A 115,343-nucleotide genomic window follows, 5' to 3' on the forward strand; every position below is an offset into this window, starting at 1 on the left:
GACCGACGACCGGATGGCCGACATCCTGCGCACCGGCTCCCCTGACTACGCCGCGGTCGAGATCGTCCGGGCCAGTCTTGAGGCCGGCAGCAGCGACAACGTGACCTGCGTCGTGGCAGAGGTCGTCGCCAGTCTCCCCGACCCCCCGCTCCAGCCGCTGCTCGTCGGCGCCGCTGCCGAGCTGCCGCGCACGCTCACCGGCGACGGCTCGACGAAGAGCCGGGGCGCGCGCGGCCACCAGTCGGGCGACACCGGTGAGCTCGACGCGGTGCCCGCCTCGCCCGACCCGGTCGAGCCCGTCGACCCCGAGGCGGCCCGCTACGCCCCGCGGCCGCCGGCTCGCTTCACCTGGCTCAAGCGACTGCTCGCGACCGCGGTCGTGCTGGGTCTGGCGTGGATCGCGCTGGCCTTCGCGTGGTCCTGGAGCCAGAGCCAGTTCTACGTCGGCGTCGAGGACGGCAAGGTGACGATCTTCCGCGGCCTCAACGCCCAGATCCCCGGCGTGGACGTGGCGCACCCCTACGAAGTCAGCGACATCGACCTCGACAACCTCAGCGAGATCGACGCCGACACCCTCACCGGCGGGATCGAGGCAACCGACCTCGAGGACGCCCGCGCCACGGTGGAGAACTACGCCGACCGCCAGGACGTCCCGGATGAGTGATCCTGGCGCCCCGGGCTTCGTGCACCGCCGACGACGCGGCGCCGAGCTCTTCCTGCTCCTGGCCGCGCTGGTGGTCGGCATCGGCGCCTACGTCGCGGTCGGCCTCGGCGTCGAGGGCACGGTCCCGGCCGACATCATCGGCTACAGCGGCTGGCTCGCTGCGCTGACGATCGCGGCCCACGTCGCGGTGCGGCTGGTGGCGCCGTACGCCGATCCCGTGCTCCTGCCCCTCGTGGCAGCGCTCAACGGGCTGGGTCTTGCGGTCATCCACCGGCTCGACCTCGCCTACGAAGCGGCCGACAAGCCCCACACCTTCGCCCAGCAACAGCTCACCTGGATGACGCTGGGCATCGCCCTCTTCATCGTCACCATCGTCGTGCTGCGCGACCACCGCAGCCTGCAGCGGCTGACCTACACGGCCGGCCTTGCCGGCATCGCGCTGCTGCTGCTGCCCTTCCTGCCGGTCATCGGCAACCCCAAGAACGGCGCCAACATCTGGATCAACGTCGCCGGCTTCAGCTTCCAGCCCGGCGAGGTCACCAAGCTCCTCCTGGTGATCGCCTTCTCCGGGTACCTCGTCCGCCACCGCGACGCACTCGCGCTCGCCGGTCGCCGGGTGCTGTTCATCGACCTGCCGCGCGGTCGCGACCTCGGCCCGATCCTGGCCATGTTCATGGTCTCGATGATGATCCTGGTGCTGCAGAACGACCTCGGCTCATCGTTGCTCTTCTTCGGCCTCTTCCTGGTCATGCTCTACGTCGCGACCGAGCGCCCGGGGTGGCTGCTGGTGGGCGGGCTGCTGTTCGGTGCCGGCGCATTCGCGGCGTACACGTTCGTCGGCAACGTGCAGAACCGCTTCAACATCTGGCTGAACCCGATGGACTACTACTACGAGTCGCCGGGGAGCTTCCAGCCGGTCGAGGCCCTCTTCGGCCTGGGCTGGGGCGGGCTGATCGGCCGTGGCTTCGGCGAGGGCACCCCTGAGCGGATCATCTACGCCGAGTCCGACTACATCATCGCTGCGATCGGCGAGGAGCTCGGGCTGACCGCCGTCATGGCCGTCATCATCTGCTACGGCCTGATCGTCGAGCGCGCGTTGCGCATCGCCCTGATCTCCCGCGACGGCTTCGGCAAGCTGATGGCCGTCGGGCTCGGCAGCATCGTGGCGCTGCAGGTCTTCGTCGTCATCGGTGGTGTCACCGGGCTGGTCCCGCTCACGGGTCTGACGACGCCGTTCCTGTCGTACGGCGGGTCGTCGCTGGTCGCCAACTGGGTGATCATCGCGCTGCTCATCCGCATCTCCGACCAGGCCCGACGGCCCATCCCGCGGATGATCGACCTGAGCGGCACCTTCGACAGCGAGACCACCCAGGTGGTGAAGCTGACGTGAACAAGCCGATCCGCACCATCTCGGTCTTCTGCCTGCTGCTGTTCCTGGCGCTGCTGGTCAACGCCTCCTACGTCATGTACTTCCGCGCCGACGAGCTCGCCGCGGACGCCAAGAACCGGCGCGTGATCAACGCAGCCTTCTCCCGTGAGCGTGGCGCGATCCTGGTGGGCAAGGAGCCGGTCGCCCGCAGCGTCCCCTCGGATGACAAGTACGAGTTCCAGCGGACCTACCCGCAGCCGTTCATGTACGCACCGATCACGGGCTACTTCGCCTACTACTCCCAGACCGGCATCGAACGCTCCCAGAGCGGCGTGCTCTCCGGTGACGACGAGCGCCTCTTCGTCACCCGCCTCGTCGACATGCTGAGCAACGCCGAGCCCAAGGGCGGCAACGTCGAGCTGACCATCGACCCGGCCGCGCAGGCCGCCGCGTTCGACGGGCTGCAAGCCCTCCCGGGCGCGAAGGGCGCCGTGGTCGCGCTCGAGCCGAGCACCGGCAAGGTGCTGGCCATGGTCTCGAGCCCGACGTTCGACCCCAACCTCCTGGCTTCGCACGACCTCGGTGCCGTCGAGGACGAGTCGACGCGCCTCGAGGAGGACCCGGCGACGCCCCTCATCAACCGCACCGTCGGGACGACGCTGCCACCCGGCTCGACCTTCAAGCTGGTCACTGCGGCTGCAGCCATCGAGTCGGGCAACTACGACAAGGACTCCCTCGTCCCCGGGGGCTTCAAGTTCCAGCTCCCGCAGTCGGACAGCAAGGTCGGCAACTACGACCAGGGCAACTGCGGCGGCGACAAGATCACCCTGACCCAGGCGCTGGAGGTCTCCTGCAACGTCACCTTCCTCAGCCTGGCCAACGAGCTCGGCGCGGAGGCGATGACCGAGCAGGCCGAGGCGTTCGGCTTCAACTCGACGGCGCTCGAGGACCTGCCCGGCCAAGCTCCCTCGCTCTACCCTGAGATGGATGCGCCGCAGACGTCCCTGTCGGGGATCGGCCAGTCCAGCGTCACGGCCACTCCCCTGCAGATGGCCATGGTCGCCGCCGGGATCGCCAACGACGGTCAGGTCATGCGGCCCTACCTCGTCGACGAGGTACGCGCGCCCAACGCCTCGCTGCTGGACAAGACCGATGAGTCGACGTACTCCCAGGCGGTCTCGAGCGACACCGCCGACGAGCTGACCGAGATGATGGTGTCCACCGTCGACAACGGCACGGCCGCCGTTGCGGCCATCCCGGGAGTCCGGGTGGCCGGCAAGACCGGCACCGCCCAGTCGAGCGGCGACCGCCCGCCGTACGCCTGGTTCGTCTCCTTCGCCCCCGCCGACGACCCCCAGGTCGCCGTCGCCGTGCTGGTGGAGGCCAGTGAGACCGCCCGCGACGAGATCGCCGGCGGCACGCTGGGCGGGCCGATCGCCAAGGCCATCATGGAGGCGGTGATGGCCCCGTGAATGCCCCAGTGACTCCCGAGCACGACCACTTCGCCGACGACGCCCGCCGCTACGCCCTCGTCGCCCGGATCGCCACCGGCGGCATGGGCGAGGTCTGGCGCGGTCGCGACCAGGTGCTGGGTCGGCCGGTCGCCGTGAAGCTGCTGAAGGCGGAGTTTGCCGACGACGCGCTCTTTCGTCGGCGGTTCGAGACCGAAGCCCAGCACGCCGCGTCGCTCCACCACCCCGGCATCGCCGGCGTCTTCGACTTCGGTGAGGCCTCCCCGCGCGACGGGTCAAGCACCCCGCGTCCCTACCTCGTGATGGAGCTCGTCGAGGGCCAGCCGCTCTCCGACCTGCTGCGCCCGAGCGCCCCGATGGACCCCGACGTCACGCGCGACCTGATGGCGCAGACCGCCGACGCGCTGGGTGCCGCTCACCGGGCCGGCATCGTTCACCGCGACGTGAAGCCGGGCAACCTCATCGTCACCCCTGACCGCCGGATCAAGGTCACCGACTTCGGCATCGCGCGCGCCGCCGAGGGACTGGCCCTGACCCAGACCGGTCAGGTGATGGGCACCCCTGCCTACATCTCGCCCGAGCAGGCCGAGGGCGGGACGGCGACCGCCGCGTCCGACGTCTACAGCCTCGGGGTCGTCGCATTCGAGTGCCTGGTGGGCCGGCGACCCTTCGTCGCCGACTCCGCCGTCGCCACCGCCCTGGCCCACCTGCGCCAGCCCGTCCCGGAGATCCCGGACCACGTCCCCGGTCCGCTGGCGGCCGTGGTGACCCGAGCGCTGGCCAAGCAACCGTCTGAGAGGTACGCCGACGGCGCAGCCTTCGCCGTCGCGCTCCGTGACCCGGAGTCGGCCGTCGGTCCAGCCTCCACGACGGCGCAGGCCCCGACCCAGGTCATGGGCGCAGCCGCTGCCCCGGCACCCACGCAGGTCCTGCCCGCCGCGGCCCCGGTCGCCCAGACCACGACCACCCGCGAGTCGGCTCCTCCGCCGGCGAACGGTGGCGCTCGGCGTACGAACTGGTTGCCCTGGGCACTCCTGGCGGCGGTCGTCGTCGCCGGTGCGCTGATCATCTGGCAGCTCAGCTCCGCTGACGACGCCGACGACGCCCGGGACCCCGTGACGACCCCGTCCCAGAGCAACCGCACCCAGACCGAGCCGCCGGCCGAGACCGCCACCGAGACGCCCACGGAGCCTCCTGCCGAGTCGGACATCGAGGTGGACGAGGCGGACTACGTCGGCTCCGACCTCAAGGACGCCGAGGCCAGGCTGCGCGAGCTCGGCCTCGAGGTGGACAAGGAGAAGCTCGACAACCCCGGCGACCAGGTCGAGGACACCGTCGCCGGAGTGGACCCCACGGGACAGTTGGTCGAGGGCGACACCGTCACGTTGACCTACTGGGGCAAGTCGACAGGCAAGCCCGAGGACGATGAGAAGGGGCCCAAGTCCGCCCCGGCGCCCACCGGAGCCCCCCTCGCAGCAACCTACGCAGCCGCCACCCCACCGAGCCTTCACCACACGAGTGAGAGACGACCATGAGCACTGAGCCGACCGTGATCGGCGGCCGATACGAGCTCGGCGAGCTGCTGGGCCGTGGTGGCATGGCCGAGGTCCGCAAGGCCCGCGACACCCGGCTGGGTCGGACCGTCGCGGTCAAGCGACTGCGCACCGACCTGGCCAGCGACGCGACCTTCCAGGCGCGGTTCCGACGCGAGGCGCAGTCGTCGGCCTCGCTCAACCACCCCTCGATCGTGTCCGTCTACGACACGGGCGAAGAGATGTCGACCGACGGCTCGGACGTCGCCCAGCCCTACATCGTGATGGAGTGCGTGCAGGGCCGGACGCTGCGCGACATCATCCGCGAGGGGCGCAAGATCCTGCCCGAGCGCGCGCTCGAGATCACCAGCGACGTGCTGGCCGCCCTCGACTACAGCCACCGCACCGGCATCATCCACCGCGACATCAAGCCCGCCAACGTGATGCTCACCCCGACCGGCGACGTCAAGGTGATGGACTTCGGCATCGCCCGGGCCGTCTCCGACGCGAGCTCGACGATGACCCAGACCGCCGCCGTGGTCGGTACGGCGCAGTACCTCTCACCGGAGCAGGCGCGTGGTGAGACCGTCGACTCGCGCTCGGACGTCTACTCCACCGGCTGCCTGCTCTACGAGCTCCTCACCGGGCGACCGCCCTTCGTCGGAGACAGCCCGGTCGCGGTGGCCTACCAGCACGTGCGCGAGAACCCCTCGCCGCCGTCGGACCACGACGACCAGCTGGACGCGGAGATCGACGCGATCGTGCTGAAGTCGCTGGCCAAGCGGGTCGAGGACCGCTACCAGAGCTCGGCGGCCATGCGAGCCGACATCGAGCGCTACCTCGCCGGGCAGGCGGTCCAGGCCGCACCGCCCCCCTTGGCGGGCTCCGACGATGCCGGCCCCACGACGGCCGCGACCGCCCTGATCCCCGCCGCGGTGGCCACCGGCAGCTCGCCGGCCGGACCGCGGCCCGGGCAATCCGGCTCCCGCACCGGGCTGCTGTTCTTCATCGCCTTCCTCGTCGTGGCACTCATCACCGCGGCTGCCCTGACCCTGCCCAGCCTGTTTGAGGAGCCGGTGGATGACGAACAGGTCCCGAACCTGATCGGCCTGACCGAGCGCGAAGCACGTACGGCCATCCGGGAGGCCGGGCTGAGCGTCGGCACCGTCCGCACCGAGGCATCGCAGACCGTACCTGTGGACCAGGTCATCAACCAGAACCCCAACCGCGCCACCTACGTCGAGCCCGGCAGTGCTGTGGGCTTCACGATCTCCCTCGGACCGCCGGAGGTCGAGGTGCCCTATGTCCTCGGCCAGCCCAAGGAGAGTGCGCGGACCTTGCTGGAGGGCAACGACCTCAAGGTCAAGCTCGTCGACGAGGAGTCCGACCAGCCCAAGGACACGGTTGTGCGCACCGAGCCGGAGAGCGGCCAGCAGGTGGCGGAGGGGACCACGGTGACGCTCTTCGTCTCCTTGGGCCCCAACGAGGTGCCCAGCGTCGTCGGCTTCAAGCAGGCGGCCGCCGAGAGCGCGCTGCGTGCGGCCGGCTTCGACGTCGAGGTGGTCACGACCGCCGAGACGACCGAGCCGAAGGGGACGGTGGTCCGTCAGATCCCCGACGGGGGCACGGCCGACCAGGGCGACACCATCACCATCTTCGTCTCGACCTTCGTCCCGCCGAAGCCGACGCCGACACCGACGCCGACCGAGACCCCGACGATCCCGGTCCCCACCGAGACCCCCACGATCCCGGTCCCCACCGAGACCCCCACGCCGACCGCGGTGCCCACCACGCCGGCGCCCACCCCGTCTGCCCGCCAGCGGCGCTGATCAGGTTCTCAGCTCTCGGCTGTCAGCTCTGGGCTCTCAGCTCTGGGCGTCGGGCATCGGTGTGGCGTAGGTGAGGTCGAGCAGGCCGTCATAGGCGGGCGCCACCGCCTCCGGCAGTACCTCGACCAGGTAGCCCACACCACCCCGGGGATCGGCTGCCGCCTCGCGATAGATGTCGAGATAGCTGTCATCCTCGAGCGAGGTGACGAGGTTGGTCGGGACGCCGATCGCGACGATCTCGTAGGGCGGTGAGTAGGAGAGTCCCTGCAGGCTGACGGAGTTGCCGTCGCACTTGATGCCGGTCGTCGAGATCAGCCGCTGACCCTGGATGGTCACTGCCTCGGCGCCGGCACGCCACAGGGCGTTGACGGTGGCCTGGATGTCCTGCTGGTGCACGATCACGTCGAGCGGGTCGCGGGTCGTGTCAGCCAGCACGTCCTCCGGTGCGTCCGACAGGGTCACCTTGACGGCCGGCCCGGTGCGGGCCGTGAGGCCGGCCGGGTCGGAGAGCACCTCGATCTCGCGTTGTGCGCGGTCGACGCTTCGATCGCCCAGCCCCGCGCTCAGGGTCTCGACCTGGGTGGTCAGCCTGGCCACCTCGGCGATCAGCTCGTCCGCCGTACGACGCTCAGCCAGGACGACCGAGGCGAGGTCGGTGTAACGCCCGGCCCGCAGGTCGGTGCCGCCACTGTGCTCGGCGCTGGTGGCGAACAGGGCGCCGCTGAGCAGCACCATCACCGGCGTGCCGACCCGCCATCCGAGCGCCGGGCGCCTGCGCTGGTGGCTGCGCGGCCGACCGATGGGGCGCGAGTCGGACTCCGGGGACATGCCGACTACGCTAACCCCCCGGTGGGTGCCCCCGCCCGCAGTCCCATCAGCCTTCCAGGGAGTAGTTGTGGCCAAGTCCAACGCGGCGTACGTCGAGACCGAGGCGAAGACCCTCACGGTGAGGTTCGTGATCGCGCTGCTGCTGATCATCGGTGGCATCGCGTGGATCGCCTTCTACTACGTCTCCGTACGCCCGGACCCGTCGGTGTTCCCGGCCCCTGAGGGCAAGCCCAAGGCGATCGCCGACCTCGGCCTGTGGAACTACGTCATCGGCTTCGGCGCGCTGCTCCTCGGCCTGGCCGTGGCCGCCCACCCGAGCACCCCGCTGGGTCGCGGCCGCGGGGTCGTGGTCGGCATGCTCGGCTGCTTCCTCATCGGACTGCTGTGGATCTGCACCTTCTACGTCTTCTCCGACGACCTCTCCGCGCTGTGGATCTTCAACGACCTCGGTCAGTGGAACCTCGCTGTCGGTATCGCCTTCATGGCGGTCGGCTTCACCTACGCCACGCGCTGGGAGTAGGTCGCGCGTCCCACCACTCACGCGAGAGCCGCCGGTCCTTCGGGACCGGCGGCTCTCTGCATGTGTGCCGCTTGTTCGGGAGGAACTACACCGGTGTAGTTATCCACAGGCTCGTCCACACCTGTGTACGACGCTGCCGTCGTCGGGTCAGCCCTCGGCGGTCCACCAGCCACATTCGTGGCGCGCAGAGTGTGGCTCACGCACCGCCTGGGCCGGGCTCAGACCAGGGCTGCGGTGCGGAGCACGATGAGTGCCACGAGGAGGAACGTGATGCCGACGAGGCCGAGGACTTGCACCTGTGTACGCCGCGTGCGGGGCGAGTAGACGAGGATCGCCGCGACCGCCAGACCACCGAGGAAGCCGCCCAGGTGTCCCTGCCACGAGATGAACTGGGATCCGACGACCGTGATCACCACGTTGATACCGATCCAGATCAGGATCTGGCGGACGTCGCCCCTGACCTTGATCGCGACGACCAGGAGAGCGCCCATCAGGCCGAAGCCGGCCCCCGACGCACCAAGGGTCGCGCTCGTCTCGGCGGCGAACCAGTAGACGACCGCCGAGCCAGCCAAGGCCGAGAGCAGATAGAGGGCCAGGAAGCGCGCCCGGCCGAGGGACGACTCCAGCTGGGGTCCGAGGATCCACAGCAGGAGCATGTTGAGGCCGATGTGCCAGACGTCGACATGGGTGAAGGCGCTAGTGATGAGTTGCCAGTAGGCGCCGTCGGCCACCCCCGGCACCCACTCTCCGTCGCCGCCCCCGACGGCCGCGCACACATCCTCCGGCGCGCCGGGGTAGTAGCTCGACGGATCCGACACCGACTCACACGTGCCGCGCGGAGCCAGGGCCAGCCGGTTGATCAGGTCGCTGCTGCGCCACCCCGTCGCCAGGATCGCCAACCAGACGGCGAGGTTCATGCCGATCAGCACGATCGACGTCTGCATCGGGTTGTCCGAGCGGCGTCCGCCGTACGCCGTCCGCCCGGACCGGGTCTGCTTCGAGCCCTCCTTGATGCAGGAGGGGCACTGGAAGCCGACCGACGCGTCGCGCATGCACTCGGGGCAGATCGGTCGCTCACACCGCTGACAGCGGATCCGGGTCTCGCGGCCGGCGTGCCGATAACAGATCGGCACGCCGGCGGCGGACTCCGGAGGAGTCGGGGCACTCATCGGCGGTGTGGTGGAGTGATTCAGCGCTCGATCGTGACGGACTCGATGACCACGGCCTCGACGGGACGGTCCCCCGCACCGGTGCGGGTGTTGCCGATCTTGTCGACCACGTCGCGCGACGACTGGTCGGCGACCTCGCCGAAGATCGTGTGCTTGCGGTTGAGCCACGGCGTGGCCCCGAGGGTGATGAAGAACTGCGAGCCGTTGGTGCCGGGGCCGGCGTTGGCCATGGCGAGGAGGTAGGGCTTGTCGAAGACGAGCTCGGGGTGGACCTCGTCCTTGAAGGTGTAGCCCGGGCCGCCGGTGCCGGTGCCCTGGGGGCAACCGCCCTGGATCATGAAGCCCTCGATGACACGGTGGAAGCCGAGGCCGTCGTAGAACGGGCCGGAGCGGTCGCCCGCGGAGTAGTCCTTGGTGCCCTCGGCGAGGCCGACGAAGTTGTCGACGGTCTCAGGAGCGTGGTTGGGGAACAGGTTGATGACGATGTCACCCTGGTTGGTCTTGAGGGTGGCTTTGGGGTCCGCCATGGGAGTGCCTCTCGCGTTGGTGGTCTTCGCCCACGATCCTGCCATGAGGCCGTTCACCCCACCGGGGGCTGGTCGGCTCATGGGGGACATGGTGAGATGGAGGCCTAACCCTCAAGGAGGCCACGCATGCGTATCGGCAGGCAGAAGTCGATCATGGACCGGGCCCACGATTACGTGGAGTCCGTCGCAGAGACCGTCATCCCGCAGCTCGAGGCCGCGCTGGAGACAGCGCGGGACAAGGCAGGCCCGGCGATCGCCGACGCGCGCGACAAGGCGGCGCCCGTCTTCGCCGACGCGCGCGATCGCGCCGTACCCCTCCTGCACGACGCCCACGAGAAGGCCGGTCCGATCCTGACCGAGGGACGTGCCCGCGCGACCGAGACCGCTGTCGCGGCTGCGGCGATGGCAGCAGGCACCGCTGCCGCGTCCCGTGAGTTCGCCGCCACCAAGGTCGCCGAGCTGCGCCGCGAGCCGGAGCCCGAGCCCACCTCGAAGTGGAAGAAGCTGCTGCTCCTCACTGGCCTGCTCGCCATCGGCGGGGCGGTCTTCAGCAAGCTGCGCAAGAAGTCGTCCGGCACGGACAACTGGCAGTCGTCCTACACCCCGGCTCCCCCGCCGGCACCCAAGGCGGCGCCCACCCCGGCAGCCAAGCAGACGGCCAAGCCGGGCGCCGCTCCCGCCAAGCCGTCCTCGCCCGTCTCCCGTCCTCAGGGTGACCCGTTGAGCGACCCGCTGACGTCGGTCGACCCGGCGACCCCGACCGCGACGGACGCGGCCGAGGCCACCGACGACGTCGGTGGGGGTGCCCCCGGCGAGTCGCTCAGCGACGCTGCCGACACCCCGCACGAGGTGTCGACGCCCGACGCCCCGGCCGAGGTCATCGACGTCGACGACGTGCCGGACCAGAAGAAGTCCTGACCCTTCCGCTCGCGAGCCCCGGACCTCCTGGTCCGGGGCTCGCTGCGTTTTGCGGCTCAGCTCAGCGTGTGGCGGAGTCCCCGCTTAACCGGGGACTCCTGCACTACATGACGGTTGCAAAGGCCACGAAGTGCAGGACTTGGTCATGAAGTCGCCGTACGCCGCCTGGCCCCCGCTCGCCTGATGGTGCTCGCCGGAGACACGCCCGACGCGCCGCGAGGTCAACGTCGCGGCAGGTCGGCGGGCTTGTTGTCGTCGATCCAGGCGTCGATCTTCTCCCACCAGTCGAAGAGCCACTCGATCCGCTCGTCGCGACCGGCCGGGATCTCCGAGCGGGGCACCTCCCACCAGCGCATGATGAGCTCCTTGTCCATCGGCAGCTCGCGCCAGACGTCGGTGACGGTGAGCATGTGGTCGAGTCCCGTGTGCGCGACGAGCACGACGTCGGCCTCGGGCGCTGCGTCGAGGGCCGCCAGGAACCCACCGGGACGCGGCGCGAGCACGTTGGTCATCTGCTCCGCCCGGTCGGCCATCCTCGCCAGCCCGAGCTTGCGCAGCCGGGCGATCGCCCGCTCACGACGGGCGGCGGTGAAGTTGCCGCCCTCGGGGAAGATCACGAACGCGTCGTTGGCGTCGAGGCCGCTCGCCAGCCGGGCGATCTTGCTCTCGAAGTCCTCACCAGGGCCGGGGTTGGTGGAGATGAAGGCCGACGGGATGCGGTTGAGCAGGACGTCGATGGCCGGGTCCCACGCCAAGGTGTCCTTCAGCACGACGCGGGGTTCGCGGCCGTACCAGTGCAGCAGGGCGTACATCAGCATGAAGGAGTCGCCCGGCCCGGCGTGCCGACAGCACACCAGGATCGGCGTGTCCCGGTGGGCGTCGGGCGCCGGCCCGTCGGTGCGGATGCGCAGCGCGAGCACCCGCTTCGCCTCACCGAAGAACAGCACCAGCACCCACTGCGCCAGGTCGTAGTGGATGCCCGCGTAGTACGGCGAGCGCAGCCGCCACCCGAAGCCGGAGGACAGCCACAGCCCGAGCAGGACGAGCAGAAGCAGCGACTCGGCGACGAGGTAGAGCATCGCCACCCACAGCAGCCGCAGCGCCCGCCAGCGCCCGGGCAGCAGCGGCGAGAGGGCCAGGGTGGCGATCAGCCACAGCGGGAGGGTGACCAGCAGGAACACCGTGAACAGCACCAGCGCCGGCGCGATCACGAACCGTCGCAGCGCCCAGATCATCCGGCGGCCAGGTGCTCGTCGAGGTAGGTCCGAGATGCGGCGTACGTCGCATCGATCCGTCGCTGCACGGAGTTGAAGTCGCGGAAGGCGAGCATGGTGTCGTCCTTGGGCGACGTCCCGGCAGCCGGCAGGACATGCACCTCGACGTCGTCGGGGATCTCCGCGAGTTCGCGCATGAAGCGGTGGCGCCGGGCCACCTCGAAGCTCACCCGCGCCACCTCCCACGGCCGCCTCGGCACCTGCAGCGGCCGGTCGATCCGGCCGACCTGGAGCACGAAGATCCGTGTCGCTCCGAGCGCTGCGGCGCGCCCGACGGGGATGGAGTTGACGATGCCGCCGTCGAGGAAGTGCTCCTCGCCGTACTCCGTCGTCGCCCGTGCGGGCGGGAGCAGGCCCGGGACGGCCGCGCTGGCGACGATGGCTGGCACGAGCGGGCCGCTGGTGAACCAGTGCTCGGCGGCTCGCTCGATGCTGGCGGCGCAGACGCCGAACCTCACCGGCAGGTCCTCGAAGGTCAGGTCACCGAACTCGTCGATCAAGCGCTGCTGGAGCGGCTTCGAGGAGTAGATGTTGCGACCGCCGGTGGCGACCACGCGGCGTACGGTCCGCAGCGGTCGCTCCCGGAAGAGGTCGGCGCCCTCGGTCGAACCCGCCTGCGCGGTGGCAGCCCACAGGTCGGTGAGCCGGTCGATCACGGCGAGTGAGGGGTCCCGCGCGACCATCGCGCCGTTGAGGGCACCGACGCTGGTGCCCAGCACGAGGTCGGGGGTGATCTCCCGCTCGAAGACCGCGCGGAGCATGCCGACCTCGACAGCTCCCAGCACGCCGCCACCACCGAGCACGAATGCGGTGGTCACGGGTCAGGCCAGCTCTGCGTGCTCGGCCCGGACCCGCTGCGTGGCGCGGTGCTCGGCCCAGAACGAGAGGAGCGGGACGGTGCCGCAGATGAGGGTGATCACCAGGTAGGGCATCTCCCAGCCAGCCCGCCGCCCCAGCATGAAGGCGACGATGAGGAAGATGAGGTAGAGCCAGCCGTGGGCGACGCCGAGGTACTGCGAGATGCCCGCGCCGATCTCGTAGGCCGTGCCACCTTGGGGCATCGCCTCGGGGAACAGCAGGTAGCCGTAGTGCAGCGGCAGACCGATCAGGCACAGGACGACGAGCAGCACACCGACGACGGTGGCCATGACGCGGTAGCGGAGCAGGGCAGCCTTCACGTCGGGGAGTCTGTCACGCGTTCCTCGACGCGATCGTCCTGGACCCAGCGCCACCAGACGAAGGCGGCGGAGGCCACGAAGGCCCACCACTCCAGCGCTTCGGTTCCGTGCAGTCGGGGGCTGCAGCGGACATGTCGCGGCCTCCCGTCAAGAGGCAGGTTGAGGCGCCCGTCCCGGTACGTCCCGGGGCGGGCCACATGGACGTCTCGATGCCGCGAGTGTGCCCCGACATGTCCTCAGGTTGTCAGCGACTCCGCCTCCACCCAGAACTCGGGCGCCGGCGCCATCACGACGCGGTAGTCGAAGAAGGACCCGTCGACGAAGGACAGCCGGGCCACCCCCGCACCGCCCTGAGAGCGCTTGCCGGTGCCGACCAGCCCGCGGACGACGTCGCGGTCCAGACGGATCCGACGCTGCGGCGGCAGCTCCCTGCCGGTGATGCCGAAGCTCCAGAAACTGAGGCTGGTCGGCGAGAGTGCGAGCGCCAGCATGTCCCCCACGCGCGGCAGCGACCGGGCGATCGAGCCGTCGTCGCCACCTATGTGCTTGTTTTCCGCGATGGAGTTGCTCGCCAGGTCCACCGCCCGCTTGAGCAGCGCACTGCCGATGTCGCTTCCCGACCCGCTGTTGCGCTCGTAGGCGGCGGGCACCACCAAGGCGTGAGCCTGGCACGGCGCATCGTCACCGAGCGCCTCGGTCAGAACGCTGCCGTAGTCAGGCATTCGCGCCGACATCTGGGCCATCCACTTGTCACGCAGTCCCATGATCGCTCGCCTCCTGGTCGGTGTCCGCAACGTTTGCAGTAGCTTTTTCGGCGGCGCTCTCGGCTCGCCAACGCCGTACCTCACGCAGGATCATGAACAGGCCGATCGCGCCGACGGCATAGAGGATCGCGACACTCACCGGTTGGCCGAGATAGTCCATCAGCTTCTCGACGCCGCCCCGCCTGCGTGAGTAGACGCCGTCGACGACGTCCTCCCAGCGCAGCAAGAGGTAGGTGCCGAAGCCGGCTCCGAACGCGAGGGCGCCCAGACCGTAGAAGAGCTCGAAGCCTTCGTCGTCGTCCTCGACCGGGTCAACTCGCACGCCCTCGGGCACGTGACTCACTTCTCCCACACCGCGCTCGAGTTTGGGGTGCTGGCGTCTCCGAAGTAGACACCAGCGAACTCCGCCGAGTCGTCACCCGAGACACTCACGCACACCTCGATCTCCTTGCCGGCGGCATAGTCGCTCATCAGCTTGTCGACCTCGTCCTCTTCGCAGCCCGTCATGTCCCCGCCAAGGAAGGACGTGGAGACCACGCTCCCGTCGCTGAGGTAGCCGTAGACCTGGACCCAGGGGGCCGTCCAGTCGTACTTGGCCAGCTTGGTCTGGTCGTGATCGAAGGTCATCTCGGCGAACCAGATCTCAGCGTCGCCCTCGAACTGCTTGGTGACCTTTTCCGGGGCCCTCTCCAGCGACTTCAAGGTGGCGGCGACCTTCCCGTCTGTCTCCCCGAGGCCGGCCGGGACCTCGACTGTCTCCCCCACCGCTGCGTTCGGCGTGCCGCCGATGCCGAACATCGAACATCCCGACAGCAGCCAGGTCATTGCGGCTGCTGCAATTGCGCCGCTGAGCGCTCTAGTCATGTTCATCTGTGTCCGCGGACCTTCCATGGTCGGTCATTGCCCTTGCGGGGCCAGCCTCGCCAGTAGCGACTCCAGCGTCGAGAATTCCGAACGAAACCGAACACCCCAACCGCTAACATGAGGGGTCCATCAATGGGGGGTCCGGTGTCCGACGCAGCCACGACGGATGTTGCCGCGCCGCCGTCGCCGGTCGGTGCGCAAACCCTGGACGAGCTGACACGGCGGCTGGTGGCGCTTCGCGCGTGGGCGGGTGATCCGTCCTACGCCGAGATCGCCCGCACGATCGGCGCCGACCGTTCCGCGGGCACACGACCGAATCGGACCGCACCAGGCAAAGTGACGATCTACGACTGCTTCCGCCTCGGTCGCCGGCGCGTGGACATCGAGCTTCTCGTCGACATCGTCGGCGCACTCGGTGCCGAGCCACACATGAGCGAGTGGCGCCAGGCGCACCGAGCCATCCTGCTCGGCCGTGCCGCAGCGCGACTCGTCCGAGTGTACGACCACCTCCCACCGACCACCGACCCCTTCGTCGGGCGGGCCGACGAGCTGCGTCTCCTCGGCGAGACCGAGCAGGTGTCGCTCATCGTCGGGATGCCGGGGGTCGGCAAGACCGAGTTGGCACTGCATGCCGCCCATGGGGAGGCTGCAGGCTACGACGCTTGCTTCTACGTCAACCTGCGTGGCTACAGCGTCGAACATCAACCAGCCGACCCCGCTGCGGTGCTGGAGTCCCTGCTGCGACAGCTCGACGTCACACCGAGCGTCATCCACGGCGCCACCTTGATGCGCCGCAGTGCCCTTCTGGCCGAGGTCGCCACCCGGCTTCGACTGCTCTTGGTCATCGACAACGCGCGCGAGGCCGACCAGGTCCTCCCACTCCTGCCGGGCGGGTCGGCACGGGTCCTCATCACCAGCCGGCGAGCGCTGGCCCTGCCCGACGCTCAGCAGGTCAACCTCGCTCCTCTCAGCGCCGCCCACTCGCTGGAGTTGTTGTCCGTGGCCTCCGGCACCGAGCTCCCCCCGGATCCGGCAACCCGAAGACTGGTCGACCTCTGTGGGCACCTGCCCCTGCATCTTCGGGTCGTGGCCGCGCACTTGGCCAACACCCCGACCTGGTCGATGCAGGACCAGGTCCGACGCCTGGAGTCCACGCCGCCCGAACGGGCCGTGCGCGCGGCACTCGATGCGTCGTACGCCGGACTGCAGCCCGCAGAACAGCGGCTGCTCCGGCTGCTAGCCCTGCATCCGGGACATGACGTCAGCACGCAGGCGGCCGCCGCTCTGGCCGATGTCGACGTCGCGGAGGCTCGCCGCCTGATTGACGGCCTCGTGCACGAGCACCTGTTGGAGCACGAGCACGGGATGCATCGATTGCACGACGTCATCCGGGCCTATGCGACGGCGCTCGGGGTCGAGAAGGATCCACGCAGCGATCAGGTGGCAGCACTGGAGCGGCTACTCACGCACTACCGTCGGTGGACAGCTTGCGCCGTGCGCCACATCCGTCCGGACGAGATCACGGCTCCGGAGAGCGACGAAATCGACGGACCCGAGCTGTTCGGAGTCGAGGCCGCGCGGCGCTGGCTGGTGGCTGAGTGCGAAAACGTTGTCGCCACCGCATGGGAAGCAGGGATGCTCGGTTTCGTGGACGAGCTGGCCGTCCTGGCGGACATCCTCCAGGCCTGGTTGGAGGCGGACGTCCGGTTCGGCGAGATGGAAACCCTCTATCGGGCCATGACCGAATCGAGCTCTGCTGTCCACCAGCGCGACGGCGCCCGCCACCTGGGTCGGGTCTTCGACATGACCGGGCGACTAGATGATGCGCTGCGGTGGAGCCAGAAGGCCGTCGAGCTCGACCCTGACGGGGACGACATCGCCAGTCGCAACCAACTCGGCAACATCCTGCTGCGCCACGGCCGGGTGGAGGAGGCATCGGAGAGCTTCGAGCTCGCCCTCGACGTGGCGCGCCGAACCGGCAACCGCTTCCGCGAGGGCCGTGGGCTGGGCAATCTGTCCAGCGTCTCCACGTTCCTCGGCCAACTAGAGCTGGCCGAGTCGCAACTGCGGGAGGCGATGGAGATCTCGGCCACCGAGGGTGACCTCGAGAACGTCTCGATCACGGCCACCAACCTGAGCGGAGTGCTCACCACGGTGTCGCGGTATGACGAAGCGGTCGAGGCACTCCAACAGAGCATCGACATCGATCAGCAGCTCGGGCTGCGCCTGCAGGTGCCGGGCAGCATGAGACGGATGGCGTTCATCCGAGCCCAGCAGGGACACACCGACGACGCGCTGACGTTGCTGGGCGCGGCGATCGACTCCTCCACCGCGCTGGGCCTGCCCGTCTGTGTGGGTGAGTCGCTCACCATCCGGGGAGAGATCCATCTGGGCGCCGGTGCCCCCAGTGTGGCGCAGACCGACTTCCGTCGAGCTCTGCGCATCGGGGAGGAGACCGGGTCGACCTGGGTGATCCTCGACGCCACGATGGGGCTGGCCCATGTCTGCCTGCACCGCGGCGAGTCTGACGAAGCGCGGCCGCTGTTCGCCGCCGCCCTCGAGAAGGCCCGGACAACCGGTGCACCTGAGATGATCGAGCGGGCCCGGGCCGGCCTGGCGGCGTGTGGTCCACCCGAGGCCTGACGTCGGCGCGGATGCCGCATCAAGCGACGGCCGCCGACCCGCGAGTCGGACTACCACCCGCCGGTTTCTCGTTTCAAGAGGACTTGGGAGTTCACGGGGAGAAGGGCAGCCTTCACGACGGCGAGTCTGTCACGGGCTCGGGGGCCCCCTCGTCACGGACCCAGCGCCACCAGATGAACGCGGCGAAGGCCCCGAAGACCCACCACTCCAAGGCGTAGAGCAGGTTGCGCAGCGCGGTGAAGCGCCCCACCGGCGGCAGCGCGTCGAGGGAGGCCGGCGACAGGCCGGCGGTGGGTTCTGTGGCGATGGCGTAGGAGCTGTAGAGGTCGTTCTCGACGCGCTGGATCGCGTCGGCCGTGCGGAGCTGGGGCACCACGTCGTCGTCGGGGTCGTCGTCGACCGAGCCGTTGCCGTCGGGTGGTTGCAGCCACCCGGTGACCTCCCCGCGGCCGGTCGGTGCCACCACGTCGTCGACCGATTCGGTCCACCCGAGGACGACGGGGATCGCGGGCTCCCCTGGCTCACCGGGCTCACCGACGGCGATGGGGACCACGGGCCAGAAGCCGTCACGGCCGTCCAGCTCACGACCGGAGACGAAGAAGAGCCCTTGGGGCAACCACTCCCCCTCGATGGTGACCGGTCGGCCGATGTCGTTGCCGTCGAACGGGTCGTCAGGCCCCATCACGTCGACCAGCGGCACCGGGTCGAGCTGGGTGAGGTCGCGTGCCTCTGCGGCACGCCGCTGCTGCCAGGCCTCGAGCTGCCACCAGCCCAGCAGGGCGGCGATCGCCACCAGCACGATCGCCAGCAGCGTGGGTGCGATCAGGCGCGTTCTTGCCCTCACAGGCCCGTGGGCTCTTCCATCGGCTCCACCTCGTTGCACACCGCGAACGGCAGCAGGTCGGTCAGCGTGGCTGTCGCGGCCGGGACGGGGGCCACGACGGTGTAGCCGATGCGTCCCGTGGACGGGTCGACCACCTCGTCCACCAGGGCGTCCTCGAAGCCGAGCTCACCCACGGTCGGGAAGTCGGTCGCGAGCTCGGCGCGGTCGAAGAGGTCGGAGCGACCCGCACCGAGCCGGGCCGTGGCCAGCCCGTCGGCGAAGCTCAGCGCGAACGCGGACAGGGGCGCCAAGTCGGTCGGGTCGTGTGCGCTCACCACGGCCTCCTGGTCCTCGATGTCGGCGTCCGGCCCCAGCGCCGTGCTCAACGGCACGCACCCGGCCCGGTAGTAGGTCGACTCGGCCGGCGCGTCGTGGGTGAGCTCGGCGATGCCCTCGATGGTGCCCCACGTGTCCACATCGGTGTCGGTGGGAGAGACAGCACCCAGCGAGACGAGGTGCTGCTCGGTGTCGACGACCCCGCCCGCGAGTGCGACGACGCCGGCGTCCACCGCTGCCTGCACGGCCGCCATGTCGAGGTCGGGGCGGAAGCCGAGGATCCAGCCTGTGCCGGCGGGAGTCGTGAAGTGCGCCTCCCAGTCGACGTCGTCCTGGGTGAAGCCGTGGTCGAGCATCAGCTCGGAGCTGTCGTCGAGCAGCATGCCCTCGGTCAGGAGCACCGACTCGCGGCGCGCCCGCTCCCAGAAGTCCCTCCGGTCGCTCATCGGGTCCTCGCTGGTCAGGTCGGGGACACCCAGCGACGCGCGCACCTGGTCGAAGTCGGTCACGGTGATCGCGGTGGCATCGGCCGGGACCAGAGACAGGGCGGCCTTGCCGACGGCGATCTCCGCGTCGACGTCGTACGCCGGGATGGTCACGGGGGCTCGGGGCGGCAGCGACTGCGGCGTCAGCTCGGGACCGTCGCCGCAACCCGCCAGGGCGGTCAGCGTGACCGCTGCGAGGCAGCATGCCAGTCGCCGCGGGGCGCGCCGAGGCCGGCGGGTCGGGAAAATCACGGCGCGAGTCTGCCACTCGGCGTACGCACGGCGTGAGCCCGCGTACCCTTCGACACTGGGATCGCCACCGGCGGTCGTGCTGGAGAGGGACCACGCGAGATGACCGTGACGAGTGGCACCGAGACGGCGACCGGTTCGCTGACCGGCGAGCAGGCGACCTGGTTCGCCGCGGCCTTCACCAAGATGGCCGACAACATCGGCCTGGCCGTGCTGGGCAAGGACCACGTGGTCCGGCTGGCCCTCACCTGTCTGCTCTCCGAGGGTCACCTGCTGCTCGAGGACCTCCCCGGGACCGGCAAGACGATGCTGGCCCGCGCGCTGTCCAACACCATCGAGGGCAGCCACGCGCGCATCCAGTTCACCCCGGACCTGTTGCCCACCGACGTGACCGGCGTGACCGTCTATGACCAGCACAAGGGCACCTTCAACTTCCACCAGGGACCGATCTTCCACGACATCGTGCTGGCCGACGAGATCAACCGGGCCTCGCCCAAGACGCAGGCCGCCCTTCTCGAGGTGATGGAGGAGGGGCACGTCACCGTCGACGGCATCACCCACGACGTGCCGCACCCGTTCATGGTCATCGCGACGCAGAACCCCATCGAGCAGTCCGGCACCTACCGGTTGCCCGAGGCGCAGCTCGACCGCTTCCTGATGAAGACGTCGGTGGGTTATCCCGACGCCAACGCCACCGAGGAGCTGCTGCTCGGCTCCGCGGTGCGCGACCGGGCCTCGCTCGTCACCGCGGTCGCGAGTCGCAAGCTGATCACCGACATGACCCGGATGGCAGGTCAGGTGTACGTCGACCGGGCCGTGGTGCGCTACGTCCGTGAGCTGGCCGAGGCGAGCCGCGAGCTCCAGCACGTGAAGATGGGGCTCTCGGCGCGTGGCTGCCTGGCCCTGGTCCGGGTCGCCAAGACGTGGGCAGCCGCCGACGGGCGGACGACCGTGGTCCCCTCCGACATCACCACGTTGGCCAGCCCGGTCCTCTGCCACCGGCTGCTGCTCGACCCTCAGGCCCAGTTCAGCGGTGTGACGGTCGACGACGTGATCGAGCGCCTGCTGGGCTCCGTCGCTCCCCCGACCGCGCGCGCCTGATCCATGGTGGCCCTGGCCCGGGGAGTGCGGGCGCTGTTGCGCGTGCCGTCCCCGACCGGGCGCGCCGTCATCGCGCTCGGGAACGCCGCCTGGGTCGGTGCTGCCTACACCCAGATCGTCGAGCTCCGCCTGATCGCGATCATGTGTGCCCTCACGGTGCTGCTCGCGATCCCGTGGCTGCTGATCCCGATGCGCGTCCGGGCCGCGCTGATGCTGCGACCGCTGCGCGCCGTGGCCGGCGAGCGGGTGGAGATCTCGCTGACGGCGACCAACAAGGGCCGGCTGTCCCTGTGGCAGCCGTTGGTCAGGATGCCGGTCGGCGATCGTGACACCTGGCTGCGGATGCCGACCCTGCCTCCCGGTGAGCAGGGCAGCCACGAGCTCGCTGTCGACGACCTCGAGCGCGGCGTCCTCGACGTGGGTCCGGCGACCGCCGTACGCTCCGACCCGCTCGGCCTGCTGAGGCGCACCGTCAGGTGGTGCGAGCCCGCCGAGCTCTATGTCCGGCCGAAGATGGCCATGCTGAGCACGCTCGGCTCCGGGCAGGTGCAGGACCTCGAGGGCGTGCCGAGCGACCGGATGTCGATGAGCGACCTCGCCTTCCACGCCCTGCGGGAGTACGTCCCCGGGGACGACCTGCGCCACGTGCACTGGCGCTCATCGGCGCGCGCCGGAGAGTTGCTGGTCCGGCAGTACCACGACACCCGTCGCAACCACGCGACCGTCGTCCTCGACCCCCGGCCGACGAGCTACCGCACGGACGACGAGTACGAGCTCGCCGTCTCGATCGCCGCGTCGCTGATCTTGTGCGCTGCGCGTGAGGAGTACGACGTGAGCCTGGTGAGCGGCACCGAGGCGGTGGTCGGGCTCCCGGGCGGGGCCGCGCTCGACGGCACCTGCCGGGTGCAGCGCCAGCCCGGGGCTGACCCGCTTGCACCGGCGATCAACCGGGCGGTGACCCTGGTCCCGGAGACCAGCCTGCTCTTCGTGGTCACGGGCGCGGGCGCCGAGGACCTCGAGGACGTTCCGGCCGGGCTGGTCGCGGTGCCTGCGGAGACCCGCTGCATCGTGCTGCGAGCGGCGCTCCGGGAAGCCTCGTCGATGGTGCGGCAGCGCGGCCACGACCTGGGCACCGTGGGGTCGCTGCCCGAGCTCTCCGGGTTGCTGGTGGCGTCCTCATGAGTGCGCCCAAGCGTTCCCGTACGCGACCGCTGCCTCCCTACGCGGGTATCGACCTGTTGGCGATCTCGGTGCTGACCGCGATGGCGATCAGCGGGTTCTGGCCGGCCTTCGACGGCTACCGCTGGCTGATCGTCGCCGGCGCGGGCGCGGCGATCGGCGCCGGCTGGGCGCTGCTGATCATCACGGTGCGTCTCGGTCTCGACATCGTCCTGGAGTCGATGGCGGTGATCTACCTGCTGACGGCGGGCGCAGTGGCGCTCGGTTCGGCCGGTTTCTTCCTCGGCATACCGGACCCCGACACGCTCAACCGGGTGCTGGCCGGCACCTTCACGTCCTGGCGCACCCTGATCGAGACGGCGCCGCCGATGGACGGCTCCGGGACGGTGCTCCTCATCCCCTACGCCCTGACCTACTTCCTGTGCTGCACGGCCACCGCCATGGCCCTGCGGAGCCGACGGGCCGTACTGCCGCTCATCCCGCTGGTCGTGATGCTGGTGATGGTGCTCGTCCTCGGCTTCGCGCAGCCGTTCTCGACGGTGCTCCAGGGCATCGGGTTCGGGGCCGTGGCACTGCTGTGGGTCGGTCACCGAGGCCTACGCATCGAGGCCGGACGCAAGGCGGACGTCGCTCTCGGGGTCGTCCCGCTCGGTCGGGTGGTGTCGGCCACGGCGGTCGTCGCGGTGGTCGCCGCAGCCACGCTGCCCTTCGCCGACTCCATCGAGCCCGAGCAGCGCGTGGTCCTCCGCGAGGTCGTGACGCCCTACGACGCCGCTGGTCTCCAGACCCCGCTGTCCGACTTCCGCCGCTTCCGGGAGCAGGGCCCCGAGGTCTACAACAACCTGGCGGACACCAAGCTCTTCCGGGTCCGGGGCTCGGAGGCCGGCACGCGGGTGCGGGTCGCGGTCATGGACCGCTACGACGGCGAGCGGTGGTATGCCGCCAACGACACCAGCGAGAGCGACTTCTCCGACCGCTTCCTGCGCGTCTCGTCGCGCATCGACAACGATGCTGCGGGCGAGGAGAAGCTCTACACGGTCTTCGTGCGGGCCCAGTGGGACCTCCCCTGGGTGCCCACGATCGGAGCGATGCAAGCCTTCGAGTTCTACGACGACTACGCCCAGGACCGTCTGCCCGACCTGCGCTACAACCGGTCCACCGACACCGCCGTGCTGCCGGGCGGCCTGGACGTCCGCGAGGACTACGTCCTCACGGCCATCCCGGTGGCGGACAAGCTGACCCCCCGGATGGAGCCGTGGCCGCGACCCGACGAGACGCTCTACGACGCGGCCGCCTTCCTCGACCTACCGGCCCAGGCCTGGTCGCTCGACGCGCGTACGCCGATGGAGGGGGTCTTCAAGATCGCCGACCGGCTCAAGGAGCGCGGCCGCTACAGCGACGGGGCCTTCGGCTGGGAGACCAAGTTCGAGGCGGGGCAGGACTCGACCCGTCTCGACGAGGGGTTCATCAACGCCCCAGCCACGGTGGGCAACGACGAGCAGTACGCCGCCGCCATGGCGCTTCTCGTCAACCGGCTCGGGATTCCCGCGCGGGTGGCCGTCGGCACCGTGCTCGGCGACAACGGCGTCATCAAGGGCAAGCACTTCAACGCCTGGGTAGAGGTCCGCGTCTCCAACGGCTCGTGGCGGGTCCTGCCGACCAAGACGTTCATGAGCAACAAGCCGCCGCGACGCGACGACGTCAAGCTCGCCCCGGTCCGCATGCCGCCGGAACGGAACTCCCCCCAGAAGCCGCCCCGGGAGCGGCCCGAGGAGCAGCTGCCGGATCCGCCGGCCGACCCCCAGCAGGAGCCGGACGAGCCGTTGCCGACCTGGCCGTTGCTGTTGCTGCTCCCCGCCTCGGTGGTGCTGATCCCCGCGGTCAAGACGGCCCGACGCCGGCGGCGGCAGGCGGCATGGTTGACCGCGGCCTGGATCGGGGGCTGGGACGAGCTGCTCGACAGCGCGCGGGACCTCGGCGTCGCCGTACCTCCTCGGAGCACGCGCCCGGCGCAGGCCACGGCTCTCGGTCTGCCCACCGCCCTGGCGCGCGACGTCGACGTCGCCGTCTTCTCGCCCACCCACCCGCCGTCGGCCGAGACGTTCTGGACCGAGGTCGAGACCTGGCGCGAGTCGCTCAAGTCGTCGGCCACACCCCTTCGCCGCGCCTGGGCGTTGTTCAACCCTGCGTCGCTGCTCCCCCGCCGCCGCTGACGCCCCTCCCGCATGCGCCCGAGCCCCGCCAAACCCCGGGGCATCCTGACGGCCTCAGGATGGCGGGCTCCCACGGGGTACTTATCCGGATAAGGATGCTTTATCGTGGTCAGGTGCTGACGAGTCGCGAGCAACAGATAGTGGACCTGCTCCGCCGCGACCCGTTGATGAGTGCCGAGGCGCTGGCGACGGCGCTCGGGACGACCCGCGCCTCGGTCAACGTCCACGTCTCCAACCTCGGCAAGAAGGGCGTGATCCTCGGTCGGGGCTACGTCCTGGCCGACAGCCCCGCGGCCGTCGTGGTCGGGGGCGCCAACATGGACTTCAAGGCGCGCAGCCGGGCGCGGGCGACCCCCCAGACCAGCAACCCCGGCCACGGCTCGATGGCTCCCGGTGGAGTCGCGCGCAACATCGCCGAGAACCTCGCGCGACTCGGTGACCGCGTGCACCTGGTCAGCGTGGTGGGACGGGACCCGCTCGGCGAGACCCTGCTGAGGCAGACCGTGGCCGCCGGCGTCCGCGTCGAGCACGTGACGCGCACGGAACGGCCGACCGGCACCTACACGGCGGTCCTGGATGCGGACGGAGAGCTCATCGTCGCGATCGCCGACATGGAGGCCACGAGCGAGATCGGGCCCGAGCTCGTCGGCTCGGCCCGGGACCTCATCGCCAGCGCCGGGGTGCTCGTCCTCGACGGCAACCTCTCGCGCGCGACGCTCGACCACGTCCTCGACCTCTCGAGCGGCGTGCGCACCATCTTCGAGCCGGTCAGCGTGCCCAAGGCCTCCGGGCTCAAGGACGCTGTGGACGACCGCGTCTACGCCGTCACCCCCAACCGCGACGAGCTCACCGCTCTGACCGATCTCCCCGCCCGCACCGACCGGCAGGTCCGGCGCGCGATCTCCGCCCTGCACGCGCGTGGCGTCGAGCTGGTCTGGGTCCGCCTCGGAGATCGCGGCTCGCTGCTCGCGACCATGGAGGAGACGATCGAGATCCCGGCCCTGCCCGCCAGCGTCGAGGACGTCACCGGGGCCGGCGACGCGATGCTCGCGGCCTTCTGCCACATCTTGCTCGCGGGCGGTACGCCGCAACACGCAGCCCACTTCGGGCACGCGGCTGCTGCGCTCACGATCGCCAGCCCTCACACCGTCCGACCCGACCTCACACCGCGGCTGGTCCAGGCCACCCTCGACGCCGCCACCGACCTCAGGGACACCCCATGACCACCACCCGCAGACCCCACCCCGACCTCGTGCTGACCGACGAGGTCGCGCAGGCCCTCGCCGACGGAGCTCCCGTCGTGGCGCTCGAGAGCACGATCATCAGCCACGGCATGCCCTACCCGCAGAACGTCGAGATGGCGACCGAGGTCGAACGGATCATCCGCAACGGCGGCGCGGTCCCGGCCACGATCGCCGTCCTGGACGGTCGTCCCCGAGTCGGTCTCGACGCGGAGGGCCTCGAGCTGCTGTCGACCGACGCGGACGTGGCCAAGGTCAGCGTGCGCGACCTGCCCTACGTCATCGCGCGCGGCGCGCACGGAGCCACGACGGTGGCGGCCACCATGCGCCTGGCCGCGCTGGCGGGCATCAGCGTCTTCGTCACCGGCGGGCTGGGCGGCGTACACCGCGGGGCGTCGCAGACCTTCGACGTCAGTGCCGACCTCACCGAGCTGTCGCTCACCGACGTCACGGTGATCTCGGCCGGCGTGAAGTCGATCCTCGACATCGGCCTGACACTGGAGAGGCTCGAGACCCTGCATGTCCCGGTGGTGGCCTACGGCACCGACGAGTTCCCCGCCTTCTTCTCGCGGCACAGTGGGCACCTGTCCCCCATGCGGCTGGACACCCCCGGCGAGGTGGCCGAGCTGATGGCCGCCAAGTGGGGCCTCGGCCTGGCCGGCGGTGTCTCGCTCGTCAACCCGATCCGCGCGGAGGACGAGATCCCCGCCGACGAGATGGACCACGTCATCGAGCAGGCCATCGCCGACATGTATGCCGCCGAGGTCCATGGGAAGGAAGCCACGCCCTTCCTCCTCGGCCGGATCGTCGAGATCACCGGCGGCGCCAGTCTGGTGGCCAACATCGCGCTGGTGAACAACAACGCGCGACTCGGCGCAGAGGTCGCTTCGGCGTACGCCGCACTGCGCTGACGTACGCCGCAGCGGGCTGACCCAGGGTCAGAGCAACAGCCCCAGCGCGATCCCTGCCAGCGCGCAGGCACCGAGGGTGCGCAGCACCGACCAGCCTCGCAAGAAGACGAGAGCGCAGCCGAACACCGTGATCGCGAGCGCAGCCCACTGGATGGAGTCCAGCACAGGGACCTCGAAGTCGAAGGGTCCACCGGTGATCCTGCTGGTGTCGGCGAAGAGCGTGTGGATCGCGAAGAAGACGGCCAGGCTGGCGATGATGCCGACCACCGCGGCCGTGATCCCCGTCAGGGCGGTCGACAGGCTGCGGTTGCCGCGCAGGCGCTCGACGTAGGGCGCGCCGAGCAGGATGAACAGGAAGCACGGCACGAACGTCACCCAGGTGGTGAGCAACGCGGCGACGAGCGCAGCGACCCAGGGGTTGAGGTCGCCGGGAGCGCGGTAGGCGCCGACGAAGGCGACGAACTGGACGACCATGATGAGCGGCCCCGGAGTGGACTCCGCGAGGGCGAGGCCGCGGACCATCTCGCCGGGGGCGAGCCAGCCGTAGACGTTGACCGCTTGCTGCGCGACATAGGCCAGCACGGCGTAGGCGCCGCCGAAGGTGACGACGGCTGCGCCGGAGAAGAAGAGTCCCTGGTCCACGAAGATGCTCGACCGGCCGAAGGCGAGCGCGGCCAGCGCGACGGGGGCGAACCACAGGACCAGCCCGATGACCAGGATGGCTGCGGCGCGGCGGCCCGAGGGGCGTTCGGTGTGGAGGGCGTCATCGCTGATGAGTGGCGCCGGACCCTCGTCGGCCGTGGTTTGCTTCGCCTTCGTGAGGTCGGGGATGGCCTTGCCGAGCGCCCACCCGACGAGGGCCGCCAGCCCGACCACGATCGGGAAGGGCACCGCGAAGAACGTCAGCGCGACGAAGGAGACCACCGCCAGCCCGATGAGCGCAGGGTGCCCGAGGCCCTTCTTGGCCACCCGGATGACGGCGTGCAGCACGATGGCGATGACGGCCGGGGCGAGCCCCAGGAAGAGGGCCTCGACGAGGGTCGTGTCGCCGAAGGCGACGTAGATCGCCGAGAGCCCCAGCAGGGCGACCACGCCGGGCAGGATGAAGAGGATCCCGGCGACCAACGCACCCTTGACGCCGTTGAGCAGCCAGCCGACGTACGTGGCCAGCTGCTGTGCCTCGGGCCCTGGCAGCAGCGTGCAGTAGGACAGCGCGAAGAGGAACCTCTGCTGGCCGATCCAGCGCTTCTCGTCCACCAGGGTGCGCTGCATGACGGCGATCTGACCGGCCGGGCCGCCGAAGGTCTGCAGCGAGATCGCGAACCAGGCCTTGGTCGCCTCGCGCAACGGGATCACGTCGTGCGGGCGCTGGTGCGTCGTGATGGCGCGTTCGTCGTTGCCGGGGTCCGGCGAGGTGCTCATGTCGGTGTCCCTTGCGAGGAGTGGGTTGTGTCGCCCGACAACCGCCGGGCGCGCCACACCATAGTCTAGCGATGCGCTCGACTTTGTCTGCGGCGTACGGCGCAGGCCTCGATCAGCCGGAGAAGGACAGCTCCGTCGAGTCGGCCATCTCCGGCACCCGAGCCTGCGCGCTGGGCAGCGGCAGCCGGACGGTGAACGAGCTGCCCTCGCCGATCGCGCTCTGCAGGGTGATGGATCCGCCCATCATCTCCGCGAGCTCCTTGCAGATCGCCAGACCCAAGCCGTTGCCGCCGTAGCGCCGGGTGGTCGAGCCGTCGACCTGGCGGAAGGACTCGAACACCGCGGCCTGGTCCTGTTGGCGGATCCCGATGCCGGTGTCGGTCACGATGAACTCGACCCACTCCGACTCACCCCCGGGGGCGACCACGTGGGGAGTGAACCCGCGGACACGCAGGGTCACCTGTCCTTCGTCGGTGAACTTCGACGCGTTCTCGAGCAGGTTCGTGAGGATCTGGAGCAGCCGGCCGGGGTCTCCGACGACCAGGTGCGGCAGCCACGGGGACAACTGGCACTCGAAGCTGGTCCCGGGGTTGGCGGAGCGCAGACGAGAGGCGTCGACGGCGTCGGTGGCCAGGGCGTGGAGGTCGAAGGTGCTGGAGGACAGGGTGAGCTTTCCGGCCTCGATGCGCGAGAAGTCGAGGATCCCCTCGACCAGCGTCTTCAGCAGCTGCCCCGACCGGTGCATCCTGCCCACCAGCGTGGCTTGGTAGCTGTCGAGCGACGTGTCCTCGAGCATCTCTCCGGTGGCCAGCACGGTGGTCAGGGGAGTCCGGATCTCGTGGCTCATGTTGGCCAGGAACATCGACTTGGCGCGAGAGGCCTCCAACGCCGCGTGGTGTGCCGCTGCGAGGTCGGCGTGTGCACGTTCCCTCGCCCTGACCAGCCGTCCTGTGCGTACGAACGCGAGCGTGGCGAGGGCGATGGAGCCCACCAACAGCTGGACCGGCTGACCATGGCCGCCACGAAGGTGTGCCACGACCTCGAGCACCGGCGGGACGAGAAGGGGAACTACCGCGACCAGGATCTGCCCCACCCAGGCCATCGGCGAGGAGCTCGAGTCGGCGAGCTGCGGGGTGACGACCCGCCACGCAGCGCGGGCCATCAGGACCGGACCGATCAGCCAACCGGTCTCCATCACGATCGCCAGGGCCCCGTCGCCACCGTCGTGCTGGAGATGGGCGATGTCGGCAACGAGCCACAGGCTGATGCCGAGGGCGAACGAGGTGCCCAGGTGCGCACGCGATCTCCGGCTCACCAGTGTCCGCGCCACCAGGGCCAGCAGCACCGCATCAGCGAGGGGGTGGGCCACCCACACTGCACGCACCACCGGGGTCACCGACTGGTCCGCGATGATCGTGTCGATCGAGAGGCTCCAGAAGATCAGCACGCTGACGACGACGATGGTCACGAGGTCGATCAGGAAGTCGACGTCAAGACGAGTGCTCCTCCGGCCCCGGCCCAGGACGACGCACAGAGCTGCGCCGAGCACGGCATAGCCGAGGAACCAGATGGGGTCCGCAATCGACACATCCGTGTCGGAGCCCGCCACCTCGAGTGCGGTCCACAGGGCGTCTCCCAGCGCACTCAGGGCAACGCCGACGGCGATGAGAGTCGGCACCAACCGCCGACCTCGCGGTGCACGCGAGGCTCCGATCCCGGCGCCGACCGCGGCGCCGACCACGACGGTGAGGAAAAAGCTCCACCGGATGGCGTCGTTGTCCACGAGGAGGTTGCCTGCGACGCCAACGACGGCGAGCAGCATCACAGCTCCCGTCGTGCGCCCCGGCCATCCTCGCATTGGGCAACGGTACGCACTGGAATGGGTGCTACGCCCCGATGAGAATCAATTGAGGCTGTACTGATTCCATTCCCACAATCGGGACGCACCAGGCGCCATGGACGCCACGGCAGGACGGTCAGCACCGCGAAGGCCAGGTCGATCGTGGTTAGCAGGAGGAGGCTCGAGACGATCAGGGCGTCACACGCTGGCTGCCACGCCTGCCAACACCAGGGACAGGATCAACAAGCCGGCTGCCTTCCACCGGTTGGCCGGTAGGTCGGTCTCCGTGCCGAACGCGTCGTGGACCAGACGCAGCAACCCCTGGACGGGCCCGGCGTGGCTCAGGCCGATCGCCAGCAGGACCAGGCAGGGGATGCAGTAGATGGCGGCGTACGCGACGAGGACGGCGACGGCGACCGGGGTGGAGGTGTCGGCCACCACCAGCCGCTCGAGCGCGATGAAGAAGGGGAACGCGTTGGGCAGGTCAGCGCCGGTCATCACCACACCCAGGACGACCGCGGTCGGTGGGGTGAACCAGGCCGGGAGCCCGACAGCCGACCTGTGCCTGGGCCGGAGGGCTCGCACAGCCGAGACGAGGAGCACGAGGGAGGCCAGGGCGAAGGCACCTCGACGCACCCAGGCGAGGGCACCGTCGACCGCCGACGCTGCCGCGTCTGCGCCCAGGTAGACGATCAGCCCGACGGTCAGGACCGAGGCGAACGCTCCCACCACGACTCCTGCGGCCTCTGCGACCGGGCGGTCGCGGGAGCCGAGCAGGATGAGTGACACCGCGACCAGGGTCGCTGGGTTGAGGGAGTCGAGCGCGGCCAGGCCGGCGATGGCGGCGAGGAGTGGGAGGGTCATGCGCCGGACCTACGCGCTCGGTCCAGCACGTCGAGCCTCTGCACCATGCCCGCAACCTACCTACCCCTCACCTGCCCGCATCAGCATGCGTGCCCGCAACCGGTGCAGCTGCGGCATCAGGCCGTAGATCACGATCGGCACCGCGACGGTGGCGAGCACGAAGGTCCGCAGGACCGGGTTGAGGTCGTCGAGCAGCTCGCCGAGCGCGAGGTTGAGCACGGTCAGTGTCGGGAAGACGGCGGCCCAGATCATCAACGCGAGCTGGTGCTTGGTCGGCGGCCCGGTCTGGGAGCGAAGGCCGGCGTCGGGGGTGGGCGTGGGGCTGGGGGTGGGGGTGGGGGTGGTCATGGTGACTCCTGGGTTGTCGGTCGGACGGGCGGACTGCGGATGAGGGTCAGGTGGTGCACCCGCCCAGGTGGTAGGTGGTGACCGCGTTGCGGACGTCGTCCTCCACGAGGTCGGCGTTGAGGGCGATGGCGGCAGCTGATCCGGCGCCGGCCGCAGTGATGACCTGGGCGCGGGGGTCGGTGACGTTGCCGGCCGCCCACACCCCCGCAACGCTGGTGCGTCCGGTGGCGTCGGTGATCACCCACCCGTCGTCGACGTCGCACCCGAGGGCGGTGAGCAGCTGGCTGTGGGGCACGAACGTCGGGGGCACGAAGATCGCGTCGCGCGGGACCAGCAGACCGTCTCGCATCTGGACGCCGCACGGTCGGTCGGCCTCGTCGATGACCAGCTGCTCGATGTCGCCCTCCACCACGCCGATCGCCCGCGCGACGAGCCCGGCCCGCTCGGTCGCGGTCAGCAGGTCCGGCGCGGTGAAGTAGACGAGGTCGTGGGTCCACTGCCGGACGATCTGGGCGTAGCGCGCGGCTCCTGGGGTGCCGCCGATGACGCCGAGCCGTTGATCGCGCACCTCGTGGCCGTGGCAGTAGGGGCAGTGCAGGACCTCACGCGCCCACCTGTCCGCCAGGCCGGGTATGGCGGGGAGCTCGTCGCGCAGCCCGGTGGTGACCAGCACCCGGCGTGCCTGGATGCGGTTGCCGTCGGCGAGCAGCACCGAGAAGCCCTCCCGACCGGCACCGACGAGGTCGGTGACTGTCCCGGCGACCAGCGCGGCGCCGTACCCCACGACCTCGGTGCGTCCGACGGCCAGGAACTGAGACGGCGCCATGCCGTCGCGGGAGAGGAACCCGTGCATGTGCGTCGCCGGCGCGTTGCGCGGGGCGCCGGCGTCGATCACGACCACCGTGCGACGGGCGCGGGACAGGACCAGGGCTGCGGACAGGCCGGCAGCTCCTCCACCGATGACTGCGACGTCGTATGAACTCATGGCTCGACACTGGTCGGAGTCGTGCGCACGTCCCAGCAATGTTGCTGTTCCTGGGAATGTGCAGTCAACTGGGCGCATGGGATCCGGGGCCGGCACGCACGAGGGGGTCGAGTCCGGTGGTACGGCGGTCGCCGCAGCCCTGGCCGGAGCACCGGCGCGGCTCCGGCAGGTCCGCACCCAGCGGCGACTGACCTTGGCGGAGGTCGCGCACGAGACCGGCATCTCCAGGAGCACGCTGTCGCGGTTGGAGACCGGTCAGCGCCGTCCCACCCTGGAACTCCTGCTCGCCCTGTCGGAGACCTACCGCGTCCCCCTCGACGACCTGGTTGGCGCGCCCGACGTGGGCGACCCGCGGATCCGCCTGAAGCCGGGCCGGGTGAAGGGCCGCACGGTGATCCCGCTCAGCAGGCAGCCGGACAGCATGCAGGCCTGGAAGATCGTGATCCCGACCGACAAGGTGCACCCCGAGCCGCGCGCGCACGACGGTCACGAATGGCTCTACGTCCTGTCCGGACGGATGCGGCTGGTGCTGGGCGACAAGGACTGGATCCTGGGGCCGGGCGAGATCGCGGAGTTCGACACCCAGGTCCCGCACTGGTTCGGCAGCACGGGAGAGGCACCCGCGGAGATCCTGAGCATCTTCGGTCGGCCCGGGGAGCGGATGAACGACCGGACCCCCGAACACTGACCGCGCCTGCGTTCAGCCTGTGACGGCGGTCGCGATCTGTACGGCGACCTGCTCGGGAGTCAGGTCCGTGGTGTCGACGACCTCCGCCTCGGCGAAGAGCCACGTGCGCGCTGCCTCGGCATACGGCTCGAGATGGTGCAGACGGAAGGCGGACGCGCCCAGAAGCTCCGTGTCGTCCTCGATGCGCTGACGCAGGGTCTCCGGGGAGGCGTGGAGGACGAAGTGACGCACGGGAATGTCGTGGCGGACAAAACCGGCGCTGATCTCGCGCCAGTAGTCCTCCACCAGCACCGTCATCGGCATCACCAACGTGCCTGCGGTGTAGTCGATGACCTGGCGGGCCGTCTCGACGACGAGGGGGCGCCACGGTGGCCAGTGCTGGAAGTTGTCGGTCTCAGGCAACCCCGGTGTGATGTCCGCCAGTGCCTCCCCGACCTTCTCGGCATCGAACACGCGGGAGTCCGGGACCAGCTGCTGCACCAGCGCGCCGGTCGTCGTCTTGCCGACGCCGTGAGTGCCGTTCAGCCAGATGATCATGGCGTTGGACCCTATCGGCGTGTGGGTGCCGTCTCAGGCGCGGGCAGCGTGCCGAGCCACCCAGGCGAGTACGACACGTACGCGACGACCCACCGACTTGACGCAGTCCCTGACAGGGCGGCGTAGTCCCCTCAGCTGTTCTCGGCGGCAGCCTGGTCCTTCTGTGCGACGGCGAATCGCTCCCACGCCGCTTGGCGGCTCACGCCGAGAACGGCGCCGATCTGTGCCCAGGAGACGTTGCGTGTCCGGATGGTCGCCACCCACTCGTTGACGAACTCCGCGTTCTGCTGGGCTGACTGGATGATCAGCGGCAACCTCGACAAGAGCTCTGCGTCGGTCATCTCGTCCCACACGGGTCTGTTGGCACGCCGGAGCTTCTCCGGGGAGTGCACCATGTCGTGGAAGTAGTCGAGGCACTCGAAGCAGATCATTGCTCCCAGTCCGCCACACAGGCCGAACTCTTGACTTCCACGCCTGCCGCAGAACGAGCAGGTCTTGTTCTCAGCTCTGTGGTCCACAACTGCCTCCGGTCGACCCACGCAAGGGGTCGAGCCCACTCTAGCCCGGCACCCGCTGCGTTCGTCTGCTCCTGCCAGCCTTCGCCTCGTGGACGGTGAACCCTGTCCGTAGGAGCGCCACCAGCGGCCATGACCGTGCCGCGGTTCGGGCGCACCCCCGTGGCGCCCAAACCGCGGAACGAAGCAAGATCACCATGCTTGTGTCAAGCGTACCCTGACACCGTTGGTCGCTCAACAACTTTTGACCGTTCCGGCGTTGTCACGGCTGCGCCTGCCCGGATTCATTGGCGGCTGAGTCGCCGCCACCCGCCTCGCCTGTTGTGCTCGACGATCTCGCTCAGGATGCCGAGCAGGGCGTCCTGGTCGATCTCATCGTGTTCGTAGATCTGGATCGCCCGGCCGATCGCATGGGCGTGAGGGCGCGCGTTGTCAATTGTCCGGGCGGACTGCCAGAGCTGATGGGACATGCGGGGCGGCCCGAAATCCGTGGTGCGGCGGGGACAACCGTCCTACCTTGGGGCTCGTGATGATGCTCTTCTGATTCGGCCTGACGACCGGTCGCGCACCCGCCTGGTGTGTCGACCACTCCTTGGCGTCCCCGCACGCCGCCCATCGTCAGACCGACAGAAGAGAAGAGACCATCACCATGAACATCACCATCCGTGCCTACGCCCAGTCCGACTGGAACGCCGTTGCCCGCATCCACGACTCCGCCCGGCTCGACGAGCTCAGGGCGTCCGTGGGCGTCGAGGCGTTCCTGGACCTGGCAGCGACGTACGAGAGCGAGGGACTGTTCGACGGCGACGTCTGGGTCGCCGAGCTGGACGGCGACGTCGTCGGGTTCATCGCGTTCGACGACAACGAGGTCACCTGGACCTATGTCCATCCGGTTGCCTACCGCCGCGGCGTCGGACGAGCACTGCTGCGCCACGTGCTCGATCGCGCCACCGAACCGGTCGAGCTGACCGTGCTCGACGGCAACGACGCGGCCCGTGGCCTGTATGAGAGCGAGGGCTTCCAGCTGGAGGAGACCCGGACGGGACCCCTGGTCGGCAACGAGACGTTCACTGCGACCGGGCACATCATGGTGTTCACGCCTCGTCGTAGCTGATCGACCGCCTCGCGGTGGGGGCGGCGGATGCCCGGGTTGGGTGTCCGCCGCCCTCGCGTCACACGTAGATGTTGTCGTGCTCCTCCATGAACGCCTGCAGTTCGTCGTGACTCGGTGTCCAGCGCCCCTCCGCCAGCTCGACGAGCCCTTCGAAGTAGGCCTCGCGCGGAGCGCCGGGCACGAAGAGGATGAGCAGCGAGGCAGGCAGGCCCGACTCGTTGCGGAAGCCGTGCAGGCCACCCTCCGGCACGTAGACGAAGTCGCCCGGCTGACCCTCCAGCCAGGTGCTGCCGTCGAAGAGCCGGACCGTTCCCGAGACCACGAAGAAGGACTCGCTGATCGTCCGGTGGAAGTGCGGCGCCGCCCCGGCCGGCTCAGGGCCCATGTCCCACCGGTAGAACCCGAAGCGGCCGCCAGTCGTCGCGCCTGTGGCGAGGTAGCTCGCCGAGCCACCAGGGCGGGGCAGATCGGGTGACGTGTCGGCGGGGCGGTACCTCGCCAGGACGTCGCCGTTGCCGAAGTACGTGGGGTCGGGGTACGACATGCTCGGACGCTACCTGTGACCGGAGCCGTCGGGAAGGTTCGAATCTGAGGACCGCGGCCCCGGTGTCGGAGCACGTCCCAGGCGGGATTGTCAGAACCGGGTATTCACGAACGAGATGGCGACTATCGTCAAACTCGTCGACAGCCTCATGCTCTCCGCGGCCTGAGGACCGGCCCTAGTCAGATAGAGATCCTCATGTACGACGTCGTGGTCGGCCTCTTCATCGTGTGGCTGCTGTTCGTGTTGTTCCGCCTCGTGGGCGACATGATCTTTGACAACAACGGCAAGGCCGACAACGTGGGCTGCACCTGCGACTCCGAGCGCGAGGAAGACAGCGACGAAGTCATCTCGGGCTCCGCGTCAGCGAGCCGTCTCGTGCGTAGGAGCGCGACCGGTCACGTCACCCACCCAGCCAGCGATCTAGACGCTCCGCCTGCGGCGGCGTTGGCCGGTGTCCGCACGCCGCCGAAGTGGTTATCGATGACTGGCCCGTATGCCGCGCCGGTCGCGGTCGCGTCCAGCATCGTCGTCCTGCTGTTCTCCTGACTCGCTCCGGGGGGCCGCTCACGTAGGTCTCACGTGGCAGATCGCCCCTGCCGTCATCTTCTTCCGGGTCCTGATGGCGGGCGAACCGGTCGACGGTCGCACCGTTGAACGCCTCGTCGACGAAGTCGTCCTGCCTCTGTGCGACGTCCGCACGTGACCGCCCGTTTCAGGCATCGTCGCGTCCAACGTCAACTCAGCTCGGCATCGGGGGCAACGACTGGGAACCTTCTCGGTCGCAGGCTCCCTGCACAGGGGCGTTCAGGGAGATCGTGCTCGGGCTGCCGCGCTTGGAGCGCACCTGCAATCGGGTGCCGTCGTCGGTGAACGCGTCGAAACCGCTATTGCCGCCGGGGATGTCGAGCTGCTCGGTGACCTCGAAGCCCTCCGGTTCGAGGACCTGCGCGACGGCTGCCCGCACGTCGTCCCACGAGGTGCTCTCACCGAAGACCGTGTCGAACTCGTAGTCCAGGGAGGCGTACGTGCAACTCTCGAAGCGGCCGTCCCAGTAGATGACCTCCGGATCGCCGTCGGACCGTCCGGGCGCGGACACCTCCCCCACCGCCTCGACCACGGCGGCTGCAAGGGGGTGATACCTCCGCTGGGCCTGTTCAACGCTGACGGTCGGCTCCATCACGGGCTCGGGGATCGGCGTCCCTGGGGGTCCGATTTCTCTTTCGCCGCAGGCCGTGAGCACCGCCGCGCCCACCATCGCCGCCGCGACGATCCCCAGCCGCGCGCACCCGTTCCGCCTAGACATCGTCGGCCCGGAACGTCAAGGTCACCTCGCCACGGCCTCCCGGAGACGGCAGGTGCACCGCTTCCAGAGTGAGAGTCCCGTGGCCCTCGAGGTGTTGGGATCCACCTTCGGGCAGGTCCACGCGCAGGTGCGTGTCAGGCCCGTTGATCCACAATCTCGCCTTGCGGCGACCCTGGTGCTCCCCGACCCGCATGATGCCGACACGGAGCCGACCGAAGTGCGGCTGGGAACCCTGCGAGGCTCGCACGGGGTCGGTGCGTGAGGATCGCGTCGTCATCGTTTCTTCCTGGGAAGGCTCGTGGTCTCGTCGAAGTTCTGGTGGAACTCGGCTTCCGTCAGCTCCAGCACACCGTCCTTGAAGTGGCCATCGCTCGCGGTGCCCCCGTCGGGACCCCACGGGTTCACCAGGCGGATGATGGTCTCTCCGTCCCGCTCGATGACGCTCTCGATGACGTAGGCGTGGTTGGGCACCACGTTGTCGTCGTCGACCGCGGTGTCGAAGGGGTTCCATCCGGCCTTGCTGTCGTCCTCGGTCGAGACGACGAGGCTGCGGCCGGCGTCGAGGTCTCGTCGGATGTCGTCCAGCCCGCGGTCCTCGTCGCCGTCGGTGTCGCGCCCGGTGACCATCTCGAACCCGCGAGAGACCCGGTCGAAGGCGATGTCGTCATAGTCGCCGCCCATGTGGGACGCGGCAGCCTTCTCGTAGATCGAGAGCCAGGTCGGTTGATCGTCCCGACCGGTGACTCCGTAGGGGATGGTCGAGGCGTCCACACGTATGTCGACCGGCCTGCCGTCCTCATAGAGGGTGACGGTGTAGCTGCCGTCGGGGTTGTGCCGGATGTGGTCGCGGATGAAGTCCGGGTCGTTGGCTCCGACCGATGCGGCGCTGGCCAGCAACCAGCAGTCGCCGATGTCACCCTGGTTGATCTGGGACAGGTCGAACGCGTCGTCACTCAGGTCGACCGGACCGTCCAGTCGTTCGTGTTCTCCTCCCGCCGGGTCGTCGACCTCGTCCTCGCCGTCGCTGAAGGACTCGCGCGGCACGGCCCAGAGGAGCTCTTGGTCGATCTCGTTGGCCCGCTCGAGCGCCCGCTCGACCCGCTCCACGAGCGCGTCGCGCAGCGTCACCCGCTGGTCCATATGTGCCTCAGCGGCTGGGATTGAGGTGAACTCCAAGGGCGTGGAGGCGTCGGTGACAGTGCCGTCGCCGCCGATCTCGAACTCGTTGGCCCGGGCGTCGGAGTCGATGGACTCCACGTCCCGCTTCAGCACAGCGACACGTGCCCGCGCGCTGTAGATGGCCTTCTCGAACGAAGTCGCCTGCTCGACGTGCGTCGACATGCGCGAGACGAGCGTGGACTGCAGTGCCCGGGCGGAGAACGCCGCCAGGCCCAGGAACGAGTCCGGCACCGCTTGAGTCTCAAGCTCGTCGTTGGCCTTCTCCAGCGTCTTGAGGTCAGATTTCAGGTCCGTGCTGGCAGCGGCGAGGCCGGCGGGGTCCCAGCGACGCACGTCTGCGTAGGTGACCACTACGGCGTTCCCAGCAGCCGGCCGAACAGACCGCCGACACCGTCGTCGGCGCTCGTGCCGCCCTGACTGGTCGCGTCGATGCTGTCGCGGAAGTGGTCCAGCTGGTCGCACCAGCCGGTGACCCCATCCTCCCACAGTCCGCCGAGCTCGGGCATGTACGCCGCGGTCGAGCTGCCGGGCAGCGCAGCCGCGAGGGTCGCCAGTGCGTCGGCGCCGTGGGCCGTGCGCGCCTCACTGCTGGCGTCGCTGATCGCGGCGCTCGCCGAGGTCATGTCACTGGGCACGAGCGCGAACGTCATGACCGGCACCGTACCCAGGCACGAACAGCCCAAACAGCGCCGTCATTCGGATGGTGGAGCCTAGGGGACTCGAACCCCTAACCCCCTCGTTGCAAACGAGGTGCGCTACCAATTGCGCCAAGGCCCCGTGGGCGGCGTACCGCCCCGGTCATCAGGACTGGTGGAACAGGACTGGATCAGGACTTGTGGACGGTGTCCGTCGCCTCGGCCCACAGGGCCTGCTCGGACTTGCCCTCGTCCATCTTCTTCTTCGCGATCATGGCGCCGGCGGCAGCCAGCAGGATCAGGGCGATCTTCTTCATTCCTGGGGCTCCTTGGAGGCTGGCGGTGAGGTGGGTGGTGGGCCTAAGAGGACTTGAACCTCTGACCTCTTCCTTATCAGGGAAGCGCTCTAACCGTCTGAGCTATAGGCCCGTATCGCTCCCAGCAGGAGCCGGAACGCAACACTGGTCACCGCCGGTGACCGAGGGGGAACATTACCGCACGCTGAAGCGGGGCAACAAAACGCCGGATCGGGCTCAGCGCTCGTCCTCGGCGAGCGTGACCTCGATGCCGCCGAGCAGGGCCGCGGCCATGTTGTAGAGGAACGCGGTGAGGGTCGCGATCGCAGTCAGCAAGATGACGTCGATCACGCTGACCAGCAGCGTGAAGCCGAGCACCCGGCCTGTGCCGACGTAGTCGGTCACATCGAACCCGGAGGAGTCGTCGTCCGCCTCGACCACGCTGGCAACGGTCGCGTTGATCGACTCCCAGACACCTGCCGCGCCGAGGACCGTCCACACCATGAAGACGGCGACGAACGTGACGACACCGAAGGCGACCGACAGCAGGAAGGACGTCTTCATCACCGACCACGGGTCGATCCTGGTCAGGCGCAGGCGCGCACGCCGGGGTGCCTTCTTCGGAGCAGACTTCGCGCGTCGGTCCGGCTGCCTCGTCTCCGTCTTTGCGCCGGACCCGGTGGCACTGGGCGTGCCGGTCGAGGCCGCCCGGGTGACCGTCGGGCCCTTGGCGCGGGGCTCCGACTTGGCGCTCGAGAGGCCCGACTGGATCCGCTCCGAGAGCGACACCCGAGCGGCAGGCGCACCGCCGGCGGGCGTGCTGCCGCCGGTCGGGCCCTCATCCCCGGTGGACCGGGGAGCAATGCGCTCGGACATGGTCACTCCTCGGCGTCTTCGACTGGAGCCTGAAGTGTTGCACCGTCAGCCGCATCAGGCGACTCGGCGCCCTCGTCGGTCCCCTCGGCTGTCGCTGTGTCGGTGAGCTCATCGATCAGCTCGTCGTCGACCGGGCTCGGCTCGACGGACGTGGGCTCGCCGTTCGCCGACGTGTCCACGCCTTCGGCTTCGGCCTCCTGGTCGGCGACCTCTTCCTCCTCGCGGGACTCGACCGAACGGGCCACCACGGCCACGGCGTCGCCGGACTTGAAGCTGACGAACTTCACGCCCTGGGTCGAGCGGCCGGTGGCGCGGAAGTGCTCGTTGATCGGGCTGCGGACAACCTGACCCCCCTGGGTGATCGAGAGGATCTCGTCGCCCTCCTCCACGATGAACGCGCCGACCAGGCCGCCGCGGTCCTCGTTGGTGAGAGTCATTGCCTTGATCCCGAGCCCGCCGCGGCCGGTCGTGCGGTAGTCGGTGATGCGCGAGCGCTTGGCGAAGCCGCCGTCGGTCATGGTGAAGACGTACTGCTCCTTCACCTCCGCTGCCGCTGCTGCCTCGGCTTCGTCGCTCGTGTCAGCCGCGTCCGCTGCCTCCTCGGCCGCGACCTGGGCGGCGCGGATGACCGACATCGAGAGCACGGAGTCGCCGTCGCGGAACTTCATGCCAGTGACACCTGAGGTGGCGCGCCCCATGGGTCGCAGCTGGCTGTCGTCGGCCTTGAAGCGGATCGCCTGGCCGCGACGCGAGACCAGCAGGATGTCGTCGTCGCTGTTGACCAGCTCGGCGCCGATCAGGGCGTCGTCGTCCTCGCGGAAGTTGATCGCGATGACGCCGGCCTGACGCGGACTGTTGTAGTCGCCGAGGCGAGTCTTCTTGACGAGACCGTTGCGGGTCGCGAGCACGAGGTAGGGCGCCTGCTCGTAGTCGCGGATCGCCAGCACCTGGGCGATGTCCTCGTCGGGCTGGAAGGACAGCAGGCCGGCGACGTGGCCGCCCTTGGCGTCCCGGGCCGCCTCCGGCAGGTTGTAGGCCTTGGTGCGGTAGACCCGCCCGGCGGTGGTGAAGAACAGCAGCCAGTGGTGGTTGGTGGTCGAGATGAAGTGCTGCACCACGTCGTCGCCACGCAGGGTCGCGCCGCGCACGCCCTTGCCGCCGCGCTTCTGGGTGCGGTACTGGGCGCGCTGGGTCCGCTTGGCGTAGCCGCCGCGGGTGATCGAGACGACGAGCTCCTCGTCGGGGATCAGGTCCTCCATCGACAGGTCGCCGTCGGCCGCGATGATCTGCGTACGCCGATCAGTACCGTACTTCGCGACGACCTCGGTCAGCTCGTCGATCACGATCTGCCGCTGGCGCTGCTCGTTGGTCAGGATCTCCTCGAGGTCAGCGATGATCACCTCGAGCTCGGCGAGGTGGTCGAGGATCTTCTGCCTCTCCAGGGCCGCGAGGCGGCGCAGCTGCATCGCCAGGATCGCGTCGGCCTGCTCGACATCGATCTCGAGCAGCGACATCAGGCCCTGTCGGGCCTCGTCGACGTCGGGCGAGCGGCGGATCAGCGCGATGACGTCGTCGAGGGCGTCGAGCGCCTTGACGAGGCCGCGGTAGATGTGCGCGGCCTCCTCGGCCTTGCGCAGGCGGTAGCGGGTCCGCCGCTGGATGACCTCGATCTGGTGAGCGACCCAGTTGCTGATGAACTGGTCGATCGTCAGCGTGCGCGGGACGTAGTCGACCAGCGCGAGCATGTTGGCCGAGAAGTTGGTCTGCAGCTCGGTGTGCTTGAAGAGGTTGTTGAGCACGACGCGGGCGACCGCGTCGCGGCGCAGCACGATGACCAGGCGCTGGCCGGTGCGCGAGCTGGTGTCGTCGCGGACGTCCGAGATGCCCTGGATGCGACCGGAGTCGGCCAGCTCGGCGATCTTCAGCGCGAGGTTGTCGGGGTTGACCATGTAGGGCAGCTCGGAGATGACCAGGCAGGTGCGGCCCTTGGCGTCCTCGTCGATCTCGACCACGGCGCGCTGCGAGATCGAGCCGCGACCGGTGCGGTAGGCCTGCTCGATGCCCTCGCGGCCCACGATGAGCGAGCCCATCGGGAAGTCGGGGCCCTTGATCCGCTCGATCAGGGCGTCCTGGAGCTCCTCGCGCGTCGCGTCCGGGTGCTCGAGGGCCCAGATGGCACCCTCGGAGACCTCGCGCAGGTTGTGCGGCGGGATGTTGGTCGCCATACCGACCGCGATGCCGGCCGAGCCGTTGACCAAGAGGTTCGGGAAGCGGCTGGGGAGGATGGTCGGCTCCTGCGAGCGACCGTCGTAGTTGGGCTGGAAGTTGACGGTCTCCTCGTCGATGTCGCGGACCATCTCCATGGCCAGCGGCGCCATCCGGCACTCGGTGTATCGCATCGCGGCGGCCGAGTCGTTGCCCGGCGAGCCGAAGTTGCCCTGGCCGTTGATGAGCGGAGCGCGCAGCACCCACGGCTGGGCGAGGCGGACCATGGTGTCGTAGATCGCCGTGTCGCCGTGGGGGTGGTACTGACCCATGACGTCACCCACGACGCGCGAGCACTTGCTGAAGCCGCGGTCGGGGCGGTAGCCACCGTCGTACATCGCGTAGAGGATCCGACGGTGCACCGGCTTGAGCCCGTCGCGGACGTCGGGCAGAGCACGGCCGACGATGACGGCCATCGCGTAGTCGATGTAGCTGCGCTGCATCGAGACCTGGAGGTCGATGGGCTCGATCCGGCCGCCCGGGCCGTAGTCGATGCCGTCGCCGTGCCCGCTGCCGCTTGTGGTCTCAGTCATATGTCCGTGTCTCTCTCGTCGTCTCTACCCGAATCTAGGGAATGTCTTAGAAACCTAGATATCGAGGAAGCGAACGTCCTTTGCGTTGCGCTGGATGAAGGACCGACGCTGCTCGACGTCCTCGCCCATCAGGATCGAGAAGATCTCGTCGGCCTGGGCCGCGTCCTCGAGGGTGACCTGCAGCAGGATCCGGCCGGCCGGGTCCATGGTCGTGTCCCACAGCTCGTCGGCGTTCATCTCGCCGAGACCCTTGTAGCGCTGCACCGGGTTTTCCTTGGGTAGCTTCTTGCCCTGCTCGAGACCGTCTCTCATCAACGCGTCGCGCTCGGAGTCGGAGTAGACGAACTCGTGCTCGGCCGGCTTGTTCCAGCGCAGGCGGTAGAGCGGGGGCTGCGCCATGTAGACGTAGCCGTGCTCGATCAGCGGCTTCATGAAGCGGAACAGCAGCGTCAGCAGCAGGGTGTTGATGTGGTGGCCGTCGACGTCGGCGTCGGCCATCAGCACGATCTTGTGGTAGCGCAGCTTCTCGATGCTGAACTCTTCGTGGATGCCGGTGCCGAGGGCGGAGATGATGGCCTGCACCTCGGCGTTGCCGAGGACCTTGTCGATGCGGGCCTTCTCGACGTTGAGGATCTTGCCGCGGATCGGCAGGATCGCCTGGACGCGCGGGTCGCGGCCCTGGCGGGCCGAACCGCCGGCGGAGTCGCCCTCGACGACGAAGACCTCGCACTCCTCGGGGTTCGTCGACTGGCAGTCGCTGAGCTTGCCGGGGAGGCCGCCGCCGCCGAGGAGGCCCTTGCGGCCGCGCGCCAGGTCACGCGCCTTGCGCGCCGCGATGCGCGCCATGGCTGCCGACTGCGACTTGCGGACGATGTCCTTGCCCTCGGCGGGGTTCTGCTCGAACCAGGCGCCGAGCTGGTCGTTGACGATGCGCTGGGTGAAGCCCTTGACCTCGGTGTTGCCGAGCTTGGTCTTGGTCTGCCCCTCGAACTGGGGGTTCTCCAGCTTGACCGAGATGATCGCCGTCAGGCCCTCGCGGATGTCGTCACCGGAGACGCGATCTTCCTTCTTCTTGATCTGGCCCCACTCCTCGCCCCAGTGGTTGACGAGGCTGGTGAGCGCGGAGCGGAAGCCCTCTTCGTGGGTGCCGCCCTCGTGGGTGTTGATCGCGTTGGCGAAGGTGTGCACCGACTCGGTGAAGGAGGTGTTCCACTGCATCGCGACCTCGAGGCTCATGTGCGCCCCGTCCTGTCCGGGGCTCTCGGCCTCGAACGAGATGATGGTCGGGTTGGCCTTGTCCTTGCGCCGGTTGAGGTGCTCGACGTAGTCCACCAGACCGCGCTCGTACTTGAAGACCCGCTCCAGGCCGGTGTCGGTCTTCTTGATCTTGTCTGACGACGCCTGGTCGATCGACGGGTCGACGGTGCCGTCCTCGACTGCGTCGGCGACCTCGTCGGCGTGCTCGCGCTCGTCGCGGATGACGATCTCCAGGCCCTTGTTGAGGAAGGCCATCTCGCGGATCCGGCTGGTGATCGTCTCGAGGTTGTAGGTGGTGGTCTCGAAGATGTCGTCGGAGGCCCACCAGGTCACCGTGGTGCCGGTCTGCTCGTCGGACTCCATGGGGCGGACCTGCTGGAGGTCGGCGTCAGGGACGCCGAGGGAGAACGTCTGGCGCCACAGGTGGCCACGGTTGCGCACCTCCACCACGAGCGTGGTCGACAGCGCGTTGACGACCGAGACACCGACACCGTGCAGCCCACCGGAGACCTTGTAGCCGCCGCCGCCGAACTTGCCGCCGGCGTGGAGCATGGTCAGCGCCATCGTCACGGCCGGCATGTCGGCGCCCGGCGCGGTGTCGGTCGGGATGCCGCGGCCGTTGTCCTCGACCTTGACGCTGCCGTCGGCCTGGAGGGTGACGACGATGCGGTCGCAGTAGCCGGCCATCGACTCGTCGACCGCGTTGTCGATGATCTCCCAGATCAGGTGGTGCAGGCCGCGCTCACCGGTGGAGCCGATGTACATGCCCGGCCGCTTGCGAACCGCTTCGAGTCCTTCGAGGACCTGGATGGCGGAGGCGTCGTAGTCGACACCGTTGGGCCGCTCGGGGACAAGTGCGTCGCTCACGCAAACCTCTTCTGCTTCTCACCCTCGCGGGTGCGGTGACATAGGCGAAGGTCGCGACTGATCAGTCAGCGACCTCACGCTCAGTCTAGCCGCCAGGGGCCCAGACGCCACCTTGCCCCGCTGATTCGGGGGGATCTGTGGACAAAATGAGCCCCTGAGGGCACCGGAGAGGCCTCATCGAGCGACGTTCAGGGGGTCTGTGGACTCCCCATACGTCCGCGTGGCCCGCAGATCGGCAGAACGGCCCTCAACCGTAGGTGTCGCGAGGACCCCGGCCGTCGCGGCTGGTGAAGCGGCCCTTCTTCCAGTTCGGCAGGTGCGGGCCCAGGATCTCGATGGCCGTCACCGTCCCGTCGCCGAGCTCCTCGTTGAGCCGCTTGACGATCGTCGGCGCCAGGAGCTTCAGCTGCGTCGCCCACGCTGTGGAGTCGGTGCGTACGACGAGGCGTGTGTCGCCGAAGGATTGCGGGGTGCAGTGCGTGGCGACCTCGTCACCGACGAGCTCCGCCCACCGGCCGAAGACGGCCTGGACCCTCAGGTCGAGCTCCCACCCGTGCTGGTTGATCAGCCGGGACATCGCGGTGTCCAAGAGCTGCGGGTCGCGGTCATCGGGGTGGGCTCCGGAGGACCTCGGCACCGCGCGCCGCTTGAACAGGTCGTTGCCCGGCTTGCGTCGCAGCGCCTTGCCGGGGCCGGACCCTGCTGCCCTGCGGGCGGAGCGGGCGAAGTCGAGACCGTCGTCGTGGTGCTGCTCCCCCTCGTCCTCCGGGGGTACGGCGCCGGGCTCGTCGCCTGCGCCCGTCCGGTCGTCCGCGATGGGCTCGTCCTCACTCATCGCGGCTCACCTCCCCGTCGGCCACCAGGAACCGGACTCCACGCAATGCTTCGGGGACGTCGGCGGCGACTGCCGCGGTGACCAGGACCTGCTCGGCCCCGGCGACGAGGTCGGCAAGCTGAGCGCGGCGCTCGGTGTCGAGCTCGGCGAAGACGTCGTCGAGCACGAGGATCGGGTCGTCGCCGTCGGAGCGCAGCAGGTCGTAGGACGCGAGCCGCAGCGCCAGTGCGAACGACCACGACTCCCCGTGCGAGGCGTAGCCCTTGACCGGCAGCCGCAGCTCGCCATTGCCCAGGGTCAGCACCAGCTCGTCGCGGTGCGGTCCCACCAGCGACACGCCCCGGTCGAGTTCGTCCTTGCGGCGACGGCCGAGCTCGGCGAGGAGTGCCTCGCCGAGGTCGTCGACCCCGTCGGTCTCGAATGACGACTTGTAGCCGATCTCGGCGTCGTCGCGACTCGCGCCCCGGGCCACGGCCTCGTAGGACTTGCCGACGTAGGGCCGCAGGTCGTCAACGAGCTGTAGGCGCGCAGCCAGCAACTGGGATCCGACGTCGGCCAGCTGCAGGTCCCAGACGGCGAGCGTCGACAGCGCCGTCTCCCGGGACTCCCCGCGGGCGAAACCGGCGGTCTTCAGCAGGCTGTTGCGCTGACGCAGGATCCGGTCGTAGTCGGAGCGGACCCCGACCAGTCGCGGTGTCCGCAGGACCAGCAGGTCGTCGAGGAACTTGCGGCGGTCCGACGGGTCACCCTTGACCAGGGTGAGGTCGTCGGGGGCGAAGACGACGGTGCGCATCACCCCGATCAGGTCTCGAGGTCGTGGAAGCGGCGACTTGTTGATGCGTGCACGGTTGGCGCGGCCCGGGTTGAGCTCGACCTCGAGGATCGCCGTACGCCCGTCGCGGACCACCGCGGCGCGCACGATCGCCTGGTCGGAACCAGCCCGGACGAGCGGCGCGTCCGAGGCCACCCGGTGCGACGACAACCGCGAGAGGTAGTCGATCGCCTCGATCAGGTTGGTCTTGCCCTGCCCGTTGCGCCCGATGAAGGCAATCGCGCCCGGTTCCAGGACGACGTCGAGGTCGGTGTAGGAACGGAAGTTGTGCAGGCTCAGGTGCGCAACGTGCAAGAGGTCTAGCTCTCTGCCGGTTCGTTCCCGCTGCCGGCGCCGGCCTGCTCGGCGGCGCCGGACTGGGCCGGACCGCCCGGCTCCGCCGGCTGGCCGGCGGCGTCGCCGCCCTTGGGGGCAGTGGTCTTCACGGCATGGCCGCCGAACTGGTTGCGCATCGCGGCGACAGCCTTCATGGTCGGCGAGTCGTCCTGGCGGGAGACGAAGCGGGCGTAGAGAGCTGCGGTGATAGCGGGGGTGGCGACAGCGTTCTCGATGCCGGCCTCCACGGTCCATCGGCCCTCGCCCGAGTCCTCGGCGTAGCCGGCGACCTGGGACAGGCCCGGGTCGTCGTCCAGGGCCGCGACCATCAGGTCGAGCAGCCACGAGCGGATGACCGTGCCCTCGCGCCAGGAGCGGAAGACCTCGGTGACGTTCTCGGTCACCTCTGCCTTCTCGAGCAGCTCCCAGCCCTCGGCGTAGGCCTGCATGATCGCGTACTCGATGCCGTTGTGGACCATCTTGGAGAAGTGCCCGGCGCCGACCTTTCCGGCGTGTACGGCGCCGAAGTCACCCTCGGGCTTGAGCGAGTCGAAGGCTGGCTGCACCTTCTCGATGTCGGCCGCCTCGCCGCCGTACATCAGGGCATAACCGTTCTCCAGGCCCCACACGCCGCCCGAGACTCCGCAGTCGACGAAGCCGATGCCCTTGTCCTTGAGGGCCTCAGCGTTGGCCAGGTCGTCGGTCCAGCGCGAGTTGCCGCCGTCGACGATGACGTCGCCCTCGGAGAGGAGCTTGCCCAGCTCGGCGACGGTCTGCCGGGTGGGGTCGCCCGCGGGCACCATCACCCAGACGACCTTCGGCGATGGCAGGGCCTCGACCAGCTTCGCGAGCGACTCGACGTCGCTGACCTCGGGGTTGCGGTCGTAGCCGACCACGGTGTGACCATCGCGGCGCATGCGCTCGCGCATGTTCCCGCCCATTTTGCCGAGGCCGACGAGTCCGATGTCCATGTGGTGACCCTAACGCGAGGCTCTTGGCCCGCAACACGGGTGAGGCGTTGGGAGTTCGCGCGCTCACTCCCTGCCTTGCTCGCCGAGCCTGCCCGGACGCTGGCGCCCGAGTAGTTCGGCTCAGCTCAGCAGGCGGCGCGGCATCAACAGGTAGCGGAAGGTGTCTGCGCTGCCCGCGTCGGTGCTCGAGATGACGACCGGCTTGCTGGCCTGGGTGAACGACAGGTCGATGTATTCGCCGTCGAGGGCGGTGAGCCCGTCGAGCAGGAACTGCGGGTTGAAGCCGGTGGTGAGATCTTCGCCGGTGATCTCGGCCTCGATGACCTCGGTCGCCTGAGCCTCGTCGCCGGTCCCGGCGTCGAGCACGAGCTGGTTGTCACCGAACTTCAGCTGCACTGCGGTGTTGCGCTCGGCCACCAGGGCGACCCGCTTGACTGTCTCGACGAGGTCGTCCTTCTTGACCTTGGCGACCGTGAGGTGCTCGCTGGGGAACAGCGATCGCACCTTGGGGAACTCGCCGTCGAGCAACCTGGTCGTCGTACGCCGCACGCCACCGAGCCCCGAGCCTTCGAAGCCGATCAGGCCCTCTCCGCCGGAGCCGGCGCTCAACGCGATGGTGACCTCGGCACCGGAGGTCAGCGACTTGGCCGTCTCTCCGAGCACCTTGGCCGGCACGAGCGCGGCGACCGAAGCGTCGGGGGTCTGCGGGTTCCAGGTGAGCTCGCGGTGGGAGAGCCGGAAGCGGTCGGTCGCGAGCAACGACATGGTCGAACCCTCGATCTCGATCCGGACACCGGTGAGGACCGGCAGCATGTCGTCGCGACCGGCCGCCGTGACGGCCTGGGCGACGGCGTGCGCGAAGTCGTTGCTGGAGACGGTCCCGGTCGCGGCCGGCATCTGCGGGAGCTTGGGGTAGTCGTCGACCGGCATGGTCTGCAGGCTGAAGCGCGCCGAGCCGCAGGTCAGCGAGACCCGGGGCCCGTCCAGCTGGATCTCGATCGGCTTGGCCGGGAGGCTGCGACAGATGTCGGCCAGCAGCCGGCCGCTGACCAGCGCGCTGCCCTCGTCGCTCACGTCTGCGGTGAGGTCCGCCCGGGCCGAGGTCTCGTAGTCGAAGGTGGACAGCACCAGGCCCGAGTCGCTCGCCTCGATGAGCAGGCCCGCGAGGACCGGCGAGCTGGGACGGACCGGCAGGCTACGAGCAGCCCAGGCAACGGCGTCGGCGAAGACGTCGCGTTCGACGCGGAACTTCACGGCGGACTCCTCATTGACGATCAGGGGCAGATCTGTGGCGCACACACCAGGCGCTGGTGCCCGCGGATTGCGAATCCTGCCATGCGAACTACTCGGAGCGGCAGGTCTGTCCCCAGAGCGGGGCTCGTTCCATGGTTTCTGACATTCGATCCGGCTAGAGGTTCGTAGTAGTCATAGCGTCGGTGGAAATTGTGGACAACTGCTCTTTGCGCAGGTGACGCGCCGTAATCGGACTGCACAGGGGGTGTGCACGAGCCTGTGCAGGGCAGGGGTCCGATGTGCAGCCACCGTGGGTGCGTGGCGTGACGTCGCGGTCCGTGCACACCCCGTGTGTACGACACGCTGGTCGGAACCACACGTCGTCCACAGATTTCAGCTCAGCCTTGACGCGCGTGCATCTTCACCCGGTTGGTGAGCTCGGAGACCTGGTTGAACACGGCGCGACGCTCGGCCAGCAGCTGGCGGATCTTGCGGTCGGCGTACATCACCGTCGTGTGGTCCCGGTTGCCGAACTGCGCGCCGATCTTCGGCAGCGACAGCGCGGTGAGCTCGCGGCACAGGTACATGCCGATCTGGCGAGCCATCACGAGGTGGCGACCGCGACTCGGGCCGGTGAGGTCCTCGATCGAGACGCCGAAGTACGCGGCCGTCTGCGCGATGATCAGGCCGGGAGTGATCTCGGGCTCTGCGCCTTCGGGGATCAGGTCGCGCAGCACGATCTCGGCCAGGCTCATGTCGACGTCCTGGCGGTTGAGGTTGGCGAACGCCGTGACGCGGATCAGCGCCCCCTCGAGCTCACGGATGTTGGTCTGGATCTTGGAGGCGATGAACTCCAGGACGTCCGGTGGCGCGGTCAGCCGGTCCATGGCCGCCTTCTTGCGCAGGATGGCGATCCGCGTCTCGAGCTCGGGCGGCTGGACGTCGGTGATCAGCCCCCACTCGAAGCGGTTGCGCAACCTCTCCTCCAGCGCCTCGAGCTTCTTCGGCGCCTGGTCGGAGGTCAGCACGATCTGCTTGTTGGCGTTGTGGAGGGTGTTGAAGGTGTGGAAGAACTCCTCCTGCGTCTGCGTCTTGCCCTGAAGGAACTGGATGTCGTCGATCAGCAGCACGTCGACGTCGCGGTAGCGCCGCTTGAACCTGTCCTGTCGGTCGTCGCGCACCGCGTTGATGAACTCGTTGGTGAACTCTTCGCTGGAGACGTAGCGGACCTTGGCATTGGTGTAGAGGCTGCGCACGTAGTGACCGATCGCGTGCAGCAGGTGCGTCTTGCCGAGCCCGGACTCGCCGTAGACCAGGAGCGGGTTGTACGCCTTGCCCGGCGCCTCGGAGACGGCGACGGCGGCGGCGTGCGGGAAGCGGTTGGACGAGCCGATGACGAAGGTCTCGAAGGTGTACTTCGGGTTGAGCCGCGTTTCGAGCGCTGAGTGGGTACGCCGATCGCTGCTCGGATCCGGGTCGGCTGGCCGGTCGTGGGCAGGCGCCGGCCCCCCGCTCACCGGGATCAGGCCGGAGGGGGCCCGCTGCTCGTCCTGCAGCGTATTTGTCGACATGTCGTTAGGTTGACTTGTCTCTTCATCCACATATGTTTGTGGCGACGTGTCCTCGAGCGCCGGGTTGACGCTGACCGCCATCCGGATCTCGCGACCGAAGGCCTCGCTCAGCGCGTCCTCGAGCTGGGCGCGCAGTCGGCCCTCGAGCTGGCCCCGGGTGAAGTCGTTGGGGACGGCGATGATGGCGGTGCTCTCGTGCAGCGTCACCGGCTCGCTGGCACGCAGCCACGCCCGCTGGTGGGCTTGCAGGTCGTGGACGATCGCTCGCCATACGTCCCCGAGGTCGTTCTCCTGGTCGTCCACCGGCCTACCTTTCCTGCGTCTGGTTGTGCCGTGCACTGTCCACAGAGTTGTCCACAGTCTGTTAACCCCGGCCCTTCGGCCGTGACCCAGGTCACTGTCGTCGCCGCCCAGAGGTGGGTCGAACAGTAAGCGCGCAGGTCAGGGCGCACACCATTGCCAGCGGACCAGCGGTCGAGCACAACCAGGACGGACGGTCGAGGTACCCAATCTGTGGGCCTCGGCGAGCGCAACCTAACAAGGCCGGAAACGCCGCGGCAAGCCTTCATCCACAGGCCGACCGACCCGACCGACGGCTGCACGAGTTTGACCATGATTCACGCTCACGCGTACCGTTGGCCGGTCACTCCGTGTCGACGGGTGCCGCATGTCCACGACTCCGCAAACACCTGAGGTTTGCGCGCGTGGGTGGGCGGTGCCGGCCGAAGAGCCAGTTCGCCACTTCAGTGCTCCATGCACTGTGTGAGGCGAGTGCACCAAGTCCCGCTGTGGAGTGGACAACGCCAAGAGAAACGTATCGGAGAAAACTCGTGAGCAAGCGCACCTACCAGCCGAACAACCGCCGCCGTCACAAGGTGCACGGTTTCCGTTTGCGCATGCGCACCCGCGCCGGCCGCGCCATCCTGTCGGCGCGCCGCCGCAAGGGCCGCGACAGCCTGGCCGTCTGACGACTGCGCCGGCGGTTACCACGATCGTGCTGCCCGCTGCGCACCGACTCGTCAGCAGTGACGCCTTCCGCGCCTCTGTCCGATCCGGTCGTCGCTGCGGCTCACGCACCCTCGTGGTCCACCTCGCTGTCCACTCGCCGGGCGACCCGGCACTGGTGGGCTTCGTGGTGAGCAAGGCCGTCGGCAACGCCGTGGTCCGCAACCGCGTGAAGCGCCGACTTCGACACCTGACCCGGGAGCACCTGCCCGTCCTGGCGGGGTTGCCGGGTTCTGCCGTGCTCGTGGTGCGAGCACTGCCGCCGGCTGCGGCCGCCTCGGGCGCGGAACTCGCTGCCGACCTACGGCGTTGTCTGGGCAAGGTGACCTCGAAGGCCGCCGCCGAGGTGACACCGTGAAATTCCTGCTGATCGTGTTCCTCAGGGCTTACCGCGCGTTGATCAGTCCGCTCTACGGCCAGGTCTGTCGCTATCACCCGTCCTGCTCGGCCTACGCACTCGAGGCCGTGACGGAGTACGGCGCCGTCCGCGGCTCGTGGCTCTCGGCCCGCCGTCTCGGTCGCTGCCACCCGTGGTCAGCCGGCGGATACGACCCCGTTCCATCCCGCACCTTGAGTGCGGGCCCGACCCCGACCCAGGGAGCTTGAGTGCTCGACTTCTTCAGCCGCATCGGTGGCTTCATCATGGAACCGCTGTACTTCGTCATCTCTGCGGTCTTGGTTGGCTTCCACAAGGTCTTCGGCAACCTGTTCGGCGAGGCCTCGGGCGTCGCGTGGGTGCTGTCGATCATCGGCCTGACGCTGGTCATCCGGATGGCTCTCATTCCGCTGTTCGTCAAGCAGATCAAGTCCAGCCGCAACATGCAGCTGATCCAGCCCAAGGTCAAGGAGCTGCAGAAGAAGTACGGCCACGACCGGGAGCGTCTCGCCCAGGAGACGATGAAGCTCTACAAGGACACGGGCACGAACCCGTTCGCGTCGTGCCTGCCGATCATCTTGCAGATGCCGATCTTCTTCGCCCTCTTCCGTCTCATCGACCAGGCAGCGAAGGAGCCGGAGACACCACGCGGCTTGATGACCGAGAAGCTCAACACGCAGTTCGGTGACGCGATCTTCCTCGGGGCGAAGATCTCCGACACCTTCCTCAACACCGACGACTGGGGCGTCCGCGTGCTCGCCGCGGTCCTGGTCCTGGCGATGACGGCCACCACCTTCTTGACCCAGCGCCAGCTGATGAGCAAGAACATGCCGGCTGACGCCCTCACCGGGCCCTACGCCCAGCAGCAGAAGATGCTGCTCTACGTCCTGCCCGTCGTCTTCGCCGTCGGTGGTATCGCCTTCCCCGTCGGTGTCCTCTTCTACTGGACCACCTCCAACCTGTGGACCATGGGCCAGCAGTTCTACGTGATCCGCAACAACCCGGCGCCCAACACCGAGGCCTACAAGGCCAAGGCGGAGCGGGACAAGGCCAAGGCCGCGCGCAAGGGCATCAGCACCGAGCCGACCGGGTCCACCGCGGTCGTCGCGACCGAGGTCGTCGAAGCACCGGTGGCCCCGCGACCCCAACCCAAGCGGCAGACCAAGGCACAGCGTCAGGCGAAACGAAAGCCGCCGAGCAAGAAGTAGCGGTCCCCCACATTTTCCCCGCGGCACAGCCGCGAATCCGCAGCAGATGGCAGGAGATGGCACGTGAGTGAGTCCACCGACACGACGACCGAGCAGCAGACCGAGGACCAGGGCGTGACCCCCGACGAGGGCTCTGTCGAGCACGCGACGGGGGGCGAGCCGGCCGGTCGCCCGAGCAAGGTCGAGCGCCTGGAGAACGAAGGCGACATCGCCGCCGACTATCTCGAGGAGCTCCTCGACATCGCCGACCTTGACGGTGACCTGGACATGGACGTCGAGGGTGATCGGGCGGCGGTCTCGATCGTCGGCGCCGACCTGTCCATGCTGGTGGGCGGCAAGGGAGAAGTCCTGGACGCGCTCCAGGAGCTCACTCGCCTGGCCGTCTTCCGCGAGACCGGTGAGCGGTCGCGACTGATGCTCGACATCTCCGGCTACCGTGCCGAGCAGCGCACCCGTCTGGTGAAGCTGGCAGCCGAAAAGATCGCTCTGGTGCAGGAGTCCGGGGAGAACGTCTCCCTGGAGCCGATGTCGTCCTTCGAGCGCAAGGTGGTGCACGATGCCGTCGCCGCCGCTGGTCTCACGTCCGAGTCCGAGGGTGCCGAACCGCGTCGGTACGTCGTCATCCTGCCGGGCTGATCCAACATCGATGTTTCACGTGAAACCAGGACCGTGACGGGTCCGACTGAACCGGCACCCCCCACGCCCGAGGCGGCGCGGGGGGTGTTCGGTTCTGCCCGCCTTCCCCTCGCGGAGCAGTACGCCGCCCTGCTCGCTCACGAGGGTGTCGTCCGCGGCCTCATCGGGCCGCGTGAGGCTCCGCGGCTGTGGGATCGCCACCTGCTCAATTGTGCCGTCCTGGCCGAAGTCATCCCCGCCAACGCGTCTGTGTGCGACATCGGCTCGGGAGCGGGACTCCCTGGCTTGGTGCTTGCGATCGCGCGCCCCGATCTGCGTGTCACTTTGGTGGAGCCCTTGCTTCGTCGGACCGCGTTCCTCGACGAGGCCGTGGAACAGCTCGGGTTGGACAACGTGACCGTGACCAGAGGGCGAGCCGAGGACGTGTCGGAGCGTCATTGCTTCGATGTCGTGACGTCGCGCGCTGTGGCTCCGTTGGAGCGGCTGCTCCGCTGGTCGATGCCCCTGGTATCGCCTCACGGTGCGCTGGTGGCGATGAAGGGATCGTCGGTCGCGGCGGAAGTCGTCGAGTCCGGCACTACCCTGCGCAAGCTGGGGTGCGCCGAACCGGAGATCCTGGTGCTGGGAGAGGACTCGTTGATCCACAGCACCCATGCTCTCCGGGTGGCTTGGGCGGACCCGTCGCGGGTAGGTTTGCGCCCGCCGCGTCCGCCGCGTCCTTCTCAACGCCGCCGCCGCTGATTTTCCGCCTCTCGATCGAAAGGTCCTGGTTGTGACCGAGGAATCCATGCGTTCCGACGGAACTGCCGGTTCGATGCGCCCCCACGAGTTTTCCACCGACGCTGCAGGCGCAATTGAGCCTGCCTCTCCACAGAAGACTGAGGTTCATCCACAGGTTGAGGGTCGGTATGTTTCACGTGAAACATCTCCCACCACCGATGTTTCACGTGAAACATCTCCCTTCACGGTGCGTACCGCAGCCCAGATCGCGGAGTTCGGCGCGGACGGCTTCGACGACGAGACCACTCCGATGGCTCGTGCCGCCGAGCACTCCGTCTTGGCGCGCGCTGGTGCGCTCCACCGGGGACAGAAAGCACCCCGGCCGGACAGCACTCGGGTGCTGGTGGTGGCGAACCAGAAGGGTGGTGTCGGCAAGACGACCTCGACCGTCAATGTCGCTGCGGCCCTCGCCCAGCTGGGCCTGCGCGTCCTGGTGATCGATCTCGACCCCCAAGGAAACGCGTCCACCGCCTTGGGCGTCGCTCATCACCGAGGGGTTCCGTCGACCTACGACATGCTGGTGGACGGGGAAGCCCTCGCCGACGTCATGACGACGAGCGACGAAGTCCCGGGTTTGTGGGTGGTCCCGGCGACGATCGACCTGGCTGGCGCCGAGATCGAGCTCGTGAGCGTGGTCGCCCGCGAGAGTCGTCTGCAGCGCGCTCTGGCGGCGAACGACCGGATCGGCCCCGCCGCCGAGGCTGGTGACGACCGCTTCGACTACGTCCTCATCGACTGCCCGCCTTCGCTGGGGCTGTTGACCCTGAACGCCCTCGTCGCCGGACGAGAGATGTTCATCCCCATCCAGGCGGAGTACTACGCGCTGGAGGGGTTGGGCCAACTGCTCGAGACCGTCGCCATGGTCCGCAAGCACCTCAATCCCGACCTCGTCGTCAGCACCATCTTGTTGACGATGTACGACGCCCGGACCCGGCTGGCTGCGGCCGTCGCAGCCGAGGTGCGCGAGCACTTCGGTCCCGAGGTGCTCAAGACCGCCGTGCCCCGCTCGGTGCGGGTCTCCGAGGCGCCGTCCTACGGGCAGACGGTCATGACCTACGATCCAGCGTCTGCCGGAGCGCTCAGCTATCTCGAGGCAGCCAGGGAGATCGCTACCAAGGGAGCACCGCGATGAACAACGCCAAGCCACCGCGTCGTGGTCTGGGACGGGGACTCGGCTCCCTCATCCCCACGGCTCCGCCGGAGGGTCTCGCCGCCGAAGCGCCCGGGTCGGTCCGGGACGGGCGCCCCGATCAGCTGACGGCTGGCGTGACGTCTTCGTCATCGACTACGGACGTCGGCGCCGCCGGCAGCGAGGCCTCGCCAGCACCTGTCTCGGGCGCCTACTTCGCCGAGCTCCCGATCGCGCAGGTGCGCCCGAACGCCCGTCAGCCCCGGCAGGTGTTCGAGGAGGAGGCGCTGGCCGAGCTCGTCCACTCCATCACCGAGGTGGGCCTGCTCCAGCCCGTGGTCGTCCGCAGGACCGGCCAGGACGAGTTCGAGCTGATCATGGGGGAGCGTCGGTGGCGCGCCTCCCAGCAGGCCGGCCTCAGCACCATCCCGGCCATCGTCCGCGAGACCGACGACAACGACATGCTGCGCGACGCACTGCTGGAGAACCTGCACCGCTCCCAGCTCAACCCGCTCGAGGAGGCTGCCGCGTACGGTCAGCTCCTGGAGGACTTCGGGTGTACGCACGACGAACTGTCCCAGCGCATCGGCCGCTCGCGACCTCAGATCAGCAACACGCTCCGGCTGCTGAAGCTCTCGCCGGCCGTCCAGCGGCGGGTCGCGGCGGGCGTGCTGTCCGCCGGGCACGCACGCGCACTCCTCACGATCGATGACGCGGATCTCCAGGACCGCTTGGCCGCACGCGTCACGGCTGAAGGCATCAGCGTCCGAGGTCTCGAGGAGATCGTGTCCCTGGGCCCGGGCCAGACCTCGTCCACCCGGGCACAGCGCAACCGGCCGACTGCCCCCGGCCTGGCGGACCTGGCCGAACGTCTCTCGGATCGTTTCGAGACCCGCGTGAAGGTCGACCTGGGAAAGGCGAAGGGCAAGATCACCGTCGAGTTCGCCTCGCTCGACGACCTTCGCCGCATCGTGGAGATGATGGACCCGCGCAACCGCTCCGACCGGCCCATCTGAGTCGATCGAGAGGACGCGAAAGGCGGTCATTGGCGTGAGTCGCAGACTCCAACTTCTTCTCGCGACGACCCTCATGGCGTTCGCTGCGCTCGCGACCCACCACCTCGAAAGCCAACGCACTGGCGGCACGGCGCCTCTGTCATCGCACACGCTTGGCTGGGCGAAACTGCCGCCGACTACCCTCTCGCTGCCGGTCGGACAACCGATGAGCGGAACTGCGCCAACCGGCGAGCTCGAGCTCGTCAACATCTGGGCGACGACTTGTGGTCCCTGCCGCAAGGAGATGCCGCAGTTGGACCCTTTGGCAGCCGGGGATCTCGTGGAGGTCGTGGGTATCGCTCAAGACATCGACGCGAACCGAAGATTGAGTTCCTGCAACGCCACGACGTCGCATTTCCCTCGTGGTGCGATGGCGAAGGCGACTTCACCAGCGTCATCCAGGAACTGATCCCTCTACGCGGTCTGCCCACCACTCTGCTGCTCGATGATGGCGAACTCGTAGCTGTGCACACGGTGCTATTAAGGACCCATCACAGGTGGACGACTTTGTTCGGAGCATGGACAGCGACTGAACGCCGTCACACACCCATGGCCAGAGTGGGTAAGGACCGCGCCGGCCAGGACACCCTAGTGTGGCGGCATGGACGTACAGAGCGAGATCACTGCGAATCGGCTGCGACTGGCGGACTTCTTCGACAGCCTGGATGAGAGCCAGCTCGACTCTCGCAGTCTGTGCGATGCCTGGACCGTCCGAGAAGTGCTGGGACACCTGGTGATGCCGTTGACGGGCAGCCTCGGAGGTTTTCTGGTGCAGGTCGTCCGGTCGCGTGGCTCGATCGACAGAGCCAGCGCAGAGTTCGCTCGCGATCTGTCTCGACGGCCGCTCGAGGACCTCACCGTTCTCCTGCGCGACAAGGCCGACGAGGTCATCAAGGCTCCTGGCGTCGGGCCCATGGGCCAGATGGCGGACGGATGCATCCACCTGCGTGACTGCGCTCGGCCACTCGGTCTGCCCGACGACGTCAGCCTCGAGGACTGGCGGATGTTGCTGGACTGGTTCCCCGGTGGCGTGCGTGGTTTGGTGCCGAAGGATCGGTTGGAGGGTCTGCACCTGCTGGCGACCGATCAGGAATGGTCGTGGGGCACTGGCCAGCAGATCGCCGGACCGAGTGAGGCATTGGCCATGGCTGTTGCCGGACGATCCGTTGCACTGGACGACCTCAGCGGCGTCGGCGTCGATGTCCTCAGGAGTCGACAGCGCCCCTAGCCGCTCGCGCCCCTGCAGCGCAGTGAGCGCCGTCGACGCCTGCCGTCACTTTGTCGACAAAAATATATAGCGATAAAATGACAGGTAGACAGATCAACCCCGTTTGGCAGCCCGCCGCTGCGCTCGGGCGCGCTTCTCCGCCATGTCGAGCGCTGCCGCTTCGGCCGGCGTGGGCGCCGTACCGCCCAGACGCGCCGGCACCCACCAGCTCCCGGGGGGTTGCTCGTCGATCGGGTAGGCGGCGATCGCCTCGTCGAGCATCTCCGACATCCGTGCGTGCAGCTCGGCCGTCTCTGCCACCGGATTGTTGCCGGTCGGGTGGAGGGGCGCGCCCACGGCGATCGAGATCGTCTTGCCTCGCGAGAAGTCGCGGTCGTGGTCCTTGGTCATCATCCGCTGGGTACCCCACATGATCACCGGGACCACCGGCACCCCGGCCGCGGCGGCGATCCGTACGGTGCCGGTCTTGAAGTCCTTGAGCTCCATCGACCGGGAGATGGTCGCCTCGGGGAAGATCCCCACGGCCTCGCCAGCCTTCAGGTGGTCCAGGGCCGCCGACAGGGACTGCTCACCTGAGGCGCGGTCGACCTCGATGTGGTGCAGGGAGCGCATCAGCGGCCCCGCGAGCGGGTGGTCGAAGAGCTCCCTCTTCGCCATGAATCGGACCAGGCGACCCGACGGGTTGGCCGCCAGCCCGCCGTACACGAAGTCGACATAGCTGATGTGGTTGTACGCCAGTAGGACCCCACCGGACTCGGGCACGTGCTCGGTGCCGGTCAGCTGGAACCGCTGGCCGAGGAGCCGGAAGCCTGCCTTCGCAGCGACGACGATCGGCGGGTAGGTGAGATCACGCATGTCGGGGAGCCTAGGCGCCCCCGGGCCCCGCTGCGCGAGCGGTGTCGGCCAAGGGAGCTACCGCCGCGTCGCCAGGAAGTCGCCGATGCGGCCGATCGCCTCTTCGAGCACGGACGCCTCCGGCAGCGTCACGAGGCGGAAGTGGTCGGGCTCGAACCAGTTGAAGCCGGTGCCATGGGTGACCAGGATCTTCTTGGCCCGCAGCAGGTCGATGACGAACTGCTGGTCGTCGTCGATGGGATAGACGTCCGGATCGAGGCGCGGAAAGCAGTAGAGCGCCCCCTGGGGCGTCACGTTGGAGACGCCCGGAATCTCGTTGAGCAGCCGATCGGCCAGCATCGACTGCTCATAGAAGCGCCCGCCCGGCCCGATGAGCTCCTCGACCGACTGATAGCCGCCCAGGGCGGTCTGGATCGCGTGCTGGGCCGGCACGTTGGCACACATGCGCATGTTGGCGACCAGCGTCAGTCCCTCGAGGAAGTCCTGGGCGATCTCCTTCGGGCCCGAGATCATCAGCCAGCCGGCGCGATATCCACAGACGCGGTAGGCCTTGGAGAGTCCGCTGAAGGTCAGGCACAGCACGTCGCTGCCCGCGAAGGTGGCCGCGTGGTGGTGCTGGGCGTCCTCGAACAGGATCTTCTCGTAGATCTCGTCTGCGAAGACCACCAGCTGGTGTCGGCGCGCGATGTCGATCAGGGCCTTGACGACATCCGCGCTGTAGACCGCACCGGTGGGATTGTTCGGGTTGATGATGACCAGGCCGTGGGTGTTCTCGGTGATCTTGGCCTCGATGTCGGCGAGGTCGGGGGACCAGCCGTTCTGCTCGTCGCAGCGGTAGTGCACCGCCGTACCCCCCGACAGCGTGATCGCGCCGGTCCAGAGTGGGTAGTCGGGAGCGGGCACCAGGATCTCGTTGCCGTCGTCGACGAAGGCCTGCAGCACCATCGAGATGAGCTCGGAGACGCCGTTGCCGATGAAGATGTCCTCGACGCTGACCTCGCGCAACCCGTGCGACTGGTAGTAGTTCATCACCGCGGTCCGGGCCGAGTAGATGCCCTGGGAGTCGCTGTAGCCCTGCGAGTCGGGCAGGTGGTGGATGATGTCGGCGAGGATCGCCTCGGGCGCCTCGAAGCCGAACGGCGCCGTGTTGCCGATGTTGAGCTTCAGGATGCGGTGGCCCTCGGCCTCGAGACGCTGTGCCTCGACCAGGATCGGACCACGCACGTCGTAGCGGACTCCCTGGAGCTTCTTGCTCTGGCGGATCTGGCGCATGGTGCATCCTCTCAGGCCCTGGACGGGCCTAGCATGGAGACATGACGCGGCGGACAGCTCCGCTCACGCTCGACCACCTGACGCAGGTGCACGAGCCGTGCCGCTCCTGCCTGTTCTGGTCGACCGATCCCGTGAGTCGCTCCCGTCTCGGCGCGGGGGAGGAGACCGAGGTCCGCGAGGCCTGGCTCTCCTGGGTGCTCCGCGAATGGGGGTCCTGCGGGCGCGTCGCCCTCGTCGACGGCGAGGTCGTGGGACACGCGATCTATGCCCCGCCGGTCTTCCTGCCGGGCGCGGCAGGAATCCCGACCTCGCCCCCGTCCCCTGACGCAGTGCTCCTGACCACCGTGTACGTCGACCCGTCGGCCCGCGGCGGCGGCATCGGCCGCCTCCTCGTGCAAGGGATGGCCCGCGACCTCGTCCAGCGCGAGGTGGTTGCGGTGGAGGCCTTCGGTGACACCCGCGGCCGTTCGAGCGGGTGCGTGGTCCCGGCCGAGTTCCTGGGCCGGGTCGGCTTCAAGACCCAACGCGCCCACACGACCACACCGCGCATGCGGATGGACCTGCGCTCGGCCGTCTCGTGGAAGTCCGAGCTCGAGGCGACGCTGGAACGGCTCTGGGGCGTCGTACTGCCAGCACCTGAACCGGCGCCGAAGGCGTCGCACCGCACGCGCGACTGAACCGCGCATGAAAAGACGAACGCCCCGACCCGCAGTGCGGACCGGAGCGCTCGTGGGTGAGACTCAGATGAAGTCGGCGAGCTCCTTGAGGAGCGCGGCCTTCGGCTTGGCGCCGACGATCGACTTCACGACCTCGCCGCCCTGGTAGACGTTGATCGTCGGGATGCCGGTGACGCGGTAGGACGCGGGCGTGACCGGGTTTTCGTCGACGTTCATCTTCAAGAACGTGATCTTCTCGCCGTGCTCGGTGTTGATCTCGTCGAGGATCGGGGCGACCTGGCGGCACGGGCCGCACCACTCGGCCCAGAAGTCGACGAGGACCGGCTTGTCGGACTTGAGGACCTGCGCCTCGAACTCGGCGTCGGTGACTGCGGAGATGTTGCCCACGGGATGCCTTTCGTTGATCGGATGACGTCTGTGAATCAGTCAACACCACCCCACCGACGGATGTTCCCCGCCGCGTGCGGAGACCGCCGGGCGTCACGTGCAAGTTGCGCGCGGGCGACGGACTTCCTGGCGAAGTCCTGCACCTCACTACCGTTGCAAAGGCCATGAAGTGCAGGAGTCCCCGCCTGAGCGGGGACTCCAACCGGACGAGCGCGCGTGGGATCAGCCAGAGACCGGCGTGGTCTCGGTGATGATCTCCTCGGCCTCGCGCTGCGAGGCGTCGACCAAAGCAGCGTGGTCGAGGGCGGCGACGTAGCGCTCGGCGTCGAGGGCGGCCGCGCAGCCGGTGCCGGCAGCGGTGATGGCCTGGCGGTAGATGTGGTCGACGAGGTCGCCTGCGGCGAAGACACCGGGCAGGTTGGTCGCGGTCGACGGGTGGTCGACCAGCACGTAGCCGTCGTCGTCCAGGTCGACCTGGCCGGTCAGCAGCTCGGAGCGCGGGTCGTGGCCGATCGCGATGAAGAGGCCAGTCACGTCGAGCTGGCGCTCCTCGCCCGTCACCGTGTCACGCAGGGTGAGGGACTCGAGCCGGTCGTCGCCGTTGATGGAGGCGATCTCGGAGTTCCAGACCATCTCCAGCTTGGGGTCCGCAAAGGCCCGCTCCTGCATGATCTTGGAGGCGCGCAGCTCGTCGCGGCGGTGGATCAGGTAGACCTTCGAGCCGAACCGGGTCAGGAACGTCGCCTCCTCGACCGCGGAGTCACCGCCACCGATCACGGCAATGGCCTGCTCGCGGAAGAAGAAGCCGTCACAGGTCGCACACCAGGACACACCGCGGCCCGACAGCTCCTCCTCGCGCGGGAGTCCGAGCTTGCGGTAGCCGGAGCCGGTCGCGAGGATCACCGACCGGGCCTGGTAGGTGTCGGTGGCCGTCTTGACGATCTTGATGTCGCCGGTGAGGTCTACCTCGACGATGTCGTCGGCCACCAGCTCGGCGCCGAAGCGCTCCGCCTGGGCGCGCATCTCGTCCATCAGGGCCGGGCCCATGATGCCGTCGCGGAAGCCGGGGAAGTTCTCCACCTCGGTGGTGGTCATCAGGGCGCCGCCAGCAGTCACCGACCCCTCGAAGACGAGAGGGGCGAGGGCGGCCCGCGCCGCGTAGACAGCCGCGGTGTAGCCCGAGGGTCCCGAACCGATGATGATGACGTTGCGAACTTCGGACATGGTCGGTTCAGGCTCCTGTGGGTCGGTTGGCGCGTACGCACTGTGCAACCGATCGTAGGCGCCCGGTGTTCCATCGAGGACACCAGCGTGGCCACCTCGCGAGGGTCAGCGGGTCTTGATCTCCACCGACTCCACCGGGTCCGCCTCGCCGCACAGGAAGAGATCCACCCGCTGGCTGCCCGCGGTGGGGGCGCGGTAGACCAGGACGCCCGGCGTCCCGTCGTAGGTGACCCCGACCTGGTCCTGGGAGTCCTCGCTGTCGACCAAGCAGTCGAGACTGGTCGGGATGGAGGAATCGAAGGCCGCACCTTGCCGTAGTGCCCGTACCTGCCGCCGCAGAGGTGCCGCGGAGACGAGGACGGACAGATCGCTGTCGGTGGTGAGGGTCGGCGGCTTGTCCCGCGTGTTCGCCTGTGACTCGGGATCTCCCGACTTGAGCCCTTGGGGCTCTGGGGCTTCCTGCGCTCCGAATGCGCGGTCGGACTCGGCACCACCAGCCGCCGTCTCGTCCTGGCCCGACCCGGAGTCCGAGCTCATCATCGAGTCAGCCGACTCGTTGACGCCGGGGAGGACCTGCTTGACCCCGACGCCGAGCACTACGACGGCCGCGGCAGCGAGGAGGGCGGCGGACGCGCGCCGGCGCCGGCGCGAGGCGAGCGTCACCACCGGCGCGCGCACCTCGCGACGCTCCGCGGCGAGCTCGGCCAGGACCTCGTCAAGGCGCGTGACGACCTCGGGTGGGGTGGGCCCGGTGTGCTTGGCGGAGGCCAGGAGTGCACGCACGGACTCGTCCTGGTCGGGGGTCAGGTCGGAGTCGGACATCGGGCACCTCCTTCGGCGTACAACGTGAGTGAGCGGGAGTTCAGGGACACAGGGTGATCAGGACGCGGTCACGGCTCGGCGGGTGGGGAACCGCGCGGGCGACCAGTGATTGGGACGTCCGCGGCGACCGGGGGGTTCCCTGAGAGGACGTCGTCCGGCGACCCGGTCAACCCGGGCGCGAGCAGGCCGAGCAGGGGCGCCAGCTTTGCGCGGCCCCGGAAGCAACGGGACTTGACGGTCCCCTCGGCGACGCCGAGCATCGCTGCCGCCTCGGCGACGGGGTAGCCCTCCATGTCGACGAGGACCAGGGCGGCGCGCTGGTCGGGGGCCAGGGTTCGCAGCGCATCGAGCACCAGCCGCCGCCGCTCGTCGGCCACGGTCAGCTCCGCCGGGTCGAGCTCGGCGTCGGTCGAGCTGACCAGCGAGCCGCGGTCCGCGCGCTCCTCGAGGTCGTCGGGCAACGCCTCGGCGCGGCGTACCTTCATCGCCCGCAACCGGTCGAGGCAGGCGTTGACGACCACCCGGTGCAGCCACGTGGTCACGGCGGCGTCGCCGCGGAACGACCCCGCGCGGCGGAAAGCAGCGATCATCCCCTCCTGCAGCCCGTCTGCGGCGTCCTCGGGATTGCCCATCGTGCGCAGGGCGACCGCCCACAGCCGGTCGCGGTGTCGGGCGAAGAGCTCGCCGAAGGCGTCGGGATCACCCTGGACGTGCCGGGCGAGGAGCTCGGCGTCGGAGGCGCCCGTCAGCTCGGCGTCGGAGGCGCTCGTCATCCCAGGACCGCCACTTCTGCGATCGCGCCGCGGAACTCACCCTCGATCGGCGGGATCGAGGTCAACCAGACAGTGACGTAGCGACCCGAGACGGCCTGGTCGAGGCTGATGGTGAGGACGCCGTTGCCGGACTGGTTCCCGACCGGGGTGAGCTCGGCGACGCCGGTGGGCTCCTTGTCCTCGACGTACACCGAGAGCGTGGTGGGACCCCCGAGGGTGGCAACCTCGATCTCGCGCACGGACCGGGTCGACCCGAGATCGACGAGCAGGCCAACGCCGTCCTTGAGGCCCGTCGGTCCGAAGTCCTGCTTGTAGGTGGAGGTCTGCCAGGACGTCGCCGTGTCGCCGTCCAGTGCCAGCGGAACGAGCTCAGGATTCTCCTCGCGCGGCTCCGCTCCCTGGGGATCGAAGTCGACGGCCGTCAGCTCGGCGAAAGGCGTCGGTTCCACAGGAGTCGGCTCGGCGGAGGCGGTGGGTTCGTCGTCGGGCTCGTCACCGTTGCCGACTCCGAGCTGGTAGGCCGCAACACCTGCCACGAGCAGGAGCACCCCGATGGCCACCGACATGGCCAGCCGGAACCAGCTGCGTCCCGGCACGACGTGGTCCGTGCTGTCGTTGGTCGCGGCCGGGACCCCCGTTCCGATGCCGGTGCCGACGCCGGTGCCGGTCTCCCAGGGCCAGTAGTCCCGAGGAGGCGCGGCTGTGGCGCCGGGTCGCGCTCGGCGTACGGGCTGACCCTCGGCCGGCTCGGGTGCGAACAGCGGCTTCGCCTGCGTCTCCTCGTGGGGAGGGGGCGGGACGGGGATCGTGCTGCGGGCCTGGATCCAGCCGACGTCGTTGTTCTCGTCGAAGACCGGGATCCCCGCCTGGGTGGGCATCTCGGTGAGGTGCGGGGACGGCTCAGGTCCGGGCTGCGGGGTGGGCCCAGGCGGGAGGTCAGGCGCGGGCTCAGTCGTCGAGTCAGACGTGGGTACGACCTGAGTCGTGGAGTCCGGCGTCGGCTCCACCTGCCGGACTGCCACGGTGGGGGACGGCGGCTGCGGTGACGACGCGTCGACCGCCCAGGGCGCGGGAGCAACGGTCACGGCATGGTGATCGAGCCACGACTCGGCGCTGTCCAGCCCGGTGGGGTCGCCGACGAACTCGCGCAGCGCTTCGACCACTCCGGTCATCGTCGTGAGGTCGAACGCCGACCGGTGGTGGGCGCCGTCGGCGTTGATCACCTGGTCGCACAGGTCGTCGAGCTGCCGCGGGATGCCGGCGCGCACCCGGCGAGGGCGCATCACCTGTCCGTGCTCCGTCGGGGCCGCGGCCACGTGGGAGGAGGAGACCCCAGCCCACTTGCCGGTGAGGGCGGCGTAGAGGACCCCGGCGGTGTCGACGAGGTCGGCGGACTGGCGGCCCGTGGGCAGGCCGTGAAGTGCCGCGTCGACGGCGAAGCCGATGATCCGGACCTGTCCGTTGAGGTCGATCAGGACGTTCTCCGGCACCATCCGGCCGTGGTCGAGCCCGGCCTCGTGGGCTCGCGCCAGGCTGTCCGCGATCTCGGAGGTGACCCAGGCCGCGCGTCGCGGCTGCAGGGGCCCGTTGCTGCCCAGCATGTTGTCGAGCGAGGTCCCCTGCCCCCACTCGTTGACGACGTAGCAGCACTCGTCGGTCTCGTCGGCGTCGAGCACGCGCAGCAGCCGCCGGTCGTGGTAGGGCGCCGTACGCCGCGCGGCCTCCATCAGGCCCTCGGCCCGCTCGTCGGTCCTGGCGATGAGGTGTACGGCGACCGGCCGGTGCAGGACCAGGTCGTGGGCCAACCAGAAACGCCCGCCCGCGCTCTCGGTGAGCAGGTCGTCGAGGCGGTAGCGGTCGGCGAGGAGGTCGCCGGCGTGGATGGAGTCAGGCACCGCGAACCTCCCTCTCCCCGGTCGGGTCGGCGCTGGTCGGACTCATCCTAGGACTCGCCGGCGCCGCAGGCGGGACGTGGCCGCCTGGGTCAGGGACGTCACTTCACGGATCCGCAGCGCGTGGGACAGCACGAGCACCACGACCAGGCCGACGACGCCGGCGACGCCACCACGGGCCAGCGAGACGAGGGGAGGTGGGTTGTCGGCGCGGTCGCCCAGCAGGGCCCCAGCGCCTGCGGTCACCAACCAGGCAGCGAGCGCAGCGAGAGCGACGACGAGCAGCATCCGCATCAGGAACCGCAGCAGTGCAGGCGTCTGGAGGTCACCGAGAACGCGGCGCAGCACCGAGTAGCTGACGATCGAGCCGACGGCGTACGCCCCGAGGTAGGCAGCGGCCAGGGCCGGCGCGGTGCCCGGTGCACTCACCAGTCGCACGAGGACGACGGCGAGGGCGATGTTGGTCGCCGAGATCGCACATTGGATGAAGAACACCCGGCGCGTCTGCTCCAGCGCGTAGAAGCCGCGCAGCATGAAGTAGTGGACGGTGAAGAAGACCAGCCCGGGTGCGAAGACGGCCAGGGTCGTCGCGAACCGGTCGGCCGACTCCTTCTCGGCCCACCCGAACAGGACGTTGGCCACGTCATAGGACAGCACGGGCAGCAGGGCAGCGACGGGCAGCACGACGACCAGCGCCGACCGCAGCGTGGAGGCAATCGTCGTCCCCATCTCCCGCAGCCGGTCCTCGGAGGCAAAGCCCGAGATGGTCGGGAGGATCGCCGTGGCCAGGGACACGGTGACGATCGAGTGCGGGACCATCAGGATCAGGAATGCGTTGGCGTAGACGGTGTAGCCGGTTCCGTCCTCGTCGCCCAGGGGCCCGCCCGAGGCTTGGTTGACCACCACGACGTAGGCGAGCTGGTTGACGATGACGAAGAGCACCGTCCAGAGACCGAGCGACAGGGTCTTGGCCAGACCCGCGTCGCGGAAGTCGAAGCGCGGTCGATAGCTGAAGCCGGCGGCCTTGAGGTAGGGCAGGAGGATGAACAGCTGCAGGACGATCCCCAGCGTGGAGCCGACACCGAGCAGGAGCTCTTGGTCGCGGGTCAGAGCTTGCTGCCACTCGCTCGTGGTGGCCTTCCCGTACAACCCGAGGTAGACCGCGAGCATCAGCACGGCCACGGCGTTGTTGGCGATGGGGGCCCACATCATCGGCCCGAACCGGCCGCGGGCGTTGAGGATCTGCCCGACCAGCACGAACATCCCGTAGAAGAACACCTGTGGCAGGCACAGCCTGGTGAGGTGGATGATCGACTCGAGGTGCGCGGCGTATTGCGGAGAGTCGTAGTCGCTGCTGAGGAACAGCGGTATGACCCACGGGGTCGCCACGACGAGGGCCACGGTCACTGCTCCGAGGAAGAGCGCCGACAGCGTGATCACGCGGTTGGCATAGGCCTCTCCGCCGTCCGCGTCGGACTTCTGGGCCCGCACCAGCTGCGGCACCAGGACCGCGTTGAAGACACCGCCCGCGACCAGGATGTAGATCATGTTGGGCAGCGTGTTCGCGATCGTGAACAGGTCGGCCTGCACTGCGGCGCCGAGGGCCGCGACCAGCAGGGCACCGCGCAGGAACCCGCTGGCCCGCGAGAACGCGGTGCCGGCGGCCATCACGGCACTGGAGGCGAGGACCTTCTGGTCGCTCATGGAGAGACCGCGAGGGCGGTCGCTCCCGGTGGGCTGGCGCGCCGGGCCCTCAGACGCTTGACCAGGCGCAGGGCGATCGTGCCGAAGAGAAGCAGCGCACCGCCCGCAAGGATGAGCCAGATCAGGCCGCTGACCTGGGCGGCGCGGACCTGCAGGCTGGTGGACGCCCCGGTCGGCTGACCGTCGGCGTCGGTGACGAGCAACGACACCTGGTGGATCCCGGGTCGGCTGGCGGTCACTTGGGGCAGGATCCGCTTCTTGGCCCCGGGGCCGAGCTGCTGGGGACCCAGATCGGCGAGCTCGAGGGTGCCGCCGGAATCAACGGCGAGCCGGACCGTGACCGGTTGGTCGAGGCCATTCACGACGTCGGCGCCGAAGGGCCCGGTCTGGCTGGAGAGGGTCACGGCGTCGGGGGCCTCGACGCGCACCTTGCCGAGCTGGGCATCGATGAAGCCAGTGGCCTCCTGCACGCTCTGGGTGACGTCGTCCGCGTGCGAACGGTGACCGCTCGAGAGACTCACCAGCACTTCGTCGGCCACCTGCTCGCGCACGAGGTCCTGCAGGGTCAGGACACCGGACAGGAGCTGGGCCCGGGCGGTCAGCTCCTCGGCGGCGGTGAAGCTGGTCTCGTCGAGCTCGGCCTCGGCGTCCTCGAGCGAGTAGGCGATGTCGGTGACGCTGATCGAGGTTGCCGGTCGCAGCGCGATGTCGGCGGCGCTGACCGCCGAGAGCCAGGGCACGTCGAGGTCGGCCAGGAGCGCGTCGGGCTCCTCGGGGTGCCAGTCGGCCGGCAGCATCATCACGACCGGGGGAGGAGTCGGCGCAGGGGGCCCCGACGCCGACGCCGTGAGCAGGCGCAGGGCCGCCTCGCTGAGCAGGCGTTGCCTGAGTGCCAGCGGGTCGTCGGCGGGCGTCGGACCGGGCCCACCCGCAGCGGCACCGGACGAGGTCACGAGCACCTTGTGCCCCAGGAGGTCCACCATGGACGACGCCGAGTCGGGAGGCACCGTGAACGAGGTGGTGTCGCCCAGCAGGATCATGGTCTCCGGGCTGGCGGCAGCGATCGCGGCCGGGCTCATGATGCCGTCCCGCGGAGCCAGGGCTGGGGTGGCCGGGATTGCCAGCCCGGCCATCACCTGGGTGCTGCGGGTCACGGCCTGCTGGTAGAACGCCGGGCCGTGCGTCGCGGCCGCCGACTCGTCGATGTCGCCGTACGGCAGGGCCAGGACGGTCCCGCTGCTGGCGAGGGGGAGGAAGCGGTCGAGCCACTCCTGCGCCTGGTCGGCCAGAGCCTGCTGACGGTCGGACAGCTCCTCCTCGGGAACTGGCGGCGGGATGGGGTCGGAGAACGCCGCGAAGGGCTCGGGCTCGACAGGCGCACCCGTGGGCTCGCTGGGCTCTTCGGTGGGCTCTTCGCTGGGCGGCGGGGCGTTGGGATCAGGGGCCAGGCTGCGGGGCGGGTTGCCGTCGGCCAGCCGCTTCACGGCGGCCGGCACGGCCGGGTCCACCAGCCACGTGAGGGGCACGTCGGCGGCCTCTCCCGCGTCAAGGATGGCGTCCAGCCGTCCACCGTCACCCAGGGACCTGGTCCACCGGGCCAGGTGCGCGATCCGACCGTCGGGCTGGAACCACACCGTCTCGCGGACGGGCACGACGATGGCAGACTCCACCGTCACCTCGTCCTTGTCCTTCCCGCGCGCGCGCGGGACCAAGGGGATGAAGGTGCGGGCGCGACCGTCGGCGATGAGGTCCCGCTCCAGGGACGAGAACGGGATCCCCATGGCGTGCACGCCCAGCCAGTAGACGCCCGGCTCGACGACGCGGATCTCTGACCGGGGCACAGTGAGCGAGAAGGGCGCCGACTCGCCCGGGTCGAGCAGCTCGACGGTGTCCTCGGTGCCCGCGGCGACGATGCGCGTTCCGACGAAGGCGGCAGTCTCGATCGCGGCGGAGTCGGCGAGGGACTGCGCGTCAGGGATGGGGGCTTCGGAGCGGAAGGAGTAGAGGTTGATCGCGGTCCACTGCTCGTCGCTCTGGTTCGTCACGGTCCCGGTGATCGTGAGCGGGCGGTCGTTGTCGCTCAGGGTGGACGGGCTGATGGACTCGAGGTGCACCCCGAGCGGTTCCTTCTCCTCTGGCTTCGGGGTCGTCCGCGCCGTCGCGGAGAGGCCGATCGGCACGACCAGGATCATCAGCGCGAGGGCCAACGAGCACACGACGGCCCGCAGGACTGCCTTCGTCGTCCGTCCCGCTGCCCTCCGGGCGCGGGAGTTCGAGGACAGGCACTGCACGGCACCGACTGTAGTGCCCGGTCACCGGGCATCTGGCGCGACTCTCGCGACCACGGCGATCCCCACCCCATCCCTTATCGTTCACCCTTGTGTCCGACGCCGTCCTGCCCCCGCTCTCGATCGCCGAGGTGGAGCGCCGCGTCGCCTCGGAGCTGACCCGCATCGGCCCGGTCATCGATGACCTCGGCGCACGCTTCGCCGCAGCGGGCGAGGAGCTGGCACTGGTCGGCGGTCCGGTGCGCGACGCCATGCTCGGCAGGCTGCAGAACGACCTCGACTTCGCCACCTCCGCTCGCCCGGAGAAGACCGAGAAGCTGCTCTCGGGCTGGGTCGACGCCATCTGGGACATGGGCCGCTCCTTCGGCACCATCGGCGCCCGGATCGGTGAGTGGCAGGTGGAGATCACCACCTACCGGGCCGAGACCTACGACTCGACCTCCCGCAAGCCCGAGGTGGAGTACGGCGACAACCTGGTCGGCGACCTCGGCCGGCGGGACTTCAGCGTCAACGCCATGGCCGTCCGGGTGCCGGGCCGGGAGTTCGAGGACCCCTACGGCGGACTCGTCGACCTGGCCAACCAGACCCTGCGCACGCCGGGCACGCCCGAGGACTCGTTCTCCGACGACCCGCTGCGCATGATGCGAGCGGCACGCTTTGCCGCCCAGCTGGGCTTCACCCCGGCGCCGGAGGTCGTGGCCGCCATGACCTCGATGGCCGGGCGGATCGAGATCATCTCGGCCGAGCGCGTGCGTGACGAGCTGGTCAAGCTGGTGTGTGCGCCGTACCCCCGACTGGGCCTGCGCCTGCTGGTGGAGACGGGCTTGGCGGCACACGTCCTGCCCGAGCTGCCCGCCCTCGCCCTCGAGCGCGACGAGCACCACCGCCACAAGGACGTCTACGAGCACTCGTTGACCGTCCTCGAACAGTCGATCGACCTCGAGTCGCGCCTCGGTGGCGGACCCGACTTCATCTCCCGGTTCGCCGCCCTGATGCATGACGTGGGCAAGCCCCGGACGCGGCGGTTCGAGCCGGGCGGAGTCGTGACCTTCCACCACCACGACGTGGTCGGCGCGAAGCTGACCCGCAAGCGGATGCAGGCGCTCCGCTTCTCCAACGCCGAGATCGACGCGACCAGCAAGCTGGTCGAGCTGCACCTCCGCTTCCACGGGTACGGCGCAGGCGAATGGACCGACGCAGCGGTACGCCGCTACGTGCGGGACGCCGGTGACCAGCTCGAGCGACTCCACATCCTGACCCGTGCCGACTGCACCACCCGCAACCAGCGCAAGGCGGACCGCCTGCGCCGGACCTACGACTCCCTCGAGGAGCGCATCGCGCGGCTCGCCGAGCAGGAGGAGCTCGCCTCGATCCGGCCCGATCTCGACGGTGCGCAGATCATGGAGATCCTCGACATTGCTCCTGGCCGCCGGGTGGGCGCCGCGTACAAGCACCTCCTCGAGCTGCGCATGGACAACGGCCCGATGAGTGAGGACGACGCCACGGCTGCCCTTCTCGCCTGGGCTGCCGCCAACCCGGGTGAAGGTGACGGAACACACGCGAGGTCCGTGCCTCGACTCGACTAGATTGCGCTCATGACCGACGTCGTTGCGCCCCTGCTCGAAGAATCCATCGACATCGCCGCCCCGCCTGTGCGCGTGTGGTCCCTCGTCTCGGACCTGGGCCGTATGTCGAAGTGGAGCCCACAGGTCCTCAAGACCATCGTCCGGGGCCGACCCGTCGGGCTCGGCACCAGGACGATCAACATCAACCGTCGCGGCCCGCTCGTGTGGCCGACGCGTTCCAAGGTGGTGCGCTTCGAGCCGCACCGCGAGATCGCCTTCCGGATCAAGGACAATTTCACCATCTGGTCGTTCAGCCTGGCCGACAACGGCTCCGGCGGCACGACGCTGACCCAGCGCCGCGAGGCCCCGGACGGGCTGTCCCCGATCGCGCAGTCGCTCGAGGACCGGCTGATGGGCGGAGTGACGAAGTTCGAGGTCGAGCTCGGGGCCGGGATGCGCGAGACGCTGGCGAAGATCAAGGCAGACGCCGAGGCCTGAGGGGACTCGACACCCGCAAGCCCCTGACTGCGCCTGACCTGTGGATCTGGAATCGGTTGACCTCACTCGGTCGCGAACTGGCGGCGCGCGACACCGATCTTGGCTGTCGACCTGTCTTGCGCCGCCAGTTTCAGGGCCCCCGGGTCCCGCCCGCCGACAACGACAAGGCCCGCCCCGAGCAATGTTCGGAGCGGGCCTTGGCGGTGCTGGCTCAGCGGGTGCTGGTTCAGCGGTGCTGATCAGCCGGTGATGCCGAAGCCCTCGATGAAGGCACGGCCGCCGTGCTTCACCACCAGCTTGAGCCGGTGCCGGCCCTCGCCCAGGCCGCTGACCACGGCGTGCTTGTCGAGCCGCGGGGCTGCCTTGCGTCCGGCGAAGGAGACGGTGCCGATGCGCTCGTTGTCCACGAAGACCACCGCCTTGACACCGCGCACGGCGCGTCCGAACACGATGTCCAGGACGTCACCGCGGAAGGTCAGACGCATCGCGTCGCGGCCCCGACCGGGGTGGCCGTTGTCGCAGTAGCTGCCACCGGGGGCCTGACCATCGACGATCCGCCAGTTGCCCGACCGGAACACCTTGCGACCCTGGCACTTGTGCGTCTTGTCGATCGACGACGGCGCCTTCGAGGCCACGGTGATCTCGGGCTCGCCGGGGGTGGACGAGCCGCCCGGACCCGGGGTCGTGGGACCCGGGGTCGTGGGACCCGGGGTCGTCGGACCGGGGGTTGTCGGACCCGGAGTCGTCGGACCGGGCCCTCCAGGTGGGTCGGTGACGACGACCTGCACGGTCGCGGTGTCGGTCAGCCCACCGGGGTCCGAGACGGTGACCTTTGCGTCGTACGTGCCGGCCTGGCCGAAGGTGTGCGAGACGACGGCACCCTCGGCGTCCTTGGTCGACCCACCGTTGTCGAAGTCCCACGAGTAGGTCAGCTGGCCCGGCGTCTCGGTGTCCGTGCTGCCCGAAGCGTCGTACTGCACCCGCGTGCCCACCGTGCCGGTGGTCGGCGTGGCGGAGGCGGCCGCGGTCGGAGCGGTGTTGGCGGCAGGCACCGGCTCCTCGCCGTACCCGTAGTCAAAGTCGCCACAACCCGGGCCGAGGGTGAAGCTCACGTCGCCGGTCAGGTCACCGTCGGCGGCCTGGGGTCCCTCGCCGGCCTCCGTGCCGTTGCCGTTGCCGGTCATCTGCAGCACGTCGAAGGTGAGGCAGTCGTAGTCGAACTCCCAGTTGCCCGACGGGCTGTTGGGGTCCTCGTAGTTGTCGGTCCAGCCGTCACCGCCGTCGGAGAAGCGCGTGTCCCCTGCGGCCGCGGTCCAGGCCGCGTCGTTGAGGTCGGGCGTGTTGTTGCCCGGCTGGGGCTGACTGTCCAGCGGCGACTGTGCGGGCGGGTCGTCGGTGCCGGCATTGCCGTACCCGTGAGCCTCGTCGGTGTAGGCGGTGTAGAAGCCTGACGCGAACTCCGGGCCTCCGCGGTCGGCCTGTCCGTTGCCGTCCAGGTCGAAGCCGGACCGGTCGCGCATCTCGAGGTAGTACGCGTGGTCCGAAGGGCCCTCGGCGCCGGCGGCGACGTACTGCCATCCCTGGCTGCAGTCACCCCCAGGACCGTCGGCTCGGCAGCCACCGTTGAAGATGCGCGGGTCCTCGGGGGAACCGCTGGTCTCGAAGTCGGTGGCATAGATCTCACGGGTCTCGCCGCCGGGCAGCGTCGCAGTGATCGTCACGTCGTCGATGAACCAGCCCGGCCTGGCGAGGCCCGGGTCGGTCGAGTAGCTGAACCGCAGCACGGGGCTGTCGGACCCGGCGAGCTCGGAGATGTCGTAGCTGTCAGCGGCGTAGACCATCTCCGGGGTGTTGCCCGCCTTGCGGTCGACCGCCTGGGAGCCGGCCTTGTAGGAGCCCGACGTCCCGGTGATGCCGTTGTCGTAGTGCCCCTGGCAGGCGTTCTGGTTGGGGTTGCCGGCGGCCGGGTCGGTGTTGGACGTGGTGTAGCCCTTCGTCGAGGGGTTGGAGTTGAACGTCTCGCCGCCGTCCTCGGACGTCAGGACGAAGCCGTAGTCGTAGTCCCACTCGATGTCCCACATCGACTTGAAGTCGACCGTCAGCGTCGAACCGGCCGGGAGCGAGGCCACCTCCGGGACGGCGATGTCGATGTTGTGGCCCTTGCCCGGGTCCTTCGCACACCCGAAGTCGTTGCCCGAGCGCGACCACCAGGTGTGGACGGGAGTCGCCGTGTCGCCGGTGTCGAACTTCGCCGGGTCCAGCAGGATCCGGCCGGGGAGCTTGGCGACGTACATCTGGGAGTTCTGCACGCGTCCGACCCCGCCGAGGCCCTCGGTGAGGGTGTACGGCGTGCCGTCCGGCTTCTGCCACGTGATGGTGTCGATGTCCTGCTTCGAGTCCGGGATCGCGGCCTCGGTGCGGGAGGAGTCGAGCACCTCCGGCACCACCCAGCCGAGCTCCTGGCGACCGTAGGCGTCGATGTGGTGCGACTTGTCGGTGGCCATCAGGCTCCAGTCGCCATACGTCTCGCGGCTACCCGTGGAGTAGAAGTCGGGCAGGCCGAGCGAGTGGCCGTACTCGTGCGAGATGACGCTGGCCGCGTCGATCGCCGTCTCCGGGTTGACGTTGTAGGGCCCGACCCGGACGAACACCTTGAGGGCGTCGGTGCCCGGCGTCGTGGTCATCGTCGTGTAGGTGTCGTTCGTGTACCAGAGCGGACGACCCTCGAGGTCCTTCAGCTGGTCGTCGGTGGTGAAACCGGGCAGCTGCGTGACGGGGTCGGAGTAGTAGAACTCCAGGCTCGACGAGTGCGGCCAGACGTTGTCGTACGGCGCATCGGGCGTGTCCGTCGTCGGGTTGGGCAGGTCGCAGCCGACCGGGCCGAGCTGGGAGGCACCGTTGCCGCCGCAGCCGGCGAAGACGGCCATGAAGAAGTCGACCACGCCGTCCTTGTCGGTGTCGTAGTCGGAGTAGTCGATCTCGGGGTCGGCGATGGCTGCAGCGTCGTGGACCATCTTGCCGGTCGGCCCGCAGCCCGAGTCGATGGCCTGGAGCGCGCCGACACCACCGACGGCGCCAGCGAGTGCCGAGCCGTTCGAGTCGGCACCGTAGTACTGCGTGGTGCCGGGCAGCTGGTAGACGCCGTCGCGGATGCGGTCGGGGTAGAGGGCAGTGCCCTCCTCCTCGAGCGGGCTGTCGGCGAAGGTGGCGCCGGTGCACGTCTGCGGCTGGGTCTTGGTGAACGGGAAGGCACCCGGTCCGCCGGTCTGCGGGTTCGCGTCTGCGTAGGCGAAGCCGCGCTTGTTGTTGGCGCCCACCACCTCCGCGGAGGGAACCGTGCCGTCGGGATAGAGCTGGCCCAGGCTCATCTCCTGGAAGAGATTGAAGGTGGAGCCCTCGTAGTTCGGGTCGTTGATGACGGTGTCGAGAGAGTTGTCGTGCTTGTTGTGGTCGCGGTCGGTGTAGGCCACCGGGACGACGGGGAACGGCCGGTCGCCGTACCTCGCGGTGTCGAACTCATCGCCCGGCGGGATCACCTTGGGGCCGTGGCTGGTGACCGTGGCTGCGTCCGGGCCGACTGTCACCGCGGCCGACGTGGAGAGGTCACGCCACACGATCGTGTCGAGCTCGGCGGTCGTGGCTGCCACGCTCTCGAGGACCAAGGTCGTGGTCGAGTCGGCGGCGGCGGACGGGATCGTCCACGTGTACGACGAGCCGTCAGCCGCCCGGATGCCGGAGGTGCCGGCCGGGGCCGAGCCCTGAGTGATGCTGGACCCCACGGGTGCCGAGACGACCACTGACACGCCGATGACCGGCGCGGCGGTGTCGTTGCGCACGATGATGCGCGAGGGGTAGGAGTCGCCGGGCTTGACCCAGCCGACGGCGGAGACGAAGGAGTTCTCCACCTCGAGCCCGCCGACCGGGGCGGTGGAGACGACCGGGCCGTCGGCAGCCGCGGCTCGCGCCGAGGCAGACGGGGACGGGGTGGCAGACGCGGCGGTGCCGGTGGAGCTGAGCGCGGTGGCGGTCAGCGTCGCGGCGAGGAGTGCAGAGACGGCTGCCAGTGCGGGCAGGCGACGGCGAAGGCGAGACATGGAGGTCCTCGAGGGGCTCGAGACGCATCGGTGGTGCGTCGATGCGGTGGAAACGACCCGAGGGGGCGTGAAGTTACGCGTGGGTACGGCGGGCGGGCCCCAGAGACGTCCCGGCGCATCAGTGACGGATCGGCCGAAGCCGATCCGCCACTGTGCGTGCTGCCCGATCAGGGCCGATGGATCAGTGACCCAGACCGGTCCTGTCCACCGCGCGGTGGAACCGCATCCCGGCCAGTCCGCCCAGGAGGGCGCCGACCAGGCTCGCGGCCAGCACGGCCACGGCGGCGATGATTCCTGCGGTGGTCATCGTGCCCTCGTCCAACGGCAGTCGCGGGAAGCTGTTGAGCTCCTTGAGCACGTTGAACTCGGCTCCCGCAACCACGCCGACGATCGCGACGATGACGGCGATGACGATCGCCCACAGCCACACGCCGAGACCCTGCTTGATCCCGTCGAAGCGCGCCATGCGCCCGGCGACGTAGCCCCCGCAGTAGTAGGCCACGAAGACGATCACGAGCAGGATGATGCCGCTGACGATGCCAACGGTGTCGGCCTGCGCGCTTGCGGTGTCGGTGGCCTCGCCGACGTTGGTGTCGGTGGCCAGTCCGACAGCCGTCCCGGCCGCCGCCGCCAGGGCAGTCAGCACGACGGCCATGCCAGTGGCGGTCAGCCAGCCGAAGAAGCAGGAGCCGATCTTGATGCCACCGTGCTCCTCCCGCTCGCGGTCGACCACAGCCTGGCGGTCGGGGGCGGCGGCGTGCGCCGCCGGCCCCTGTCGGTGTTCATCGTGGTGCGCATCCGGGTCCATCGCGTGCGATCCGGAGTCGCGCGTCGTGCGGTCCTGATCAGACACGGCGGTCGTCCGAGTCCTGGTCGCCGGTGGTGCCCGCGTTCTCGTCGAGCTCGATCTGCTCCTTGCGGACCTCCTCGCTGACCTCCTGGTGCTCGGTGACGGTCTCCTTGTCGACGCGCACGCGCTCGACGGGGACGGTCTCCTTGTTCACCACGACCCGCTCCTCGGTGAGGACCACGTCGTGCTCCTCGGAGGTGATGTCGCCACCCGACGTCGCCTGGTCGATGTTGTCGTCGGTGATCGGCTCACGCTCGAGGCGGACCTCTTCGTGGCTCACCGGGACGGTGGTGGTGACGTTTTCGGTGACGACGTACTTGCGCAGACGGGCACGCCCGGCCTCACGCTTCTCGGTGCCGACCTCGAGCTGCTCCTCCGAGCGGGTCATTGCTGAGTCCGTGTCGGGGCCGGAGGTGTCGTGGCCGGTGTCGCCGTGCGAGGCGACGGCGCTGGTGTCGTTCGACGTGTCGTAGTCAGCACCACCGACGCCGTAGTAGCGGTAGAGCTCGGCTTCCTCGGTCTCGCTGAGGTGGCTGTCGGCGTCCTCGATCCGCGGGGCGTCCTTGACCTTGTCCTTGCTGTAGGGCACGCGAAGGTCGTCGCCCGTGACCTCTGCCTCGCGCAGGGGTACGAAGGACTCGCCGCCGCCGAACATGCCGGTCTTGACGGTGACCCACTCGGGCTGGCCGGTCTGGTCGTCCAGGTAGACCTGGCCGATGCTGCCGATCTTGCTGCCGTCGTTGTCGACGACGTTGCCGCCACCGGTGAGCAGCTGCTGTGTCTGGTCGGTCGAGATCATGGTGTTCTCCCTTGGTTGGTTTGTGTTCGGAACTGCCGTCAGGCGGTCGTGCTCAGAACTGGCGGGTGCTGTCGGCGTTGGTGGTGCTGTCGAGCGGGGCGGCCTGGTAGCTGGTCGCGCCGGCAGTCTGGGTGCCGGAACCGCTCTGCTGGACCTTTTCCTTGGCCTGCAGGGCCTGCTCCTTCACGCTGGGCGCGTTGGCCGCCTGCTCCTTGATGCGGGGAGCCTCCTGCTCCGCCTTGGTGAGGTAGCCCTCCCAGCGGTGCTGCATGGGCTTGATCAGCCCACCGCCCACACCGACGACGATGACACCGACGACGGCGGAGAGGATGGCGATCAGAACCGGAGTCGTGACCGTGGTGGCCACACCGACCTGGTTGAGCGCGGCGACGACGCCGAGGAACAGGATGAAGATCGACGCGGCGTTGGCCAGCGCCTTGCCGTACGACAGGCCACCGAGCGTGCCCTGGATCAAGGTCTTGACCGCTGCCGCGATGGCCGCGGCCACGACCAGGATGATGATCGCCACGATCAGGCTGGGCAGGAACGTGATGACCTGCGTGATCAGGTCACTGATGGGGTTGGGGCCGAAGACGCTGAAGGCCATCTGGAGCACGAAGAGTGCCAACGTGTAGTAGATGAGCTTGCCGACCACGCTGCTGGCGTCCATCTTCGAGTTCGCCATGGCCTTCTTGACACCACCGCGCTCGACGGCGCGGTCGAAACCGACCTTCTCGAGCAGAGCATTGATGGCCTTGGCGACGAGCTTGGCCACGATCAACCCGATGATCAGGATCACCAGGAAGAGAATGAGCTTGGGCACGAACTCGGCGATCGTCGTCAAGCCGTTTCTGAGTGCTGATTCCATCTGAGTTTCCATCGCTTCTTGCCTTCTTCCAGTCAGGTGTTCGGTGACCTGGCAGGACCGTGGGGGGCGTCCTGGCGCAGTGCGGGGGACCGCTGTCACCACCGTCGGAACTGCGCCCGACGCGGATTGCTTACGTTGTAAACAACCACGCGCCGTCGAGTTGAGGCAAGGGCGACGCCTCCTTGGGGGTGGGATGAACTTCCCCCGGCTCGGCGGCCCGCGCCACCGGCGATCAGGACTCCAGGTGCTCCGTGCGGAGCAGCGTCATCCGGTCCATCAGCTCCTCGAGGGCGTCCTCGAACTCGGCGGCTGCATGGTCCTGGGACAGCTCGGCGCGCAGCCGCCGCACGGTGGGGTGCGCCCGCACGGCGTCGTCGTCGGCGGAGCCGTCGTCCAGCACGTCGAGGGGGCCGAGGTCCGCGCCGTGGGTCGACACCTCCAGCAGGAGGTGCCCCAGGAGGAAGCTCGTGTAGGCACGGTAGGCGGCCACCGCAGCCAGGTCGGTGAACCCCTCCTCGATCAGGCCGGCCAAGAAGGTCTCGACCCAGTCCAGGCTGCGCAGTGGCGGGCGCAGCCAGGGCGCCTCGGGCGGTCGAGAGGCCACGAGCGGGAATGCCTTCGGGTGCTCGAGCGCCACGCGGCGTACGCCATGGGCCAGTCGGACGAGGAAGTCCTGCCAACCGTCTCGCGGGGAGTCAAGGACGTCGTCGTCGCGCTCCATCCTCTCGACGAGGGTCTCGACGACCGCGTCGAGCAGCTCCTCCTTGCCGGGCACGTAGCGGTAGAGCGCCATGGCCTCGACACCGAGCTCGTTGCCCAGCCGGCGCATGGTGAGCCCCGGGAGTCCGTGGGCGTCGATGAACTCGACAGCGGCGTCCACGATGCGCTCACGCGAGAGTGGCTGGCGCGTTGACAGGGGTTCGAGACCCTTCACCGCCCGCAGGTCGACGTCGGCAACCTCGGCGACGTGTTCGTCAGGAGCGGACATGACGGACCCCCATCGGCCGCCGGGAGGCGGACAGGAGGTGCAGCACGGTCATCACGACTCCGATCGTCGTCGTCCGAGGGTCGGTCCTCCACCGTAGGCGCTCGTGCGCTCGGGCGGGAAGCCCGTCACCCAAAAGGAGACGGCCCGGCGGGATCACTCCCACCGGGCCGTCGTGATGATCTGGTCCTGATCGGACCCTCGATCGTGAGGCGTCGACTACTCGCCGCGGATGAACTTCTCGAGCTCGGCGCGGCCGATGTCGTCGGGCATCTGCACGGGCGGGCTCTTCATCAGGTACGTCGACGCGGGGATGATCGGGCCACCCACGCCACGGTCCATGGCGATCTTGGCGGCGCGCACGGCGTCGATGATGATGCCGGCCGAGTTGGGGGAGTCCCAGACCTCGAGCTTGTATTCAAGGTTGAGCGGGACGTCGCCGAATGCGCGGCCCTCGAGGCGGACGTAGGCCCACTTGCGGTCATCGAGCCAGGCGACGTAGTCGGACGGCCCGATGTGGACGTTGCGGTCGCTGATCTTGTCGGCCAGCTCGCCCTTGAGGTTGGACGTCACGGCCTGGGTCTTCGAGACCTTCTTGGACTCCAGGCGCTCGCGCTCGAGCATGTTCTTGAAGTCCATGTTGCCGCCGACGTTGAGCTGGTAGGTGCGGTCGAGCGTCACGCCGCGGTCCTCGAACAGCTTCGCCATCACGCGGTGCGTGATGGTCGCACCCACCTGGGACTTGATGTCGTCACCCACGATCGGGACGCCGGCGTCCTCGAACTTCTTGGCCCACTCGGGATCGGAGGCGATGAAGACGGGCAGGGCGTTGACGAAGCCGCACCCGGCGTCGATGGCGCACTGGGCGTAGAACTTGTCCGCGTCCTCGGAGCCGACGGGGAGGTAGGAGACGACGACGTCCACCTGCGCCTCCTTGAGGGCAGCCACGACGTCGACGGGCTCGGCCGGGGACTCGTCGATGGTCATGCGGTAGTACTTGCCGAGACCGTCCATCGTCGGGCCACGCTGGACCTCGACGCCCACAGTGGGCACGTCGCAGATCTTGATCGTGTTGTTCTCCGAGGCGTTGATGGCCTCCGAGAGGTCCTTGCCGACCTTCTTGTCGTCGACGTCGAAGGCAGCGACGAACACGACGTCGTTGACGTGGTAGTCCCCGAACTTGACGTGCATGAGACCCGGCACGTCGGCGGTCGGGTCCGCGTCCTTGTAGTACTCCACACCCTGGATGAGGGAGGTGGCGCAGTTGCCCACCCCCACAATTGCTACTCGTACGGACCCCATGGGGCTCTCCTTGTCCTTTTTGGCCTTGTCTGCTGGCCTGGTCTGACTGGCTCTGGCTGCTGGCTGTCTGGCTGCTTACTGATCCGTGCTGGTGCTGGCCCGGTGCTCGGGCGAGGTCTCGCCTCGCTCGGCTGAGATCAGCTCAGAGAGCCAGCGCACCTCACGCTCGACCGACTCCACCCCGTGCCGCTGAAGCTCGGTGGCATATCTGTTGACCTCGGCCTGCGTGCGCTCGAGGTCGGACTGGACGCGTGCGAGACGTTCCTGGAGACGGGTTCGCCGTCCCTCCAGGACCCGGAGTCGGATCTCCATGTCGGTGCGCCCGAAGAAGGCGAACCGGATGTCGAAGTTGTCGTCCTCCCACGCGGTGGGACCGACTTCCGACATCAGGCGTTCGAACTCGCTGTGCCCGGCCGCCGTGACCTCGTAGACGATCCGCGGGCGTCGGGTGACCGGCGTCGTGGTGGCGACGGCCTCCTCGATGAGGTCGGCGCGGAGCATCTTCTTCAAGGCCGGGTAGAGGGAGCCGTAGGACAGCACTCGTCCCCACCCCAGCATGAGGTTGAGCCGCTTGCGCAGCTCGTAGCCGTGCATCGGTCCCTCGTGCAGCAGTCCGAGGACTGCCAGCTCGATGGTCTCTGCGCGACGTGCCATGCGACCTATCGTAGCGATATATCCACGGGACGCTAGTTGGAGCGATCCTCGGAGCCCTGGTGGACCGCACGAGTCGAGCGAACGATGGGCTTCGACGTACCCTTGCGCGCGTGACCAAGCGCAGAGCCGACGGTCGTCCCGTCACTCGTCAACCCAACAAGCCGAAGAAGACCGCCGGTCAGCGCGTCCGCGGTGTGCTGAAGGCACTCCTCATCTTCGGACTGGTCGGCCTGCTGGTCGGCGTCGGCATCTTCTTCGTCCTCTACCAGGCCATCGCCATCCCGGACGAGAACGACGCGTTCAAGGCGCAGACGACCTTCGTCTACTACAGCGACGGCAAGGACGAGCTCGGCACCTTCTACGACGACCAGAACCGCGAGTCGATCCCGCTCAAGGAGATGCCGCAGTCGATGCAGGACGCCGTGGTCGCCGCCGAGAACCGCACGTTCTGGACCGACCAGGGGATCGACCCCAAGGGGATCCTCCGCGCCGCCTTCTCCAACGCGCGCGGCAACGCCCAGCAGGGCGCATCGACCATCACCCAGCAGTACGTCAAGATCCTCTACCTCTCCAGCGAGCGCAGCTACCAGCGCAAGGCGAAGGAGGCGATCGTCTCGCTCAAGATCCAGAACCAGCTGAGCAAGACCCAGATCCTCGAGGGCTACCTCAACACCATCTACTTCGGCCGCGGGGCCTACGGCGTGCAGGCGGCCGCGAAGGCCTTCTTCGACAAGGAGGCCAAGGATCTCAGCCTGCGCGAGAGCGCGGTCCTGGCCACCACGTTGAACAACCCCTCGCGCTACGACCCCGCCGACGGCAAGGAGTCCCGCCAGGCGCTCAGGGAGCGTTTCGGCTATGTCCTCGACGGCATGGCCGAGATGGGGACGATCTCGGCGGAGGAGGCCGACACGGCAGCCAAGCGACTGCCGAAGTTCCCCAAGATCGCAGCGCAGAGCCAGTACGGCGGCCAGCGCGGCCACATGCTCGAGCTCGTCAAGGACGAGCTCCTGCGCCTCGGGTTCGACGACGAGGAGATCGACGGCGGTGGCCTCCGGGTGACCACGACCTTCACTCCCGAGGCCATGGCGGCTGCCGAGCAAGGGGTGCTCGAGCAGCGACCCGAGGGCTTCTCCGACAAGAAGCTCCACGTCGGCGCCGCGACCGTCGAGGTCGGCACCGGTGCCCTGCGCGGTTTCTACGGCGGGCAGGACTACCTCGACTCCCAGCTCAACTGGGCCTCGTCCGGTGGTCAGGGCGGTTCGACGATGAAGGTCGCAGCGCTGGTGGCCGCCATCACCGACGGGTTCGAGCTGAAGGACACCTTCGAGGGCAACTCGCCCTACGTGCTGGAGGACGACACCGAGGTCGAGAACCAGGGCGACACCGACTACGGCTCGGCGATCTCGATGATCACGGCGGCCGAGAACTCCGTGAACACCGCGTTCATCGACATGACGGTGGCCATGGAGGACGGGCCGGAGAAGATCATCGCGGCGGCCGGCGACCTCGGCATCCCGCCCGGGAAGCCCACCAAGAAGATCAAGGGCATCCCGAACTCCTCGCCCGGCCTGGAGCCGATCACCGGCGTCGCGCTCGGCAACGCGACCGTGAGCCCGATCAACATGGCCAACGCCTACGCCACGATCGCCGGCGGGGGAGAGCGCTCGACGGTGCACGTGATCGAGAAGGTCGTCGACGCCACCGGCGAAGAGCGCTACACGTGGAAGAACGACAGCACCAGGACCGTCGACGAGGACATCGCCGCCGACGTCTCCTATGCGCTGCAGCAGGTGGTGCAGTCCGGTTCGGGCACGGCGGCTCTCGACCTCGGCCGCCCGGCCGCCGGGAAGACCGGCACCGCGACCAACGGTGACGGCGAGGTGTCGTCGGCCTGGTTCGCTGGCTACACCCCGCAGATGGCCACTGCCGTCATGTATGTCCGGGGCAAGGGCAACGAGCAGCTCAAGGACTGGTTGCCGTCCTACTTCGGCGGCGCCTACCCCGCCGAGACCTGGACCGCGATCATGGAGACGATCATGGAGGGCCTCGAGGTCGAGGAGTTCCCCGAGCCGGCGTACGTCGAGGGCGACGCGCCGGACGAGGGGCACGAGGCGTACGTCCCGCCGGAGACCACGTTCACCCCGCAGCCGCAGCCGCAACCCACACGGAAGCCCACCAAGTCGGCCACCATCATCACCGAGACACCCAGCCCGACGGAGACGCCGACGGAGACACCGACGCCGACCCCGACGCCGACTCCGGTCCCCACCCCGGTCCCGCCCCCGCCGCCGACCGAGACGGTCCCGGTCCCGGAGCCGACGACCCCGCCTCCCACGGAGACGACTCCACCGCCGTCCAGTCCGGCCGCCCGGGCGGCACACCGCCAGCGCGCGCTGCGCTGAGATCGACCGACTCGAGTGGGATCACCGGGCGGTGACAGTGTGACGCCTCACGGCCAGCCGCCGTCCGGCGCGCTCGAGAGTCGGGTGGCACCCAGTCGCGAGGACCCGGTCGTCCGCTCGGTCAGCGAGGTCGTCGGTGGTCCGTTGGGTGACCACGCCGGCGGGCACCCGTGGTGGACCCCGCTGCGCGTGGTGCTGCTGCTGGCATCCGTGGCGATGTCGCTGGGCATCCTGGCCAAGGCCCCGTGCCTCGACACCGCCGGTGGCTCGGGGACCGGGCGCTACACAGCGCTCTGCTGGACCGACACCTCGACGGCCTACGTCCAGCACGGCTATGCCGAGGGCTATTGGCCCTTCACCGACGACGAGCAGGTCCGCGCTCGCTACGCGCCGGGGTGGGTGCCGCCGCTGCCGGCGTACGTCGCCTTCGTCAGCCAGCGCATCACCGCCGTGGTCAGCGGCTCACCCGACCTCGACGAACGGGCGCAGCTGCCGGTGAGCGAGGTCGTCACGCGTCCGGAGGTGTTGCGCGAGGCGCGCATCTTCACCCTGGTCAACGCCGTGCTGCTGGCCGCCGCGGCGTTGCTCGCGGCTGGTCTGCTGACGCGGCTGCGCCGCCGCCGACCTTGGGACGCCGCCGCCTTCGCCGCAGCGCCCATGTTGGTGCTCTTCTTCCCCATCACCTGGGACCTGCTCGCCGCCGCCGCGGTGGCGGGCGCGCTGTGGGCATGGACGCACCACCGACCGGCGGCGACGGGGCTGGCGATCGGGGTCGGCGCGGCAGCGTCCCCCTTCGTGGCGCTGCTGCTCGTCCCTGCCCTCGCGCTGCACCTGCGTCATCGACGGCCTCGCGAGGCAGGCATCCTTGCAGCCATCGCGGTCGCCAGCTGGTCGGCCCTGATGGCCCCCGCACTGCTGAGCTCGACGCAGGCGTGGCGGACGTCCTGGCGCGGGTTCTTCCACGGCGCTGACGTCGGTTCGAGCTGGCTGCTGGTGAGCCAGGTGGTCGGCTGGAGCCCGTCGACCACGGTGATGACCGTGGTGACGGCGGCCGGACTGTCGCTCGTCGGCGCCGCGGTGGTGTGGCTGGCCTGGCGGACGCGGTGGTCGTTCGCGAGCCTCGGCACGCTGCTGATCGCCTCGGCCCTGATCCTCAGCCCCGCGTCGGCCCCGTCCTACGCCTTGGTGCTCCTGCCTCTCGCCGTGGCAGCCGTGCGCTCGTGGAGCCACCTGCTCATCTGGCAGGGGTGCGAGATCGTCCACTGGGCGCTGCTCGGCTTCTACCTCGGTGGCGCCCTGGCCCCCGCTGGTGGCGGGGAGGCGCGGGCCTACTGGTGGGCCATGGCGATGCGCATCGGCGGATTGGTGTGGCTGGTCGTGGCGACGAGGAGACACGCGGGCGGGCCCGATTCAGCTGATGTCGACCCGGTCGAAGGTGGTCGCGGTGAACCGGACCCTGACCTCGATGTCCTCACCCACGCCGGGCACTCGCGCGCCTGAGGGCAGGAACAGCATCGAGGCCTGCATGTGCGGCGGCTCGGCGAAGAGTCGCTGCTTGCCGTCGATCGAGAACGGCGAGCGCACCACACCGACGACGTCCATGCCGCTGCGAGCGATGGTGGCAGCCCTGCTCCTCAGTGACTGGTCGCCGCTCGGCGCCTCCAGCCCGATGCCGTGCGCCGTACCCCCGCTGACGACCAGCAGGTGACCGCTCTTCGGCATCGAGCGCCCGCGATAGCCGAAGGCCTCCCCACGCTCGAGCGGGTGGACGTCGAGCACGGTGGCGGTGACGTTGAGGGCGGCCCGGTCGCCGAGCCACAGGTCGGTGCCGAGGCGTGGGCGGACGACGAAGTCGGGGAAGGACGAGCGGAGCCTGGTCAGCTCGCCGATCGTCAGGTGGCTGACGAAGACGGTGCGCGTCGGGAGCCCGGTGGCGACCACGTCGTTGAGCAGACGTTCGACCTCGCTGACGTGGGAGGCGGTGTTGAGGGGCAGGTGCATCGAGACACCGACCAGTCCCGTGAGCTGTCGCTCGTCCAGCACGCGGGCGGCCTCGACCAGCTCGCGGCGGGTCATGCCGTGCCGGCGCATGGAGGTGAGCTGCTCCAGCACGAAACGTGCGTCGGGCTTGCGCTCGGTCAGGTCTCGCACGTCCGCGATCCTGCTGACGGTGTGGATCACGCGGTTCGACAAGGTCTCCGAGACGTCGAGCGCCGCGCCCAGGGGACGCCAGGGTGTGAGGACCTGGAGGTCGCCTGCGAACCGGTCGGCTGCCTGCGCAAGCTCGAGGTAGGTGCCCACGGCCAGCACGTCGATGGCTGTCCCGGTCTGCTCCGCCTTGGCCGTCAACCATTCACACCGGCGTGCCAGGGAGCCGATGCCGAAGCCGTAGCCGTTGCCCTTGGCAACCGGGACGATGCCAGGCCGGGCGCTGACGGCGTGGAGGAGGTGGCTGCGCCAGCGATCGCCGTCCACGGCCAGTCGCAGACTCATGAGCGGCGCGCCATGTAGAGGTCGAACGCCTTGTAGATCGCCCGGTTGATCGGCAGGTCCCACTCACCGACGTATTCGACGGCCTCGCCACCCGTCCCGACCTTGAACTGGATGAGCCCCACGTGCGGGTCGTCCGGGTCCAGGGTGTCGGTGATGCCTCGCAGGTCGTACACCGCGGCCCCGTTCGCCAGCGCGTGTCGGATCATTTCCCACTGCACGGCGTTGGAACCGCGGACCTCACGCTTCTCGGTGGAGCTGGCGCCGTAGGAGTACCACGCGTGGGTGCCGACCTGGATGCCGATCGTGCTGGCGACGAGGTCCCCCTCGTGCCGAGCCAGCCACAGGGTGATCCGGCCGGACGCCTCATCGCCGAGAGCGTCGAACATCGTCTGGAAGTAGCCGAGCGGGCGCGGGGTGAAGTGGTCACGCTCGGCGGTGTGGACGTAGAGGTCATGGAAGGCCTTGAGGTCGGCGCGCGTGCCCTGCTCGACGACGACACCTTCCTTGGCGGCCTTCTTGATGTTGCGTCGCCAGAGCTGGTTCATCCCCTTGAGGACGTCGTCCTCGGTCCGGGGGGTCCCGGCGTCGTCGGGGCCGGTCAGGGGGATGACGAAGTTGTACTTCGGCTGGCCGGCCGCGAATCCTCCCTCCACCCCTTGGGGACGCCAGCCGAGCTCGTGGAGCTGGGCGACGACTGCCGCGCCGTCACGCGATCGCTCGAGCGGCGCCACGTCGGTCAGGCGGCGGACTGCGTCGTCGGCGATGCCGTCCTTGACCTGAGCTGCGCTCCACCGACGGGTGATGACGGGCGGACCCATGCGTACGCCGAAGGCTCCCTGCAACTTCGCGTGGGCGGCCAGCGGCTCGAGCCAGGTGCCGAGGTCGTCGTCGGTCCAGTCGATGACTGGACCCTCCGGCAAGTAGGCAAGGAAGCGCTTGACCTTGGGAAGCTGGCGATAGAGCACGAGTGCGGCACCGACGAGCTCGTCCTCGCGGAACCAGCCCAGGGACTCCGCGCGCCACTCCGGCTTGACCCTCGCCCAGCCGGGCGTCTGCAGGAAGCTGGCGCTCGACCTCGCCGCGATGAACCGGGAGTGCTCGGCCGTCGTGATGGTGCGGATGGTGACGGGTGTCGTGCCGGAGGTGCTCACGACGCGAGGCTAGCCGAGACGCCGGAGACCTTGTCGTTGGCGGCCTAGTCACAAATGACTACAGCACATCTCACCCCTACGGGCTATGTGGCATAACCCCCTTGGCGAATCGTCGTTCTCACTATTGCGACGACACGCACGGCGAGCCCCATCTCGGGGGCCATCGACACGGCAGACCGTCGAGATGCTTGATCCACCAGGGATCGGGACTCTTTTGAGGGAGTAAGAGAATGAGCGCCAACCTGAACCGACGACACACCCGACTAGCCGCAGCCGCCGTCCTCACGCTCGGTCTGGCAACCTCTGCCCCGGCGATGGCGGACCCCGGCAACGGCAACGCGAACGGCCACGCGACCGCGCCCGGGCAGCAGCCCGCAGCGCCGGCTCCCGCGCCGGCCCCCGCACCCGCCCCAGCCCCTGCGTCGGACAGTGACGACAAGGGCGACAAGGGCGAGAAGCCCGCCAAGCCCGCCAAGCCCTCCGACCAGGGCTCCGGCAACGACGACAAGGGTGACAAGCCCGCCAAGCCCGCGAAGCCGGCCAAGCCCGCGAAGCCGGCCAAGCCCGCGACGCCCGCCGACCAGGGCTCCGGCAACGACGACAAGGGCCCCAAGCCCGAGAAGCCTGCCAAGGCCGACAACCCGGGTGGTGGCGGCTCCGACAATGACGACAAGGGTCCGAAGACATCTGACCCGGGCGGCAACAACGGGACCGTCAAGATCGCCGCTCCTGGCGACGAGGCCGGGCACCCGAGCAACAACCCGCACCCGGGCTGCACGTTCTTCGTGGAGTGGTACGGCTTCGATGAGGGTGCCGACGTCGTGTCCACCGTGAACTTCGCCTCCCACGCCCCCACCGCGGACGTCGTCCTCGGCGGCACCGCCCCCTCGACCGTCTTCGTGGGCGGCGACGCTGCCGGCGGCGGCACCGACCTCGACGGCCGTCAGGCCTACACGCTCACCTTCGACGGCGAGCCCCACCCCAAGCAGGGCTACCACGTCAAGCTGACGATCCACACGCCGCGCTCGAACGGCAACGACTCCAAGAGCAAGGTCTTCTGGGTCGAGCCCTGCACGTCCACGACGGGCGGCACGACGGGCGGCACGACGGGCGGCACGAAGCAGAACCAGCCCGCACCGGCAGCCGAGGTCCAGGGTCAGCAGGCGAACGCCGTGAAGAACGCCGTGAAGAACACCGAGAACGCCGAGTCGACGAACACCACGACCACCACCGCACCCGGAACGGTCGAGGTGCAGGGCGTGCAGGCGTCGAACAACAACACCACCACCCAGGGTGAGGCTCCCAACGCCGGCGCCGAGCTCCCGACCGCGATCGCGGCCGGAGTCAACGCTGTCGGGCTGGACACCCCGGCCGAGCGGTCCCTCTTCGGACTGCTGCTCATGCTGATGGGCGCGGCGTTCGGGCGGTTCGCCTGGACCCGTCGGGTCCGTGCCTGATTCAACCCGCATCCGCCAGCGCCTCGCCCCTGTGGGCGGGGCGCTGGCGGCATTGGTGCTCATCGGCGCCGGCTGGACGTTGCTGCAGCGCGACGCCGCGCCGAGACCGGTCATGAGCGCTGGGTCGCAGGGCACGACGGTCGAGGCGTCGCTGCCGACACCCCGGATGGCTCCGGCCGTCCCTGGCTCACCGCGCCGGATCGTCGTACCCGCCCTGTCGGTGGACGCCGAGGTCGACCCGATCCGCACCCGCGACCGCACCCTGATCCCGCCCACGGACCCGCAGCGCATCGGGTGGTGGGCCGACGGCGCCCGACCCGGTGATGCGACCGGCACGGCGCTGCTCACCGGTCACACCGTCAACGCCGGTGGCGGTGCCCTCGACGACCTCGAGGAGCTCGCCGCGGGTGATCGCGTGGAGGTCTCCACGACCCGAGGGACGATCGCCTACCGCGTCGCCTCGGTGCAGATCCTGTCGCGCGAGGAGGTGGCCACCCGGCACCGCGAGCTCTTCGACCAGGGCGGCGAGGCTCGTCTCGTGCTGGTGACGTGCGAGGACTGGGACGGCCAGGCCTACCAGAGCAGTGTCGTCGTCACCGCGACCCCGGTGGTCACGGCCGGCTGATCGCCACTCAGAGCCGCTCGCGCAGCCAGTCGGCGTCGGCCCTGTGCTCGGCCGTCGCCCCCGGTGTCTCCAGCACGACGGGCGCTCCTGCCTCGCGGACGACCGCGGCCAGCAGGTCGGCGTCGATGCGTCCGGACCCGAGGTTGGCGTGCCGGTCTGCGCCGGAGTCGAAGTCGTCACGACTGTCGTTGCAGTGCACGAGGTCGATGCGGCCGGTGATCGCGAGGACGTCGGCGACCACGGTCTCGAGGGAGTTGCCGCCGGCATGGGCGTGGCACGTGTCGAGGCAGAAGCCGACCATGTCGGCCTGTTCGCAGGCGCTGATGGCGTCGAAGACGCCGGCGATCCGCTCGAGGTAGCGCGTCATCGCGTTGTCCCCGCCGGCGGTGTTCTCGATCAGCAGCGGGATCTTCAGGTCGGTGGCGTCGATGGCCTTGCGCCAGTTGTCGAACCCGACGCTCGGGTCGTCGCCCTTGTTGACGTGTCCGCCGTGCACGATCAGGCCCTTGGCGCCGATCTCGGCCGCGGCGTCGATGTGCTGCTGGAGGAGCTTGCGGCTCGGGATCCGTATGCGGTTGTTGGTCGTCGCCACGTTGACGATGTAGGGCGCGTGCACATAGAGGTCGACCCCCGCCTCCTCCGCCGCCGCCCGGAGCGCTGCCGCACCTCCGGCGTACTCGACCTCGGGGCCCTTGAAGCCCTGCGGGTCGCCAAGGAAGAACTGCACCAGCGGAGCGCGACGCGACTGCGCCTCGCGGACCGGGTCGGACTGGGCGACGTGAGCGCCGATGGCGAGTGCGGAGGTCTGGTCGGGGGTGGGACTCATGGCACAGACGTTAGAGGAGTACGCCGACGACGACTGAGAGGCTCCGTGAGCCCACCCGGAGGCCCGGGCGCCATGAGGCGGTGTTTCGACTCGTCCCGGGGCGGGTAGGCACGTGTCATGTCCGTACAGGAAGCAGTGCAGCGAGTGATCAGTCCCGACTACGTCGGCTCCATCGAGTCGGCTGCGACCGATGCGGCCGATCAGGTCCGGGTCTCACTGGGGCTCCGTGGGGAGGTGACCGCTGTCATGGCGCTCCAGCTGACCTCGCGACTCAAGGCGGAGGAGGGCCTGCGGGAGGCGGTCTTCGAAGCGGCCAACCGCGCCGAAGCGGCCCGCGTGATGAATGAGCTCGCCCTCCTGGGCGCCCTCGACCCGGAGGCTCCCGCCGGCGCGTCGAGGGCGTTGGCGCCGCTGCCCGGTCCCACAGCACCACGGCTCGTGGTCCGCTCCCCGGACGAGCAGGCGGACCACCTGGCTCGCTACATCGCCAGCGGGGGGCTGGATCCGATCGTGGCGCCGGGAGATCGGTGGCGGACCTCGAGCAACGGCTACCTCTCAGTCGCCATCAACGATCGAGGACAACTGGCGGCTTTCAAGGCCGACCAGGAGTGGCTGTTCGGCGTGAGCCTGGATCGCCTCAACAACGCACTCAAGGAAGCGGTGGAATCATGAGCGGACCGACCCAGTCGTTGTACGTCGAGACGCAGGCGCTGTACGACTGCGCTGACGGGTGGACCAGCGACGCTGTCACCCGGCTGGCGGCGGCCAAGAGCTTGGCAGCCAACGGTGAGCACCAGGGCTACCTCTTCGGCGTCCTGCTCGCCTCGCTCCAGCAGCCGCACGACACTTTTGCCTCTGATGCAACGGACATCCTCGGCACGGCCGGCGAGGTGGCCACCGACTTCGGCGAGGCCCTCGCGCAGGTCGCCAAGGACTACGAGTCCACCGACGCCAACGTGTCCACGCTGGCGACCAAGACCGCGGCTGGCCTCTGATGGGCGAGCGACTGCCGGGACTTCCCGCCTACGACGCGCCCCCGCTCGAGGGTCAGCTGAGCGACCTGGTGCTGTTCGGCACCCCGGACATGTGGTTCAACCGCATGATGGAGCTCAACGACCTGCTGGTCCAGGAGATCGAGGACTGGGGCCAGAAGATCCAGGACAAGATCAACGGCCTGAGCGAGATTGACGCCGCCATCATCGGTGGCGCCATCGGGATCCTCGGTGGGCCCTTGGGCATGCTGGGCGGAGCGGCCGCTGGCGCCCTGCTGATCGGCGAGGTCAAGGACTGGCTCAACGGAAAGCTCGGCGACCTCCTCGAACAGCTGTGGGACGCGCACAAGAAGGTGGTAGATGCGATGCAGGCGTGCATCGACGGGATCTTCGGCAACCCGGAGAAGCTCATGGGACTCGGCGCCGGTTACCAGTCCGCCCGTTCCGCGCTCATCGAGGCCAACCTCGCGGTCACCAAGAAGACCGACACAGTGTCAATCTTCTGGGAAGGTCGCGGTTTCTCCGCATATTCCGGCGCCGCCGGTCAGCAGACCGCTGCCATGGACGTGATGGCGGGCAAGGTGCAATCGGCCAGTCACCTGATGGCGGACGCGGCGGGGCTGATCCAGCAGTGCTGGTCCGACATCATCCAGGCGCTGGTGGCGCTGGTGGCTGACGTGGTCAACACCCTCCTCGGAGACATCGAGATCACCAAGCTCCCGACCGCCACGGTGACAACCCCCGTCGGCATCATCATCGACGGGGTCAACTTCCTCAATGCCGTCGTCTCCGCCATGCGAGCGGTCAGCATCGAGGCACGCACCACGAGCTTCATGGACTGGACGGAGCTCAGCAGCACGCCGTGGCCGCGACCGGACGGCCTCGCCGCCAACCAGTACGCGAACGACGACAACTGGGGGACCACCGACCAGTGATGTCTTATCAGAGGCGCTCGTGGTCATGGTCTGCCCTCGCGTCAGCGTGTGCCGTGTTTGCCGTCGCCGGCTGTACGTCCGGGGGCGAGGCACCAGGCCCGGCGGATGCGCGCCAGGTCGACGTGGGTCAGGTCGAGAAGGTGTCGGCGACGGAGCTCGTGGTCGAATCGCTGACCGAGGTCGGACTGCCGTCGGGGGTCCTGACCCTGGGGCTCGCACCCCGCGTGGCCTCGGTGTCAACGGAGTCGGGGGAGCTGACACCAGGCCCGGACACCACGATGGTCGGGGTGACGTGGTCGTTCACGGCCCACTCGAGCTCGGTTGCCCGCGCGCTGCTGCTCGGCGACCTGCAGCCTGAGTCCCTGCCGCAGCCCACGGTCTCCTTGACAGACGGTTCCCGGGCGCTGCCCCTGCCGGTCGTCGCGCAGGCCGGACAAGGGGGCGCAGTCGTCGCCGGCACCGAGGCGTCGGCAAGCGTCGAGGTGACATTCGACGGGCTCACCCAGACCGTGGACCTCGCCACCGGCGCAGTGGGGCCCGGGCAGGCCGACAGCCTGATCGACCTCGACGAAGCGACGACGAGCCGGCCGCGACTTTGCGAGGCAAGGGACTTCCCGGTGCCGGAGGTGCTGGACAACAGCTGCTCCGTGGATGCCGTCCACCGGCTCCCGTACATCTCTGGCCTTGGTTGGGCGCCGGACGCAGGGACCTGGCTGGTGGTGGACACGTCCGTCGAAGGGCGAGCGACCGTGCTGTTCGACGACGACCCCGGGACCGTTCTGGCGCGTGCTTCCCAGGACCAGCTGAGGCTGGCCTTCGCCGTCGCGGCGGGCGCGCCGGACGGCAGCATCGACTTCGACTTCGGTCCGCCCATCGGGGTCATCTCGGTGCCACTGGTCGACTGACTCCGTCCACGAAGGTGCCGTCGGAGGGCCGGCGGCACAGCACCAGCAGCAATCGTGACGGCGCGACAGAACAGCACGACCAGCAGTCTCCGCCTAGGAACGCGGGAGGGTGACCCGATCGCGTACTAGGTGGGGGGCAGTCGGAATCCCCGCGTAGGTCAACGCGCGCAGGCCCCGCTCGGCAGGGCCGGCGCCCAGACCGAGGGACTGCCAGACGTGGACGGCCGCGAGCAGGACGAGCCAGGTACCCGCCGCGACCAGGAGGGTCGACGTGGCGGAGAGACCCAACAGTCCGCCACCCCAACCGACGGCGAGCACGGTCAGGACGAGGGATTCGCCCAGGTAGACCGACAGGCTCAGCTGGCCATCGGCCTCCACCGCCTTGGCGAGCCCGCGCCGGGGCATCAGCACGATGGCGGCGACCAGACCCGCCGCGAGCAATGGCGCAGTGAGGTACTGCACGACCAGGCCGAGGTAGACCCGGTCCTCGGTCGTCCCCGGGGCCAGCGCGATCCACCCCGAAAGCGCCTGGAGGGGCAGTCCGACCCCGATGCCCCAGGCACGCACGCGGCGCCACGTCTGCTCGCGTGGCTCCACTGCGCGCAACAGCCCATGGCGGCCCGCCAGCAGTCCCAGGCAGAACATGGACGCCACCAGCGCCCCTTGGATCAACCCCACGAACAGGAGATAGTCCGGCCACAGCGCCGCATGTGCGGCCACGGTGTCCACGAACGAGCCGGTGCGGAGCTGGTGATCGACGGCGGCCGCGGTCGGGCCACCTCCGAGCCAGGAGGCGGGGATCGCGGCCAGTGCCGCGAGCAGCACGACCTGTAGGGCGTAGAACCCCCAAGCGGCCCGCCGCAGGGTACGGTCGCTGCGCCCTGACAGCACGAGAAGCAGTGTGCCGAGGACGGCATAGATGACCAGGATGTCTCCCGGGAACAGGAGAAGCGCGTGCGCGACGCCGAACAGGAACAGGGCTCCCAGTCGTTGCGCGTAGGCGCGCTTCGGGTGGAGGCCCTTGCGGATCGCCGACGCCAGGAAAATCGTCAGTGAGTAGCCGAAGAGGAACGCGAAGATCAGGTAGGCCTTGGCCTGGAACAACACCCACACGATCGACGCGGCGATCAGGTCGGGCGTCGAGGTGAGTGAGGTCGGGTCCAGCCCCTCCGTGCTCATGAGGAGGAAGGGAGCATTGACGACCACCACTCCGAGCAGAGCGAAACCTCGGAGGCGGTCGACCAGTGCTTGACGCGAAACGTTCGAATTGCTCACGAACGTATGTTACACGATAGATAATCGGAATGGGAGCAAGGAGGCTTCGTGAGTGATCCCACCGCCGGGCCCACCCCGCGCATGGTGGTCGAGAGCCTGGTACGCCATGACGGCGTCGTAGTTCTCGCCGACGCCTACGACGTGGCGAACGAGATCGGGATCGATGACCAGCCACTTCGTCTTGCCATTCGTCGACTGGTCGCCGACGGTGCGTTCGTGCAGGAGGGCCGCGGGCGCAAGGGCATCCTTCGGCGTACGCCCGGGGCGGACCTCCGCGAGCAGCACGACGTCGACTTCGTGGCCCTCGCCTACGCCCAGGACGCCGGGTTGGCGCCGTGGGACGGCACGTGGCACTTGTTGTCGGTCTCGGTCCCTGAGCGCGATCGAGCCCTGCGCGACCGGTTACGACGAACCCTGATGCGCCTCGGCGCGGGGCAGCTGCACTCCGGGCTCTACGTGAGCCCGCACGACTGGGAGGACCTGGTCCTCGCGGAGTGTCCGGAACTGGCCACGATCGAGACGGTGGCCACGGCGACGACCGACGACCTTGTCGTCGGGGGGACGCGCGCGCCACGGCAGATAGCTGCACGCCTCTGGCCGCTGGCCCAGGTCGCGACCGACCACCGCGAGCTGCTCACTGCGTCCCGGCAGGCAGCGGTTGCTGCCCGCCCCGGAGCCACCCGGGCCTCGCGACTCTCCGCCGTGCTCCGGCTCGTCGCCGCCTTCGACCACGCTCACGTGAAGGACCCGTTGTTGCCGCGAGAGCTCCTGCCCGAGCCGTGGGCAGGCGCCCGGTCGCGGCAAGCGTTCGTCGAGTCGTGGTCACGCCTGCACGACAAGGAGGACGATCACGAGCAACTGTTCACGCGCTTCAACCGTGCCTTCTCAGATCCGGCCTGAGTGGCTCACCGCAGCACCACGAGCAGGCACGTGAGCAACATCGCCAAGCACCCACAGACCATCGCCCAACCCGCCCAGTCGACGCTGGCGCGCGGGAGGGTGCTCAGCCTGTCGGGAAGGGGCGGGCCGGGCTCGAAGGGGACGGCCAGGCGCCGGAGCAGCCGCAGCGCCGCCTCGGCCGACGCCAGCCGCTGCTCGGGGTCAGTCACCAGAAGTCGTTCCAGCAGGGGTCGCAGCGGGCCCGAGCCGATCCCGCCCTGGCGCTCGGGCGGCAACCCGGTCAGCAGCTCCAGACCGACGCGGCCCACGGCGTAGAGGTCCTGGGCCGGATCCGGCACGGCGCCACGGGCCTGTTCGGGGGCCATGTAGCCGTCGGTGCCGATGGCACCCGGCACCGTGGTGAATCGCGCGTCGGCGATCGGGGCCGCGACGCCGAAGTCGGCAAGCCGCAGGTGCGGTCGGCCGTGACCGGTGGCCTCGAGCAACAGGTTGGCGGGCTTGACGTCGCGGTGGACCAACCCTGCGGCGTGCACCGCGGACAAGGCCAGCAGGAGCTGCTCGAGCAACGCGGCGGCATACCCGGCGGGCAGCGGGCCGTGTGCGTCGAGCACGTTGCGGACCGAGCCTCCCGTGACCAGGTCCATCGCCAGGACCACAGTGTCGTCCTCGGCGGCCCACCCGCTCGGCGCGACCACATGGGGGTGACGGATCCGGACTGCCTGCTCGCGGACGAACCTCACGAGGAGCGCTGCACTGTGCTGCCCGAGCACCTTGACGGCCACGATCTGATCCGTGCGCTGATCGCGCGCGCGCCATACCGAGCCCATCCCACCGGTGCCGATCTGGTCGAGCATCTCGTAGCGCCCGGCGATCACGGTGCGGTGCCGGGGACGGATCACCGGCGAGGTCACGAGGGCCGAGCGCATGGGACCGACGCTAGCCTCGTTGCGGCGTACGCGCGTCCCGTCATCCACAGCCCTTCCGACGTCGACTGCGGGTTCGAGCGCAGATTGAGCCATCGCGTGCAGCGCTGTTAACCTTGCCCGTCGCCCCCTCTCCGTTGGGGGCATCCTCCTGCCACGGAACGTCCGTGGCCGCCCTTAGTCCGAAGGAGGTAGACACGCATGACGCGTGCCTACGAAGTCATGGTGATCCTCGACCCCAGTCTCGAGGAGCGCACCATCGAGCCGTCGCTCGACAAGTACCTCAACGTCATCCGCAAGGACGGCGGCAGCGTCGACAAGGTCGACGTCTGGGGTCGCCGTCGGCTGGCCTACGAGGTCAAGAAGAACGCCGAAGGCATCTACGTGGTCATCTCGCTGCAGGCCGAGCCGGCCACGGTCAAGGAGTTCGACCGCCAGCTCACGCTCAACGAGTCCATCCTGCGTACGAAGGTCCTGCGTCCCGACGCCAAGTGAGGCCTCAACCGGGCTCGCCCCTCGGGCCCCGGTATCACCACTGTCGGTGGGCTCCGCCATGGTGGCCACCGACATCACTGATCAGCTGACTTCTAGGGAGACCTGACATGGCAGGCGAGACGATCATCACCGTCGTCGGCAACCTCGTCGACGACCCGGAGCTGCGCTTCACCCCCTCGGGGGCGGCTGTCGCAAACTTCCGGATCGCGTCGACTCCGCGCACCTTCGACAAGCAGAGCAACGAGTGGAAGGACGGCGACGCGCTGTTCCTGTCCTGCTCGGTGTGGCGTCAGGCTGCTGAGAACGTCGCAGAGTCCCTGCAGCGCGGCATGCGTGTCGTCGTGCAAGGTCGCCTCAAGTCCCGTCAGTACGAAACCCGCGAGGGTGAGAAGCGCACCGTCTTCGAGATCGAGGTCGAAGAGGTCGGACCGTCGCTGAAGTACGCCACGGCCAAGGTCACCCGCGCCAACCGCTCCGGCGGCGGCGGCGGTGGCTTCGGTGGTGGCGCTGCCGGCGGCTCCGCCGGTGGCTCCGCCGGTGGCGGGGCTCCGGCTGACGACCCGTGGGCCACGCCCGCTCCCCAGCAGGGTGGCGGCGGCTACGGCGGTCAGCAGGGCGGTGGCAACCAGGGCAACCAGGGCAACCAGGGAGCCTCCTCCGCGCCCGCCAACGACCCGTGGGGCGCTCCCGGCGTCGGCGGCGGCTCGGACGAGCCCCCGTTCTGATCATCGGGTTCTGATCGCCCGTCCTGCACAAACGTTCCAAACCAACCGAATACACCTCAACCATTCCGCCCCTGTCCTCTGACAGGGCCGGGCTTCTAGAAAGGAAGCACCACAATGGCCAAGGCAGTGATTCGCAAGCCGAAGAAGAAGGTTTGCCAGTTCTGCAAGGAGAAGGCGACTGGTGTCGACTACAAGGACACCACCCTGCTCCGGAAGTTCATTTCCGACCGAGGCAAGATCCGCGCGCGTCGCGTGACCGGCAACTGCGTCCAGCACCAGCGGGACGTGGCGATTGCGGTCAAGAACGCTCGCGAGGTCGCTCTGCTTCCTTACACGTCCACCGGTCGCTGAGAGGAGCACGAGACATGAAGCTCATCCTGACGCAAGAAGTCGACGGACTCGGCGCTCCCGGCGACGTGGTCGAGGTCAAGGACGGCTACGGCCGCAACTACCTCATCCCGCGCGGCCTCGGCCTGCGCTGGACCCGTGGTGGCGAGAAGACCATTGAGTCGATCAAGGCGGCGCGCCAAGCGCGTGCCGCTCGCGACTCCGACCACGCGACCGAGATCCAGAACAAGCTCCAGTCCAACCCGGTCAACGTCAAGGTCCGCTCCGGCGAGGGCGGCCGCCTGTTCGGCGCCGTCACCACCTCCGAGATCGCTGACGCGATCACCGAGGTCTCCGGTGAGAAGGTCGACCGTCGCACCATCATCGTGACCCAGCCCATCAAGTCGCTGGGTGTCCACGAGGTGTCGGTCAAGCTGCACGACGAGGTGACCGCCAAGGTCTCGCTCAACGTCGTTCCCGGCTGACCCATCGCACGCACGTCCGGCCCGTCTGCTCCTGGAGCAGGCGGGCCGTTCGTCATTTCTGCGTCAGGACGCGAGTGGAGTTCTTTGCCCGCAGGAGTCCCCGCTTAGCCGGGGACTCCAGCACTTAATTACCGGTGCAACGGTAAGGAAGCGCAGGACTTCGTCATGAGGTCCGCGTCGTCGGCCGCGTGACGGAGCGATGCGTTCACCCGGAGGACACCGCCTGGGCGGGCACCCAGGGCCGGTTGGCGTACGCGAAGAGCAGGACGATGAGCAGGAGCACCACTGCGACGGCGGCCGCGTAGACGGCGGGCAGGAGGTCGTCGGAACCGGAGGCGAACGCCAGCACCGGGGTGACGGCGAGCACGACATTGAGCACCATCGTGGTGCGCAGCCACGCGGCCGCCTTCGCGTCCCGGGCACCCTGGGCGAGAGCGGCCAGGCGGTGGCACAGCAGGACGCAGAAGATGACCTGCGGGAGGGTGGCCGCCCACCACAGCGACGGGTCACTGCGATCCAGGGCGTCCTGGGTCGAGGGGAGCCACACGGCACACGCCACCACGAGCGCGGCGCCGGCGAGGCCCAGCAACAGCGTCGGGTCAGCCAGGCGGCGTACACCCCAGAGCACGAGGAGCCAGCCGAGGGGGTCGGCCAGGGCGTCGTACCCGTCGTACCTCGCCACCAGCACCACGACGACCAGCCCCATCGCGATCGAGGCCAGTGGCTTCATGGGCGAGAGGCTAGCGAGCCGGTGACCAGCCACGCGTCACCGCGTGCGCGCCGGGTGAGCAGGACGAAGCGGGCGCCCATGAACACGGCCGTCATCGCGACCCACACCGACACGAGACCGCCGGGACCGACGGCCGTCAGCAGCGCGACCGGCGTGTAGATCGCCAGCACTCCGAGTCCGGCCCAGGCGAGGTACCGGCCGTCCCCGGCGCCGATCAGGACGCCGTCCAGCACGAAGACCACTCCCGCGATCGGCTGACCCAGGGCGGCGACGAGCAGCACCGGCACCAGCAGGCGTTGCACGTCGGGGTCCGGTGAGAAGAGGGGGCCGAGGAACGGGGCGGCGCCGGCGAGCAGCAGTCCGCTGGCGACCCCGGCGCCCCACCCCCACTGCACCATCCGCCTGGTGAGGCGACGGGTGCCGTCGACGTCGCCTGCACCGAGGGCTCGGCCGGTGATGGCCTGCGCGGCGATCGCCAGGGCATCGAGGGCAAAGGCGAGGAAGGTCCACAGCGTGATGGCGATCTGGTGGGTCGCCAGGTCGATCTCGGCGTCGCGCCCGGCGATGGTCACGGCGTAGGTCCCGATCAGCAGGCACGCCCGCAGGGTCAGCGTGCGCAGCACGAGGGGGATCCCGGTGACGGCGGCGGCGACGATCCCGGCCCGGTCCGGGGTGAGGGGCGCGTGCTCCCGGCGGGCCGCCCTCACCACCACGGCGACGAGCACCCACGCGGACGCGACCTGGGCGATCACCGAGCCGAGGGCCGAACCGCCGATGCCGAGGTCCAGGCCGTAGACGAAGACGACATTGAGCACGATGTTCGCGACATTGCCGCCGACTGCGACCCACAGGGGAGTGCGGGTGTCCTGGAGGCCGCGGAGCACCCCGGTGGCGGCGAGCATCAGGAGCAGCGGGATGGTCCCGAAGATCGCCACCGACAAGTAGGCGGTCCCCTGGTCGCTGACTGCGGCGCCTGCTCCGAAGAGCTCGACCAGGGGGCGCGCGAAGACCGCTCCCGCCACGGTCACCACCCCACCGATCAGGACCGCGAGCCAGCAGCCGTCGATCCCCTGGGTCAGGGCCGCTCGCAGGTTCCCGGCGCCGAGGTGACGCGCGACGCTGGCCGTGGTGCCGTAGGCGAGGAAGACGCAGAGCCCGACGAGGGTCTGGAGGATCGCGCCGGCGATCCCGAGGCCGGCGAGCTGCGCCGTACCGAGATGCCCGACGATCACCGCGTCGGACAGCAGGAACAGGGGCTCGGCCACCAGGGCGAGGAAGGCCGGCATCGCGAGGCGCAGGATCTCGCGATCGGTATGGCGGCGGGTGGGCGTCACGCACGGATTGTAAAGGTCTGACCGGCAGACTGGTCCTGACCTCTCAGCCGATCAGTTGGTTGACGTAGTCATTTGTGACTACCTGTGTATGAACGGTGTAAAACGTCGGGCTCACCGGTCCTCGGGGCCGCTTGTCGACAAACCGACCTGGGATATCCAGATGGCGAGAAGGCCGACGATCCACGCCGCATTTGTTTTTCCTCCACAGGCCACACGCAGCATCACCGCAGGTCAGAGGTACTTTGCTCAGGCTTTACCGGGCGTTGTCCACAGTCGTCTCCCCAGCTGGTGCACACCTGGTGGCGTGTCGTCCACGGGACAGCCCTTGTTATCAACAGGACCTGTGGATAACTCTGCTTCCGAGACTGGCTGACCTGCCCTCCGGCAACGTAGCGTCGCACAGACGTCCACACCGATGACTCGTTCGGACGTGTGGGTGGCCGGACCGTTGTCGGTGGCCACCTCTACCGTCGCAGGACGGGTCGGGTCGCAGGAGTTGCACGGTCAGCAGGCGCATCGGGCATACGAGGGGACACCGGTTGAGTATCACCGAGCAGGGTCGCAGCGAGACCGACTTCGAGTGGGGGGACGGGCCCGCAGCCTACGAGCCCGGGCAGGCGCCGCGACGACCCGGCGACCGCACGCCACCCCAGGACAACGCTGCTGAGCAGAGCGTGCTCGGTGCCATGCTGATCTCCAAGGACGAGATCGCCAACGTCACCGAGACGCTGCGCGGACCCGACTTCTACCGCCCCGCACACGAGGTGATCCACGACGCGATCATCGACCTCTTCGGCCGGGGCGAGCCCGCCGACCCGGTCACGGTCGCCGCCGAGCTGAGCCGCAAGGGCGAGCTCGAGCGGGTCGGTGGAGCGCCCTACCTCCACACGCTCTCGGCCAACGTGCCGATCGCGGCCAACGCGTCCTACTACGCAGAGATCGTGCGCGAGAAGTCCATCCTGCGTCGCCTCGTCGACGCCGGGACCAAGATCGTGCAGATCGGCTACGCCGGCGAGGGTGCGGTCGACGACGTGGTCGACCAGGCGCAGGCGGAGGTCTACAAGATCACCGACCGGCGGACCGCGGAGGACTACGCCCCGCTCAGCGACATCATGAACCCCGTCCTCGACGAGATCGAGGCAATCGGCAACCGCGAGGCCGGGCTCTACGGCGTGCCGACCGGCTTCGCCGACCTCGACGAGCTCACCAACGGCCTCCACTCCGGCCAGATGATCATCGTCGCCGCGCGTCCCGCCATGGGGAAGGCACTCGCGCTCGACACCGTGCTCTCGACGCCCGCCGGGTGGACGACGATGGGCGAAGTCGCCGTGGGCGATCTGCTGTACGACGCAGAGGGTCGGCCTACGCGGGTGGTGGCCGCCACAGATGTGATGACGGATCGGCCGTGCTACGAGCTGACGTTCTCGGACGGATCGGTCATCGTCGCGGATGCGGAGCACCAGTGGTTGACGAGCACCGTGGGCGCCTCTTCCTCGACGGGGAGAGATGGCGGTAGTTCACTGCCTCCTGGTGACAGCAAACGACCGCTGTGTCGGACCACTGCTGACCTGGCAGGGAGTCTTGACGAGATCCACACGATCGCCATGCCCGATGGATCGGTCGTCAAGGTTGAGTCGGTCGATGTGGTCGAGTCGGTCCCGGTCAGGTGCGTCCAGGTCGACAATGACGCGCACATGTATCTCGCCGGGGCCTCGATGATCCCGACGCACAACTCGACGCTGGCTCTGGACTTCTGCCGCGCCGCGTCGATCAGCAACAACCTGACCAGTGTCTTCTTCAGCCTCGAGATGACGCGCACCGAGATCATGATGCGGCTGCTCTCCGCTGAGGCGAAGGTGCCGCTCAACCACATCCGCAACGGCCAGATGACCGACCAGGACTGGGACCACCTCGCCCGCAAGATGGGGCAGGTCTCCGGGGCGCCGATGTTCATCGACGACTCGCCCAACATGACGATGATGGAGATCCGGGCCAAGGCGCGCCGCCTCAAGCAGCGCCACGACCTCAAGCTGATCGTCATCGACTACATGCAGCTGATGAGCTCGGGCAAGAAGGTCGAGTCCCGCCAGCTCGAGGTGTCAGAGTTCTCCCGGCAGATCAAGCTGCTCGCCAAGGAGCTCGAGCTGCCGATCATCGCGCTCTCGCAGCTCAACCGTGGTCCCGAGCAGCGCGCCGACAAGCGGCCGATGATGAGCGACCTCCGTGAGTCCGGCTCGCTGGAGCAGGACGCCGACATGGTGATCCTCCTCCACCGAGACGACGTCTACGAGAAGGAGTCGACCCGCCCCGGCGAGGCCGACCTGATTGTCGCCAAGCACCGCAACGGCCCGACCCGCGACCTCACCGTCGCGTTCCAGGGGCACTACTCGCGGTTCGTGGACATGGCGCACTGACTGAACTTTTTGCCGACGATTGCTGAGTCTGCAGTGGATCGTTCCAATCTGCAGCAGCTGCAAGTTCGTAAGATCGCCCGCCTTGGCGACCCCGATTGGGGCCTGTCCCAGGTCGCCAGAGTGCCGCACCCTGAGCCCAGGACTCGTGATGCCGATGAGCCCTCCGTAATGGCTGCACTGGGTTGGCGTCTCTCCCGATCCGTCGCGGTGAACGTCTGGCGAAACCGGTTGTCCGTGCTGTGCGTCACGCTGGTTCCGTGAAGGACGACGCGCAGGGCTTGCTCGCAGGACCAATCTCGCCGTCGCTCGGGGCCATCTGTCCCGCGCACAGGCTCGCCGCTCTCAGATCAACACGCTCTGGAACTCGATGCGGGTTGGTCAGCTGTTCTCCGCGTGGGTCGAGTCTCCTGATTCTCTCGTCCGTGAGGTGTGGTGTTCCTTCGAGCCCGATCTCGGACTTCAACGAGAGGCAGACGAAGCCATGGCGGACTTCCTCCGGGACATCAAGGCCGCGATGGACGCGTGCGTCCTCGCTGCGGCGAGCACTGTCTGCCGTCCGATCGGGTTCGTGGAGCCCGAGATCCACCGGATGCCTCTCATCTCGGATCCCTCGGAGTTCGACTCGCTTCCAGCACAGGGGAAACTGAGAGGCCTGCGCCCCGACCAGGTCCGTGCCCTCCGACTCCTTCAGCCATTCACCGACCGCCTCGACAACGAGTCCACGCGTACGGTCGCCCGGCACATCGCGCATCTCGCCGCCGGGATCGAGGCGTCGCTTCCTCGGGAAGCCGTCCAGGAGTCGAACTTGTTCACGTCGTGGGTGTCCAAGGCAGATCCCCAGCCTGCGCTTCCGGATGGTGTGCTTATCGAGCGGACCGAGGTCGATCCGGCAGGTCCGCTGCATCGACCTAAGCGTTTGGCCCGATTCACGCTCCACAAGGACTCGGCTGGTGCGTCCTTTGCCGGCGACCCGAACGTTTCGCTGGACGTCATCTTGAACGCCGGACCTTGGCCCGACGACCCTGACGACAACTTCTCCCGCCGCTCGCATGGACTAGTTGCGATCACGCGGCACCTTATCGAAGGTTTGGAACGGTCGGTCAGCGAGCCTTATCGCTCAGATCTGCTCCGTTCTTTAGACGACAACCTCCCTGAGGAGAACGTCGACACTTGGCTACCTGTGAAGTTCAGCAGTGCCGACGAAGAAGCCGAGGTCAGATCATCCATCGCGGATTCCGAGAGGAGCATGGCCACCTACCTCAACGGCGACGGCACGCTGGTGTACATGCGTCTTTCCGCGGACGGGGACGTCACAGGGCGCGAAATCGCGCCCGCGCTTGACCTTCTGGACGCCAACCAGGATGGGAATGCTGTCGAGGAGGCCACTCGAGCGGCTGCGGGCAGATGGGGCCTGCCTGACCTCGTCCTCAGACCGAAGGTCTTTGTGAAGGGAAGCGGGGTCCGTGAACTCGGTGATGGGACGATCCTCGCCGGTCCACGTGGAATCAGCCTCCAGGTCAAGGCTCGAGGTGTTGTCGGCGATACCCCGGAGAAGGCAGCGAAGTGGATGTTGAAGAACGCTGCTCACGGCCTGCGGCAGGCGCGGGGGACGATCAGGACGGCCCTGCTGAACCCCGCAGTCGAGCTCACAAACCTGCGCGGACGCCATGTCACAATCCGCGGAAGCTCGGTTGCGTGGATCCCCGTGGTTGTCATCGACCACCCCACCCCTCCGCCGACGGGTGTCATCCCCGCTCCCGATCCCAAAGGCCCCAGCGTGGTGCTGACGCGGCGTGACTGGGAGTTCCTTTGGGACCAACTTCGTTCCGCAACCGCGATCGTCGACTACATCCACCGAGTTTCCGACGGAGAACCGCTCGAACTAGGCGCAGAGAGCAACCGGTACCTGGACCTGGCCCAGAAGGATGCGGAGACGCCTCCGGGGGCGTTGCCGGAGTGGATGCCGGAAACCGGCGCGACGCATACGAATCTGCCTCTACTTCCCTACGACCCAGCAGCATCAGCGGATGGCTTCGGACACGCGATCTTCCAGCAGATCCTTGAGGACATCGCCGACACAGATTTCACAGGGGACGAAACGGACCGGATCACACTTCTATCTCACATCGACCGTGTTGCGGTCGGCGCGCGGGCCGAGCTGGGCAGGCTCCTGCTCAGACGGCTAACCCAGTGTGCCGAGGCTGCACCCGATGGTCACCGCATGGACCATCGAATCTTGTATATCGACCTCGGCTCACTCCAGGTGACCTTTACGACCATGTCGCAGTTGACCGACTACCACCAGGAGATCTACGCATCGTGGCTACATCTGCGGCGCCAAGATTTCCTGGAAAGATCGGGCGCGCTGGGACCCATCTACCCGTGGACCGTCGGCGTTCTGCTCACGCCGCGACCCGACGGCCCCAGGCCGTGGGACACGACGACGATCTCAACGAACGGTCCCCCTGCGTATGACGCGGCCGAATACGCCCGGCTTACCGAGTGGCCCCATGACCGGGCACAAGGACGGTAAGTAGGTATGGGATTGTTCAAGCGCAACGCGCCCCGTGACACGAACGCGCTGTACGCGGCGTTGACGCACGGCACCATTGAGGATCTCGAAGGTGTCTATGAGCCGGCGTGGGTGAACTACGATTTCGAGTCCGGCACCCCGCTAGCCCTGGCGCTCAGCAACGCCAACACGGACCAGCGGGTCGCGATCGCAAACCGGCTCCTGGACGACGGTGCCGACGTGCGCCAAGGCCAGCCGCTGCACCGGTTTCTCGGGCGCAACCAGCACGACTTTGTTGCAGAGGCCCCCGTGCTTGAGCGGATGCTCGACGCAGGCGCAGACGTCAACGAGGTCGTGGCGAAGTTCGGCACGCCGCTGGAGACCCTTGCCGCCAAGGGGAAGTTCAGCGACGTCGAGCTCACCTCGTTCTACGACGTCCTGCTTGCGCGTTCGGACCTCGACCTACTGCGTCAGAGCGTGGACGGGCGCACCGTGCTGGGGAACCTTCGAAAGATGTCGGCGCTGCGTGGTGAACTCGTTATCCGAGCCGAACAGACCCTCACCGACCGCGGCATTACTGTCCCTCCCCCGGAGCAGAAGTAATAGCCACGCCACGACCAACCTCTAGCGCAAGGGAACCGCATGCCGATCGAGTTCATCCCCAAAGCCGGAGCCTGCCTGGTGTCCAAGAACGTGCTCTCGGGTGCGGGCCGCACCAAGTGGATGGTGCGCGAGACCTCCCGCGCCGCCGCTGACAACGGATGGCGCATCTTCTCCGACATCGACACCACCGAGTACCTCCACGACGCGAGCAACCTCACCATCACCGACTTCAACGCCGTCTGCGAGATCGAGCCCGCACTCATCGGCATCTGGGACCTACCCGTCGGGTCGGACCTCCAGATCGTCGACGAGGGCCAAGGCATGGAGATAGTGGACACCGCAACCGGGCGACCGGTCCCGACCGAGCAGCTGTACTCCCCCGGGAGCTGACGTGCTCGATGACGAGCAGGACTTCGGTCAGGGCGTGGGACACGACATCGACCCGTTCGAGGTCTTCACCGGCGACCCGCCCGCTGCGGCACGCCTGCGCGCGAACCTCACCCGCATCGCCGAAGACCATCCCGGAACAGGCGTCGCGTCTATCGCGAACGAGGTACTCGAGGGCCGGCGCTCGATCCGAGACCTTGCCGACGACCCCGACTTCTCCGAGGTCATCGCAGAAGGCGTCAGCGATTACCGCCGCTACCTGGACTCTCTAACCCCGGCCGAACGTGCAGAGATGGTAGAAAGCGCGTCGGAAGCACCAAACTGAACCGCCGGGGACGCCGCGGGCTGATCGAGTCGATCAGAGTGGCCATCAGCTCGCGGCCCTGTCGCCTGTCTTCGTGACCGTAGGCGCCGACCATGCGATGGAAGATCCCCCAAGTCGCCTCGCCCTCAACGTGCTCATCGTCGTCGAACAGGGCGGCGAGTCTGGCGGCCTGGTTGTCGGTGACCAGTCCGGCGTCGGTGTGCAACGCTCGCCTGGCGGAGTAGAGCGGGTCGCCCTTGTGGCCCAGGTGGCTCCGGTGGCCGTGGATGGCCTGCTGGACCCGATGTCGGCACCGTCGAGCGCGTCGCCAGGCCGACAGAACCCCAGAGGAACAACCGCGCCAGCGCGACGAGCTGGTCCCGCGGCGACGCAACAGCGAGGACGCAGATGCTCGGCCGCGGACTGAGCACGGAAACGACTCATGACGAGCAGCGAGACCTTGATGGACCGCCGTGTTGTGCGGCGCCGGCTGACCTCGCGCCGGGCTTGCCGGGCCCGCCAATACCGTCACCGCCAAAGCCTCCGCTGAACGGCAACCTCTTCCTTCCGCCGGGTGCACCTACCCCGTCGCCAGAGCGAGAGACGCTTCGCAGCTGGTTGGCCAAGATGCATGGTCGGTGAGCCCACGATGACTTCGGTGTCGACGATTGAATCGCCTCTAAGTGTTCGTGGTTGCTGGCCTGGAAGAAGCACGGACCCTAGCTGTCCTGCGGAGACGGCAGGTCTAGGCCACCTCCGAGCAGTTTTGAGAATATTGCGCGGTAGCGACGGATTGCCCCTACTCTCCGGGTGCTGCTTGCGCGGCGCTGAAACGGGGGAGCGTTCTCGCATGCCCTTCCCTGGTCTTGTCCTCAGCGTCTGGTGAGTCGCGAACTCTGTTTCGGACTTTTTCAGTCGGCCTCCTGGGCCGACGACTCTGGGGGATTCTCGTGCTGCGTCGCTTCTGCTCGCTTGTTGTGCTGTCACTGGTTGTGACGTTGGGCCAGGGGTCAGTTCCGTTGGGGGCGGAGGCTGCCTTCTCACGACCTGTGTCGAACGTTGATGACGAGCAGGCCCTGGTGAACACGGCTGGGCCGTTGGGTGGTTTGCCCGAGCCGGTGGATGCGGCGGATCGAATCGACGGGTTGCCCGCCGGGGAGGAGCTCCCGGTCGGGGTCGGCTCGGTGGACGTCGACGGATCGTGGTCGTCGGTACCGGGTATCCCGGTCTCGGTGCGCGAGGACGCGGATGCCGATTCGTCGGCCCCCGTGGACGAGGTCGAGGTGTCCGTCTCGGCTCCCGAGAGCAATGAGACAGCTGTTGGGGACGCTCCTGACTCTGTGCTGGTGGCGCTCACGCCTGCCCCCACCGAAGCGACCACGACCGAGACCCCGGCCCCGGTGGAGCCGACGCAGTCCCCGACCGATGTTGCTCCTCCCTCGGACCCCTCGAGTCCCGCGGAGACTCCTTCGGCGTCCGAGACCACCGCCCCCGAGGAGGCGGAGTCGCCTGCGACTGCTGCTACCGAAGCTCCCGGCGCGGCCACCCCAACCGAGACTGCCGCGACGGAAATCCCCGCAGTTTCGGAGACCCCCGAGACGGAGACCCCCGAGACGGAGACGCCGGCTGGGACGACCCCGACTGAGACACCCTCGGCGACGCCCACCGAGACGCCTGCGACGGTGACCGACGCTGTGCCGGAACCGGAGCAGTCCGCGGTGCCTGAGGTCGAGGTGCGGGTGGACTACTCGGACTTTGCTCAGGCGTTCGGTGGTGGCTGGTCGGACCGGTTGAGTGTGTCGGCGTACCCCGCTTGCTATGCGGAGACCCCGGAGCTCGCCGAGTGTGCGCAGGGTGTCGCGGTTGAGTCGGTCAATGACGAGGCCGGTGAGGTGGTGAAGTTCTCGACGACGGACGTTGAGCTGGCTGCGCTGGCAACGGGCGAGCGGGCTTCGGCCGCGTTTGCTGGCGGCGCGGCTGTGTTCGCGGTGACTGCTGAGGCGGGCAACTATGCGGCGACGCCGGTGCCTGCGTCGTCGTCGTGGCAGGTGGGCACGGGTTCGGGTGAGTTCTCGTACGCCTACCCGTTCGACCTGCCTTCGGTGATGGGTGTGGCGGCGCCGTCGTTGGGGTTGTCGTATTCGTCGGGCTCGGTGGACGGGATGACGTCGGCCGAGAACGGTCAGGCGTCGCAGGCTGGGCTGGGTTGGGACATGTCGACGGGCTACATCACCCGCTCGTTCGCGTCGTGCAAGGACGACGGGCACGACAACAAGGGCGACTGGTGCTGGAAGTCGCGCACCGGTGTGATCTCCGGCGGGGTGCCGCAGCTGGTGGAGGACTACCGGATCGTGTTGGCGGGCCAGTCCTCGCGGATGATTCGCATCGGGACCTCCAACCAGTTCCGGTTGGCCCAGGACCCGGGCTGGCGGATCAGGCTCCTGGCCGGCGATGGCACCGGGATGGACAACGACGACAACAACGACGAGGGCTTCGTCGTGGAGTCCCCGGACGGCACCAGCTACTTCTTCGGATCGGGTAACGGCACCAACTCGGTGTGGACGGTGCCGGTCTTCGGCAACGACGTCGGCGAGCCGTGCCACAAGGCGGCCGCGGCGGAGTCGTGGTGCCAGCAGGCGTGGCGGTGGAACCTGGACAAGTCAGTGGACTCGCTCGGTCACAAGGTCGTGTACACGTACAAGACCGAGGACAACTTCTACGCCCTGTGGGACGACGAGAACAACCCGGTGCGCTACGACCGCGCCGGCTACCTGGACGAGATCTTCTACGGGTTGAAGGAGAACCAGGACCGCGGGGACGCCCACGCACGGTTGACGGTGTACTCCGGGCCGCGCTGCAACGTGGAGCTGGACGGGGTCGGCGACTGTCTGGCCAACGGCAACACCCCCCGCCAGGCACCGGAGCTGTGGCCGGACGTACCCACGGACCTGATCTGTGACCGCCACGGGACGTGCAACAGCTCTTCGCCGTCGTTCTTCAGCATCCACCGCTATGCCCGGGTCGTCACCCAGACCCTCGGCGATGAGGGTCAGCGGCACAGTGTCGACCAGTACGACCTGTCCTTCACGATGCCCGACCCCGACAAGACTCCCTCGACCGACGGCCCGGATGAGCCGGATCTGTGGTTGAACGCGATCCGCCGTACCGGCCTGGGTGGCAACATCGCCGAGATTCAGCTGCCGGCCGTTCGGTTCGACGGTGTCGTGCTGCGCAACAAGGTGGTTGCCCCGTCGGGTGCGCGCCGGCTGGCGAAGTTCCGCATCGACTCGCTGCGCAACGAGACCGGCGGACGCGTCCAGGTGAGGTACGGCCACGCGGATGGTCGCGCCTGTGACGCCGACTACGTCGCCGGCCGGGACCGGTGGGACTCCGACCGGGAGTGCTTCGCCCAACGGTGGGCGCCACCCGGTGCGGACCTGGGGCCGGATGAGGATCCGCCGTGGACGTGGTTCCACAAGTACGTCGTGACCCGGGTCGCGTTGGGCGATGACGCGGTGGGATACCGCCTCGGTGGCGAGGACCAGGTCGTGGGCGGCGGTGCGTCCGTGCTGGGTGGTCTGCGTGTCTACGACTACGAGTACGCCGGTGCGCCGGGGTGGCGGTTCGAGAACTCCCCGCTGCGGGCCACGAGGGACGAGTCCTGGACCGACTGGCGCGGCTACGAACGCACCTGGCTCCACACCCGACGGACCGGGGACCACGAGACCATCCAGCCCGGTGACGTCTCGCTCCAGCGGGTGATCCGGTTCCGGGGCCTGTCCGGCAACCTCGCAAAGCCCGGCGGCCAGCAGACCCAAACAGCCCTCGCCGTGGCCGACAACCCCACCGACCACGGCTGGTTGCAGGGCCGCACCGCAGAGACCGTCACCTATCAACCGGTGGACGGACAACCCGATCCCGACCGGATCAGCCGCAACTACACGACCTATGACTGGCTGACGACCGTCGACCCGGCCGACGACAAGCAGGCCAAGGCACGCCTGATCTGGGCCGACTCCTCGACGAGCATCACCTACCCGCGCAACGGGGGCACCAGTCAGCTGGTGACCAAGGTGACCACGGCCGTCGACGACGGTGGCGCGACCCACCGCGGCGTGAGGGCCGGCGCAGTCACCCAGGTGCAAACCCGCGCGACCGAATCGAAGGCGACGACGTGCGCGACCACCACCTGGGCCGCTGCAGCCGGGGATGAGTGGATCCGGGCCCCGCACGACCAAGTCACCAGGGCGGCCACCGAGGACGTCGCAGGTGACTTCGGTGCGTGTGGCGGTGCCAGCACCGCCCAAGCACGGTCGATCACCTACTACGACAACCAGTCCGGCGCCGGAATCGTGGCCGGTCTGCCGACCAAGGTCGTCGCCTACACCGGGCCCGACGGAGACCCGGTCAATGGCACGGTCTCGACGTCGATGACCTACGACTCGTGGGGCCGTCTCACCAGCAGCACCGACCCGCGCGGTGCGGTGTCCCAGGTGGACTACGTCCCCGACAACGGACTCACCACCCAGGTGATCGCCGAGAACGCCAAGGGTCACCTCACGACCACCAACCTGGACGTGTGGCGCGGCCAACCCGTGGAAACGACCGACGCCAACAACGCATCGACCCGGATGGCCTACGACGCCCTCGGTCGTCTGGTCACGGTCCGCAAACCCGGCAACACCGCCGGGGAGACACCAACCGCTGAGTTCGCCTACAACGTCAACGCCAAGGAACCCTCCAGGGTGAAGACCACCCTGCAACGCAGCGGGGAAGTCACCGACGCTGCTTTCGCCTTCACCGACGGGTGGGGACGCACCATCACCACCCTCACCCCCTCAACCGGTTCTGACCGTGAGACGGACCGGTGGGTCGCCGCGATCACCGGCTACGACGAACAAGGCCAGACCCGGTTCACCGTCCCCTCCGCCCTGACCGCCAAGCTCGAGGCCGTCAACATTGTCCTCGATGAGAACGCGCCGCGATACACCCGCGCCAGCTACGACGCGGCCGGACGCGCCTTGTCCGCCAGCGACATGTACGACGGCGAGGCGATCGCCACCACCCGCTGGACCCACCGCGGGAACAGCACCGTGACCAACCCGCCCGTGGGCGGGGACACCGTCACCACCATCGACGCCCTCGGGCGAACCCTCGGCGTCAACCAGCACGCCAGCTCCGCCACCAGCACGATCCTGAGTGCTGCGGCCTACACGTACACACCATCCGGGGCGCTGGCGACCATCAAGGCCGCCCACCAGGCCGGAGCCGCGGAGTCGACCTGGTCCAACACCTACGACTGGCTCGGACAACGCCAGAGCGCCACCGACCCCGACACCGGCACCAGCACCTACGACTACGACCCCTCGGGCAACCTCACCAAGACCCAAAGTGCCGGCGTCACCACCGCCACCGAGTACGACGTCCTCAACCGGCCGCTGACCCGGCTCGACAAGGACGGCAAGGTGAGAGCGTCTTGGACCTACGACACGGCTCCGGCCGGTGCCACGGTTGGTGCGTCGACCAACCTCGTCGGTCGACCCGTCACCACCACGTCCCACACCGCCGAGGGCGCCCTCGTCACCACGGCCGCCGGCTATGAGGGCGACGGGGACCTTAAGGGCAGCACCGCCACCTGGCCGGCACCGTGGGCCACGACCGGCGCCACGCCTGGCCAAACGGCATCGGCGAAGGTCTCCTACGACTACAACGACGCCTCCCAGGTGACGAAGACGTCCTACTCGGCGATCTACAACGCGGGCAACCTCGGGCTCCCCGCACGTGACATCACCAGCAAGTACACCACCGGCGGCCTGTGGTCCAAGGACACCACCGACGGCGGGAACACCGTCATCGCCAAGGCCGACTACAACTGGCGCAACCAACCGATCGGACTCGACTCCTCCACTGCGACGCCGACCGGGCAACACGAGCTCCAACGCGCCTACACCTGGCAAGACGCCACCGGCTACCTCGACACCCTCGCAGCGACAACGGGCACCGGGACGAGCAGTCAGACCTGGCTGAGCCTGGGATACGCCTACGACGCCGGTGGCAACATTCTCGCCATCGACGGCCGAGCCTACGAACCCGCGACCGCCACCACCGCGGCCACGACCGTGACCGGCGCATGGTGCTACACCTACGACGGCCTCAACCGCCTCGCAACCGCCAAGACCGGCGAACTGTCATCCGCGACGACGTGCGACACCAACGCAGGATCGACCTCGATGGTGGGCAACAAGCACAACCTGGCCTACTCCTACACCCGCGACGGCCTGGCCACCTACACCGACGTCGATAGCGGGGCCACCGCGTCGTACGCCTACCCCGATGCCGGAGACCCGTCGAAGGGGCAACCCGTTCACGGTGTCACCGCCATCAGCCAGACCGGAAACGATTCCAAGAAGGTGATGCCGCTCTCGGGCGACGGCACCATCGCCATGGCCTACGACACCGCTGGTCGGATCACCAACCTCACCAAGACCGACGCCAACCAAACCAGCAATCCCGTGGGCACCTGGTACAGCTACGACACCCAAGGGAACCTCGCCAGCCAGACCACCGGAAGGACACTCGAATCGGACACCCGCGAGGTCACCGACGCCCTCTACGACGCGGACGGTATGCGGGTGCTGCGTCGCACCACCACCCACAAGAACAAGAACGCCACCACGACCAGCACGTTCTACCTCGGCGACACCGAGATCACCCTCACCGGAGGGAAGCACCCGGCACGCACCGTGCTGCGGACCTACACCACGCCCGGCGGTAGACCCGTTGCCACCGAAGAGAACAAGGGCACCGGCGTCGGGTGGACCTGGCTGCTAGCCGACCAACAGAACAACATCCGCCTCACCCACAGCATCGAGGCGACCAAGCGCACCAACTACCTCCCCAACGGCGCACCCACCGGGAACGTCAACCTCGCCCCCGGCGGACGCGGGTACCTCAACAAAACCCACGACCCCTCCGGTGACATCCGCCTCGACCACCGCAACTACACCCCCACCATCAACATCCTCACCACCCCCGACCCGCTACTCGCGCCATACGACCCGCAAACGCTCAACCCCTACTCCTACTCCCGCAACAACCCCATCACCCTGGCTGACCCCACCGGGCTAGCACCGTGTAGGACCCCGAACGACCCGATGGACGCGGGCTGTCACCACCAGGACCCAGCCAGCCCAGGACACGGAACGCCCACCTCGAACCTCGCCGCGCCCGCTGACTCGTCGGCCCAGACCTCCGGCACGATTTACGCCCCGATAGTTGAGAGCCTCACAGCGTCGAACTGGTTAGACAAGATCAGTGCTGAGCAGTTGAACCAGGTGGCGAACGTGGTGGTTTCGGGTGAACCGTGGTACTGGGAGGGCCTGCCGATATGCGCGGGCCAGGGGCAGTGCTCCGAGGCTTCCGACTACGCACGTAAACACCCAGAGGACTACGAAGGCATCCTCACCGTCGGCCTTTCTGACTGCGCGGAGGCATGTGAAGACGCTGAGTTACACCGTGCCTGGGGTACGGGCCTACTCACCGCCCTCTACGGAGTTGCGGGTGCACGTGCGTCCTTGCCGGGGTCAAGGTCGGCGGGGTGCGCGCCCGGCAACTCTTTCACTGGCACGACACTCGTGCTGATGGCCGATGGGTCCAAGAAGCCGATCAAGGACGTGAGGCTCGGCGACAAGGTCATGGCGACCGACCCCGAGACCGGAGAGACCGGGCCGCGCAAGGTTGTGGATCTCATCCGCCACGGTGGCCTGCACACCATGGTCGCCGTTCGGCTCTCCAGCGGCACCACGATCGACGCCACCGACCACCACCCCTTCTGGGTTGAGTCCCGCGGGCAGTGGGTTGACGCCATCGACCTGCAGCCCGGCGACGTCCTCGTCCAGGCGGACGGTGGTAGGAGCCGCGTCCTCTCGACCCTGGTCACCGAGCAGGATCTGACCGCATACAACCTCACCGTCGAGGGCCTGCACACTTACTTCGCGGGTGCCGAGCCGGTGCTCGTCCACAACGACAACGACTACAACCAAGCTATGCGATCCGCTCTGTCGTGGCTGGAGGAGCGCGGCTTCCGGGCCGAGCGGCCGACTCTTGGCAGGTTCGGAGATACCCAGGGTAAGCCGATCGGTATGCAGTCGGCCGACGGCAAGATCGGATATCGGGTGGAGTTCGACGAGCGCAGTGGTGCCCACATCAACGTGTGGAACGGGAAGGAGAAGGGACCGCACTTCACCTTCAGTGCGGCGTCGAAGAGCGTTGCCAAGATTCAGGGACTATTCGGGTGTAGATGATGTCTGGAGACGGGTGCTGATGATGTCTGGGGACTTCTGGGAGACCGAGGTGTACGGAGCGGCGCCGCTTGCTGGCTTGGAGCGGATCGAGATGGAGGACGTATTCGGCTGGCTTGGAAGGACGCTGCCGGTCAGCGGTTCGAAAGTTGACTGGTCCTTAGTGCGGGGCGAGCACTCACACCGTCACTTCGTCGATGGCGTCGAGTTCGCGGACGAGGCAGCCCGAGAGATACTTCGGCGGATGGAGGCAGGTTCCAGCGTCGAGCATGTGGGCGACAGTCTCTCGCCCTTTGGAATCCGGTTTGCGGGAGCGCAGGCGGGTGCGATCGTGACGGCGTTGCTTGAGGTGCCCGAGCATCACTACTTCCTTGATGAGGGTCGAGCCTGGCTTGTCGTCGTCAGTAGCGAAGGTGACCTCGACATCGTGGACCAACTAGACGCAAGCGACGGATCGTAAGACCAGGTAGGCGGCGCGGCGGGTTCTTGGGGTTTGACTCACTGGAGCTTTGCCACCTTCATCGTCGCGCTGATGGTCGGACCGCCCACGTTCGGGGCGTCGCGAGCCGACTGTTAAACCATGGTGGGCCAGGACGAGCTTTTTGGGGCCGGAGGCGCGAGGCTCGACTCTGCGCGATCACGTCAGCGACCCACTGGCGGCGGAACATCGTCATCGCGAAGGTGGTCTGAACCCGCCGGACTCGAGCAGCGGATCGGCCCATGCAGTGAGTCAGATTGCGGAACACTGGCGCGGACCACGGAGAGGCTCGAGCCCTCCGTTGATCGCCTCCGTCTAAGTGTTGAATGTGCCCGGCCTGTCGAAGTAGGCCGACATGTCGTCCGCGCGCTTCTTCGAGGTCCGGCCCAGGATGACGACTAGATGAGTGCGCGCGGGACCCTGTGGTTGATCGGTTCGGCCAGCGAGGCCATCAACCCGTGGCCCCTATCCCTTGGCATTGGCCTTGCGGCTATGGCACGTCACGCCGGCTGACTCACTGCCGAA

104 protein-coding genes, 2 tRNA genes and 2 pseudogenes (1 of these 108 running past the window's edge) are annotated in these 115,343 nt (G+C 68.7%); 48 read left to right on the top strand and 60 right to left on the bottom strand.

The features are described from left to right. The 5 genes in view from VNJ48_RS20865 to pknB are tightly spaced (each overlapping or abutting the next) and all read left to right on the top strand, a layout consistent with a single transcriptional unit that may run on beyond the window. Positions 1-664: the 3' portion of a PP2C family protein-serine/threonine phosphatase gene (locus tag VNJ48_RS20865; protein ID WP_325605723.1), read on the top strand. 593 nt of this gene lie to the left of the window's left edge; the window shows 664 of its 1,257 coding nt (coding positions 594-1,257); its start codon lies beyond the left edge, outside the window; its stop codon occupies positions 662-664. Next, complete coding sequence (locus VNJ48_RS20870; protein ID WP_325605724.1) at positions 657-2,054, top strand: FtsW/RodA/SpoVE family cell cycle protein; 1,398 nt, start codon at positions 657-659, stop codon at positions 2,052-2,054. Before VNJ48_RS20865 ends, VNJ48_RS20870 begins: the two co-directional genes overlap by 8 nt. Then, positions 2,051-3,505, top strand: coding sequence for a penicillin-binding protein 2 (locus VNJ48_RS20875; protein WP_325605725.1), 1,455 nt, complete (start codon positions 2,051-2,053; stop codon positions 3,503-3,505). The genes VNJ48_RS20870 and VNJ48_RS20875 overlap by 4 nt, the downstream gene beginning before the upstream one ends. Continuing rightward, positions 3,502-5,040 carry a protein kinase domain-containing protein gene (locus tag VNJ48_RS20880; RefSeq protein WP_325605726.1) on the top strand — a complete coding sequence of 513 codons (1,539 nt, stop codon included), beginning with the start codon at positions 3,502-3,504 and terminating at the stop codon, positions 5,038-5,040. The genes VNJ48_RS20875 and VNJ48_RS20880 overlap by 4 nt, the downstream gene beginning before the upstream one ends. Next, positions 5,037-6,866 (top strand): Stk1 family PASTA domain-containing Ser/Thr kinase, encoded by a 1,830-nt coding sequence (pknB, locus tag VNJ48_RS20885; RefSeq protein WP_325605727.1) that lies wholly within the window; start codon positions 5,037-5,039, stop codon positions 6,864-6,866. Before VNJ48_RS20880 ends, pknB begins: the two co-directional genes overlap by 4 nt. A gap of 36 nt (positions 6,867-6,902) precedes the next feature. On the opposite strand, the gene VNJ48_RS20890 is transcribed toward pknB, so the two are convergent. Continuing rightward, positions 6,903-7,694, bottom strand: a complete 792-nt coding sequence (locus VNJ48_RS20890; protein WP_325605728.1) for a DUF881 domain-containing protein — start codon at positions 7,692-7,694, stop codon at positions 6,903-6,905. 67 nt (positions 7,695-7,761) lie between these two features. Here VNJ48_RS20890 and VNJ48_RS20895 point away from each other — a divergent pair, with 67 nt between their 5' ends. Next, positions 7,762-8,214 (top strand): cell division protein CrgA, encoded by a 453-nt coding sequence (locus VNJ48_RS20895; RefSeq protein ID WP_325605729.1) that lies wholly within the window; start codon positions 7,762-7,764, stop codon positions 8,212-8,214. A gap of 218 nt (positions 8,215-8,432) precedes the next feature. Here the strand turns inward: VNJ48_RS20895 and VNJ48_RS20900 are convergent, their stop codons facing one another. Both VNJ48_RS20900 and VNJ48_RS20905 read right to left on the bottom strand, forming a co-directional pair. Beyond that, on the bottom strand, positions 8,433-9,383 hold the full coding sequence (locus VNJ48_RS20900; RefSeq protein ID WP_325605730.1) for a rhomboid family intramembrane serine protease: 951 nt from the start codon (positions 9,381-9,383) through the stop codon (positions 8,433-8,435). A 20-nt stretch (positions 9,384-9,403) separates the two neighbouring features. After that, a complete protein-coding gene (locus tag VNJ48_RS20905; protein WP_325605829.1) occupies positions 9,404-9,910 on the bottom strand; it encodes a peptidylprolyl isomerase in 507 nt (168 codons plus the stop codon). A 126-nt stretch (positions 9,911-10,036) separates the two neighbouring features. Here VNJ48_RS20905 and VNJ48_RS20910 point away from each other — a divergent pair, with 126 nt between their 5' ends. Further along, entirely contained in the window at positions 10,037-10,828 is a 792-nt protein-coding gene (locus tag VNJ48_RS20910) for a hypothetical protein (RefSeq protein WP_325605731.1), read from the top strand. 221 nt (positions 10,829-11,049) lie between these two features. Here VNJ48_RS20910 and VNJ48_RS20915 read toward each other — a convergent pair whose 3' ends face one another. The 6 genes from VNJ48_RS20915 to VNJ48_RS20940 all read right to left on the bottom strand — a co-directional run bounded on the left by VNJ48_RS20915 (position 11,050) and on the right by VNJ48_RS20940 (position 14,869). Continuing rightward, positions 11,050-12,063, bottom strand: a complete 1,014-nt coding sequence (locus VNJ48_RS20915; protein ID WP_325605732.1) for a 1-acyl-sn-glycerol-3-phosphate acyltransferase — start codon at positions 12,061-12,063, stop codon at positions 11,050-11,052. Further along, positions 12,060-12,920: a patatin-like phospholipase family protein gene (locus VNJ48_RS20920; protein WP_325605733.1), complete on the bottom strand. Its 861-nt coding sequence runs from the start codon at positions 12,918-12,920 to the stop codon at positions 12,060-12,062. Before VNJ48_RS20920 ends, VNJ48_RS20915 begins: the two co-directional genes overlap by 4 nt. 3 nt (positions 12,921-12,923) lie before the next feature. Beyond that, complete coding sequence (locus VNJ48_RS20925; protein ID WP_325605734.1) at positions 12,924-13,280, bottom strand: DUF3817 domain-containing protein; 357 nt, start codon at positions 13,278-13,280, stop codon at positions 12,924-12,926. 236 nt (positions 13,281-13,516) lie between these two features. Continuing rightward, positions 13,517-14,044, bottom strand: coding sequence for a hypothetical protein (locus VNJ48_RS20930; RefSeq protein ID WP_325605735.1), 528 nt, complete (start codon positions 14,042-14,044; stop codon positions 13,517-13,519). Next, on the bottom strand, positions 14,031-14,378 hold the full coding sequence (locus VNJ48_RS20935; RefSeq protein ID WP_325605736.1) for a hypothetical protein: 348 nt from the start codon (positions 14,376-14,378) through the stop codon (positions 14,031-14,033). The genes VNJ48_RS20930 and VNJ48_RS20935 overlap by 14 nt, the downstream gene beginning before the upstream one ends. Before the next feature lie 5 nt (positions 14,379-14,383). Next, on the bottom strand, positions 14,384-14,869 hold the full coding sequence (locus VNJ48_RS20940; RefSeq protein WP_325605737.1) for a hypothetical protein: 486 nt from the start codon (positions 14,867-14,869) through the stop codon (positions 14,384-14,386). Positions 14,870-15,052: 183 nt separating this feature from the next. Between VNJ48_RS20940 and VNJ48_RS20945 the strand changes: the two genes are divergently transcribed. Further along, the gene (locus tag VNJ48_RS20945) at positions 15,053-17,551 is read left to right on the top strand and encodes a tetratricopeptide repeat protein (protein ID WP_325605738.1); all 2,499 of its coding nucleotides are present in this window, start codon (positions 15,053-15,055) and stop codon (positions 17,549-17,551) included. A gap of 112 nt (positions 17,552-17,663) precedes the next feature. Here VNJ48_RS20945 and VNJ48_RS20950 read toward each other — a convergent pair whose 3' ends face one another. Next, on the bottom strand, positions 17,664-18,395 hold the full coding sequence (locus VNJ48_RS20950; RefSeq protein WP_325605739.1) for an SURF1 family protein: 732 nt from the start codon (positions 18,393-18,395) through the stop codon (positions 17,664-17,666). Further along, positions 18,392-19,447, bottom strand: coding sequence for a hypothetical protein (locus VNJ48_RS20955; RefSeq protein WP_325605740.1), 1,056 nt, complete (start codon positions 19,445-19,447; stop codon positions 18,392-18,394). The genes VNJ48_RS20950 and VNJ48_RS20955 overlap by 4 nt, the downstream gene beginning before the upstream one ends. Before the next feature lie 99 nt (positions 19,448-19,546). Here VNJ48_RS20955 and VNJ48_RS20960 point away from each other — a divergent pair, with 99 nt between their 5' ends. The 5 genes from VNJ48_RS20960 to VNJ48_RS20980 all read left to right on the top strand — a co-directional run bounded on the left by VNJ48_RS20960 (position 19,547) and on the right by VNJ48_RS20980 (position 26,089). Next, positions 19,547-20,545: a MoxR family ATPase gene (locus VNJ48_RS20960; protein ID WP_325605741.1), complete on the top strand. Its 999-nt coding sequence runs from the start codon at positions 19,547-19,549 to the stop codon at positions 20,543-20,545. A gap of 42 nt (positions 20,546-20,587) precedes the next feature. After that, complete coding sequence (locus VNJ48_RS20965) at positions 20,588-21,727, top strand: DUF58 domain-containing protein (protein WP_325605742.1); 1,140 nt, start codon at positions 20,588-20,590, stop codon at positions 21,725-21,727. After that, on the top strand, positions 21,724-23,937 hold the full coding sequence (locus VNJ48_RS20970; protein WP_325605743.1) for a transglutaminase-like domain-containing protein: 2,214 nt from the start codon (positions 21,724-21,726) through the stop codon (positions 23,935-23,937). Before VNJ48_RS20965 ends, VNJ48_RS20970 begins: the two co-directional genes overlap by 4 nt. Positions 23,938-24,050: 113 nt before the next feature. Further along, positions 24,051-25,160 carry a carbohydrate kinase gene (locus VNJ48_RS20975; RefSeq protein ID WP_325605744.1) on the top strand — a complete coding sequence of 370 codons (1,110 nt, stop codon included), beginning with the start codon at positions 24,051-24,053 and terminating at the stop codon, positions 25,158-25,160. Further along, entirely contained in the window at positions 25,157-26,089 is a 933-nt protein-coding gene (locus VNJ48_RS20980; RefSeq protein WP_325605745.1) for a pseudouridine-5'-phosphate glycosidase, read from the top strand. The genes VNJ48_RS20975 and VNJ48_RS20980 overlap by 4 nt, the downstream gene beginning before the upstream one ends. Before the next feature lie 27 nt (positions 26,090-26,116). Here VNJ48_RS20980 and chrA read toward each other — a convergent pair whose 3' ends face one another. From chrA to VNJ48_RS21005, 5 genes are all read right to left on the bottom strand, one after another. After that, positions 26,117-27,511 carry a chromate efflux transporter gene (chrA, locus tag VNJ48_RS20985; protein WP_325605746.1) on the bottom strand — a complete coding sequence of 465 codons (1,395 nt, stop codon included), beginning with the start codon at positions 27,509-27,511 and terminating at the stop codon, positions 26,117-26,119. 112 nt (positions 27,512-27,623) lie between these two features. Continuing rightward, positions 27,624-29,369 (bottom strand): sensor histidine kinase, encoded by a 1,746-nt coding sequence (locus tag VNJ48_RS20990; RefSeq protein WP_325605747.1) that lies wholly within the window; start codon positions 29,367-29,369, stop codon positions 27,624-27,626. Positions 29,370-29,549: 180 nt separating this feature from the next. Then, entirely contained in the window at positions 29,550-30,215 is a 666-nt protein-coding gene (locus VNJ48_RS20995) for a GAP family protein (protein ID WP_325605748.1), read from the bottom strand. A gap of 60 nt (positions 30,216-30,275) precedes the next feature. Next, on the bottom strand, positions 30,276-30,563 hold the full coding sequence (locus VNJ48_RS21000) for a hypothetical protein (protein ID WP_325605749.1): 288 nt from the start codon (positions 30,561-30,563) through the stop codon (positions 30,276-30,278). 46 nt (positions 30,564-30,609) lie between these two features. Beyond that, on the bottom strand, positions 30,610-31,548 hold the full coding sequence (locus VNJ48_RS21005; RefSeq protein WP_325605750.1) for an NAD(P)/FAD-dependent oxidoreductase: 939 nt from the start codon (positions 31,546-31,548) through the stop codon (positions 30,610-30,612). A 76-nt stretch (positions 31,549-31,624) separates the two neighbouring features. Between VNJ48_RS21005 and VNJ48_RS21010 the strand changes: the two genes are divergently transcribed. Next, positions 31,625-32,236: an XRE family transcriptional regulator gene (locus VNJ48_RS21010; RefSeq protein WP_325605751.1), complete on the top strand. Its 612-nt coding sequence runs from the start codon at positions 31,625-31,627 to the stop codon at positions 32,234-32,236. 12 nt (positions 32,237-32,248) lie between these two features. Here VNJ48_RS21010 and VNJ48_RS21015 read toward each other — a convergent pair whose 3' ends face one another. The 3 genes from VNJ48_RS21015 to VNJ48_RS21025 form a co-directional block, all read right to left on the bottom strand. Continuing rightward, entirely contained in the window at positions 32,249-32,773 is a 525-nt protein-coding gene (locus VNJ48_RS21015) for an AAA family ATPase (RefSeq protein ID WP_325605752.1), read from the bottom strand. Positions 32,774-32,904: 131 nt separating this feature from the next. Further along, positions 32,905-33,330 (bottom strand): ClpX C4-type zinc finger protein, encoded by a 426-nt coding sequence (locus VNJ48_RS21020; protein ID WP_325605753.1) that lies wholly within the window; start codon positions 33,328-33,330, stop codon positions 32,905-32,907. Between the two features lie 242 nt (positions 33,331-33,572). Continuing rightward, a complete protein-coding gene (locus VNJ48_RS21025; RefSeq protein WP_325605754.1) occupies positions 33,573-33,758 on the bottom strand; it encodes a hypothetical protein in 186 nt (61 codons plus the stop codon). Between the two features lie 179 nt (positions 33,759-33,937). Between VNJ48_RS21025 and VNJ48_RS21030 the strand changes: the two genes are divergently transcribed. Continuing rightward, positions 33,938-34,402: a GNAT family N-acetyltransferase gene (locus VNJ48_RS21030; RefSeq protein WP_325605755.1), complete on the top strand. Its 465-nt coding sequence runs from the start codon at positions 33,938-33,940 to the stop codon at positions 34,400-34,402. A gap of 58 nt (positions 34,403-34,460) precedes the next feature. Here the strand turns inward: VNJ48_RS21030 and VNJ48_RS21035 are convergent, their stop codons facing one another. Beyond that, complete coding sequence (locus VNJ48_RS21035) at positions 34,461-34,946, bottom strand: cupin domain-containing protein (RefSeq protein WP_325605756.1); 486 nt, start codon at positions 34,944-34,946, stop codon at positions 34,461-34,463. A gap of 195 nt (positions 34,947-35,141) precedes the next feature. Between VNJ48_RS21035 and VNJ48_RS21040 the strand changes: the two genes are divergently transcribed. After that, positions 35,142-35,492, top strand: coding sequence for a hypothetical protein (locus VNJ48_RS21040; RefSeq protein WP_325605757.1), 351 nt, complete (start codon positions 35,142-35,144; stop codon positions 35,490-35,492). A gap of 193 nt (positions 35,493-35,685) precedes the next feature. Here the strand turns inward: VNJ48_RS21040 and VNJ48_RS21045 are convergent, their stop codons facing one another. The 15 genes from VNJ48_RS21045 to dnaA form a co-directional block, all read right to left on the bottom strand. Further along, on the bottom strand, positions 35,686-36,249 hold the full coding sequence (locus VNJ48_RS21045) for a hypothetical protein (protein WP_325605758.1): 564 nt from the start codon (positions 36,247-36,249) through the stop codon (positions 35,686-35,688). Next, positions 36,242-36,526, bottom strand: a complete 285-nt coding sequence (locus VNJ48_RS21050; RefSeq protein ID WP_325605759.1) for a hypothetical protein — start codon at positions 36,524-36,526, stop codon at positions 36,242-36,244. The genes VNJ48_RS21045 and VNJ48_RS21050 overlap by 8 nt, the downstream gene beginning before the upstream one ends. After that, positions 36,523-37,779, bottom strand: coding sequence for a C2 family cysteine protease (locus VNJ48_RS21055; protein WP_325605760.1), 1,257 nt, complete (start codon positions 37,777-37,779; stop codon positions 36,523-36,525). The genes VNJ48_RS21050 and VNJ48_RS21055 overlap by 4 nt, the downstream gene beginning before the upstream one ends. Beyond that, on the bottom strand, positions 37,779-38,078 hold the full coding sequence (locus VNJ48_RS21060; RefSeq protein WP_325605761.1) for a hypothetical protein: 300 nt from the start codon (positions 38,076-38,078) through the stop codon (positions 37,779-37,781). Before VNJ48_RS21060 ends, VNJ48_RS21055 begins: the two co-directional genes overlap by 1 nt. Positions 38,079-38,129: 51 nt before the next feature. After that, positions 38,130-38,205, bottom strand: a tRNA-Ala gene (locus VNJ48_RS21065). 49 nt (positions 38,206-38,254) lie between these two features. Next, positions 38,255-38,380 carry a DLW-39 family protein gene (locus VNJ48_RS21070; protein WP_297735867.1) on the bottom strand — a complete coding sequence of 42 codons (126 nt, stop codon included), beginning with the start codon at positions 38,378-38,380 and terminating at the stop codon, positions 38,255-38,257. A gap of 35 nt (positions 38,381-38,415) precedes the next feature. Then, positions 38,416-38,492 (bottom strand) — tRNA-Ile (locus VNJ48_RS21075). A gap of 104 nt (positions 38,493-38,596) precedes the next feature. Further along, positions 38,597-39,235: a DUF3566 domain-containing protein gene (locus tag VNJ48_RS21080; protein ID WP_325605762.1), complete on the bottom strand. Its 639-nt coding sequence runs from the start codon at positions 39,233-39,235 to the stop codon at positions 38,597-38,599. A 2-nt stretch (positions 39,236-39,237) separates the two neighbouring features. Beyond that, positions 39,238-42,033: a DNA gyrase subunit A gene (gyrA, locus tag VNJ48_RS21085; protein WP_325605763.1), complete on the bottom strand. Its 2,796-nt coding sequence runs from the start codon at positions 42,031-42,033 to the stop codon at positions 39,238-39,240. A gap of 54 nt (positions 42,034-42,087) precedes the next feature. Next, positions 42,088-44,157, bottom strand: a complete 2,070-nt coding sequence (gene gyrB, locus VNJ48_RS21090) for a DNA topoisomerase (ATP-hydrolyzing) subunit B (protein WP_325605764.1) — start codon at positions 44,155-44,157, stop codon at positions 42,088-42,090. Between the two features lie 247 nt (positions 44,158-44,404). Beyond that, complete coding sequence (locus VNJ48_RS21095) at positions 44,405-44,992, bottom strand: DUF721 domain-containing protein (protein ID WP_325605765.1); 588 nt, start codon at positions 44,990-44,992, stop codon at positions 44,405-44,407. Beyond that, positions 44,985-46,118 carry a DNA replication/repair protein RecF gene (gene recF / locus VNJ48_RS21100; RefSeq protein ID WP_325605766.1) on the bottom strand — a complete coding sequence of 378 codons (1,134 nt, stop codon included), beginning with the start codon at positions 46,116-46,118 and terminating at the stop codon, positions 44,985-44,987. The genes VNJ48_RS21095 and recF overlap by 8 nt, the downstream gene beginning before the upstream one ends. Positions 46,119-46,123: 5 nt before the next feature. After that, a complete protein-coding gene (gene gnd, locus VNJ48_RS21105) occupies positions 46,124-47,110 on the bottom strand; it encodes a phosphogluconate dehydrogenase (NAD(+)-dependent, decarboxylating) (RefSeq protein ID WP_325605767.1) in 987 nt (328 codons plus the stop codon). Positions 47,111-47,230: 120 nt separating this feature from the next. After that, a complete protein-coding gene (dnaN, locus tag VNJ48_RS21110) occupies positions 47,231-48,364 on the bottom strand; it encodes a DNA polymerase III subunit beta (protein WP_325605768.1) in 1,134 nt (377 codons plus the stop codon). A 377-nt stretch (positions 48,365-48,741) separates the two neighbouring features. Continuing rightward, positions 48,742-50,253, bottom strand: a complete 1,512-nt coding sequence (gene dnaA, locus VNJ48_RS21115; protein ID WP_414689971.1) for a chromosomal replication initiator protein DnaA — start codon at positions 50,251-50,253, stop codon at positions 48,742-48,744. A 491-nt stretch (positions 50,254-50,744) separates the two neighbouring features. Between dnaA and rpmH the strand changes: the two genes are divergently transcribed. The 9 genes from rpmH to VNJ48_RS21160 all read left to right on the top strand — a co-directional run bounded on the left by rpmH (position 50,745) and on the right by VNJ48_RS21160 (position 57,331). Continuing rightward, on the top strand, positions 50,745-50,882 hold the full coding sequence (gene rpmH, locus VNJ48_RS21120) for a 50S ribosomal protein L34 (RefSeq protein WP_325605769.1): 138 nt from the start codon (positions 50,745-50,747) through the stop codon (positions 50,880-50,882). Between the two features lie 26 nt (positions 50,883-50,908). Continuing rightward, entirely contained in the window at positions 50,909-51,277 is a 369-nt protein-coding gene (gene rnpA, locus VNJ48_RS21125) for a ribonuclease P protein component (protein ID WP_325605770.1), read from the top strand. After that, entirely contained in the window at positions 51,274-51,525 is a 252-nt protein-coding gene (gene yidD / locus VNJ48_RS21130; protein ID WP_325605771.1) for a membrane protein insertion efficiency factor YidD, read from the top strand. Before rnpA ends, yidD begins: the two co-directional genes overlap by 4 nt. A gap of 36 nt (positions 51,526-51,561) precedes the next feature. Further along, entirely contained in the window at positions 51,562-52,503 is a 942-nt protein-coding gene (gene yidC, locus VNJ48_RS21135) for a membrane protein insertase YidC (RefSeq protein WP_414689974.1), read from the top strand. Between the two features lie 63 nt (positions 52,504-52,566). Next, positions 52,567-53,139 (top strand): protein jag, encoded by a 573-nt coding sequence (locus tag VNJ48_RS21140; RefSeq protein WP_414689972.1) that lies wholly within the window; start codon positions 52,567-52,569, stop codon positions 53,137-53,139. Between the two features lie 33 nt (positions 53,140-53,172). Further along, positions 53,173-53,880, top strand: a complete 708-nt coding sequence (rsmG, locus tag VNJ48_RS21145; protein WP_325605773.1) for a 16S rRNA (guanine(527)-N(7))-methyltransferase RsmG — start codon at positions 53,173-53,175, stop codon at positions 53,878-53,880. 226 nt (positions 53,881-54,106) lie between these two features. Beyond that, positions 54,107-55,051 (top strand): ParA family protein, encoded by a 945-nt coding sequence (locus VNJ48_RS21150; protein WP_325605774.1) that lies wholly within the window; start codon positions 54,107-54,109, stop codon positions 55,049-55,051. Continuing rightward, positions 55,048-56,064: a ParB/RepB/Spo0J family partition protein gene (locus VNJ48_RS21155; protein ID WP_325605775.1), complete on the top strand. Its 1,017-nt coding sequence runs from the start codon at positions 55,048-55,050 to the stop codon at positions 56,062-56,064. The genes VNJ48_RS21150 and VNJ48_RS21155 overlap by 4 nt, the downstream gene beginning before the upstream one ends. Positions 56,065-56,704: 640 nt before the next feature. After that, positions 56,705-57,331: a maleylpyruvate isomerase family mycothiol-dependent enzyme gene (locus VNJ48_RS21160; RefSeq protein ID WP_325605776.1), complete on the top strand. Its 627-nt coding sequence runs from the start codon at positions 56,705-56,707 to the stop codon at positions 57,329-57,331. Positions 57,332-57,424: 93 nt separating this feature from the next. On the opposite strand, the gene VNJ48_RS21165 is transcribed toward VNJ48_RS21160, so the two are convergent. Both VNJ48_RS21165 and VNJ48_RS21170 read right to left on the bottom strand, forming a co-directional pair. Then, positions 57,425-58,186 carry a lysophospholipid acyltransferase family protein gene (locus tag VNJ48_RS21165; protein WP_325605777.1) on the bottom strand — a complete coding sequence of 254 codons (762 nt, stop codon included), beginning with the start codon at positions 58,184-58,186 and terminating at the stop codon, positions 57,425-57,427. A 57-nt stretch (positions 58,187-58,243) separates the two neighbouring features. After that, complete coding sequence (locus VNJ48_RS21170; protein WP_325605778.1) at positions 58,244-59,458, bottom strand: pyridoxal phosphate-dependent aminotransferase; 1,215 nt, start codon at positions 59,456-59,458, stop codon at positions 58,244-58,246. A 41-nt stretch (positions 59,459-59,499) separates the two neighbouring features. Here VNJ48_RS21170 and VNJ48_RS21175 point away from each other — a divergent pair, with 41 nt between their 5' ends. Beyond that, the gene (locus VNJ48_RS21175) at positions 59,500-60,135 is read left to right on the top strand and encodes a GNAT family N-acetyltransferase (RefSeq protein ID WP_325605779.1); all 636 of its coding nucleotides are present in this window, start codon (positions 59,500-59,502) and stop codon (positions 60,133-60,135) included. 63 nt (positions 60,136-60,198) lie between these two features. Here the strand turns inward: VNJ48_RS21175 and trxA are convergent, their stop codons facing one another. The 7 genes from trxA to VNJ48_RS21210 all read right to left on the bottom strand — a co-directional run bounded on the left by trxA (position 60,199) and on the right by VNJ48_RS21210 (position 69,228). Next, complete coding sequence (gene trxA / locus VNJ48_RS21180) at positions 60,199-60,522, bottom strand: thioredoxin (protein WP_297735825.1); 324 nt, start codon at positions 60,520-60,522, stop codon at positions 60,199-60,201. Between the two features lie 222 nt (positions 60,523-60,744). Then, positions 60,745-61,746 carry a thioredoxin-disulfide reductase gene (trxB, locus tag VNJ48_RS21185; RefSeq protein WP_325605780.1) on the bottom strand — a complete coding sequence of 334 codons (1,002 nt, stop codon included), beginning with the start codon at positions 61,744-61,746 and terminating at the stop codon, positions 60,745-60,747. Between the two features lie 105 nt (positions 61,747-61,851). After that, a complete protein-coding gene (locus VNJ48_RS21190) occupies positions 61,852-62,568 on the bottom strand; it encodes a hypothetical protein (RefSeq protein ID WP_325605781.1) in 717 nt (238 codons plus the stop codon). 68 nt (positions 62,569-62,636) lie between these two features. Beyond that, entirely contained in the window at positions 62,637-63,341 is a 705-nt protein-coding gene (sigM, locus tag VNJ48_RS21195; RefSeq protein ID WP_325605782.1) for an RNA polymerase sigma factor SigM, read from the bottom strand. Beyond that, complete coding sequence (locus VNJ48_RS21200; RefSeq protein WP_325605783.1) at positions 63,338-65,236, bottom strand: hypothetical protein; 1,899 nt, start codon at positions 65,234-65,236, stop codon at positions 63,338-63,340. The genes sigM and VNJ48_RS21200 overlap by 4 nt, the downstream gene beginning before the upstream one ends. A 42-nt stretch (positions 65,237-65,278) precedes the next feature. Further along, positions 65,279-66,937, bottom strand: a complete 1,659-nt coding sequence (gene murJ / locus VNJ48_RS21205; protein WP_325605784.1) for a murein biosynthesis integral membrane protein MurJ — start codon at positions 66,935-66,937, stop codon at positions 65,279-65,281. Then, positions 66,934-69,228, bottom strand: a complete 2,295-nt coding sequence (locus tag VNJ48_RS21210; protein WP_325605785.1) for a DUF6049 family protein — start codon at positions 69,226-69,228, stop codon at positions 66,934-66,936. The genes murJ and VNJ48_RS21210 overlap by 4 nt, the downstream gene beginning before the upstream one ends. Before the next feature lie 89 nt (positions 69,229-69,317). On the opposite strand from VNJ48_RS21210, the gene VNJ48_RS21215 reads away from it, so the two are divergent. Both VNJ48_RS21215 and VNJ48_RS21220 read left to right on the top strand, forming a co-directional pair. After that, a complete protein-coding gene (locus VNJ48_RS21215; RefSeq protein WP_325605786.1) occupies positions 69,318-70,811 on the top strand; it encodes a CCA tRNA nucleotidyltransferase in 1,494 nt (497 codons plus the stop codon). A gap of 9 nt (positions 70,812-70,820) precedes the next feature. Then, entirely contained in the window at positions 70,821-71,288 is a 468-nt protein-coding gene (locus VNJ48_RS21220; protein WP_325605787.1) for an SRPBCC family protein, read from the top strand. A 239-nt stretch (positions 71,289-71,527) separates the two neighbouring features. Here the strand turns inward: VNJ48_RS21220 and VNJ48_RS21225 are convergent, their stop codons facing one another. The 7 genes from VNJ48_RS21225 to VNJ48_RS21255 form a co-directional block, all read right to left on the bottom strand. Further along, positions 71,528-75,382: a PKD domain-containing protein gene (locus VNJ48_RS21225; protein ID WP_325605788.1), complete on the bottom strand. Its 3,855-nt coding sequence runs from the start codon at positions 75,380-75,382 to the stop codon at positions 71,528-71,530. Positions 75,383-75,563: 181 nt separating this feature from the next. Then, entirely contained in the window at positions 75,564-76,235 is a 672-nt protein-coding gene (locus VNJ48_RS21230; RefSeq protein WP_325605789.1) for a hypothetical protein, read from the bottom strand. Continuing rightward, positions 76,228-77,031 (bottom strand): PRC and DUF2382 domain-containing protein, encoded by an 804-nt coding sequence (locus VNJ48_RS21235; RefSeq protein ID WP_325605790.1) that lies wholly within the window; start codon positions 77,029-77,031, stop codon positions 76,228-76,230. Before VNJ48_RS21235 ends, VNJ48_RS21230 begins: the two co-directional genes overlap by 8 nt. 52 nt (positions 77,032-77,083) lie before the next feature. Further along, on the bottom strand, positions 77,084-77,899 hold the full coding sequence (locus tag VNJ48_RS21240) for a mechanosensitive ion channel family protein (protein WP_325605791.1): 816 nt from the start codon (positions 77,897-77,899) through the stop codon (positions 77,084-77,086). 232 nt (positions 77,900-78,131) lie between these two features. Further along, positions 78,132-78,887: a TetR family transcriptional regulator gene (locus VNJ48_RS21245; protein ID WP_325605792.1), complete on the bottom strand. Its 756-nt coding sequence runs from the start codon at positions 78,885-78,887 to the stop codon at positions 78,132-78,134. A gap of 216 nt (positions 78,888-79,103) precedes the next feature. Next, on the bottom strand, positions 79,104-80,186 hold the full coding sequence (locus tag VNJ48_RS21250; protein WP_325605793.1) for an inositol-3-phosphate synthase: 1,083 nt from the start codon (positions 80,184-80,186) through the stop codon (positions 79,104-79,106). A gap of 75 nt (positions 80,187-80,261) precedes the next feature. Continuing rightward, positions 80,262-80,840, bottom strand: a complete 579-nt coding sequence (locus VNJ48_RS21255; RefSeq protein ID WP_325605794.1) for a PadR family transcriptional regulator — start codon at positions 80,838-80,840, stop codon at positions 80,262-80,264. Between the two features lie 110 nt (positions 80,841-80,950). Here VNJ48_RS21255 and VNJ48_RS21260 point away from each other — a divergent pair, with 110 nt between their 5' ends. Together VNJ48_RS21260 and VNJ48_RS21265 are read left to right on the top strand one after the other, a co-directional pair. Beyond that, positions 80,951-83,242, top strand: a complete 2,292-nt coding sequence (locus VNJ48_RS21260; protein ID WP_325605795.1) for a transglycosylase domain-containing protein — start codon at positions 80,951-80,953, stop codon at positions 83,240-83,242. Positions 83,243-83,281: 39 nt separating this feature from the next. Beyond that, positions 83,282-84,742, top strand: coding sequence for a glycosyltransferase 87 family protein (locus VNJ48_RS21265; protein ID WP_325605796.1), 1,461 nt, complete (start codon positions 83,282-83,284; stop codon positions 84,740-84,742). Here VNJ48_RS21265 and VNJ48_RS21270 read toward each other — a convergent pair. Next, positions 84,653-85,735 (bottom strand): alanine racemase, encoded by a 1,083-nt coding sequence (locus VNJ48_RS21270; protein WP_325605797.1) that lies wholly within the window; start codon positions 85,733-85,735, stop codon positions 84,653-84,655. The genes VNJ48_RS21265 and VNJ48_RS21270 overlap by 90 nt on opposite strands. Next, the gene (locus tag VNJ48_RS21275) at positions 85,732-86,886 is read right to left on the bottom strand and encodes a lipid II:glycine glycyltransferase FemX (RefSeq protein WP_325605798.1); all 1,155 of its coding nucleotides are present in this window, start codon (positions 86,884-86,886) and stop codon (positions 85,732-85,734) included. The genes VNJ48_RS21270 and VNJ48_RS21275 overlap by 4 nt, the downstream gene beginning before the upstream one ends. Positions 86,887-87,116: 230 nt before the next feature. Between VNJ48_RS21275 and VNJ48_RS21280 the strand changes: the two genes are divergently transcribed. Together VNJ48_RS21280 and VNJ48_RS21285 are read left to right on the top strand one after the other, a co-directional pair. Then, a complete protein-coding gene (locus VNJ48_RS21280; RefSeq protein ID WP_325605799.1) occupies positions 87,117-88,343 on the top strand; it encodes a hypothetical protein in 1,227 nt (408 codons plus the stop codon). Further along, on the top strand, positions 88,336-88,968 hold the full coding sequence (locus tag VNJ48_RS21285; protein WP_325605800.1) for a class F sortase: 633 nt from the start codon (positions 88,336-88,338) through the stop codon (positions 88,966-88,968). The genes VNJ48_RS21280 and VNJ48_RS21285 overlap by 8 nt, the downstream gene beginning before the upstream one ends. Positions 88,969-88,975: 7 nt before the next feature. Here VNJ48_RS21285 and VNJ48_RS21290 read toward each other — a convergent pair whose 3' ends face one another. Further along, positions 88,976-89,794: a deoxyribonuclease IV gene (locus VNJ48_RS21290; protein WP_325605801.1), complete on the bottom strand. Its 819-nt coding sequence runs from the start codon at positions 89,792-89,794 to the stop codon at positions 88,976-88,978. Between the two features lie 117 nt (positions 89,795-89,911). On the opposite strand from VNJ48_RS21290, the gene VNJ48_RS21295 reads away from it, so the two are divergent. Genes VNJ48_RS21295 through VNJ48_RS21310 form a run of 4 tightly spaced genes read left to right on the top strand, consistent with a single transcriptional unit; the run spans position 89,912 to position 92,626 of the window. Beyond that, the gene (locus tag VNJ48_RS21295) at positions 89,912-90,466 is read left to right on the top strand and encodes a hypothetical protein (protein WP_325605802.1); all 555 of its coding nucleotides are present in this window, start codon (positions 89,912-89,914) and stop codon (positions 90,464-90,466) included. Beyond that, a complete protein-coding gene (locus VNJ48_RS21300; RefSeq protein ID WP_325605803.1) occupies positions 90,463-90,789 on the top strand; it encodes a hypothetical protein in 327 nt (108 codons plus the stop codon). The genes VNJ48_RS21295 and VNJ48_RS21300 overlap by 4 nt, the downstream gene beginning before the upstream one ends. After that, positions 90,789-91,721, top strand: a complete 933-nt coding sequence (locus VNJ48_RS21305; RefSeq protein ID WP_325605804.1) for a hypothetical protein — start codon at positions 90,789-90,791, stop codon at positions 91,719-91,721. Before VNJ48_RS21300 ends, VNJ48_RS21305 begins: the two co-directional genes overlap by 1 nt. Before the next feature lie 53 nt (positions 91,722-91,774). Continuing rightward, a complete protein-coding gene (locus VNJ48_RS21310; RefSeq protein ID WP_325605805.1) occupies positions 91,775-92,626 on the top strand; it encodes a hypothetical protein in 852 nt (283 codons plus the stop codon). Between the two features lie 93 nt (positions 92,627-92,719). On the opposite strand, the gene VNJ48_RS21315 is transcribed toward VNJ48_RS21310, so the two are convergent. Continuing rightward, the gene (locus VNJ48_RS21315; protein ID WP_325605806.1) at positions 92,720-93,901 is read right to left on the bottom strand and encodes a DUF418 domain-containing protein; all 1,182 of its coding nucleotides are present in this window, start codon (positions 93,899-93,901) and stop codon (positions 92,720-92,722) included. A gap of 48 nt (positions 93,902-93,949) precedes the next feature. On the opposite strand from VNJ48_RS21315, the gene VNJ48_RS21320 reads away from it, so the two are divergent. After that, positions 93,950-94,801: a PaaX family transcriptional regulator C-terminal domain-containing protein gene (locus VNJ48_RS21320; protein WP_325605807.1), complete on the top strand. Its 852-nt coding sequence runs from the start codon at positions 93,950-93,952 to the stop codon at positions 94,799-94,801. Positions 94,802-94,806: 5 nt separating this feature from the next. On the opposite strand, the gene VNJ48_RS21325 is transcribed toward VNJ48_RS21320, so the two are convergent. Next, positions 94,807-95,727 (bottom strand): serine/threonine-protein kinase, encoded by a 921-nt coding sequence (locus VNJ48_RS21325; RefSeq protein WP_325605808.1) that lies wholly within the window; start codon positions 95,725-95,727, stop codon positions 94,807-94,809. Between the two features lie 198 nt (positions 95,728-95,925). Between VNJ48_RS21325 and rpsF the strand changes: the two genes are divergently transcribed. The 4 genes from rpsF (at position 95,926) to rplI (ending at position 97,756) form a co-directional block, all read left to right on the top strand. Beyond that, positions 95,926-96,219 carry a 30S ribosomal protein S6 gene (gene rpsF / locus VNJ48_RS21330; RefSeq protein ID WP_297735909.1) on the top strand — a complete coding sequence of 98 codons (294 nt, stop codon included), beginning with the start codon at positions 95,926-95,928 and terminating at the stop codon, positions 96,217-96,219. Between the two features lie 107 nt (positions 96,220-96,326). After that, on the top strand, positions 96,327-96,944 hold the full coding sequence (locus VNJ48_RS21335) for a single-stranded DNA-binding protein (RefSeq protein ID WP_325605809.1): 618 nt from the start codon (positions 96,327-96,329) through the stop codon (positions 96,942-96,944). A 114-nt stretch (positions 96,945-97,058) separates the two neighbouring features. After that, the gene (rpsR, locus tag VNJ48_RS21340) at positions 97,059-97,295 is read left to right on the top strand and encodes a 30S ribosomal protein S18 (protein ID WP_017933521.1); all 237 of its coding nucleotides are present in this window, start codon (positions 97,059-97,061) and stop codon (positions 97,293-97,295) included. A gap of 14 nt (positions 97,296-97,309) precedes the next feature. Beyond that, positions 97,310-97,756, top strand: coding sequence for a 50S ribosomal protein L9 (gene rplI, locus VNJ48_RS21345; RefSeq protein ID WP_325605810.1), 447 nt, complete (start codon positions 97,310-97,312; stop codon positions 97,754-97,756). Between the two features lie 205 nt (positions 97,757-97,961). Here rplI and VNJ48_RS21350 read toward each other — a convergent pair whose 3' ends face one another. Continuing rightward, positions 97,962-98,486: a hypothetical protein gene (locus VNJ48_RS21350; protein ID WP_325605811.1), complete on the bottom strand. Its 525-nt coding sequence runs from the start codon at positions 98,484-98,486 to the stop codon at positions 97,962-97,964. Continuing rightward, positions 98,483-99,820: an MATE family efflux transporter gene (locus VNJ48_RS21355; protein WP_325605812.1), complete on the bottom strand. Its 1,338-nt coding sequence runs from the start codon at positions 99,818-99,820 to the stop codon at positions 98,483-98,485. The genes VNJ48_RS21350 and VNJ48_RS21355 overlap by 4 nt, the downstream gene beginning before the upstream one ends. 539 nt (positions 99,821-100,359) lie before the next feature. On the opposite strand from VNJ48_RS21355, the gene dnaB reads away from it, so the two are divergent. The 5 genes from dnaB to VNJ48_RS21380 all read left to right on the top strand — a co-directional run bounded on the left by dnaB (position 100,360) and on the right by VNJ48_RS21380 (position 106,061). Continuing rightward, positions 100,360-102,234 carry a replicative DNA helicase gene (dnaB, locus tag VNJ48_RS21360; RefSeq protein ID WP_325605813.1) on the top strand — a complete coding sequence of 625 codons (1,875 nt, stop codon included), beginning with the start codon at positions 100,360-100,362 and terminating at the stop codon, positions 102,232-102,234. Positions 102,235-102,715: 481 nt separating this feature from the next. Beyond that, positions 102,716-104,767 (top strand): hypothetical protein, encoded by a 2,052-nt coding sequence (locus VNJ48_RS21365; protein ID WP_325605814.1) that lies wholly within the window; start codon positions 102,716-102,718, stop codon positions 104,765-104,767. Between the two features lie 6 nt (positions 104,768-104,773). Further along, positions 104,774-105,349 (top strand): hypothetical protein, encoded by a 576-nt coding sequence (locus VNJ48_RS21370; protein WP_325605815.1) that lies wholly within the window; start codon positions 104,774-104,776, stop codon positions 105,347-105,349. 39 nt (positions 105,350-105,388) lie between these two features. Further along, positions 105,389-105,739 (top strand): DUF2185 domain-containing protein, encoded by a 351-nt coding sequence (locus tag VNJ48_RS21375; RefSeq protein WP_325605816.1) that lies wholly within the window; start codon positions 105,389-105,391, stop codon positions 105,737-105,739. Position 105,740: 1 nt separating this feature from the next. Beyond that, complete coding sequence (locus VNJ48_RS21380) at positions 105,741-106,061, top strand: hypothetical protein (protein WP_325605817.1); 321 nt, start codon at positions 105,741-105,743, stop codon at positions 106,059-106,061. A 7-nt stretch (positions 106,062-106,068) separates the two neighbouring features. Here the strand turns inward: VNJ48_RS21380 and VNJ48_RS21385 are convergent. Beyond that, positions 106,069-106,353 (bottom strand): annotated as a pseudogene (locus VNJ48_RS21385) (ISL3 family transposase); the annotation flags it as partial. A gap of 736 nt (positions 106,354-107,089) precedes the next feature. On the opposite strand from VNJ48_RS21385, the gene VNJ48_RS21390 reads away from it, so the two are divergent. Further along, a complete protein-coding gene (locus tag VNJ48_RS21390) occupies positions 107,090-114,343 on the top strand; it encodes a polymorphic toxin-type HINT domain-containing protein (RefSeq protein WP_325605818.1) in 7,254 nt (2,417 codons plus the stop codon). 22 nt (positions 114,344-114,365) lie between these two features. Beyond that, positions 114,366-114,800 (top strand): hypothetical protein, encoded by a 435-nt coding sequence (locus VNJ48_RS21395; RefSeq protein WP_325605819.1) that lies wholly within the window; start codon positions 114,366-114,368, stop codon positions 114,798-114,800. Between the two features lie 210 nt (positions 114,801-115,010). Here the strand turns inward: VNJ48_RS21395 and VNJ48_RS21400 are convergent. Next, positions 115,011-115,285: pseudogene (locus tag VNJ48_RS21400) on the bottom strand (ISL3 family transposase); the annotation flags it as partial. Between the last annotated feature and the right edge of the window lie 58 nt (positions 115,286-115,343).

This window comes from Nocardioides sp. (assembly GCF_035576065.1).
GTDB lineage: Bacteria > Actinomycetota > Actinomycetes > Propionibacteriales > Nocardioidaceae > Nocardioides.

Coding starts and splice junctions, on each gene's coding strand:
- VNJ48_RS20870 (WP_325605724.1), top strand. CDS start 657: ATGAGTGATCCTGGCGCCCCGGGCTTCGTGCACCGCCGACGACGCGGC.
- pknB (WP_325605727.1), top strand. CDS start 5,037: ATGAGCACTGAGCCGACCGTGATCGGCGGCCGATACGAGCTCGGCGAG.
- VNJ48_RS20890 (WP_325605728.1), bottom strand. CDS start 7,694: ATGTCCCCGGAGTCCGACTCGCGCCCCATCGGTCGGCCGCGCAGCCAC.
- VNJ48_RS20900 (WP_325605730.1), bottom strand. CDS start 9,383: ATGAGTGCCCCGACTCCTCCGGAGTCCGCCGCCGGCGTGCCGATCTGT.
- VNJ48_RS20905 (WP_325605829.1), bottom strand. CDS start 9,910: ATGGCGGACCCCAAAGCCACCCTCAAGACCAACCAGGGTGACATCGTC.
- VNJ48_RS20910 (WP_325605731.1), top strand. CDS start 10,037: ATGCGTATCGGCAGGCAGAAGTCGATCATGGACCGGGCCCACGATTAC.
- VNJ48_RS20915 (WP_325605732.1), bottom strand. CDS start 12,063: ATGATCTGGGCGCTGCGACGGTTCGTGATCGCGCCGGCGCTGGTGCTG.
- VNJ48_RS20930 (WP_325605735.1), bottom strand. CDS start 14,044: ATGGGACTGCGTGACAAGTGGATGGCCCAGATGTCGGCGCGAATGCCT.
- VNJ48_RS20940 (WP_325605737.1), bottom strand. CDS start 14,869: ATGACCTGGCTGCTGTCGGGATGTTCGATGTTCGGCATCGGCGGCACG.
- VNJ48_RS20960 (WP_325605741.1), top strand. CDS start 19,547: ATGACCGTGACGAGTGGCACCGAGACGGCGACCGGTTCGCTGACCGGC.
- VNJ48_RS20970 (WP_325605743.1), top strand. CDS start 21,724: ATGAGTGCGCCCAAGCGTTCCCGTACGCGACCGCTGCCTCCCTACGCG.
- VNJ48_RS20980 (WP_325605745.1), top strand. CDS start 25,157: ATGACCACCACCCGCAGACCCCACCCCGACCTCGTGCTGACCGACGAG.
- chrA (WP_325605746.1), bottom strand. CDS start 27,511: ATGAGCACCTCGCCGGACCCCGGCAACGACGAACGCGCCATCACGACG.
- VNJ48_RS20990 (WP_325605747.1), bottom strand. CDS start 29,369: ATGCGAGGATGGCCGGGGCGCACGACGGGAGCTGTGATGCTGCTCGCC.
- VNJ48_RS20995 (WP_325605748.1), bottom strand. CDS start 30,215: ATGACCCTCCCACTCCTCGCCGCCATCGCCGGCCTGGCCGCGCTCGAC.
- VNJ48_RS21000 (WP_325605749.1), bottom strand. CDS start 30,563: ATGACCACCCCCACCCCCACCCCCAGCCCCACGCCCACCCCCGACGCC.
- VNJ48_RS21005 (WP_325605750.1), bottom strand. CDS start 31,548: ATGAGTTCATACGACGTCGCAGTCATCGGTGGAGGAGCTGCCGGCCTG.
- VNJ48_RS21010 (WP_325605751.1), top strand. CDS start 31,625: ATGGGATCCGGGGCCGGCACGCACGAGGGGGTCGAGTCCGGTGGTACG.
- VNJ48_RS21015 (WP_325605752.1), bottom strand. CDS start 32,773: ATGATCATCTGGCTGAACGGCACTCACGGCGTCGGCAAGACGACGACC.
- VNJ48_RS21025 (WP_325605754.1), bottom strand. CDS start 33,758: ATGTCCCATCAGCTCTGGCAGTCCGCCCGGACAATTGACAACGCGCGC.
- VNJ48_RS21030 (WP_325605755.1), top strand. CDS start 33,938: ATGAACATCACCATCCGTGCCTACGCCCAGTCCGACTGGAACGCCGTT.
- VNJ48_RS21035 (WP_325605756.1), bottom strand. CDS start 34,946: ATGTCGTACCCCGACCCCACGTACTTCGGCAACGGCGACGTCCTGGCG.
- VNJ48_RS21040 (WP_325605757.1), top strand. CDS start 35,142: ATGTACGACGTCGTGGTCGGCCTCTTCATCGTGTGGCTGCTGTTCGTG.
- VNJ48_RS21045 (WP_325605758.1), bottom strand. CDS start 36,249: ATGTCTAGGCGGAACGGGTGCGCGCGGCTGGGGATCGTCGCGGCGGCG.
- VNJ48_RS21050 (WP_325605759.1), bottom strand. CDS start 36,526: ATGACGACGCGATCCTCACGCACCGACCCCGTGCGAGCCTCGCAGGGT.
- VNJ48_RS21060 (WP_325605761.1), bottom strand. CDS start 38,078: ATGACGTTCGCGCTCGTGCCCAGTGACATGACCTCGGCGAGCGCCGCG.
- VNJ48_RS21070 (WP_297735867.1), bottom strand. CDS start 38,380: ATGAAGAAGATCGCCCTGATCCTGCTGGCTGCCGCCGGCGCCATGATC.
- VNJ48_RS21080 (WP_325605762.1), bottom strand. CDS start 39,235: ATGTCCGAGCGCATTGCTCCCCGGTCCACCGGGGATGAGGGCCCGACC.
- gyrA (WP_325605763.1), bottom strand. CDS start 42,033: ATGACTGAGACCACAAGCGGCAGCGGGCACGGCGACGGCATCGACTAC.
- VNJ48_RS21095 (WP_325605765.1), bottom strand. CDS start 44,992: ATGAGTGAGGACGAGCCCATCGCGGACGACCGGACGGGCGCAGGCGAC.
- gnd (WP_325605767.1), bottom strand. CDS start 47,110: ATGGACATCGGACTCGTCGGCCTCGGCAAAATGGGCGGGAACATGCGC.
- yidC (WP_414689974.1), top strand. CDS start 51,562: ATGGAACCGCTGTACTTCGTCATCTCTGCGGTCTTGGTTGGCTTCCAC.
- VNJ48_RS21155 (WP_325605775.1), top strand. CDS start 55,048: ATGAACAACGCCAAGCCACCGCGTCGTGGTCTGGGACGGGGACTCGGC.
- VNJ48_RS21160 (WP_325605776.1), top strand. CDS start 56,705: ATGGACGTACAGAGCGAGATCACTGCGAATCGGCTGCGACTGGCGGAC.
- VNJ48_RS21165 (WP_325605777.1), bottom strand. CDS start 58,186: ATGCGTGATCTCACCTACCCGCCGATCGTCGTCGCTGCGAAGGCAGGC.
- VNJ48_RS21170 (WP_325605778.1), bottom strand. CDS start 59,458: ATGCGCCAGATCCGCCAGAGCAAGAAGCTCCAGGGAGTCCGCTACGAC.
- VNJ48_RS21175 (WP_325605779.1), top strand. CDS start 59,500: ATGACGCGGCGGACAGCTCCGCTCACGCTCGACCACCTGACGCAGGTG.
- trxB (WP_325605780.1), bottom strand. CDS start 61,746: ATGTCCGAAGTTCGCAACGTCATCATCATCGGTTCGGGACCCTCGGGC.
- VNJ48_RS21190 (WP_325605781.1), bottom strand. CDS start 62,568: ATGTCCGACTCCGACCTGACCCCCGACCAGGACGAGTCCGTGCGTGCA.
- sigM (WP_325605782.1), bottom strand. CDS start 63,341: ATGACGAGCGCCTCCGACGCCGAGCTGACGGGCGCCTCCGACGCCGAG.
- murJ (WP_325605784.1), bottom strand. CDS start 66,937: ATGAGCGACCAGAAGGTCCTCGCCTCCAGTGCCGTGATGGCCGCCGGC.
- VNJ48_RS21220 (WP_325605787.1), top strand. CDS start 70,821: ATGACCGACGTCGTTGCGCCCCTGCTCGAAGAATCCATCGACATCGCC.
- VNJ48_RS21225 (WP_325605788.1), bottom strand. CDS start 75,382: ATGTCTCGCCTTCGCCGTCGCCTGCCCGCACTGGCAGCCGTCTCTGCA.
- VNJ48_RS21235 (WP_325605790.1), bottom strand. CDS start 77,031: ATGATCTCGACCGACCAGACACAGCAGCTGCTCACCGGTGGCGGCAAC.
- VNJ48_RS21240 (WP_325605791.1), bottom strand. CDS start 77,899: ATGGAATCAGCACTCAGAAACGGCTTGACGACGATCGCCGAGTTCGTG.
- VNJ48_RS21245 (WP_325605792.1), bottom strand. CDS start 78,887: ATGTCCGCTCCTGACGAACACGTCGCCGAGGTTGCCGACGTCGACCTG.
- VNJ48_RS21250 (WP_325605793.1), bottom strand. CDS start 80,186: ATGGGGTCCGTACGAGTAGCAATTGTGGGGGTGGGCAACTGCGCCACC.
- VNJ48_RS21255 (WP_325605794.1), bottom strand. CDS start 80,840: ATGGCACGTCGCGCAGAGACCATCGAGCTGGCAGTCCTCGGACTGCTG.
- VNJ48_RS21270 (WP_325605797.1), bottom strand. CDS start 85,735: ATGAGTCTGCGACTGGCCGTGGACGGCGATCGCTGGCGCAGCCACCTC.
- VNJ48_RS21280 (WP_325605799.1), top strand. CDS start 87,117: ATGAGCGCCAACCTGAACCGACGACACACCCGACTAGCCGCAGCCGCC.
- VNJ48_RS21290 (WP_325605801.1), bottom strand. CDS start 89,794: ATGAGTCCCACCCCCGACCAGACCTCCGCACTCGCCATCGGCGCTCAC.
- VNJ48_RS21295 (WP_325605802.1), top strand. CDS start 89,912: ATGTCCGTACAGGAAGCAGTGCAGCGAGTGATCAGTCCCGACTACGTC.
- VNJ48_RS21300 (WP_325605803.1), top strand. CDS start 90,463: ATGAGCGGACCGACCCAGTCGTTGTACGTCGAGACGCAGGCGCTGTAC.
- VNJ48_RS21305 (WP_325605804.1), top strand. CDS start 90,789: ATGGGCGAGCGACTGCCGGGACTTCCCGCCTACGACGCGCCCCCGCTC.
- VNJ48_RS21325 (WP_325605808.1), bottom strand. CDS start 95,727: ATGCGCTCGGCCCTCGTGACCTCGCCGGTGATCCGTCCCCGGCACCGC.
- rpsF (WP_297735909.1), top strand. CDS start 95,926: ATGACGCGTGCCTACGAAGTCATGGTGATCCTCGACCCCAGTCTCGAG.
- VNJ48_RS21335 (WP_325605809.1), top strand. CDS start 96,327: ATGGCAGGCGAGACGATCATCACCGTCGTCGGCAACCTCGTCGACGAC.
- rpsR (WP_017933521.1), top strand. CDS start 97,059: ATGGCCAAGGCAGTGATTCGCAAGCCGAAGAAGAAGGTTTGCCAGTTC.
- rplI (WP_325605810.1), top strand. CDS start 97,310: ATGAAGCTCATCCTGACGCAAGAAGTCGACGGACTCGGCGCTCCCGGC.
- VNJ48_RS21350 (WP_325605811.1), bottom strand. CDS start 98,486: ATGAAGCCACTGGCCTCGATCGCGATGGGGCTGGTCGTCGTGGTGCTG.
- VNJ48_RS21365 (WP_325605814.1), top strand. CDS start 102,716: ATGGCGGACTTCCTCCGGGACATCAAGGCCGCGATGGACGCGTGCGTC.
- VNJ48_RS21370 (WP_325605815.1), top strand. CDS start 104,774: ATGGGATTGTTCAAGCGCAACGCGCCCCGTGACACGAACGCGCTGTAC.
- VNJ48_RS21375 (WP_325605816.1), top strand. CDS start 105,389: ATGCCGATCGAGTTCATCCCCAAAGCCGGAGCCTGCCTGGTGTCCAAG.
- VNJ48_RS21395 (WP_325605819.1), top strand. CDS start 114,366: ATGTCTGGGGACTTCTGGGAGACCGAGGTGTACGGAGCGGCGCCGCTT.